Origin of the sequence: Microbulbifer epialgicus, from assembly GCF_041447265.1 — a bacterium.
Classification (GTDB): Bacteria; Pseudomonadota; Gammaproteobacteria; order Pseudomonadales; family Cellvibrionaceae; genus Microbulbifer; species Microbulbifer epialgicus.
In genome coordinates this window covers 10,835-98,161 of record NZ_JBGMEK010000013.1, presented here as the reverse complement: position 1 = coordinate 98,161, position 87,327 = coordinate 10,835, and the positions used below count along the sequence as shown (strand labels likewise).

Annotated in this window: 76 protein-coding genes and 1 tRNA gene; 44 read left to right on the top strand and 33 right to left on the bottom strand. The window is 52.1% G+C overall.

Annotated features, from left to right (window positions below; translation table 11 throughout):
* Window positions 1-250 precede the first annotated feature (250 nt).
* Window positions 251-1,555, bottom strand: a complete 1,305-nt coding sequence (gene tyrS, locus ACCI49_RS08395; RefSeq protein ID WP_371838514.1) for a tyrosine--tRNA ligase — start codon at window positions 1,553-1,555, stop codon at window positions 251-253.
* 275 nt (window positions 1,556-1,830) lie between these two features.
* Here tyrS and ACCI49_RS08390 point away from each other — a divergent pair, with 275 nt between their 5' ends.
* Both ACCI49_RS08390 and ACCI49_RS08385 read left to right on the top strand, forming a co-directional pair.
* Complete coding sequence (locus ACCI49_RS08390) at window positions 1,831-3,210, top strand: peptidoglycan DD-metalloendopeptidase family protein (RefSeq protein WP_371838513.1); 1,380 nt, start codon at window positions 1,831-1,833, stop codon at window positions 3,208-3,210.
* Between the two features lie 16 nt (window positions 3,211-3,226).
* The gene (locus tag ACCI49_RS08385; protein ID WP_371838512.1) at window positions 3,227-4,336 is read left to right on the top strand and encodes an anhydro-N-acetylmuramic acid kinase; all 1,110 of its coding nucleotides are present in this window, start codon (window positions 3,227-3,229) and stop codon (window positions 4,334-4,336) included.
* A gap of 29 nt (window positions 4,337-4,365) precedes the next feature.
* Here the strand turns inward: ACCI49_RS08385 and erpA are convergent, their stop codons facing one another.
* The 4 genes from erpA to argC all read right to left on the bottom strand — a co-directional run bounded on the left by erpA (window position 4,366) and on the right by argC (window position 7,196).
* Complete coding sequence (erpA, locus tag ACCI49_RS08380; protein ID WP_020411471.1) at window positions 4,366-4,719, bottom strand: iron-sulfur cluster insertion protein ErpA; 354 nt, start codon at window positions 4,717-4,719, stop codon at window positions 4,366-4,368.
* Between the two features lie 158 nt (window positions 4,720-4,877).
* The gene (locus ACCI49_RS08375; protein ID WP_371838511.1) at window positions 4,878-5,321 is read right to left on the bottom strand and encodes a bactofilin family protein; all 444 of its coding nucleotides are present in this window, start codon (window positions 5,319-5,321) and stop codon (window positions 4,878-4,880) included.
* 33 nt (window positions 5,322-5,354) lie between these two features.
* Window positions 5,355-6,086 (bottom strand): DUF6776 family protein, encoded by a 732-nt coding sequence (locus ACCI49_RS08370; RefSeq protein WP_371838510.1) that lies wholly within the window; start codon window positions 6,084-6,086, stop codon window positions 5,355-5,357.
* Window positions 6,087-6,149: 63 nt separating this feature from the next.
* A complete protein-coding gene (argC, locus tag ACCI49_RS08365) occupies window positions 6,150-7,196 on the bottom strand; it encodes an N-acetyl-gamma-glutamyl-phosphate reductase (RefSeq protein WP_371838509.1) in 1,047 nt (348 codons plus the stop codon).
* Between the two features lie 96 nt (window positions 7,197-7,292).
* On the opposite strand from argC, the gene ACCI49_RS08360 reads away from it, so the two are divergent.
* The 7 genes from ACCI49_RS08360 (at window position 7,293) to hemB (ending at window position 15,016) form a co-directional block, all read left to right on the top strand.
* Complete coding sequence (locus tag ACCI49_RS08360) at window positions 7,293-9,113, top strand: chloride channel protein (protein ID WP_371838507.1); 1,821 nt, start codon at window positions 7,293-7,295, stop codon at window positions 9,111-9,113.
* Window positions 9,114-9,147: 34 nt separating this feature from the next.
* Window positions 9,148-9,570 (top strand): protoporphyrinogen oxidase HemJ, encoded by a 423-nt coding sequence (hemJ, locus tag ACCI49_RS08355; RefSeq protein ID WP_371838506.1) that lies wholly within the window; start codon window positions 9,148-9,150, stop codon window positions 9,568-9,570.
* Between the two features lie 82 nt (window positions 9,571-9,652).
* Complete coding sequence (gene thiD / locus ACCI49_RS08350) at window positions 9,653-10,438, top strand: bifunctional hydroxymethylpyrimidine kinase/phosphomethylpyrimidine kinase (RefSeq protein ID WP_371838505.1); 786 nt, start codon at window positions 9,653-9,655, stop codon at window positions 10,436-10,438.
* Between the two features lie 173 nt (window positions 10,439-10,611).
* Window positions 10,612-11,895 (top strand): glutamate-1-semialdehyde 2,1-aminomutase, encoded by a 1,284-nt coding sequence (gene hemL, locus ACCI49_RS08345; RefSeq protein WP_371838504.1) that lies wholly within the window; start codon window positions 10,612-10,614, stop codon window positions 11,893-11,895.
* Between the two features lie 176 nt (window positions 11,896-12,071).
* Entirely contained in the window at window positions 12,072-13,247 is a 1,176-nt protein-coding gene (locus tag ACCI49_RS08340; RefSeq protein ID WP_371838503.1) for a benzoate/H(+) symporter BenE family transporter, read from the top strand.
* Window positions 13,248-13,253: 6 nt separating this feature from the next.
* Window positions 13,254-13,874, top strand: a complete 621-nt coding sequence (locus tag ACCI49_RS08335; RefSeq protein WP_371838501.1) for a GntR family transcriptional regulator — start codon at window positions 13,254-13,256, stop codon at window positions 13,872-13,874.
* A 131-nt stretch (window positions 13,875-14,005) separates the two neighbouring features.
* A complete protein-coding gene (gene hemB, locus ACCI49_RS08330) occupies window positions 14,006-15,016 on the top strand; it encodes a porphobilinogen synthase (RefSeq protein WP_371838500.1) in 1,011 nt (336 codons plus the stop codon).
* 41 nt (window positions 15,017-15,057) lie between these two features.
* On the opposite strand, the gene mrcB is transcribed toward hemB, so the two are convergent.
* On the bottom strand, window positions 15,058-17,628 hold the full coding sequence (gene mrcB, locus ACCI49_RS08325) for a penicillin-binding protein 1B (protein WP_371838499.1): 2,571 nt from the start codon (window positions 17,626-17,628) through the stop codon (window positions 15,058-15,060).
* 376 nt (window positions 17,629-18,004) lie between these two features.
* On the opposite strand from mrcB, the gene ACCI49_RS08320 reads away from it, so the two are divergent.
* Complete coding sequence (locus tag ACCI49_RS08320) at window positions 18,005-19,003, top strand: adenosine kinase (protein WP_371838498.1); 999 nt, start codon at window positions 18,005-18,007, stop codon at window positions 19,001-19,003.
* A gap of 37 nt (window positions 19,004-19,040) precedes the next feature.
* Here ACCI49_RS08320 and ACCI49_RS08315 read toward each other — a convergent pair whose 3' ends face one another.
* The 4 genes from ACCI49_RS08315 to ACCI49_RS08300 form a co-directional block, all read right to left on the bottom strand.
* Window positions 19,041-20,804: an EAL domain-containing protein gene (locus ACCI49_RS08315; protein WP_371838497.1), complete on the bottom strand. Its 1,764-nt coding sequence runs from the start codon at window positions 20,802-20,804 to the stop codon at window positions 19,041-19,043.
* A 182-nt stretch (window positions 20,805-20,986) separates the two neighbouring features.
* Complete coding sequence (locus tag ACCI49_RS08310; RefSeq protein ID WP_371838496.1) at window positions 20,987-21,556, bottom strand: YajG family lipoprotein; 570 nt, start codon at window positions 21,554-21,556, stop codon at window positions 20,987-20,989.
* Window positions 21,557-21,595: 39 nt separating this feature from the next.
* The gene (locus ACCI49_RS08305; RefSeq protein ID WP_371838495.1) at window positions 21,596-22,069 is read right to left on the bottom strand and encodes a copper chaperone PCu(A)C; all 474 of its coding nucleotides are present in this window, start codon (window positions 22,067-22,069) and stop codon (window positions 21,596-21,598) included.
* Window positions 22,066-22,848, bottom strand: a complete 783-nt coding sequence (locus ACCI49_RS08300) for an N-acetylglucosaminyltransferase (protein ID WP_371838494.1) — start codon at window positions 22,846-22,848, stop codon at window positions 22,066-22,068. The genes ACCI49_RS08305 and ACCI49_RS08300 overlap by 4 nt, the downstream gene beginning before the upstream one ends.
* 72 nt (window positions 22,849-22,920) lie before the next feature.
* Here ACCI49_RS08300 and ACCI49_RS08295 point away from each other — a divergent pair, with 72 nt between their 5' ends.
* The 11 genes from ACCI49_RS08295 to coq7 all read left to right on the top strand — a co-directional run bounded on the left by ACCI49_RS08295 (window position 22,921) and on the right by coq7 (window position 35,005).
* Window positions 22,921-24,717, top strand: coding sequence for a protein-disulfide reductase DsbD family protein (locus ACCI49_RS08295; protein WP_371838493.1), 1,797 nt, complete (start codon window positions 22,921-22,923; stop codon window positions 24,715-24,717).
* 259 nt (window positions 24,718-24,976) lie between these two features.
* Entirely contained in the window at window positions 24,977-25,432 is a 456-nt protein-coding gene (gene aroQ, locus ACCI49_RS08290; protein ID WP_371838492.1) for a type II 3-dehydroquinate dehydratase, read from the top strand.
* A gap of 24 nt (window positions 25,433-25,456) precedes the next feature.
* On the top strand, window positions 25,457-25,924 hold the full coding sequence (gene accB, locus ACCI49_RS08285; protein ID WP_371838491.1) for an acetyl-CoA carboxylase biotin carboxyl carrier protein: 468 nt from the start codon (window positions 25,457-25,459) through the stop codon (window positions 25,922-25,924).
* A gap of 14 nt (window positions 25,925-25,938) precedes the next feature.
* A complete protein-coding gene (gene accC, locus ACCI49_RS08280) occupies window positions 25,939-27,279 on the top strand; it encodes an acetyl-CoA carboxylase biotin carboxylase subunit (RefSeq protein WP_371838490.1) in 1,341 nt (446 codons plus the stop codon).
* Window positions 27,280-27,413: 134 nt separating this feature from the next.
* Complete coding sequence (gene prmA / locus ACCI49_RS08275; RefSeq protein WP_371838489.1) at window positions 27,414-28,295, top strand: 50S ribosomal protein L11 methyltransferase; 882 nt, start codon at window positions 27,414-27,416, stop codon at window positions 28,293-28,295.
* A 75-nt stretch (window positions 28,296-28,370) separates the two neighbouring features.
* The gene (locus tag ACCI49_RS08270) at window positions 28,371-29,657 is read left to right on the top strand and encodes a DUF3426 domain-containing protein (protein WP_371838488.1); all 1,287 of its coding nucleotides are present in this window, start codon (window positions 28,371-28,373) and stop codon (window positions 29,655-29,657) included.
* A 195-nt stretch (window positions 29,658-29,852) separates the two neighbouring features.
* Window positions 29,853-30,845 (top strand): tRNA dihydrouridine synthase DusB, encoded by a 993-nt coding sequence (gene dusB / locus ACCI49_RS08265; RefSeq protein ID WP_371838487.1) that lies wholly within the window; start codon window positions 29,853-29,855, stop codon window positions 30,843-30,845.
* Window positions 30,842-31,150 carry a DNA-binding transcriptional regulator Fis gene (fis, locus tag ACCI49_RS08260; protein ID WP_020411495.1) on the top strand — a complete coding sequence of 103 codons (309 nt, stop codon included), beginning with the start codon at window positions 30,842-30,844 and terminating at the stop codon, window positions 31,148-31,150. The genes dusB and fis overlap by 4 nt, the downstream gene beginning before the upstream one ends.
* Window positions 31,151-31,293: 143 nt before the next feature.
* Entirely contained in the window at window positions 31,294-32,865 is a 1,572-nt protein-coding gene (gene purH, locus ACCI49_RS08255; RefSeq protein ID WP_371838486.1) for a bifunctional phosphoribosylaminoimidazolecarboxamide formyltransferase/IMP cyclohydrolase, read from the top strand.
* Window positions 32,866-33,001: 136 nt separating this feature from the next.
* On the top strand, window positions 33,002-34,306 hold the full coding sequence (gene purD / locus ACCI49_RS08250; RefSeq protein ID WP_371838485.1) for a phosphoribosylamine--glycine ligase: 1,305 nt from the start codon (window positions 33,002-33,004) through the stop codon (window positions 34,304-34,306).
* Between the two features lie 54 nt (window positions 34,307-34,360).
* Entirely contained in the window at window positions 34,361-35,005 is a 645-nt protein-coding gene (coq7, locus tag ACCI49_RS08245) for a 2-polyprenyl-3-methyl-6-methoxy-1,4-benzoquinone monooxygenase (RefSeq protein WP_371838484.1), read from the top strand.
* 105 nt (window positions 35,006-35,110) lie between these two features.
* On the opposite strand, the gene ACCI49_RS08240 is transcribed toward coq7, so the two are convergent.
* Complete coding sequence (locus tag ACCI49_RS08240; RefSeq protein ID WP_371838483.1) at window positions 35,111-35,518, bottom strand: OsmC family protein; 408 nt, start codon at window positions 35,516-35,518, stop codon at window positions 35,111-35,113.
* A gap of 315 nt (window positions 35,519-35,833) precedes the next feature.
* On the opposite strand from ACCI49_RS08240, the gene crp reads away from it, so the two are divergent.
* Complete coding sequence (gene crp / locus ACCI49_RS08235) at window positions 35,834-36,469, top strand: cAMP-activated global transcriptional regulator CRP (RefSeq protein WP_020411500.1); 636 nt, start codon at window positions 35,834-35,836, stop codon at window positions 36,467-36,469.
* 75 nt (window positions 36,470-36,544) lie between these two features.
* Here the strand turns inward: crp and trpC are convergent, their stop codons facing one another.
* The 9 genes from trpC to ACCI49_RS08190 form a co-directional block, all read right to left on the bottom strand.
* A complete protein-coding gene (gene trpC / locus ACCI49_RS08230; protein WP_371838482.1) occupies window positions 36,545-37,339 on the bottom strand; it encodes an indole-3-glycerol phosphate synthase TrpC in 795 nt (264 codons plus the stop codon).
* Window positions 37,336-38,385 (bottom strand): anthranilate phosphoribosyltransferase, encoded by a 1,050-nt coding sequence (trpD, locus tag ACCI49_RS08225; protein ID WP_371838481.1) that lies wholly within the window; start codon window positions 38,383-38,385, stop codon window positions 37,336-37,338. The genes trpC and trpD overlap by 4 nt, the downstream gene beginning before the upstream one ends.
* Window positions 38,386-38,456: 71 nt before the next feature.
* Window positions 38,457-39,035 carry an anthranilate synthase component II gene (locus ACCI49_RS08220; RefSeq protein WP_371838480.1) on the bottom strand — a complete coding sequence of 193 codons (579 nt, stop codon included), beginning with the start codon at window positions 39,033-39,035 and terminating at the stop codon, window positions 38,457-38,459.
* Window positions 39,032-39,895: an ion transporter gene (locus ACCI49_RS08215; RefSeq protein WP_371838479.1), complete on the bottom strand. Its 864-nt coding sequence runs from the start codon at window positions 39,893-39,895 to the stop codon at window positions 39,032-39,034. The genes ACCI49_RS08220 and ACCI49_RS08215 overlap by 4 nt, the downstream gene beginning before the upstream one ends.
* A complete protein-coding gene (gene trpE, locus ACCI49_RS08210) occupies window positions 39,882-41,393 on the bottom strand; it encodes an anthranilate synthase component I (RefSeq protein ID WP_371838478.1) in 1,512 nt (503 codons plus the stop codon). Before trpE ends, ACCI49_RS08215 begins: the two co-directional genes overlap by 14 nt.
* 231 nt (window positions 41,394-41,624) lie before the next feature.
* Window positions 41,625-42,287, bottom strand: a complete 663-nt coding sequence (gene rpe / locus ACCI49_RS08205; RefSeq protein WP_371838477.1) for a ribulose-phosphate 3-epimerase — start codon at window positions 42,285-42,287, stop codon at window positions 41,625-41,627.
* Window positions 42,288-42,305: 18 nt separating this feature from the next.
* Window positions 42,306-43,013 (bottom strand): nucleotidyltransferase family protein, encoded by a 708-nt coding sequence (locus ACCI49_RS08200; RefSeq protein ID WP_371838476.1) that lies wholly within the window; start codon window positions 43,011-43,013, stop codon window positions 42,306-42,308.
* A gap of 38 nt (window positions 43,014-43,051) precedes the next feature.
* Window positions 43,052-44,083: an aminoglycoside phosphotransferase family protein gene (locus tag ACCI49_RS08195; RefSeq protein ID WP_371838475.1), complete on the bottom strand. Its 1,032-nt coding sequence runs from the start codon at window positions 44,081-44,083 to the stop codon at window positions 43,052-43,054.
* 37 nt (window positions 44,084-44,120) lie between these two features.
* The gene (locus ACCI49_RS08190) at window positions 44,121-44,303 is read right to left on the bottom strand and encodes a hypothetical protein (RefSeq protein WP_371838474.1); all 183 of its coding nucleotides are present in this window, start codon (window positions 44,301-44,303) and stop codon (window positions 44,121-44,123) included.
* A 45-nt stretch (window positions 44,304-44,348) separates the two neighbouring features.
* On the opposite strand from ACCI49_RS08190, the gene ACCI49_RS08185 reads away from it, so the two are divergent.
* The 5 genes from ACCI49_RS08185 (at window position 44,349) to ACCI49_RS08165 (ending at window position 51,076) form a co-directional block, all read left to right on the top strand.
* On the top strand, window positions 44,349-46,964 hold the full coding sequence (locus ACCI49_RS08185; RefSeq protein ID WP_371838473.1) for an LPS-assembly protein LptD: 2,616 nt from the start codon (window positions 44,349-44,351) through the stop codon (window positions 46,962-46,964).
* A gap of 8 nt (window positions 46,965-46,972) precedes the next feature.
* A complete protein-coding gene (locus ACCI49_RS08180; RefSeq protein ID WP_371838471.1) occupies window positions 46,973-48,307 on the top strand; it encodes a peptidylprolyl isomerase in 1,335 nt (444 codons plus the stop codon).
* A 73-nt stretch (window positions 48,308-48,380) separates the two neighbouring features.
* Complete coding sequence (gene pdxA / locus ACCI49_RS08175) at window positions 48,381-49,367, top strand: 4-hydroxythreonine-4-phosphate dehydrogenase PdxA (RefSeq protein WP_371838470.1); 987 nt, start codon at window positions 48,381-48,383, stop codon at window positions 49,365-49,367.
* A 65-nt stretch (window positions 49,368-49,432) separates the two neighbouring features.
* The gene (gene rsmA / locus ACCI49_RS08170) at window positions 49,433-50,230 is read left to right on the top strand and encodes a 16S rRNA (adenine(1518)-N(6)/adenine(1519)-N(6))-dimethyltransferase RsmA (protein WP_371838469.1); all 798 of its coding nucleotides are present in this window, start codon (window positions 49,433-49,435) and stop codon (window positions 50,228-50,230) included.
* Between the two features lie 33 nt (window positions 50,231-50,263).
* The gene (locus tag ACCI49_RS08165; RefSeq protein WP_371838468.1) at window positions 50,264-51,076 is read left to right on the top strand and encodes a symmetrical bis(5'-nucleosyl)-tetraphosphatase; all 813 of its coding nucleotides are present in this window, start codon (window positions 50,264-50,266) and stop codon (window positions 51,074-51,076) included.
* Window positions 51,077-51,163: 87 nt separating this feature from the next.
* Here the strand turns inward: ACCI49_RS08165 and galE are convergent, their stop codons facing one another.
* Window positions 51,164-52,192 carry a UDP-glucose 4-epimerase GalE gene (gene galE / locus ACCI49_RS08160; RefSeq protein ID WP_371838467.1) on the bottom strand — a complete coding sequence of 343 codons (1,029 nt, stop codon included), beginning with the start codon at window positions 52,190-52,192 and terminating at the stop codon, window positions 51,164-51,166.
* Between the two features lie 350 nt (window positions 52,193-52,542).
* Here galE and ACCI49_RS08155 point away from each other — a divergent pair, with 350 nt between their 5' ends.
* The 3 genes from ACCI49_RS08155 (at window position 52,543) to ACCI49_RS08145 (ending at window position 57,520) form a co-directional block, all read left to right on the top strand.
* Complete coding sequence (locus tag ACCI49_RS08155; RefSeq protein WP_371838466.1) at window positions 52,543-54,465, top strand: PrkA family serine protein kinase; 1,923 nt, start codon at window positions 52,543-52,545, stop codon at window positions 54,463-54,465.
* A gap of 188 nt (window positions 54,466-54,653) precedes the next feature.
* Window positions 54,654-55,937 (top strand): YeaH/YhbH family protein, encoded by a 1,284-nt coding sequence (locus ACCI49_RS08150; protein WP_371838465.1) that lies wholly within the window; start codon window positions 54,654-54,656, stop codon window positions 55,935-55,937.
* Window positions 55,931-57,520 carry a SpoVR family protein gene (locus ACCI49_RS08145; RefSeq protein WP_371838464.1) on the top strand — a complete coding sequence of 530 codons (1,590 nt, stop codon included), beginning with the start codon at window positions 55,931-55,933 and terminating at the stop codon, window positions 57,518-57,520. The genes ACCI49_RS08150 and ACCI49_RS08145 overlap by 7 nt, the downstream gene beginning before the upstream one ends.
* A gap of 80 nt (window positions 57,521-57,600) precedes the next feature.
* Here the strand turns inward: ACCI49_RS08145 and ACCI49_RS08140 are convergent, their stop codons facing one another.
* A complete protein-coding gene (locus ACCI49_RS08140; protein WP_371838463.1) occupies window positions 57,601-58,173 on the bottom strand; it encodes a helix-turn-helix domain-containing protein in 573 nt (190 codons plus the stop codon).
* A gap of 531 nt (window positions 58,174-58,704) precedes the next feature.
* Here ACCI49_RS08140 and ACCI49_RS08135 point away from each other — a divergent pair.
* The 5 genes from ACCI49_RS08135 to ACCI49_RS08115 all read left to right on the top strand — a co-directional run bounded on the left by ACCI49_RS08135 (window position 58,705) and on the right by ACCI49_RS08115 (window position 63,955).
* Window positions 58,705-59,925, top strand: a complete 1,221-nt coding sequence (locus ACCI49_RS08135) for a multifunctional CCA addition/repair protein (protein ID WP_371838462.1) — start codon at window positions 58,705-58,707, stop codon at window positions 59,923-59,925.
* Window positions 59,909-60,646 (top strand): pteridine reductase, encoded by a 738-nt coding sequence (locus ACCI49_RS08130; RefSeq protein ID WP_371838461.1) that lies wholly within the window; start codon window positions 59,909-59,911, stop codon window positions 60,644-60,646. Before ACCI49_RS08135 ends, ACCI49_RS08130 begins: the two co-directional genes overlap by 17 nt.
* A 108-nt stretch (window positions 60,647-60,754) precedes the next feature.
* The gene (locus ACCI49_RS08125; protein WP_371838460.1) at window positions 60,755-61,450 is read left to right on the top strand and encodes a response regulator transcription factor; all 696 of its coding nucleotides are present in this window, start codon (window positions 60,755-60,757) and stop codon (window positions 61,448-61,450) included.
* On the top strand, window positions 61,434-62,681 hold the full coding sequence (locus ACCI49_RS08120) for a sensor histidine kinase (RefSeq protein WP_371838459.1): 1,248 nt from the start codon (window positions 61,434-61,436) through the stop codon (window positions 62,679-62,681). The genes ACCI49_RS08125 and ACCI49_RS08120 overlap by 17 nt, the downstream gene beginning before the upstream one ends.
* Before the next feature lie 215 nt (window positions 62,682-62,896).
* Window positions 62,897-63,955 (top strand): type 1 glutamine amidotransferase domain-containing protein, encoded by a 1,059-nt coding sequence (locus ACCI49_RS08115; protein ID WP_371838458.1) that lies wholly within the window; start codon window positions 62,897-62,899, stop codon window positions 63,953-63,955.
* Window positions 63,956-63,976: 21 nt separating this feature from the next.
* Here the strand turns inward: ACCI49_RS08115 and ACCI49_RS08110 are convergent, their stop codons facing one another.
* Complete coding sequence (locus ACCI49_RS08110; RefSeq protein WP_371838457.1) at window positions 63,977-64,477, bottom strand: winged helix-turn-helix transcriptional regulator; 501 nt, start codon at window positions 64,475-64,477, stop codon at window positions 63,977-63,979.
* 377 nt (window positions 64,478-64,854) lie between these two features.
* Between ACCI49_RS08110 and ACCI49_RS08105 the strand changes: the two genes are divergently transcribed.
* Window positions 64,855-65,967 (top strand): NADH:flavin oxidoreductase, encoded by a 1,113-nt coding sequence (locus ACCI49_RS08105; protein ID WP_371838456.1) that lies wholly within the window; start codon window positions 64,855-64,857, stop codon window positions 65,965-65,967.
* A 68-nt stretch (window positions 65,968-66,035) separates the two neighbouring features.
* Here ACCI49_RS08105 and folK read toward each other — a convergent pair whose 3' ends face one another.
* Genes folK through tsaD form a run of 3 tightly spaced genes read right to left on the bottom strand, consistent with a single transcriptional unit; the run spans window position 66,036 to window position 67,999 of the window.
* Window positions 66,036-66,527, bottom strand: coding sequence for a 2-amino-4-hydroxy-6-hydroxymethyldihydropteridine diphosphokinase (gene folK / locus ACCI49_RS08100; RefSeq protein ID WP_371838455.1), 492 nt, complete (start codon window positions 66,525-66,527; stop codon window positions 66,036-66,038).
* Between the two features lie 2 nt (window positions 66,528-66,529).
* Window positions 66,530-66,919 carry a dihydroneopterin aldolase gene (gene folB, locus ACCI49_RS08095; protein ID WP_020411528.1) on the bottom strand — a complete coding sequence of 130 codons (390 nt, stop codon included), beginning with the start codon at window positions 66,917-66,919 and terminating at the stop codon, window positions 66,530-66,532.
* Window positions 66,920-66,964: 45 nt separating this feature from the next.
* On the bottom strand, window positions 66,965-67,999 hold the full coding sequence (gene tsaD / locus ACCI49_RS08090) for a tRNA (adenosine(37)-N6)-threonylcarbamoyltransferase complex transferase subunit TsaD (protein WP_371838454.1): 1,035 nt from the start codon (window positions 67,997-67,999) through the stop codon (window positions 66,965-66,967).
* 173 nt (window positions 68,000-68,172) lie between these two features.
* On the opposite strand from tsaD, the gene rpsU reads away from it, so the two are divergent.
* The 6 genes from rpsU to ACCI49_RS08060 all read left to right on the top strand — a co-directional run bounded on the left by rpsU (window position 68,173) and on the right by ACCI49_RS08060 (window position 73,970).
* Window positions 68,173-68,388, top strand: a complete 216-nt coding sequence (gene rpsU / locus ACCI49_RS08085) for a 30S ribosomal protein S21 (protein ID WP_020411530.1) — start codon at window positions 68,173-68,175, stop codon at window positions 68,386-68,388.
* A 202-nt stretch (window positions 68,389-68,590) separates the two neighbouring features.
* On the top strand, window positions 68,591-69,037 hold the full coding sequence (locus ACCI49_RS08080; protein WP_371838453.1) for a GatB/YqeY domain-containing protein: 447 nt from the start codon (window positions 68,591-68,593) through the stop codon (window positions 69,035-69,037).
* A 20-nt stretch (window positions 69,038-69,057) separates the two neighbouring features.
* The gene (gene dnaG / locus ACCI49_RS08075; protein WP_371838452.1) at window positions 69,058-71,031 is read left to right on the top strand and encodes a DNA primase; all 1,974 of its coding nucleotides are present in this window, start codon (window positions 69,058-69,060) and stop codon (window positions 71,029-71,031) included.
* Between the two features lie 195 nt (window positions 71,032-71,226).
* Window positions 71,227-73,086 carry an RNA polymerase sigma factor RpoD gene (rpoD, locus tag ACCI49_RS08070; RefSeq protein ID WP_371838451.1) on the top strand — a complete coding sequence of 620 codons (1,860 nt, stop codon included), beginning with the start codon at window positions 71,227-71,229 and terminating at the stop codon, window positions 73,084-73,086.
* 90 nt (window positions 73,087-73,176) lie between these two features.
* Window positions 73,177-73,596 (top strand): diacylglycerol kinase, encoded by a 420-nt coding sequence (locus tag ACCI49_RS08065; RefSeq protein ID WP_371838450.1) that lies wholly within the window; start codon window positions 73,177-73,179, stop codon window positions 73,594-73,596.
* A 297-nt stretch (window positions 73,597-73,893) separates the two neighbouring features.
* Window positions 73,894-73,970, top strand: a tRNA-Ile gene (locus ACCI49_RS08060).
* A 172-nt stretch (window positions 73,971-74,142) separates the two neighbouring features.
* On the opposite strand, the gene ACCI49_RS08055 is transcribed toward ACCI49_RS08060, so the two are convergent.
* From ACCI49_RS08055 to ACCI49_RS08035, 5 genes are read right to left on the bottom strand one after another with little or no spacing between them, the layout of a single operon-like run.
* The gene (locus ACCI49_RS08055) at window positions 74,143-74,685 is read right to left on the bottom strand and encodes a hypothetical protein (protein WP_371838449.1); all 543 of its coding nucleotides are present in this window, start codon (window positions 74,683-74,685) and stop codon (window positions 74,143-74,145) included.
* Between the two features lie 4 nt (window positions 74,686-74,689).
* Complete coding sequence (locus tag ACCI49_RS08050) at window positions 74,690-75,523, bottom strand: TniQ family protein (RefSeq protein ID WP_371838448.1); 834 nt, start codon at window positions 75,521-75,523, stop codon at window positions 74,690-74,692.
* 1 nt (window position 75,524) lies between these two features.
* Window positions 75,525-76,586 (bottom strand): TniB family NTP-binding protein, encoded by a 1,062-nt coding sequence (locus ACCI49_RS08045; RefSeq protein WP_371838447.1) that lies wholly within the window; start codon window positions 76,584-76,586, stop codon window positions 75,525-75,527.
* A gap of 53 nt (window positions 76,587-76,639) precedes the next feature.
* Window positions 76,640-78,496: a TnsB C-terminal domain-containing protein gene (locus tag ACCI49_RS08040; RefSeq protein ID WP_371838446.1), complete on the bottom strand. Its 1,857-nt coding sequence runs from the start codon at window positions 78,494-78,496 to the stop codon at window positions 76,640-76,642.
* On the bottom strand, window positions 78,427-79,101 hold the full coding sequence (locus ACCI49_RS08035; RefSeq protein WP_371838445.1) for a PDDEXK family nuclease: 675 nt from the start codon (window positions 79,099-79,101) through the stop codon (window positions 78,427-78,429). Before ACCI49_RS08035 ends, ACCI49_RS08040 begins: the two co-directional genes overlap by 70 nt.
* Window positions 79,102-79,488: 387 nt before the next feature.
* Here ACCI49_RS08035 and ACCI49_RS08030 point away from each other — a divergent pair, with 387 nt between their 5' ends.
* Window positions 79,489-80,127 carry a restriction endonuclease subunit S gene (locus tag ACCI49_RS08030; RefSeq protein ID WP_371838515.1) on the top strand — a complete coding sequence of 213 codons (639 nt, stop codon included), beginning with the start codon at window positions 79,489-79,491 and terminating at the stop codon, window positions 80,125-80,127.
* Entirely contained in the window at window positions 80,120-81,655 is a 1,536-nt protein-coding gene (locus ACCI49_RS08025; protein WP_371838444.1) for a type I restriction-modification system subunit M, read from the top strand. The genes ACCI49_RS08030 and ACCI49_RS08025 overlap by 8 nt, the downstream gene beginning before the upstream one ends.
* A 330-nt stretch (window positions 81,656-81,985) precedes the next feature.
* On the opposite strand, the gene ACCI49_RS08020 is transcribed toward ACCI49_RS08025, so the two are convergent.
* On the bottom strand, window positions 81,986-82,552 hold the full coding sequence (locus ACCI49_RS08020) for a tetratricopeptide repeat protein (RefSeq protein WP_371838443.1): 567 nt from the start codon (window positions 82,550-82,552) through the stop codon (window positions 81,986-81,988).
* A gap of 16 nt (window positions 82,553-82,568) precedes the next feature.
* A complete protein-coding gene (locus ACCI49_RS08015) occupies window positions 82,569-87,107 on the bottom strand; it encodes an RHS repeat-associated core domain-containing protein (RefSeq protein ID WP_371838442.1) in 4,539 nt (1,512 codons plus the stop codon).
* Window positions 87,108-87,327: the final 220 nt, after the last annotated feature.

The window sequence follows — 87,327 nt, the reverse complement described above, 5'->3', positions numbered from 1 at the left end:
GTGAGCTTTCCGAATCCCGGCAAGGTCATTTCCGACCCTGCTTGAAGTGGCGTGCATTATAGCGGCCTCTCCGTGCTTGGCAAGCTCTTTTTGAAGAAATTTTCTTAAGAAAATCAATTACTTGGAGCTACCTTCCAGCTGCTGCCTGAGCAGCGAGGAGGCGAACTATACGGACTTCAGAGAGGACCGGCAAGCACTTTTATGACAATTCTGTAAAAAATTTTTTAAGCAAAAACCGGATAAAAAACCATCAGCCAGCAAGGCTAAACAGGTGGTATTTCTTCTTGCCCAAGCGCACGATAAAGTATCTGTCGCTAAGAGCCTTTTCTCCACTAAAAACCGCGGTCGGATTTGCATTCGCCTCCATACCAACAGCTTCTCCATTAACCAAAACCGCATTGCGGCCCAAGGCGTCCTTCACCGGTTTGCCTGAAGGAGCCATGCCCACGTCTACCAATAGGTTGATCAGACTTTGCTCGCCGAAATCTTTCGGAAGCACAGAAGAAGGCAAACCATCAAGACGCAATTGTTCCAAATCACCTACGGACAAATCAGCAATATCTCCGGAGAAGAGTGCACGGGAAATACGCTCCGCGGCAGCCAGGCCTTCCTCACCATGAACCAGGCGAGTAACTTCTCGCGCAAGGATACCCTGGGCTTCAGGCCTGCCGGCACGTTCACGGTCAGCAGTTTCTATCGCATCAATTTCATCGACACTAAGGAACGTGAAGTAACGCAGGAATTTGTACACATCTGCATCAGCAGTATTCAGCCAAAACTGGTAAAAGGCATAAGGACTGGTGCGCTTAGGGTCGAGCCAGATAGTGCCGCTTTCTGTTTTACCAAACTTGGTGCCGTCTGCTTTAGTCACCAATGGCAGAGTCAGGCCAAAGACTTTACCGCGGTGTTGACGACGGGTTAGATCTACCCCGCCGGTGATATTGCCCCACTGGTCTGAACCGCCAATTTGCAGGGTGCAATCGTGCAATTTATACAGCTCGGAGAAATCCATTGATTGCAGCAACATGTAGGAGAACTCGGTAAAGGAAATCCCCTCCCCTTCACGTTGAATTCGCTGCTTTACGGATTCCTTGTTAACCATATTGTTAACAGAGAAATGCTTTCCTACAACGCGCAAAAAATCTAGCACGTTCAATTCACGCGTCCAGTCGAGGTTATTCGCAACAACTGCACTATTCTCGCCGCAGTCGAAATTAATAAACTGAGAAACTTGGCTCTTCAGTTTATCCACCCAGCCTGCAACAACATCGGGTGTATTAAGGCTGCGCTCTTGCGCCTTAAACGACGGATCTCCAATCAGGCCTGTAGCACCACCAACCAACGCTATTGGTTTATGTCCTGCCGCCTGAAACCTCTTTAAGGTCAGCAGTGGTACTAAACTACCTATATGAAGGGAGTCCGCGGTTGGATCAAAGCCGCAATAGAGGGTTCGGCTCTCCGACAAATGCTGCGTCAGTTCGCCGTCACCGGTCGCTTGATTGATTAATCCGCGACGGTCCAAGTCTTCAAGCAGTGTCATGTCGACCCCAGCCATGCTTTCCCCTCATCTTCAGGCTTGAAATTAGCGCCGCCGGAAGGCGGCAAAATGCGCTGCAACATTACCGAAGTTTGCAGCAAATACAAGCGGACAGCGACGCTCGACGCGACCTGTCAAACTACTGCCAAGGAACTTACTCATGGAGAGTCGGGTCAATTACCCCGTGAACCAAGGCGGCTTTTTTGCTATAAAGGCCTTTCAATGCCTGTTTTTTAAACACCCTGATTTTCAAGCGCAGATAACAACGACAGCCGGCGCCGCCCGTTAATACCATGCAAAATCATCGCAAACCGACTTCACCTGTCCGTATTGGCGCCTTGCGCAAACACTTTCCGCGAGTACATGCACTGACAGCCGGTGCCGCTGCCTGCGTACTCGTACTGGCAGTATTTATTCCCACACCAGAGGTAGAAGCCAAGCGTATGCCCCTGGACGTCAATCTCTCTTCCTTGGACGAAGATACGCTGAAAGTTGACAGGAAACTGGTGGCTGTCTCACCCCAGCAGGGCATTCCCCTGGCTAGTGCGACAGTAGAGGCAATCCAGTCCCTGAATCTCACGGTGCGCAATGGAGATACCCTCTCCGACCTATTCAAGCGAGCCAAAGTGAGCGCGGGCGAAATGTATCAGCTGCTCGGCAGCGGTAAAGAAGCTAAGAAGCTGGCTCGCCTGACTCCTGGTGAGGAGCTGACTTTTAAAGTAGATTCCGAAGGTCAACTGCACAGCCTGGAACTACAGAGAGACCGTCTCAACCAAGTAAAATTTACCCGCGCGGAGGGTAATGACTTCCAGCACACCCTGGTACAACGCGAGCCTGACAGCCACCCGGCTTATCGCCTAGCTCAAATTGACAGCTCGCTATTCGTTGCCGGAAGTGAGGCCGGTCTCAGTGACAGCTTGATCATGGAAATGGCTGATGTGTTCAGCTCCGATATCGACTTTGCACTGGATATACGCAAGGGCGACACTTTTAGCGTGATGTTTGAAGAGAAATTCCTGGATGGGGAAAAAATTGGTAATGGGCCGATCCTAGCGGTCAGTTTTACCAATCAGGGCCGCACTTACAGTGCAGTGCGCTACATCGACAGTAGCGGCGACGCCAATTACTACACGCCTGAAGGCAAAAGCATGCGCAAGGCATTTATTCGTACGCCGCTGGATATAGTCCGCATCAGCTCCCACTTTAATCCACGGCGCTTGCACCCGGTTTTCAAGTCGCGCCGCCCTCACAACGGCACAGATTATGCCGCCCCGCGTGGCACTCCGGTCTACTCGACCGGGGATGGCCGTGTGATCGCATCCGGTTACAGTAAGCCCAACGGCAATTATGTATTTATTCAGCACGGAGAACGCTACGTTACCCGATACCTGCACCTGACCAAACGCAAAGTGAAGAAAGGTCAACGAGTAAAACAGCGCCAAGTAATAGGCACTGTAGGCTCAACCGGGTACGCAACCGGTCCACACCTGCACTACGAATTCCTGGTGGACGGAAGGCATCGGAACCCTGCAACAATTGTCCGCCAGCTTCCCAAAGCCAAGTCAGTGCCGTCCTCTGAAATGACGCGCTTCAAAAACCAGACTCAACCTCTGCTGGCAAACCTGGAAAACTACCAGGGCCCAGCACTGGCCAAACTTGACGAAAACAATTGATAAAGCGCCATTCAATATGCCCGATCTTTTTATCGGTCTGATGTCCGGCACCAGCGTCGATTCTATCGACGCTGCGCTGGTCGATTTTGGCGGCGAAGAGAGAATCAAGCCGCGTATCCTGGCAGCTCTAGGCCACCCGATTCATCCCTCGCTGCGCGATGCCATCCTAGCCCTGTGCGCCCCAGGTCCCTCTGAACTGGATCGTGCCGGACAGTTGGACCGACAGCTCGGCCAGGCTTTTGCCGAGGCCACCAATACCCTGTTGGCTCGTGCCGGTATTGAGGCCAGCGCAGTAACCGCAATTGGCAGCCACGGACAAACTGTGCGGCACCGCCCGCCAGGCACTGTGACCTCCCCCTTCACTTTACAATTGGGGGACCCGAACACTATCGCAGCTTTGACTGGTATCAGTACGGTAGCGGACTTTCGCCGGCGCGATATGGCCCTCGGAGGCCAGGGTGCGCCACTGATGCCCGCATTTCACCGCGCCGCTTTTAAAACCGAGGGCAATCGCGCAGTGGTGAATATCGGTGGAATGGCCAATATCACCGAGCTGACCGCCGATGGCAGTGTATACGGCTACGATACCGGTCCCGGCAACGCGTTGCTGGACTATTGGGTGAACCTACATAAGAAGCAACCGTTTGACCGGGATGGCGCCTGGGCAGCTAGTGGTCGCGCTAACCCGGAGCTGCTCAACCGCCTGATGTCCGATCCCTACTTTGCTGCGGAGCCCCCTAAGAGCACCGGCCGTGAAACCTTCAATGCCAGTTGGTTGGAGCAGGCTCTGGCTGGCCTGGAACTGTCTCCTGCAGACGTGCAGGCAACCCTGTCGGAAGTAACTGCCGCCAGTATTGCCGAGGCTGTGCATTTGTTCGCAGATGGCGGGGAACTACTGATTTGTGGGGGCGGCGCCAAAAACAAAGATCTGCTGTCTCGACTGCAGAGACGACTGCCAACCTGGTCAATTACCGACACCGGTACTTATGGAATCGATGCCAACTGGCTGGAAGCGGTGGGCTTTGCCTGGTTGGCCCGACAAACGCTACTCGGCCTGCCCGGCAACTGCCCCGGAGTCACCGGAGCAAAAGAAGAGGCTGTTTTGGGGGCAATTTACCCCCCCTGAGACACTATTCAAATCGGCCAAAGCGCAACTCAGATCGAGAAGGAGGAGCCACATCCACAGGTCGAGGAAGCATTGGGATTTTGCACAACAAAACGAGATCCGGCCAAACCCTCTTCGTAATCAACATTGGCGCCAACCAAATATGGGTAACTCATAGCGTCAACCAGCACCTGGATACCATCTTTCTCAATGATGGCATCGTCTTCGGCGACCAGTTCGTCGAAGGTAAAACCGTATTGGAACCCTGAGCAGCCACCACCGGTGACGAACACCCTGAGCTTGAGCTCCGGGTTGCCCTCCTCTTCCAACAGGCTCTTTACCTTGGCCACTGCTTTATCGGTGACTACCAGTGGCGCAGGAGAAAAGGATACAGCTTCTGACATAAGTCTCTCTCAACTCATCGGGACGTTCGCAACTCGCATAAAAGCTATGCAGAGAGCAGCCCCGGGGGCGTCATCTTGCTTAAACCCAGGAAATCAGTCAAGTATTGGCGAGCAACGGGCCCTGGCACAATTCAGCTGCCAGGGCTGTCGGGTGGGCTTCAGGAAGCCTCGATGACAGTTTCATCTTCCGAGTAACCGATCATGGGGGGGTCACCTGCGGAGCTAATATCCACGTTGGAAACCAGGGCCCCGTTCACCTGGGCACCCTTTACCATCTCAATCAGTTTGTAGTGCACATTGCCTTCCACCATGGCCTTAGCCGCCAGCTCCAGGTGACGTGCGGCATACACATCGCCATTTACATTGCCGTTAATCACCACCTGAGGCACACGTATCTCCCCCTCAATAATCCCACCATCGACAATCTGCAGGCGCGCATCACTGTCACTGTGCGCGGTAACATTACCCTTTACCTTGCCTTCAATGACCAGATTGCCACGAAAATGAATATCCCCAGACACCTCTGTCTGGCGCGCAATTAGGGTCGTGTGGTTACTACCGGTACTGGCCATAGCTACTTGTTTCTCTTTTTTTCTCAACATAATCCCTAAAACCTCATGCCTCTGGCATTAATGCTAGCTTTTCTGTACCAGCCAACCGTAGCGCTGCTCGATATTGAATCCCTTGCGCCCGGTAGACTTGAGCGATAACTCCACCCCTTCAGGAACAAAGCCCTCGGGGAGGCGCAGTTCGCCCTCGATATTCTGGAAGTATTTAAAACGCAGTGGAATGGACACGCTCTCCACCTGCTCTGACAGATCCTTTAGTGGATAGCTTTTCAGTTCACCATCCTGGCGGCCCACCACAGTAAAGGTAGCGGAACCTTTAACTACATTTCGCCGCGCTGCAGACTGCTGCACCTGTAGCTTGTACTGATAACTTCTCGCGTCGGCGGTCTGCGAGAGGATAAAACGTCCGATGGAAACCCCTTCCCCACCATCCGCTGGAGCCATAACGCCGCGGTAAAAAGAGATCTCCTGTTTCAACTCGGCAATCTGGTTCTCTTTCTGCACTAACTCGGTACGCACAGATTCACTGGCCTGTTCCCCGATCGTCAGCGACTGCTCTGCGGTAGCTGCGCGCATGCGCAGGGTTTCATTCTCACTGTTCAGCGCCTCAAGGCGCTCCAGTACCTTAGTGTATTCCAAGGTTTTTTCATCAAGGTTTTTACTCAGTTGATATTGCCCAGCGAAATAGGAACCGGCAGAGGTAGCCAGTACCAACAGGGCGACACCACTGGCGGCGATCACACCCGAGAAGGGGCGATGGGGCACCACTTTCATGCGGTACTGCTTACTGCGTTTCACTCTGAGCTCCCAAAATCCGCTACGGCTTAACCGGGTTTTATCGCTTGTCGTATTTTTTTGATTTTAAGGCAGCAGCGCCGGGCTCTCCAAGCCCAAAGTCTCAGTTAAGCCAAACATAATGTTCATATTCTGTATCGCCTGGGCAGAAGCGCCCTTGGCAAGATTATCGATTACTGACATTACCAGCAGGGTATCCCGATCCTGAGGCTGCATCACGGAAATACGACACATATTCGTGCCTCTCACACTACGAGTTTGAGGGTGGCTGCCAGCGGGAAGAACATCCACACAAGGCTCATTTTTATAGCGGTTTTCAAATAACTGCTGCAATTCCAGCGGTGACATATCTGTTTGGGACTTGGCGAACAAAGTAGCGTGTATGCCCCGGATCATGGGTAGTAGGTGCGGAACAAAAGTCACCTGCGCAGGGCTGGCATCATGGGGCTGGACCTGGCGCAGCCCCTGTTCGATTTCCGGTAGGTGACGGTGGCCTGTGGCTGAATAGGCACGGAAATTGTCACTATTTTCCGCCAGTATCAAGTCCGTCTTACCCTGACGACCCGCACCGCTGGCACCGCTAGCGGCACTGGCGATTAAGCCCGCCGGCTCAACGACGCCCGCCTCCAACAATGGTATCCAACCCAGCTGGATCGCAGTCGGATAACAGCCCGGGCATGCTACCAATTGCGCGCCAACTATCTCGGCACGATTTACTTCCGGTAATCCGTAGACAGCCTCCTGAGCCAGCGAGGGAGCGGCATGCTCCTGGCCATACCACTGCTCCCAGGTAGAAATATCTTTGAGGCGGAAATCGGCGGAGAGGTCGATAACTCGTACGCCTCTCTCAATCAACGCCGGCACCTGGGCCTGGGCAACACCATGGGGAGTGGCAAAAAACACCACATCACAAGCGGACAATTGCTCAATATCTGGCTCACAAAAATCTAAGTCATAATGGCCGCGTAAACTGGAAAATAACTCCGCCACCGGGGTGCCCCTCAAAGAGCGGGAAGTGATAACGGTAACTTCTGCTTGCGGATGTGTCGCCAAAAGCCTTAGCAGTTCAACACCCGTGTATCCGGTGCCACCGACAATTGCTACCTTAATCACCTTGCTAGAATCTCCCGGTAAATCTGCCAACTGAGACAATAATCATAAAATTAGCGGAACACTCTACCACAAGCCCCAACACTTGAAGGATGTGCAGTGTCACAGCGCCCCAGGAAATTGCTTAAAAACTTGTTAGCCCGGTGTTTACCCAAGACAAACAGCCTGGAGCACGTACGTTTACAGCTCTCTGCAAGGGAGGCCTTGGCACCACTTGTAGGTATGGCGCTAATTACCGGGTTGCTTGCAGGCATCGTGACAATCCTGTTTCGCTTGGCGATGGAGTGGCCCACAACATTTTTTTTGTCAGTTCCACAGAATTACGAGTCCCTTCCCCCACACTGGCGGTTTGCACTTCCCGTACTGGGTTCTGTGCTCATCGGAATTATCTATCTGCGCCTCAATCCAAAATACTATGAAGTTGGCGTGGCGCACGTACTCGATCGTCTCTATAACCACCAGGGAAAAATGCCATTACAAAACGCGTTGTTGCAGTTTTTTGCCGGTGCCATAGCTTTGATTAGCGGGCACTCCATGGGGCGTGAGGGGCCCGCAGTTCATCTGGGAGCAGCCAGTGGCAGCTGGCTCGCCCGCACCCTGCGGTTACCCAACAATTCCGCGCGCAGCTTATTGGGCTGTGGTGTAGCCGCCGCTATCGCTGCTTCTTTTAACACACCCTTGGCCGGTATGGTTTTCGCCATGGAAGTAGTGATGCTGGAATATTCCGTGGCAGGATTTCTGCCGGTAATGCTAGCAGCGGTAACCGGTAGTGCTGTCACCCAGATCACCTTTGGGCGCGAGCCGGACTTCAATGTCCCAGCGATACAATTGAATTCCCTGGGCGAGCTGTCAATCCTATTTTTCTGCGCCCTGGCGATCGGCCTGTTAGCTGCCATGTTTATCTGGGCGCACCGCGGTCTCACACGCCAACAGTATCGCTCTCCCTTTTTACGTTTTTTATTGGTGGGCCTGGTGACCGGTACTATCGGTATCTGGGTACCTGAAATTCTCGGTGGTGGCTACGACACCCTGCAAATGGCCATGCTGGGTGAACTGGGTATTACCACTCTGGCAGTAATTGTTGCTGCCAAACTGGTAGCCACAGCTCTGGGTTCGGGCCTGGGAATTCCCGGCGGAGTTATCGGTCCCAGCCTGATCCTCGGCGCCTGCCTCGGTGGCATCGCCGGTGGGCTCGCCAATATATGGCTGGGACCACATACCGCCAGCCCAGGTTTCTACGCCATGGTTGGCATGGCCGCCATGATGGCAGCGATGTTAAATGCGCCACTGGCGGCATTACTGGCGATTCTCGAATTAACCTACAACCCCAATGTTTTGTTTCCCGGAATGATGATGATCGTGGTAGCTACTCTGGTCAGTAGACAATTATTCGCAACCAGAGGCATTTACCAAGAAACCCTACGCGCGCTGAACAAAGCTGGTATTCCAACTTGGCGCCAGCAGATGCTCAGTAGCGTCGGCGTCGCCAGCGAGATGGACAGAAATTTTGTCATCGAGCCAAGGGAAATCCGCCTGGGGCAAGTCAAAGAATTAATCGCCCAACACCCCCAATGGATTTTGATCGATCTGCCTGATGAACCCGCCCCACAATTGTTGCGCGCCGCTGACCTGGCGACATATTTACAGGGTGCTGAAAAAAACGAAAGCGCAGACACAGCTGTTACGAAAGAGGAGAAATCCACAGATACAAAGCCGTTAATCGACCTGCTAAAAATTCCGGGGGAGCGAAAACAGATGGCTGAAATAAACTGGTCCGCCACTCTACTGGAGGCCCAACAGAAACTGACAAGCACTGGAGCCGACGCCCTGTATATCAGTCGTCACCAGAGCGGCTCACTGGACAATCGCATCGCGGGCATTATTCTGCCGCTACAGATCGATAACTTTTACCGGAAATAAAATATTTTCGCGTTTCTTTTTGAGGGGATATTCAATGCTGTGGATCAAGGCTTTTCACATTATCGCCATAGTGTGCTGGTTTGCTGCGCTTTTCTACTTACCACGTCTTTTTGTCTACCATGTCGATGCTACGGACGCCGTAAGTCGCGATCGCTTCTGCATTATGGAGCGGCGCTTGTACCGCGGTATCGCTATTCCCGCAATGATCGCTACCGTAGCCCTGGGCATCTGGCTCTATAGCCTGAATCCGGCTTACTACACATCCGCAGGGTGGATGCACGCGAAACTTACCTTTGTCGTGCTGTTACTGGCCTATCATCATATGTGTGGCGCCTATGTGCGTAAGTTTGCCCAGGGGGCCAATACCCGCAGCGGACGTTATTTTCGTATTTTTAATGAGGTTCCGACTGTAGCCCTGTTTGCCATTGTGATTCTGGCTGTGGTCAAGCCATTTTAATTTGGCGCAAAATCATTCTTTGTGAGGGGCGGCCAGCAACTAAAATTAGGCGCACAGCTTTTGGCAGTCATGTAGATTTTCTATGGATACACCGCAGCCCGTTATTCTGACCGTCACCCATCATGACCCTAGCGGCAGTGCCGGAATTGCCGCGGATACGGAGACGGCTGTCAGCCTGGGCTGCCACGCTGCCTCCGCGGTTTCCGCCATCAGTGTGTGTAACACCGGCGAACTCCTTGGAGTTGCTCCAGTGGACGACAGCCTGCTGGTAGAGCAAGCCCGCACGGTTCTGGAGGATATGCCGGTAGCGGCAATCAAGGTGGGATATCTGGGCTCGGTAGAGAATGTTCGGGCTCTGCACAGCGTATTGCGGGACTACCCCGATATCCCGGTAGTGATCGACCCCGATGCCACACTGGCGGATAAGGAAAGTGTGCTAGCGCCCCCCCTGTGGGAAGCCATGGCCTCCCTACTTCTCCCCTATGCCACCATGGTCTGCCCAAATCGCCGCGAGGCTCGCGCCATGGCAGTGGAGGCCGATACCCATGACGCCATGGCCCAGGAGCTGCTGGAAAGTGGCTGCCGCTATCTGTTACTCACCGGCGTACCCCACAAGCAACAACTGCAAAACCGTCTCTATGACGAGCGTGGCCTGATCCGGGAATTTCACTGGGAACGGTTGCCGCCGGCAGCCTATGGAGTCTGCGGAACCCTGGCCACGGCGATCGCCTGCCATATCGCCCACGGCCTGACCATTACTGAGACGGTCAGTCGCAGCCAGCAATATGCCTGGAGCGCAATTCGTGACAGTCGCCGCCTGGGTATGGGGCGGCCGATTCCCAACCGTCTTTTCTGGTGTGAGCGCTAGGGCCTCACCCCATACCCGATAAATGACTTGCCGCACCGGAGTGACAACCGGTGCGACCCGCCGGCCAACCCGCAATCCACTCCCCCAGCGATCTCCACATTGTCCTCAGGGCCCGTCGCCGCGATAATGACACGCTGATTCTTGGCCTATTCCGCAATTTCTGAATAAATTCTATGAGTAAATCCGAGCAGCTATTCGCAGAAGCACAGCAGTACATTCCCGGCGGCGTTAACTCTCCGGTACGGGCTTTCCGCGCAGTTGGCGGCACGCCGGTATTTATCCGTCGTGCTGAGGGCGCCTACCTCTACGACGCTGATGACAAGCGCTATATCGACTATGTGCAGTCCTGGGGCCCCATGGTATTGGGCCACGCCCACCCCGAAGTCATTGAGGCTGTTGTGGAGCAGGCCCAATCCGGCCTCAGTTTTGGCGCACCCACCGAGCTGGAAACCGAGCTGGCCGAGGAACTCTGCCGGCTGTGGCCAAATATGGATCTGGTGCGCTTCGTCAACTCCGGTACTGAAGCCACAATGAGCGCCATCCGTTTGGCACGCGGTTATACCGGACGTGACAAGATTGTGAAGTTTGAGGGCTGCTACCACGGCCATTCAGACTCATTGCTGGTCAAAGCCGGTTCCGGTGCCCTGACCATGGGCGTCCCCTCCTCCCCAGGGGTGCCCGCCGCCCTTGCGGACCACACCATCACCCTGAGTTACAACGAAGCAGATGCTGTACGCGCCTGCTTCGAAGAGTTCGGTGATCAGATCGCCTGCATTATCGTCGAACCCGTAGCCGGTAATATGAACTGTATTCCCCCGGTGCCCGGCTTTCTGGAAACCCTGCGGGAAGTCTGCGACCAGCACGGTGCCCTGTTAATTCTTGACGAGGTAATGACCGGTTTTCGCGTGAGCCTGACCGGCGCTCAAGGCTTTTATGGTATCGAAGCCGATATTACTACCCTCGGTAAAGTAATCGGTGGCGGCATGCCAGTGGGCGCCTTCGGTGGCAAACGCAAAATTATGGAGCAGATAGCGCCGCTGGGGCCGGTTTATCAGGCAGGCACCCTGTCCGGAAATCCGGTGGCCATGGTGGCAGGCCTGGAAACACTACGCTTGGTAGAGGAGAGTGACTTCTACAAGCCACTGGTAGCCAGGACAGACCGCCTGGTGGAAGGCATTCTCGCTGCCGGGAAGGCCGCAGGCATTCCTGTTACAGCCAACAAAGTCGGCAGCATGTTCGGCTTTTTCTTCACCGAGGAGTCAAAGGTCACCAATTACCAGCAGGTAATGGCATGCAACAACGAGCGCTTTAACCACTTCTTCCACGGCATGCTTGAGGAGGGGATCTATCTGGCACCAGCATCCTACGAGGCCGGGTTTATGTCCGCGGCTCACACCGATGAGGATATTGAAGCAACCATAGCTGCTGCAGAAAAAGTCTTTGCACGCCTCGACTGATTGCCCCCCGCTACAGCACCTGCCGCCCGCAGGTGCTGTACTCCAACACTAAATCCCATTTTACCACTCACACAAATCACAACCATTTTTCGGGTATTGGCTCGCTTTGACGCATAAGTCTTGTGTATTGTTAAAGCACCTACAAAAATGTATACAGAATTTAAAAGGTATACATTTTGAATAAATCGCCAATTTTAGATACCAGCCTCTCCACTGTCAGCGCCGGGTTCATCACTGTTCTGGTAGGAGTGGCCAGCTCAGCAGCGATTGTTTTTGAGGCCGCACGGGCTGCCGGTGCCGACCAGCTAATGATTGGCTCATGGATCGGTGCCCTGGGACTAGGAATGGGGCTAACCTGTATCGCCTTTTCCTGGTATTACCGGGCCCCCGTGATTACTGCATGGTCGACCCCAGGCGCTGCATTGCTGGCCACCAGTCTCACCGGGATTCCGATTGCCGAAGCTATTGGAGCTTTCGTCTGCAGCGCCATATTAACTCTGCTGGTAGGCCTTTCTGGAGCCTTTGACCGGGTAAATCGTCTGGTACCAACCCCCCTCGCCAGTGCCATGCTCGCAGGTATACTGTTGCAATTTGGCCTCTCTGTATTCACATCCCTGCAAGCACAGCCAATTCTTGTTGGCACTATGTTCCTAACCTACATATTTGGGCGGAGATGGGCGCCGCGGTACGCCATTCTTTTGGTACTCATGGTCGGGGTCTCTGCCTGCTGGAAGCTACAATTGATCGCCTTCGATCAAATCCACTGGCAAGCCGCACAACCCGTATGGGTTACTCCGGAGTTTCGCCTTTCCACTTTGGTCGGTATTGGACTGCCTCTGTTTATCGTCACTATGACCTCCCAGAATCTGCCCGGTGCCGCAACTCTGGCTGCCAGCGGCTATGGAAGAGTGCCCATTTCCCCAGTCATCAGCGGTACGGGCCTGGCTTCCCTACTACTGACTCCTTTTGGCGGGTTTGCCTTCAACCTGGCCGCTATTACGGCGGCAATTTGCACCGGTCCAGAGGCGCATCCCAATCCAGACAAGCGCTATACCGCCGGTATTGCTGCCGGTATCTTTTATCTAATCGTGGGCTTGTGTGGTGCCAGCGTAGTGGCATTATTTAGCGCTTTTCCACAGGAATTGATCGCCGGCCTTGCGGGCTTGGCGTTGATAGGGGTCATTGGCAATAGCCTGGCAAGTGCTACGGCAGAAGTGGAACATCGAGAAGCAGCAATCATTACATTCTTAGTCAGCGCTTCAGGTATTAATTTGTTTGGTGTCAGCTCCGCATTTTGGGGTCTACTGGGCGGTCTCGCCTGTTACTGGCTTTTTAACCGCAGGAGTTCATAAGCTCCAATGGGCCTATACGAGAAAATCAAAGCAGATCTACAGCGGGGGCGCTTCGCCCCAGGGCAAGTATTGAGGCAGGTTGAACTTGCTGAACTCTACGATGTAAGCCGTATCCCGGTACGGGATGCCCTGCATCAACTTCGAAATGAAGGCTGGCTCTCACCACACGGCAAGCGCGGTGTTGCAGTGCCTCAGTTTGACCCTATAGAAGTAGAGGACCTCTACCTGATGCGTATGCGCCTCGAGCCCCTATTGCAGACCCTGGCGCTAAATAAGCTCAATAGGGAAGTACTGGGGCGAGCCAACGATATTCTCGATTCGATGGAGGCCAGCACCCAAATGTCCGCCGAACAAATCGGCAACCTGAATTGGCAGTTCCATGCCTGCATTTACAAGGCAGCCGAGCGACCAACGCTTTTTTCTGCAGTGGAACAACTACACCGCCAGTGTGAACGCTATATCGGTTACCAATCCCGCAGCCTGCAATACCAAAACACTAGCCAGGGGGAGCATTTCTCCATTCTCAAAGCCCTGAAAAGGGGAGATGGAGAGCTAGCCGCAACATTACTGGCACAACATATTGAAGCCGCCGGTAAATCACTGGTGAGCTATCTGCGCTCATCTTAACCCTAAATGGAGGCTAACTGAGGGGACTTATGGAGCCTCCGAAATCAACGCAGTAAGCAATTTGATATGATGGCCGCCAATTGTGGCTGTGACATTTCTGCAGCCCTATGGATAGCCGGAGTAAATTCACTATGAGTCAAAGTCTCGGCCGCGGTGCCTATCCCAACACCCGCCTGCGCCGCCTGCGTGCCCAGGATTTTTCCCGCCGACTGGTGCGTGAAACCCAGCTCAGTTGCGATGACCTGATCCTGCCGCTGTTTGTAATCGAGGGGCGCAACGAAACCCAAAAGGTAGCCTCTATGCCAGGGGTGGAGCGCCTGAGTGTGGATTTGTTGGCAAGAAAAGCGAAGCTACTGCAGCAACTGGGCATCCCCGCAGTGGCTCTGTTTCCCGTGGTAGATCCCTCGGCAAAATCAGACTCCGCCAGTGCCGCCCACGATGCCGATGGCTTGGCCCAGCGCGCCGTGCGCGAGTTGAAAGATGCTGCGCCTGAGCTGGGTGTCATTACCGATGTAGCCCTGGACCCCTTTACCAGCCACGGCCAGGACGGGCTGATGGACCACAGCGGTTATATCGTCAACGATGAAACTGTAGAAGTACTGGTGCAGCAGGCTCTATCCCATGCAGCTGCCGGTGCAGACATAGTCGCACCTTCAGATATGATGGACGGCCGCATCGGCGCTATCCGCCAAGCTCTCGAAGGGGCAGGCCACACCAATACCCTGATTATGTCCTACGCGGCCAAGTACGCTTCTGCCTACTATGGCCCCTTCCGCGACGCGGTTGGCTCAGCGGGCAATTTGAAAGGCGGCAGTAAAGCTAGCTACCAGATGGACCCAGCCAATACCGATGAAGCCATACACGAGTGCGCTCTGGATCTGCAGGAAGGTGCTGATATGGTGATGGTTAAACCGGGTATGCCCTATCTGGATATAGTGCGCAGGGTGAAGGACGAATTGCGAGTGCCCACCTTCGCCTACCAAGTGAGCGGAGAGTACGCCATGCACTGCACCGCCTTCGAGAACGGCTGGCTACAGCGGGAGGCTGTTATTTTGGAATCTCTGCTCGCCTTTAAACGTGCAGGTGCAGACGGCATCCTCACCTATTTCGCCGAGGAGGCCGCGCAACTGCTGCAAGGCTAGTCGGCAAAAATTACACGCGACTTCTGGTCGCACGACTTATATCAGGGCCACTGGTCTTCCAGTGCCGGGCCTATGGGCTGTGCCTCCTCTACGGGGGCGCCACCAGAGTCCGACTCAATAGATGGATTGCGGGGAAGCTCGACAGGCTCTTCTTCGTAACCCCGATCAATACCAAATTCTTCCGCATCATCACCACGCAGCTGTTCCTGCATCTGGCTGCGACGCTGCTCGCGCAGCTGCTGCTCGCTGGGGTCTACACCCCAGCCGGGGGTCATCTGCTCGCGCGGTGCCGCCTGTGAGCGCCCATTGCCAAACAGGTTGCGGAACCAACGCCAGCGATCACGCCCCTGACATTCCGGTGCCGGCTGCAGGCGGGTCTCGTAGGAGAATGGAATTTCATAACCGCCGCGGCAATAATCCGGGTCCATATATTCGCCGCGTGCATTCACCGATTTGAATTCCACCCCTCGCGGTGGCTCCACTGGCCCGTGCTCATGGGGCAACTTGCGCATAATCTCTGTCCAGATCGGCAGTGCGCCGGTAGACCCGGTCAAGCGGGTACGCTCATTGTCGTCGCGCCCCAACCAAACCACTGCAGTAATTTCCGGGGAGAAACCGGCGAACCAGCTGTCGCGGTTATTATTGGTAGTTCCGGTTTTTCCTGCAAATGCCACACTGCTAGGTAAACGCTTCGCAGACCTGCGTCCGGTACCCTCACGCATAGCCTGCTCCAGCCCCCAGCGCAGCAGGTAGGCCGGTACCGCATCGACTCCGCGATGGGCACGGCGGCGGAAGTTCTGGACACGCTCGCCATCGGCATCGGAGACCGCCAGCAAGGTGCGTGGCTCCACAGTCTCACCACCGTTGGCAATAGTCTGATACATGCTGGCCACTTCAAATGGTGTCATTTCAACGGCACCCAGTAACATTGCCGGCACCCTCGGCAGGCTGGTTTCCACTCCCAGGCGGCGAATGGTCTGACGCACATTCTGCAGCCCCAGATCCAGCCCCAGGTGCGCGGTGGCAAGGTTGTAGGATTTTGCCAACGCTACGTATAGAGGCACTTGGCCATGGGCAAGTTTGTCGAAATTCTGCGGCATCCATACATCGCCGTCCGCCTCTTCAATGCGCACAGGCGCGTCATCGATAAGCGTCGCCAGATTGTACTCCTCTGGGCGCTCCAGGGCAGTGAGGAAGACCGCCGGCTTAATCAGTGAACCCACCTGTCGACGGGCCTCGAGGGCGCGATTAAAACCCGGATAATCCGGATCGCGGTCCCCCACCATGGCCAATACATTACCACTGTGATTATCCATTAGTACGGTGGCCGCCTGCAGGGTATTGGTCTTGATTCCCCGGTCCTTTTCCAGCTGCTGCACTCCGTTACTGATAGCCTCTTCCGCCAACTTCTGCAAAGAGGGCGCCAGGCTGGTATAGATTCTCAAGCCGGCAGTTCGCAGCTCCTCGTAAGAATAGTAAGGACGCAACTCCTCCAGCAGTCGCTCAGTGAAGGCGGGATAAGGATTCTGCGCAGTCACTCCACCTTTCACCACACCCAGAGGTTTGGCTGTGTAGAGATCAAACTCAGCCTGGTTAATTAACCCCTGCTCTTGCATCAACTCCAATACAGTGTTGCGGCGCTGCAGCGCGCGCTCGGGGTGTCGCCAAGGATTGTAGTAGGAAGCACCCTTGGCCAAACCCACCAGGAGAGCCACCTGATGCGGTTCCAGGGTATCCAGTGGTTGCTGGAAGTAAAATTCTGAGGCCAGACCAAAGCCATAGATACCGCGGGCACCCTGCTGGCCTAGCCAAACTTCGTTAATATACTCCTGCAGGATATAGCCTTTGTCGTAATGGATCTCCATCAGTACTGCCATCAGCGCTTCGTTGATTTTGCGCTGCAGGCTCGGCTTGTGATCGAAAAAGATATTCTTTACCAGCTGCTGGGTAATCGTTGACCCACCCTGCACCAAGCGCCCTGCCTGCACATTGGCCACCATGGCGCGAGCGATGCCGCGAGGCGAGATGCCAAAATGGTTGGGGAAGTCCTGGTCTTCCACAGCAATCAGGGTATTGGCCACCAACGGCGGGATATCGCTAAACCGCACCGGATTGCGATCATCGCCTCCGCCGAGCAGGGAGCCAATATTGGCCGCATCCAGGCGGAATTCTGCAATGCGCTGGCCATCGCCATCGCGCAGGTTGCTAATCTCATCATTGCGCAGGCGGAAGGAAACCAACGCAGCAGGTTCGCGTGCATCGGAATGAATAAAGTCGCGACGCCAAACCCGGTAGTTCATGCCCTCTTGGGACCAGGAACCGGGCTCACTGAGGGTTTTCTGCTCGCGATAATTCAGGGCGGCAAACTCGGAAGCCAACTCATCCGGATGCATCACCATCCCCTCGCGTAGTACCAGGGGGCGCGCATAAACGCGCGCCGGCAGTTGGTACTGGCGGCTGTCCAGGCGCTCACGCAGCTGCACATCCAGGTAGGCCATATAGCCGGCCAGGGCGAGCGCCCCCACCAAAGCCAGCAGGAATAGGAATTTAAGCCAGCGATATCGTCTCTTCGCTTGTGACGCTTTGCTGCGCCGGCGTTTGGTCGATGCCATAAAAAGAGGTATCCAGCTGCCAGGTCAGTACATCAATCGACAGCGGGGCCGAAATACCCAGTCACTATCATTGGCAGAGTACCAGCAGGTGGCAGCTCCACTGGTATCTTGCCTCCGGCACCCGGACCGATGCCTTTGGGGAACATCCCTGAACCGCCCGACTTCCTGGCCGGTAATGAATACTGGCCGGTCGTCAATAGAGGTGCTAAGCACCTGTTCGTGGATTGACCACGAGTGTGCCCTATAAGTTCATATTGAGGCTTACGGCGCCTTTATAAACGCTACCCGGTTGAAGTCAAACCCAGCGCCTTGCACTTGCCGTAATCGGAGCCATAATGCGGCGGAAAACTAGACAAATACTCCGAAAAGGAAAGATATGAGGCAATACGATCTCTACGGCATTGGCGCCGCCCTACTGGACACGGAAATTGAGGTATCCGACAAGGATCTTTCGGCTCTCGGTGTTGAAAAGGGAATAATGACCCTGGTCGACGATGCAAAGCAACAGCAACTGGTAGGTGAACTACAAGATCATCTCGTCACCGCCAAGCGTGCCTGTGGCGGCTCCGGTGCCAACACCGTGATTGCTGCCAGTTATTTTGGCCTGGACACTTTTTATTCCTGTAAGGTCGCCGCGGATGACAACGGCGATTTCTACCGCAAAAACCTCAGCGCAGCCGGTGTCGACTATCCTACCAGCCTACAGGAAGCCGACGGCGGCACCACGGGCAAGTGTCTGGTACTCATTACCCCGGACGCCGAGCGCAGTATGAATACCTATCTGGGCATCAGCGAACAGTTATCCGTGGCCGAACTGGATAGTGAAGCTCTGGCATCTTCCCGCTGGGCTTATATCGAGGGCTACCTGGTCTCTTCCGCGACCGGCCGTAAAGCGGCAATCACCCTGCGCGAGCAGGCACAGAAAGCGGGTGTTAAGACCGCCCTGAGCCTGTCCGACCCTGCCATGGTGCAGTTCTTCGGCGAAGGCTTGCGGGAAATGATTGGTGGCGGCGTGGATATGCTATTCTGCAACCGCGATGAAGCACTGGGCTTTACCGGAACTAATTCCCTGGATGCTGCCGCGGAAGCGCTACGTGATTACTGCCACAGTTTTGCCATTACTCTGGGGGCGGAAGGCGCCCTGTTATGGGATGGAGACCAGGTCTATCGCGTAGCCAGTCCGGAAGTACACGCCCTGGATACCAATGGTGCCGGCGATATGTTTGCGGGCGCTTTCCTGTACGGGGTCAATCGCGATATGGGCTTCGCCGAAGCTGGAGAGCTGGCATGCCGTGCCGCCGCTCAGGTAGTGAGCCAGTATGGCCCGCGCCTGCAGGCGGAGCAGCACTCTGAACTACTCGCTGCCGTTATCTAAAATACAGTCAGAGCGGCTGCCCGGCCGCTCGCCACTCTCAGAGGCCCTGGAAGTCTCCGATCTCCGGCAATCCAGTAGCCGCTGCAATACCAAACCCCTGAGCGTAATCCACTCCCATCTGGCAAAGCTTTTCCATCAACTCCGGGCTCTCAACATATTCGGCGATAGTGCTGATACCCATGCGCTTGGCCAGGTGATCGATTGTGCTGACCATGGCGCTGTCAATCTCGTCCTCAAGCATATTGCGTACAAAGCTTCCATCAATCTTAAGGTAGTCCACCGGTAGCTGACGCAGGTAAGCCAGGGAAGATACCCCCCGGCCGAAATCGTCCAGTGCAAAACTACAACCGGCGGCGCGCAACTTGTGAATAAAGATCAGCGCGCGCTCCAGGTTGTTGATGGCACTGGTCTCGGTAATCTCAAACTGCACCCGGGAGGGAGTCACTCCCGCTTCGGTTAACTCCTGCAGGACAAAATCGGCAAAAGTCTCATCACCCAGGCTGATACCGGAAATATTAATTGCATAACTAGCGCCGGCAATCCCGCTTCGTTGCTCCTGAGCCATATAGAGAAAGACACGGCGGATTACCCAGCGGTCGACCTCTTCTATCAAGCCGTAGCGTTCCGCCGCCGGTAGGAAAAGGCCCGGGGAGATCACCCCGCCATCTCTACCGCGCATACGAACCAGTATCTCGAAATGGTGAACCTGACGCTCCCCCTTCAGAGAGACCACAGGCTGTCTATAGAGAATCAGCCGATCTTCCCGCAGGGCCGCGTGAATTTCCGCCACCCAAGTAGTCTCCCGGCGCTTCTCCAGCGCCTTTCGAGAATCCCCGAACAGCTTGACCCGATTGCGCCCCTGTTCACGCGCAGAACAGCAGGCGTCATTAGCGGTAGCGAGTAGCTGACTGGCGTTAGGAGTAAAATGATCAACGCCCACTACACCAATCGAGACCGCCACGCGGTTGTCACTACCTTGCCAGAGGAAGTTAAAATCCTGAACGGACTCTCGCAGGTGTGCCACTACGCGCCCTCCTTCTTCTAAAGTGCAATCCCGCAACAGGATTGCAAACTCGTCACTGCCAACCCTAGCGAACAGGTCCACACTGGACAGATCCCGCTGCAACAAAGCAACTAACTGAACCAGGAGCTGATCTCCGGCAACGAAACCCAGGGTGTCGTTGATCACCTTGAACTGATAAACATCCAAATAGAGCAGCACGTGGTGCTGTCGCTTATCAATACAATGAGACAGAAGCTTCTGCAGCTCGCCCTCAAAATACTGGCGATTCGGTAGGCGAGTAAGGGCATCATGGCTGGTCTGCCAGCTGAGGCGCGTAGAAATCCGTCGGGCGGCAGAGGTATCTCGCAGTACTAATACATAGTTCTTCAGCGTGCCGGCATCCCAGAGCGCCATCACCTGTACAGTAACCTCTACAGGTGGGCGAGTGTCCTCGGGCCTTTGTATACACGCATTGATCTCGCGGGTGCTGGGTATCTCATGGGCAGGGACATCCGGCACTATCAAAGGTAGAAGTACTCCGGCAGTATCGTAAAGTGGCAGTCCCTCGTTGACGGGTTGGCCGGGCAAAAGCCCCACCAGATCTCCAGTCATTTCACTGACAAGGGGGTTGGCATAGAGAACAATGCCCTTGGGATCAGTGACTACCACACCATCGGCAATTTCCCCCAGAGCCGCCTCCGCCGCCTGCAGGCTAATTTGCTCACTGGGGCTCAAGCGCTCCTCCAGCTGTGCCAAGGGCCCGAGATATTTGGCGGATTTGGGATCAAACAGAGTCACAGCCGCACTTCCATCAGATGAAAATCAGTCCTGTGAGGGCCGCGCGCAGCACAATTGCCAAACAAACTCTTACCCTGAAAATTGAGCACATAGATCGATACCACCGACCAAGATCGCCGATTTTATTCAATTAGTTAGCCTCCCTGCTGCGCCATGGCTAGATGGACACTTAAGTTGCACACTCACAAGTGAGTACGCAAGAAATTTTTCAGTTTCTCATCCTCGAATACCCTTTGCATGGTCGCACTTAGCAGACTATTAACCCGGGTTTGCACTTCCTCTCGGCTGGGCTTGACCAAGTTACGGTCCTTGCCCGATGTGCTATAGGTGCCGAAATAAGTGGCAGGGCCAATTTTGACTTCCAGGTGAATCTCAGCTGAGGTATCTATCGTCGTGGTGTACACCTTGTTGGGGCTGTTATAGGTCAACTTCACCAGCTTCGCGATGACCTGCGCCTCTGGAGCGGTATCGGTAATTCGGAAAGACCAATTGGCAAAGCCTTGGCGCAGGCCAGCGGCAATGGCTTCTCCTGCATCATTAGCGATGTTCACCTGAGAAGTCTCTGCATAGACGCCACCGAGTGAGCCCAGACCACCGCCGGGCAGCTCATTGATCCCCCGCACGCTCAGGCTGCGGCCTGCACCAATAGAATCTGCTGCAACCTGCACTTGCGGATGCAACTGGATCTGCAGTGGGCTGTGGGCACAAGCCGACAGGATGATTGCCCCAAAAAACAGCAATAACTTCTTCATTTTTCTTCCCCTTACTTCAATAAAAACAACTAACTTGACTTAGCCATGGTGATGGTGATGATCCTTCCCTGTTTTATCCCGACCGACTACCGGCACCTGAATCTCCAGGCTGAAGCCGTCGGTAAAGACCAGACGCAAGGGCAATGAGTCCCCTGCTCTCAAACGCAAGCCGCGGATCATCAGGTGCACGCCGCCTGGAGCCATTTGCAGCCTCTCACCGGCGGCAATTGCCACTTGTTTCAGCGGGCGCATGCGACTGATGCCCTCACGGTACTCGGTGGTGTGTAGATCGGCTTCTGCCTCCTGATTTCCCGGTAGCTCCACAGCCGCTAGCAGCCGCTTCTGTTCGCCCAGATTGTGGAGGGACAAGTACACCGCACTCATTGGGGCCCCCGGGGGTGTCTCGCGGGCATAACCTTCTACTTCCAGGGACGGTGCATTGGCGTAAACTTTGCCGACAGACAGTAGAGCACTGACGGTTAATATCCAGATGAATAATACGGGTTTTTTCATTGGGCCCCTCCACTGGGCTTAACAAGGAGTAATCGTGCCGGGCTACCGATCTTGATATTGCCCCGCACTCGGTATCCAGGCACAGCCGCGCGCAACTGCTGGTAAACCCAACGTCCCTCGGCATCGTCCCTGGCAACAATTATGACGCGTAACTGCTCACTGCGAATTCGCTGTGCGACCTTTTGCAGCTGACCGGAGAGGCGTTCAGACCTGGTATTCAGCTCTGCAGTCGGCAGCCCGATACTCTCCCCCTCTGGCAGATCTAAACGCGCCCGCCCCCGTTCCCGTAATAAGCTCTCGCGAACCTCCGCTACCAGCGCATTGCCTGGCGCCAGCATCTCCGCGCGCTTGAGTAGAGTTTGCACCTCACCAAATGCACGACGACGCAGAGCCTCGCGGGCCTGTTCCACATAGGTGACCACAATGGTCTGGATGCCGGTTTGCGCACGGCGATTACCGGGATCGAGCTGCTGAACTCGCAGATAGTAGTCATAGGCGCTAGCACCAGCCGGCTGGGTCAGGTGTCCCTTGCCCAGGGCCAGCTCAGCGCGCTTGAGGAAGAAAGTCACATTGCCCCGTCGGACCTCCTCCGCTGAGGGCCCGGTTTTCTTAGGCGGCGGACTGGCAGGAGGAGGAATTGGTTGATTGGCACTGCAGGCCCCCAGCAATACGGCCATGAACAGGCAGACCCCAAGGCTGTGAAGGCGTTCAAATGACGGCAAAGCAATTCCCCGCTGTTGTTTTTTTGTACCACCGGCATCGCTATACTGCTGCCGCAACTGAACCCCCGTCCGGTGCAGCAGTCAGAACTATGTGCCCGACTATAATGAATTTTTTCATCTATGGCTGTGATGACCAAAAGTTTCAGAAATAATTTCCTCGTCTTGTTGGCGATCCTGCTGTTTGCGTCTGGTGCCAAAGTCCTGGCTCAGAGTCCAGACAACCCTTTTGCATCTATCGTCAATACCCAGGACAACGCCTTCCTGCCAGTGGATGAGGCCTACCGACAGGATCTGCTTTTCAGCGGTAATCAGCTCAGTGCCATTTTTGAAATAGCCCCTGAATACTACCTCTACCGTGACAAGCTTGCCCTTTACCGCATAGAAAACGGGCAAAAGACCGAATTGCCCCTGCACCTGCCAGGTGGCGAAGTGATCTGGGATGACTATTTTGAGAAAGAGACCGAGGTCTATCGCGGCCAGCTAGAGTTCGCTATCGCCCTTGAGGATGCTACTGGTGCTGCACAGTTGGAGCTGCACTACCAGGGCTGTGCGGACGCGGGACTGTGCTACCCCCCCCAGACTCGCCACTACACCGTAAACACCTCAGACGGCAGCATAGAGGCCGTGGAAGGCGGCTTCTCCAATGCTGCCAATCCGTCGGGCAGCACCCCATCCCAGGGAACCAGTACTGGCAGCAGCTCTACTACCCTGCCCCTGGCCCTGTTATTCGCTTTCGCCGGCGGATTACTGCTAAACCTGATGCCCTGTGTTTTTCCGGTGCTTTCGATCAAGCTGCTGGCAGTGAGCCAGGCGGCGCAGGATGACAGCCAACGTCACCATCATGGCTGGGCGTACACCGCGGGCGTGATCCTCAGTTTTGTTGCCATCGCCGCAGTTATGCTAGCGCTGCGCGCCGGAGGTGAGGCGATCGGCTGGGGATTCCAGCTACAGTCCCCATGGCTGGTGGCAGGACTAGCCTACCTGTTCTTTATCATGGGCCTGGGCCTGTCCGGAGTAACTGAATTTGGCGCCGGTCTGATGGGGGTCGGCAGCAACCTGAATAACAGCCAGGGGCTGCGCGGCTCCATCGCCTCCGGAGCCCTGGCCACTCTGGTGGCGAGCCCCTGTACCGCGCCATTGATGGGGTCCGCGCTGGGGTTTGCGGTAACCCAGCCTGCAGCCGTAGCCCTCAGTGTATTTGCTGCCCTCGGCGCCGGTATGGCATTTCCTTTCCTTTTGCTGACCTACATCCCCGGACTGGTTAAAAAACTGCCCCAACCAGGCCCGTGGATGGATCGCCTCAAACAACTGCTGGCCTTCCCCATGTACCTGACCGCTGTTTGGCTTTTGTGGGTACTGGGTCGCCAGGCCGGTGGGGATGGAATTGCCCTGGTTCTGACGGGTGCAGTCGCCATCGCATTTGCCCTTTGGCTCTGGCCGCGCCCTCAGTGGCATTGGCTGCGCGGCACAGTGGCAATTGCCGCGCTGGCTTTCGCAGTAACACTATTGCCGCGCCTCAGCACAGTAACTCAGGTCCAACAGCAAGCCAGCGACTATTGGCAGCCCTATTCAGCAGAAAAACTGGAGGCCGCACGCAGTGAGGGTCGCGCCGTATTGGCCAATATGACCGCAGCTTGGTGTATTACCTGCCTCGCCAATGAAAAGGTGGTGCTGTCAAGCGATGCGGTTAGCACTGCCATAGAACAGCTCGGGATTGTGGCACTGAAGGGTGACTGGACCAACCAGGATCCGCATATCAGCGCCCTGCTGACAAAGTACGGGCGTACCAGCGTACCTCTGTACCTGCTCTATCCCGCGGATGGCGGTGAGGCCAAAATCCTGCCACAGATCCTCTCCCGCGAGGATTTGCTGATGGAGCTTGAGGCCGCCACAGAGGGCGGGCTCAGCACATCATCTGTCCCTTAGAGGAAACTTCCGCCTTTGTAGCCATTCACTGGGGTAAAAAGGCCACAATCTGGATATTTTACGCTAATTTTTAGCCAAATATCGCCGAACTGCCGCTAACTTCGATAAACTGACGAACAGGCATGGACAGGGAGTCACTTTTGCGGCACACTCGCCTAACGCACTCGGGCAAATAGGCATAATATTCGAGTTTGTCCGCAAGATAGCCAATTTTAGACCACTTTTGGTGGTTTTTCGGCAACATTCCCCAAGGCAGATTATGGCTAGACTTCTCCTCTTGCACGGCCCCAACCTCAACCTGCTCGGAACACGCGAGCCACACATCTATGGTGCCAGCACCCTCGCGGAAATTAACGATGCAGCTGAGCGCCAGTGCAACGCGGCAGGGTACGAGTTGGAGACCATGCAGAGCAACAGCGAATCGGCCCTAATTGGACGCATTCATTTAGCAGCCACCAGTGATGTGGACTTTATTGTGATCAACCCCGCGGCGTTTACCCACACCAGTGTAGCCCTGCGAGATGCCCTGGCCGCCGTTGCCATACCGTTTATCGAATTGCACCTGTCCAACCCCCACGCAAGGGAAAAATTCAGGCACCACTCTTACTTATCCGACATAGCCCGCGGTGTGGTATGTGGCTTCGGCCCACACAGCTACACGCTGGCAATACAGGCAGCCATACACCAACTGGGTATGGCGCCCCGAAACCAATGAATCAAACCTGCGAGTGAATGAACTATGGATATCCGCAAAATTAAAAAACTAATTGAACTGCTCGAGGAATCGGATATCGGCGAGCTGGAGATCAAGGAAGGCGAGGAATCTGTGCGCATCAGTCGCGGAGTGAGTGGCGCAGGCCAGCAGGTCATGCCGATGTACAGCGCCCCTGCCGTACCGGCTCCTGCACCGGCAACCCCAGCCCCAAGTGCGACCACTGCGCCAGCTGAAAAGGAATCCAAGCCTGCGGTCAGCGGCCATGCGGTGAAATCTCCCATGGTAGGCACCTATTACGCAGCACCGAGCCCCGGCGCCGAGCCTTTCGTGAAAGTCGGCCAGCAAGTGAAAGTCGGTGATGTAGTTTGCATCGTTGAAGCGATGAAGATGATGAACCAGATCGAAGCTGACAAAGCCGGCACTATCGAATCCATATTGCTGGAAGACGGCCAACCGGTAGAGTTTGATCAGCCGCTCGTGACCATCGTCTGAGCGGGGTAGGCACAATGTTCGACAAAGTCCTGATCGCTAACCGCGGCGAAATTGCCCTGCGAATTTTGCGCGCCTGCAAAGAGATGGGCATCGCCACTGTGGCGGTGCACTCTCTGGTGGATCGCAACTTGAAGCATGTGCGCCTGGCAGATGAGTCTGTCTGCATCGGCCCCAATCCATCCCCGCAGAGTTATCTGAATATACCGGCCCTGATCTCCGCCATGGAGATTACCGACGCAGTTGCCGTCCACCCGGGCTACGGCTTCCTGGCTGAAAATGCCGACTTCGCCGAGCAGGTACAGAAGAGCGGCTTTACCTTTATCGGCCCGGATCCGGATGTGATCCGCCTGATGGGTGACAAAGTATCCGCCATCGCCGCAATGAAAAAAGCGGGAGTGCCCACAGTGCCCGGTTCCGATGGCCCGCTGCCAGACAACAGCGAGCGCTGCCTGGAGATCGCGCAGAATATCGGTTACCCCGTTATCATCAAGGCCGCTGCTGGCGGCGGGGGTCGCGGTATGCGTGTAGTAGAGAGCCCAGAAAATCTGGTCAACGCCATTGCCGTCACCAAGTCCGAAGCCCAAGCTGCTTTCGGCGACGGCACTGTGTATATGGAGAAATTCCTGCAAAATCCGCGTCATGTGGAAATTCAGGTAATGTCCGACGGCCAGGGAAATGCCATACATCTGGGTGACCGAGACTGCTCACTGCAGCGCCGCCATCAAAAGGTTTTGGAGGAAGCTCCAGCCCCCGGCATCCCCGATGCCGTACGCAAACAGGTGCTGGATTCCTGTGTGCAGGCTTGTATCGATATCGGCTATCGCGGTGCTGGCACCTTCGAATTCCTCTACGAGAACGAACGTTTCTACTTTATCGAGATGAACACCCGTATCCAGGTGGAGCACCCAGTCACCGAAATGGTGACTGGCGTGGACTTGATCAAGGAGCAAATCCGCGTCTGCGCCGGCGAGAAACTCTCTCTAAAACAGGAAGATATTGTGATTCGCGGCCATGCCTTCGAATGCCGAATCAACGCAGAAGACCCGCAAACCCTCTTCCCAAGCCCCGGCAAAGTGAACAATTTCCATATGCCCGGCGGCCTCGGCGTGCGCGTGGACTCCCACCTTTACTCCGGTTATTCCGTGCCACCTAATTACGATTCGATGATCGCCAAGGTAATCACCTACGCGGAGGACCGCGATACCGCCCTCGCGCGTATGCGTGTAGCTCTTTCCGAGTTGGTGATTGATGGCATCAAGACCAATATCCCCCTGCAGGAAGAGTTGGTTCGGGATGAGGCCTTTACCAAAGGCGGGGTTAATATTCACTACCTGGAGAAAAAGCTGGGACTCTAACCCTCGCCAGCCGGGGTAAAGTTGGAGAGAATTGCATCAGACGACGGATTCAGGCGCCATGGACGGCGATTACCGTCGCAGGGATTTGGGTGGGATTCCCACCCACCACAGCAGTTACTCATTACGGAACCTCTATGCCCTGGCTACAACTCCGTGTCGATACCGATCGTGCACAAGCGGAAAAAATTGAAAACGCACTGCTATTTGCCGGTGCTGTCTCCGTCACTCTGCAGGACAACGCAGACCAGCCTATTCTCGAACCCGGCCTTGGCGAAGTGCCCTTATGGGAGCAGACCCGCGTAACCGGCCTGTTCGATGCCGAAATCGATACCGCCGTCACCGAAGCCAAAGCGGCCTCCTATCTATGCGAGCTGCTTCCCAACGTTCGCTGGGAGCAACTGGAGGATAAGGACTGGGAGCGGGAGTGGATGACGCACTACAAGCCGATCCAGTGCGGCGACAACTTATGGATTTGTCCCAGTTGGTGCGAGCCGCCTCATCCGGAATCGGTCAACCTGCTGTTGGATCCCGGCCTCGCCTTCGGCACCGGCACCCACCCCACCACATACCTCTGCCTGCAATGGCTGGCTCAGGAACCCTTGCAGGGCAAAAGCGTTATCGACTTTGGCTGCGGTTCCGGCATCCTTGGTATCGGCACCCTGCTGCTGGGTGCTGAACGTGCTATAGGCACCGATATTGATCCCCAGGCCCTGATCGCGAGCCGCGATAACGCCAAACGCAATGGTATAGATCCAAAGCGTTTTCCTGTGTACCTGCCCGAGCAGATGCCACAGGAAAGCGTGGATGTAATGCTGGCGAACATCCTCGCCGGCCCCCTGGTGGAACTCGCCACCGAGCTGATTAAACTGACCAAGGTCGGCGGGCGTATCTGCCTTTCCGGCATTCTTGTTTCCCAGGCTGAGCAAGTAAAAGCCGCCTATGCACAAAACATCGAATTTGATGAAGACGGGGAGCACGAAGACTGGGTACGCTTGAACGGAACCCGTATTCGTTAAATAGGCCAACCACCACTACGCGGGGGCCGGGCAGACTGATAAACTTGACTGCAAAATAAACTGCGCCATAGCCGAATGTCTCAACTGGTAACCCGCTGCCCCCACTGCAGCACCTCTTTCCATATCAACGACCAGCAATTGCGCGCTGCCCGCGGTGCAGTGCGTTGTGGCTCCTGCCTGCAGGTTTTTCGCGCCGATGAAAATATCGTCTTTACTGACGAGAGCGACAATAACCGCAGTGACCTGGAAGCTCTGCTGGAAGATGACGACTTCCTAATCCACGATGATATCGAACTGGGTGACGAGGAGCCGGCCCCGCCCAAGCAGCTGGAACCTTCTCCAGTTGCGAAAGAAGAAAAGGTGGAAAAGCACCCTCAAGCGGTGGAGGCAGAAAACGTCCAAAGCGCTGACGAGGAGCGGGGCTCCAATTCACTGATCGGTGACGCCTTCGGCGACAATGAGTGGCAGGAACTGCAGGAGGAGGCTGTTCGCGAGGAGCCCGAAGAAGATCTGGAGTCTGTCCTCAAACCAGACTGGAATGATATCCCCGATTTCGATCACCGTTCGGTAAATAATAACGATGATAATTCCAATACATCCTTGTACGGCGATAACTTCGAGAACCGCGATCCCTGGGAACAATCCCTTGAGTCACAAGCTACAGCGACAGAGGCACTCGATCCTGCACCGACTATTGCTCTCGATCTCTCAACACAAGAAACTTTGCCCCCCCAAGCCAGTGTCGCCAATGGACGTCGTGAACCCTTCTTTGCCTCCAGCGCAGAGACTAATCCGGATTCTCAGGTAGAACCCGAGCGGGAACAATTGATATCCGCCATCCAGCCCGCCCCCTTGGAAATGTCCTGGGGAGTGACACCACAAAAGAAAGTCTTACCCTCCTGGCTCTGGTGGCTGTTGTTACCCCTGCTGACCACCACATTACTGGCCCAAATCGCTTACTTCCAGTTTGACACCCTCAGTAAAAAACAGCCCTGGCGCAATATCTATGCCTCCGCATGCCCACTGTTCGACTGCCGCCTACCCCAGCTCCGAGACCTGAACGCCATCCAGGCCACCAACCTGATGGTGCGCAGCCATCCTCAGCTGGAGGGCGCGCTGGTAGTGGATGCCGTATTAGTCAATACCGCTGATTACTCTCAGCCCTTCCCAAACTTGCTGCTGAATTTCAGTGACCTCAAGAACCGTGAAGTGGCAAGCCGCCGATTTTCTCCAGAAGAGTATCTGCAGGGAGAGCTGGCCGGGCGCAAGCTGATGCCCCAGGACAGCCCTATACATATTGCTATTGAGGTGGTAGATCCAGGCGCCGAAGCAGTGAATTATGAGATGAAGATCACCCGCTGAGAAATAGTCACTCGCCAAGAAAAAGCGGCAATCTGGCACATAAAGCCACATAAATTGCACATTCCGCAGGCTAAACGGATAGTGTTCGATCAAATTGCCCGCTTTTTCGCTTTGCCATTATCGGGCCAGCCGCTATCATAGGCGGCTCTTTTGCCGGGGCTCAAGATGCCCTTCCACAGCCCAATTGGAGCTAGAGTGTCCGCCGCCATAGGCCCCTATATTATCGACAACCCGGTAATTCTGGCGCCCATGGCCGGAGTCACCGACCGCCCTTTCCGCCAGCTTTGCCGAGAGCTCGGCGCTGGCTTGGTGGTATCGGAAATGGTGACCTCAGACACCCGCCTGTGGAACAGTCGCAAGTCACGATTGCGTCTGGACCACGGTGGAGAAGCGGCACCGATATCGGTACAAATCGCTGGTGGTGACCCCGAGATGATGGCGCAAGCCGCTCGGGAAAATGTGCGTCGAGGTGCGCAAATCATCGATATCAATATGGGCTGCCCGGCAAAAAAGGTGTGTAAGAAAGCAGCTGGGTCAGCCCTGTTGCGGGATGAAAAACTGGTAGCGGACATTCTTGAAGCCGTGGTTCAGTCTGTTTCCGTCCCGGTGACCCTGAAGATCCGCACTGGTTGGTGTCCGGAGTCCCGCAATGGCGTCACTATAGCCAAAATGGCCGAGGGTTCCGGGATCGCCGCTCTGGCAGTCCACGGCCGCACTCGCGCCTGTGGCTACCACGGACGGGCTGAATTCGATACCATTGCCGAAATTGTATCCAGGGTGAAGATCCCGGTATTTGCCAATGGCGACATAACCAGTGCAGAGAGAGCCCGAGAGGTGCTCGATTACACTGGCGCATCGGCGGTCATGATTGGCCGTGCAGCACAGGGACGACCATGGATTTTTCGGGAAATAGCCCACTATCTCGCCACTGGCGAGCGGCTACCCGAACCGACATTGGATGAAGTCAGGAATATTTTGCTCGCCCATTTGGGCGAACTACACCGATTCTACGGTGAGGTGATGGGGGTCCGTATCGCTCGCAAACATGTGGGCTGGTACTTGAAGACGCTCGCGGATAGCGAGTCCTTCCGCAAGACCTTTTTCCAAATAGAGAGCGCAGAAGTACAACATGCCAGCGTTCACGAGTGGTTTGAACGCCGAATAACGAGAGGGGCACAAGCGGCATGAATAACGAAGTATTGATTCCGGATACTGGCAATGAAGAAGTATCCTCCAGGGGACAGACTCAACTGGCACAGCCACAGCAGCAGTCCCTGCGCGATGCCGTTGAGCACGCAATGGAGAACTACTTCCGCCACCTGGATGGCCAGATGGTAACCGATGTCTACGACATGGTGCTGTCGGAGATCGAAGCGCCCATGCTCGAAGTGGTGATGAAATACACCCGCCACAACCAGACCCGCGCCGCGCAATTACTGGGTCTCAACCGTGGCACCCTGCGCAAGAAGCTGAAGCGCTACGGCCTGCTGTAAGCTTCCCACCGAACGAAATTTTGAAGGGGGATGAGGTAACTCATCCCCCTTCGCTATTTTCCCGGCAGCATTTTTGTTGCCACAGTGGACAACCGCTAAAACCCTTTAAACATCCTTTTCGAAAACCAGTTGGATCAAGTGCAATGACAGACAAGGTTTCCATCCGCCGCGCTCTAATTAGTGTCTCTGACAAGAGTGGCATTGTAGAGTTCGCTCAACAGCTCTCCGCAATGGGGGTTGAGATTCTTTCCACCGGCGGAACCCACCGCCAGCTCAAGGGAGCGGGTATTCCCGTGGTAGAAGTTTCCGACTACACCGGCTTCCCCGAAATGATGGACGGCCGTGTCAAAACCCTGCACCCGAAAGTACACGGCGGCATTCTGGGACGCCGTGGTACCGATGATGCGATCATGGGCGAGCACGGTATCACCCCGATCGATATGGTGGTGGTTAACCTCTACCCCTTCGCTCAAACCGTTGCCAAGCCCGACTGCTCCCTCGAAGACGCTATCGAGAATATCGATATCGGCGGCCCCACCATGGTTCGCGCTGCCGCCAAGAACCACAAAGATGTCACTATCGTGGTCAATGCCAGCGATTACGACAATATCATCGAAGAAATGAAAGCTAAGGATGGTGCCTTGAGCCACTCCAGCCGCTTTGACCTGGCGGTAAAAGCGTTCGAGCACACGGCGGGCTATGACGGCGCTATCGCCAATTACCTGGGCGCCATTAAAGGCGAAGAAAAGCAGCTGTTCCCGCGCACTTACAACAGCCAATTTATCAAGAAACTGGATCTGCGCTACGGTGAGAACCCGCACCAGAAATCCGCTTTCTATACCGAAGCCAACCCGGCTGAGGCCAGCATTTCCACTGCCACCCAACTGCAGGGAAAAGAGCTGTCCTACAACAATATCGCCGATACCGATGCCGCGCTGGAGTGCGCTAAGTCCTTTGAGCAACCCGCTTGCGTGATCGTTAAACACGCCAACCCCTGTGGTGTGGCGATCGCTGAAGATATTGGCAAGGCCTACGACCTGGCCTTCGCTACCGACAGCGAATCCGCCTTTGGCGGTATCATCGCCTTCAACCGCGAGCTGGATGGCACCACTGCCCGCGCTATCGTCGAGCGACAGTTTGTTGAAGTCATCATCGCACCGTCAGTCTCCGAAGAGGCCAAACAGGCCGTTGCCGAGAAGAAGAACCTGCGCCTGCTGGTATGCGGCCAGTGGAGCAGCGAGCGCACCCCGGCACTGGACTACAAGCGCGTTAATAGCGGCCTGCTGGTTCAGGACCGCGACGACGGCCTGATCACCGCTTCCGACCTGAAAGTAGTCTCCAAGCGCCAGCCCACTGAAGAAGAAATCCGCGATCTGCTGTTTACCTGGAAAGTGGCCAAGTTCGTAAAATCCAATGCCATCGTATACGGCAAAGACGGTCGCACTGTGGGTGTAGGCGCAGGCCAGATGAGCCGCGTAAACTCCGCACGCATCGCCGCAATCAAGGCCGAGCACGCCGGCCTCGCCGTTGCAGGGTCCGTTATGGCTTCCGATGCCTTCTTCCCCTTCCGCGACGGTATCGATAACGCCGCCGCTGTCGGAATCCAGGCGGTCATCCAGCCCGGCGGTTCCATGCGCGATGAAGAAGTGATCGCCGCAGCGGACGAGCACAATATGGCTATGGTATTTACCGGCATGCGCCACTTCCGCCACTAAGCTAGCACCGCCACCGCTACGGCGTGGCGACAGCTTCGGGGGACAGAACTCCGCCCCGCACTGATTCCGAGTTAAACTAGCGCACTTGATAGCTATCCATTGGACCCAAGCGGTCGACTTAGGGGGATTGAAAAGAATGAATGTATTGATCATCGGCTCTGGCGGCCGCGAACATGCACTGGCTTGGAAAGCCGCGCAAAACCCAACTGTGGATACTGTGTTCGTAGCTCCAGGCAACGCCGGTACCGCACGCGAAGAAAAGCTGCAAAATGTGGCTATTGGCGTTGACAACTTCCCCGCCTTAGCCGATTTTGCCGAGGAAAATGGTGTAGAACTCACTATCGTAGGCCCCGAAGCCCCACTGGTTGAAGGCATCGTGGATTTCTTCAACGGTCGCGGTCTCGCCGCCTTTGGCCCCAGTAAGGGCGCTGCCCAGCTGGAGGGCTCCAAAGCCTTCACCAAGGACTTTCTCGAGCGCCACAAAATTCCCACCGCAGCCTATTGCAACTTCACTGAAATAGAACCAGCAATTGAGTATATCCGCGAGCGCGGCGCGCCCATCGTTGTAAAGGCTGATGGCCTCGCCGCAGGCAAAGGTGTAATCGTTGCGGAAACGGAGCAGCAGGCCGAACTGGCTGTGCGTGATATGTTGTCCGGCAATTCTTTTGGCGACGCCGGCTGTCGTGTAGTAATAGAAGAGTTTCTACAGGGCGAGGAAGCCAGCTTTATCGTGATGGTAGACGGGGAAAACATCCTGCCAATGGCCACCAGCCAGGACCACAAACGCGTTGGCGATGGCGATACCGGCCCCAATACCGGCGGCATGGGCGCATACTCACCCGCTCCGGTGGTAACCGACAGCATCAATCAGCGCATTATGCGAGAAGTGATAGAGCCTACAGTGAAAGGGTTAGCTGCGGAAGGCACCCCCTACACCGGTTTTCTCTACGCTGGCCTGATGATAGACCCTGAGGGCGCCCCGCGGGTAATCGAATACAATTGTCGATTTGGCGATCCTGAGACCCAACCTATTATGATGCGTCTCAAGTCGGACTTGGTCGACCTGTGCCTGGCCGCTTTGGACAAGAAACTGGACAGCGTTACCGCCGAGTGGGATTCACGCCCCGCCCTTGGTGTCGTACTCGCAGCTAATGGCTACCCCGGCAGTTACCGCAAAGGCGATGCCATCAGTGGTTTGGAAAAGGCAGACAATGACAACGCCAAAGTTTTCCATGCCGGCACCGCAGAGGACGGCGACCGAGTAGTGACCAATGGTGGGCGTGTACTCTGTGCAACAGCACTGGGCGACAGCGTTGCCGATGCGCAAGCCAACGCCTATGAGGCCGCACGCGCTATCTATTGGGATGGTGTATTTTATCGCAAAGACATCGGTTATCGCGCGGTCGAAAGAGAAGAGGCCACTACTGGCGAAAATCAGTAAAAGCCACTCACGGCGACTGTCCCAGCAGTCGCCGTAACAGCGGAGCAGTAGAATATGAGTGAACGCAACCTGAGCGGGCTCGACCGCCTGCTGATCCAGGCAGATCGTGCCCTACGCACTTTGAGCCCAGGCGAGCCCTGCCACCGGCGTCCTTCCCCGGCGAAAAGCGAAGCTGAAACAGAGCTGAGTGATACTGAGCGCAAACACGCAGCCGGTCTTATGCGCGTCAACCACAGCGGTGAAGTATGTGCCCAAGCCCTGTACCAAGGGCAGGCCCTTACCGCGAAGCTACCTGAGGTGCGCGGTGAGATGGAACGCGCTGCAGATGAGGAAATTGACCACTTGGCCTGGTGTGAGCAGCGACTGAAGGAGCTGGACAGTCGTCCCAGCCTACTTAACCCCCTCTGGTACGGACTATCTTTTGGCTTAGGTGCCGCCGCTGGCAAAGTTAGCGACCGCATTAGTCTTGGGTTTGTCGCCGCGACAGAAGAGCGGGTTTGTAAACACTTGCGAAGTCATTTGCAGCAGCTCCCACTCCAGGACAATAAGAGTCGCGCGGTTGTGGAACAAATGCTGATTGATGAGGAAGAGCACGCCCATGCGGCCTTGGCGGCAGGAGGCAAACGCTTCCCGGCTCCGGTTAAAGGTGCAATGTCACTGGTAGCGAAAGTAATGACTTCAGCCTGTTACAAACTCTAATGGAAATTCACTGGGTGGTGGCTGTAGCCCAGTGAATTAATCGGCTGGGTATTGGGCGGCAGCAATCACCAGTCTGCCATGCCCAGACCGATTAAAAACACATCCCTATGCCTCTTCAACACGATAGCTGTGTACTATTTCCACGCCTGCATTTCGCAGCATAATAGAAGCTGAGCAGTATTTATCTGCAGACAGCTCCACCGCCCGCGCTACATGAGATTCTTTTAACCCACGGCCACGCACTACAAATTCCATTTCGATACGCTCAAATGGCGACGGTGTCGTATCAGGGCGCACTCCATTCAGTTCACAATGACAGGAAATAATGTCCTGGCGTGCTTTTTGTAAAATGGAAACCACATCGTAAGCAGCGCAACCACCGACACCGAGCAGAATCATTTCCATGGGGCGAACGCCATTGTTTGTACGCCCACCTTCCATGACCACCGAATTACCGCTGCCAGCCTCACCGACAAAGGTTAAATCGTTAACCCAGGTTACCTTGCCCTGCATCATCATACTCCCGCAAAAAATCAAGTCGCGAAGCTTAGCATACCGTACAAGTTTATCCCGACGACTTACTATTTCCGGTATAGTGTCAGCCACGCCTCCGCGCGAAATGTCCTTCAGTGTAATTTCAGCGCTCGCCGGTGAACGTCCGAGCGGCTCTGAAGTCCAATCTCACCGACGCCAGAGTGTCACAGGTCACAATGCGGAACTTTGCTGTGACCAACCTCTGTTGGGGATTCTTTTTTCGCGCGATAATTCAGTAGTGCTCAGCTGCTATAGCCGGGATAGAGCACGAGACAAAAAATGAGGAATAAATCCGTGACGGTTGCTATCGAAGACCCCATGACTATCGGCAATATTGAAGACTTTCTGGCCCACTGCCACCGGCGTCGCTACCCGGCCAAGAGCACGATTATCTATGCTGGCGACCGCTGTGAGTCCCTCTATTTCATTATGCGCGGCTCTGTCACTGTCTTGATTGAGGACGACGAGGGCCGCGAAATGATCGTCGCCTACCTAAATGATGGGGACTTTTTTGGTGAAATGGGCTTGTTTGACCAGGACACCCGCAGTGCCTGGGTGCGTACCAAAACCGAATGTGAAGTAGCAGAAATCTCCTATACCAAGTTTCAGGAACTGACTCGTCAACACCCTGAATTCCTTTTCGCGCTGGCAACACAAATGGCCGGGCGCCTGCGCAACACCACACGCAAAGTGGGCGATCTGGCCTTCCTTGACGTCACCGGACGTGTAGCGCGCACCCTGCTGGATCTGTGCAACGAACCGGATGCGATGACCCACCCCGAAGGCATGCAGATTAAAATTACTCGCCAGGAAATTGGCCGGATCGTTGGCTGCTCCCGTGAAATGGTCGGGCGAGTCCTGAAAACACTGGAAGAGCAAGGCCTGGTATCCGTTAAAGGCAAAACCATGGTGGTTTACGGCACCCGCTAATCCGACTTCGCATACCAAATAAAAGGGCGATCCACTGATCGCCCTTTTATTCCCGCTATATAAAACTATTACAGCTCAATTAAACATCTCCATCAATTTGCGCCCTGGCTCCTTCTCACGCATAAACGCCTCTCCCACCAGGAATGTATTGACGCTGTGTCCGCGCATGGCCGCAACATCATCGGTGGTGTGAATTCCACTTTCAGTCACCACTATGCGATCCTGTGGAATCAGGTCAAGCAACTTAAATGTGTTTTCCAGGTGTACCTCAAAGGTGTGCAAATTCCGATTGTTGATACCAATTAATCGATTGGGGAGAACCAATGCACGCTCCAATTCCTTGCGATTATGCACTTCTACCAACACATCCAGATCAAGCTCCAGTGCCAGGCTATTCAGATCCCACATCTGCTGGTCATCCAGACAAGCAGCAATAAGCAAGATACAGTCGGCACCAATCGCTCTGGATTCGTACACTTGATAGGGATCCACCGTAAAATCCTTGCGCAATACTGGCAGACGCACCGCTTTACGCGCCTGCTGTAAATAGCTATCAGAGCCCTGGAAGAAATCGATATCGGTAAGCACTGACAGACATGCAGCCCCACCCTTTTCATAACTGGTGGCAATTTCTGCTGGCAAAAAGTCTTCCCGAATCACACCTTTACTGGGCGAGGCCTTTTTGAGTTCCGCAATAACGGCAGCCTCGCCATCAGAAAGTTTGCGCTCCAGGGCATCGACAAATCCCCGGGTAGAAGGTTGGTCCCACGCACGACGTCGCACTTCTTCCAGTCCGCACTGGGATTTTCGTTCAGCCACTTCCTGCCACTTACGTTCAACAATGGTTTTTAAAATTGTGGGTGTACTCACGAATTCACTTCCTCAGGACGAAAGGCACTGGTAAAAGCGGCTAGGTCATTTATTTTTTCCGCGGCCAAGCCGCTAGCAATGGCATCCTGCGCCATGGCAACCCCCTGCTCTGCGCTAGTGGCCACACCGCTGACATAAATGGCAAGACCGGCATTGAGGACGATAATATCTGCAGCTTTCTGTCCAGCCTCGGTCTCGCACTTGCCTAAAGCATCGCGAATTAGCGTTAGTGACTCCTCCGAACCGGAAACAATCAGGCCGCTCAGATCGCGGCGTTCAATACCAAAGTCTTCCGGACGCAGAGTAAACTCGCTGATGGTGCCGTCTTTGAGTTCCACCGCATAGGTATCTGCAGCAATGCTGGCCTCATCCAGACCATCATCGCTGTGCATTACCAATACATGCTCAGAACCCAGGCGCTGTAAAACCTCTACCAACAAGCGACAATAGCGTTTTTCATAAACACCGATCACCTTGCGCTTAACCCCGGCTGGGTTTGTCATAGGTCCGAGCAAATTGAAAATAGTGCGCAGGCCCAAAGCTTTGCGCGCAGGCCCAACATGGCGCACTGCGCTGTGGAAACTGGGGGCAAACATAAAACCAATCCCAATAGTTTCCACGCAGCGAGCCATCTGCTCGGGACTCAACTCCAGATAGACGCCAGCACGCTCCAACAGGTCTGCAGAACCACTGCTGGAGGACACCGAGCGGTTGCCATGTTTGGCCACCTTGGCTCCCGCGGCAGCAGCGACAAAACTGCTGGCACTGGAAACATTAAAAAGGTTGGCACCATCGCCGCCGGTACCGACGATATCCACAGTATTGTCCAGGTTCAGCCTTACTTTGGTCGCCAACTCGCGCATGGTTTCCACCGCGCCGACAATCTCATCGACCGTTTCACCGCGAATACGCAAAGCTATCAGTAACGCACCTATTTGCGCTTCCTGGGCCTCGCCGCGCATTATCTGACCTACCGTTTCGCGCATTTCCACACGGGTGAGGTGCTCTCCATCCACCAGCTTGGCGATGGCTTGTTGGATATTCATTGTGTCCCCTTTGCCCTGCTCGCTAACTTATTCAATCGGGGCCAACGCCCCGCGACACTTGCCCTTAGATATCAGGACTCAAGAAAATTCCTCAACATATCGTGGCCATGCATGGTGAGAATTGACTCAGGGTGAAATTGCACACCCTCTATCGCCAACTCGCGGTGGCGAAGCCCCATAATCTCATCAATCTCTCCGGCTTCTGTCTCGGTCCAGGCCGTAACCTCAAGGCATTCAGGAAGACTGCTTTTTTCCACAACCAGGGAGTGATAGCGCGTCGCCTCGAAGGGGTTGGACAGACCGTGAAACACCCCCAGATTGTTGTGCACTATAGGTGAAGTTTTTCCATGCATAACCTGGCCCGCACGCACCACCCTGCCACCGAAAACCTGGCCGATACTCTGGTGACCGAGGCAAATTCCTAAAATCGGAATACGCCCCGCAAAGCGGCGAATCGTCTCCAGGGATATTCCCGCCTCATTGGGTGTACAAGGCCCAGGTGAAATCACAATTTTCTCCGGAGCCAACTGCTCAATTTCACCGGGAGTGATTTCATCGTTGCGCTTGACCAAAACCTCTGCACCGAGCTCCTCCAAATACTGCACCACATTCCAGGTAAAGGAGTCGTAGTTATCGATCATTAAAATCATTGCCCGGCCCCCACAGCCTCAGGTGAATCGGAATTCGCTTCTATGCGTTTTTGCAGGCGCGCCAAAGCCGCCTGGGTTGAGCGCAGCTCACGCAGGATCTCAGTTTGGCTGGGCGGCAGGCACAGCTCATCCATACGCCTCAACTTGGCCTCCTCCAAGTTGTTAAGTACCACCCCAATAAACAGGTTGATCATGACAAAGGCGCCCATTACCACAAAACTAATAAAGTAGACCCAGGCCCAAGGCATCGCATCCATGGCCGTGTACATAATATCGGTCCAATCTTCGAACGTGACGATGCGGAACAGGCTCAATAGCGCTATCGGCAGGCTGCGCCAATGGGTAGGGTCCACATCGTGGAATAGGAAATAGCCGGCCACCCCATAGATATAAAAAATAATCCCCATCAACAATGCTATGTGGAACATGCTCGGCAGGCTACGCAGTAGGGTATCCACCAGAGTGCGCAACTCAGGGAAAGCAGAAACCAAGCGCAGCACCCTGAGTACTCGCACAAGACGCGCCAGGGTTGCCAGCGGCCCGGCCGCGGGTATCAGGCTAAGGGCGATGATAGTGAAATCAAAGCAGTTCCAGCCACTGGCAAAATAGCGCCATGGGCGCCCACCTTGGGCGGCAATTTTCACCATAGCTTCGAGTATGAAGGCGCCCAATACCATTTGGTTAATAGCTCCCAATAAGGTACCAAAGCGCTCTACCATCCAATTTGAGGTTTCCAGCCCCACAGCAATACCATTAAGCAGGATCATGCCGATTATCACCTGGTTAAACAGGGGCGCCTCGACTATACGCTGGCAACGTGCGGCCAGAGTTAATTTGTGGGGAATACTAGCTTCGCTCATTTTGCTCGGTCTTTACTTCTTTACTACGACTGGCCAAGGCCATACCCGCTGCACGAAAAAGTGCGCGGGCTTTGTTCATGGTTTCATCCCATTCGGACTGGGGGTCAGAATCTGCTACCAGACCTGCACCGGCCTGGATAAATAATTGACCATCTTTGATCACAGCCGTGCGAATCGCGATGGCGGTATCCATATTGCCATTCCATGCCAAATAACCCACTGCACCACCATAGATACCACGCTTCTCCGGCTCCAGTTCATCAATAATTTCCATAGCACGGATCTTCGGCGCGCCGGACAGGGTACCCGCCGGCAGAGCAGCACGTAACGCATCCATCCCAGTGAACCCTTCGCGAATATGGCCAGTCACATTGGAGGTGATGTGCATCACATGGGAGTAGCGCTCTACAACCATCTGCTCAGTTACTCGCACACTACCAGTAGCAGCCACACGCCCAACATCGTTGCGCCCCAAGTCAATCAACATCAGGTGCTCAGCCCGCTCCTTGGGGTCGGCTAGCAACTCTCTCTCCAGCGCCCGGTCTTCCTCCTCAGAGTCGCCGCGACGACGAGTGCCTGCTAGGGGACGCACGGTCATTTCACCCTCCTCCAGACGCACCAGAATCTCTGGGCTTGACCCCACCACTTGGTGGTCCCCCAGGTCGAGGAAATACATATACGGCGAGGGGTTCAAACTACGCAGGGCGCGATAGAAGTTCAGCGGTGGTGCATCGAAGGGGGCGGATAGGCGCTGCGATGGCACCACCTGCATAACATCCCCAGCCAGAACATATTCCTTGACCCGATCCACGGCCCGCTTGAAGTTATTCTCACCGAAATGAGAGTGGAATGCGCTCTCCTCAATACCTTTGCCATCCAGGTCCAGGGGCACCGTATCAGGCAATGGCTGTGCCAGGCGACCCACCAACTCATCCAGGCGTTGTTGGGCATACTTATAGGCATCGGCATGCTGGGGGTCCGCATGCACGATAAAAATGACCGCACCGGCAAGGTTATCAAAGACAACCAATTCATCGCTGACCATCAACAGGATATCCGGATTGCCTAGAGTGTCCTGGGGCATACTGCGAGCCAGGCGGGGCTCTATATAGCGCACGCAATCGTAGCCGAAATAGCCAACAAGGCCGCCATTAAAACGCGGCAGATTGGGCAGCTCTGGCACCCGATAGCGCTGCTGAAACTCTTCCACAAACGCGAGCGGGTCCTGTGAAGTGTGGCTCTCCACTACTTCGCCATCCCGCTCAACGGTGACTTCATTTCCCCGGACCCTCAGCAGCGTCCGTGCCGGCAAGCCGATAATAGAGTATCGCCCCCACTTCTCTCCCCCTTGTACAGATTCGAGCAAGTAGCTGTAGCGCCCCGCAGCAAGTTTCAGGTAGGTGGACAGGGGGGTTTCAATATCGGCCAGTACTCGGCGTACCACCGGTATACGGTTATAGCCCACCGACACTAGTTGGGCGTATTCGCTTGGGGTCATAAAGACTCCGGTCTGTTTTGCGTTTTTCAGGTTGACGCTCGAATATAGATAGCGCCCACGGGAAAGGCGGCCGAAATGGTAGCAACTACCGACTTGGCCTCAGTGGATCAGCGGCGCCATCGCCAGCTGCTTGTTGTGGGGACAGTGTGGTTCACGGAAATTCCCTCAGTGCAGGCGCACAAGTTTACAAATCCCATATGCGGCGGGCAAGGGCTTGCCCGCCAGATTTTTTCAGGACAAGCTCTTGCGCATAGCGTCGATTACCTCAGCGTAGTCCGGTGTGTTAAAGATCGCGGAGCCAGCTACGAAAGTATCGGCACCCGCAGCAGCAATTTCGGCAATATTGTCCCTATTGACCCCACCATCAATCTCCAGGCGGATATCGTAGCCGGAAGCATCAATCAACTGGCGTGTCTCGCCCAGTTTTGTCAGGGTGCTCGGAATAAATTTCTGGCCGCCAAAACCCGGGTTGACCGACATTAATAGAATCATATCCAGCTTATCCATCACATACTTGGCGGTGTCCAGGCTGCTGGCCGGGTTAAATACCAACCCGGCTTTGCAGCCCAGGCTGCGGATCAATTGCAGGGAGCGGTCCGGGTGGCGGGAGGCCTCTGGATGGAAAGTGATATAAGTAGCGCCAGCATCAGCGAACATACGGATCATATCGTCCACAGGTTCCACCATCAGATGTACATCAATTGGCGCCTCGACGCCATGTTTGCGCAGTGCCTGACACACCATAGGGCCAATGGTGAGGTTGGGCACATAGTGGTTATCCATCACATCGAAGTGCACCCAATCGGCCCCAGCCGCCAAGACATTATCCACCTCCTCTCCCAAGCGAGCGAAATCGGCCGAGAGAATGGATGGAGCAATTTTGTAATCAGACATCTCAATATCCTTAAAAACTCAGTTTTCCGCAGTCAGGCGGCGATGCAATCGGTCCAGGCGCTCGGGGGTACCCACGTCGCACCAGTCCCCCCGGTATAACTCCGCCTGCAATTTATCTTCATTAAAGGTAAATAACTCACCAAGCCCAAAGCACTCACGCATCTTCGGGTATTGGGTGAGTACCTCTGGGCGCAACCAACTGATGCCAGCAAAGGTGTATCGGGGCTTGGCTGTGCCGGACAGCAGGCCATCCTCGATACCAAAATCTCCCTCTGGGTTATGTGGCGGATTGGGCACCATCAGCAGCCGCCCAGGGCACCCCTCGGGCAGTGGGCGGGCCACCCAGTTGGAGAGGTCGAAATCACACCAGACATCTCCATTTACCACCAGGAAAGGCGCCTCTCCCAGGAGTGGCATCGCATTGAGGATGCCGCCGGCGGTTTCGAGTGGCCTCTCTTCATGCTCTACCGAATATTGAATATCTAGCCCCCAACGCTCCCCGCTACCCAGGTAATCGCGGATCATATGGCCGAGGTAACCCAGATTAATCACCACCCGGCGCACGCCGATACCCCTGAGCCGCTCCAATGCGTGCTCAATCAGGGGTTTCCCTGCCACTGAAAGCAGGGGCTTGGGGGTTTGATCAGTGAGAGGGCGCATGCGGCGCCCAAAGCCTGCGGCCAGCACCATAGCAGTTGCCGGCTGGGTCTCAGTAAGATGGGTCATCAAATTAATCTATACAATTTTCTTGTGACTTGCCTGAACTAGTCTCCGGCGCAACGATAATCGCTGTACCAGGATTGCTGTTCGATAAGCGGTATTAACTGACTGTCAAACCACTCGCCAAAGGGCCTCAATTCGGGGTAGCGCTCTGCGGTTTCCAATACATAGCGAATCACCAGGGGCAAATTTCCAAGGTAACCTTGCTTGCGATCCCGCAGCGACAGGCGTGGAAAAAGGCCAAGTACTTTAATATGACGTTGCAGCCCCATCCAGTCGAACCAACGTAAGAACATTTCAGGAGCTACGGGTTCCAACACTCCAGCAGCTTCCGCAGTAGCCGCATAGGCCAGGGCCCAACGCTCCACCCGCTCGCGCGGCCAGCGTATATAGCAATCGCGTAAAAGCGAAACCAAATCGTAAGTGGCGGGGCCCCATACCGCATCCTGGAAATCCACAATTCCCGGTCGCTCACCCCCGCGGATCATCAGGTTGCGACTGTGATAATCCCGGTGCACAAGAGTGTGCGGTTGGCTAGCTGCACTCTCCAGCAACAGCTGAAAAGTATCCTCCAGCATTCGGGCTTCCGCGTTGCTGACTTGATAACCAAGTAATTTTCCCACCAGCCACTCCGGCATGATGTTCATCTCAGTCAGCAATAATTCTGAACTGTACTCAGGAAAAATATCCTTATCCCGAGGGATCTGCTGCAGACACAGCAGTTCACTCATTACCTCCGCGTAGAGGCCTTCAACACTGTCCCTGCTAAGCACACCGAATAATTGGGTATCGCCGAGATCCTCCAACAAGAGATAGCCATTGGCGGTATCCGCCGCCACTATCATCGGAGTATGAATACCATTGCGACGTAGATAGTCAGCCACCGCTACAAAACGGGCGGGATTAGTGACTCGGGGCGGTGAATCAACGGCGATTAAGGTGGGCTTGGTATTCGTGCGGAAATAGCGCCTAAAGCCCGCATCACTGGCAAGGTTGGATAACTCCGCGGAACTCTCCATTTCCAGGGCCCGTCCTACCCAGCGGCCAAGCTCTTCACGTCGCAGGTCATCAGTCACAGCACACCCTTCATTTATTACTTCAATCTGTGGCTTATTATTTGCCCGGCATTTTCCGGGTATCGGAAGGCATTGTAACCCTACCCTGGATGCCGTCCACCGGCGACAATACAATTTCCCCTATATCTGTACCAGTGGTGTGGCTATTAACCACTTCTACATTCAAGTAGAATCGGGCGAAGATTTTTGCGCGCCCCGGCTGGATAGCTGTCGCACGCATCTACCGATAAAGAAATACTAAAGAATAGCCGGAACCTATCGATTGATGCTTGAAGTCTCCCGGTGGCGTCGCCTTGCGCTGGCGATAGCTGATCACTCCCGAGCCCGTACCCTCGCCATCGGTCTTATCGCCGCGCAGCCCCTGTGGGCAAACGCTGATCAAGGCGAGAACAGTGAAGATCCAAACTACAACCCCTATCTTTACTTGGACTGGCTGCCCCGCTCTGAACTGACGCCCGCAGAAAGAGCCAGGGTACCCGCCATCTGCTCAGGCGCATTTGTCGCCCCTCCGAGGAATTATCCGGGAGCAAACCTTTCTCCTGAAGATGCCCCCTTGCGGGCCACGGCGGAACAATCCAGGTTGCTCGAGGATGGTACCGCAGAGTTAATCGGCAACGTACATATTACCCAGGGCTATCGCCAACTGTTTGCGGACCAGGTAGATATCAATCAGCAGACGAGTACTGCCTACCTGCGTGGAGCAATTGAATTGCGCGAACCGGGTCTGCTGATCCGGGGAGCATCTGCTGAAGTGCATACTGACAGCGAGGCGGCCTCCATTGAGGATGCCACTTACGTCATACACGATGAATTTATTCACGGGGATGCCGCCTATGTAGCACGTCAAACCAGTGGGGAACTTACCCTCGCAGACGGTACCTACACCCGTTGTGAGCCGGGGCGGGAGTTTTGGCGACTAACCGGCGACGAGATCAATATTGATGAGGTTGAAAGTCAAGGCGTCGCCCGAAATGTACGCCTGGAAATCCTGAATGTTCCAGTTTTCTACGCCCCCTACTTCCGCTTTCCGGTCGGCGATGCCCGCATGTCGGGATTCCTATTTCCCTCACTGAGTAACAGCGATAAAAACGGTTGGGACCTGGCCATTCCCTACTACTGGAATATAGCGCCGCAGATGGATGCGACCATAACCCCGCGTTATATCCAATACCGGGGCAAAGGCCTGGAAGTGGAATTTCGCCACTTGAGCCCTGTCTTTAATACCAGACTCCGCGTAGCTGATCTGCCAAATGACAAAGGCGGCAACGATGATCTATCCCGCAAGCTTATCGACCGGGGCTTCCCCGAGGATCTGGTGCTCCCCTACAAAGGTGAAGACCGCTGGCTGGTGAACCTTGACCAGGAAGGCGGTTACAGTGGCAGTGTTTGGCGCACCGATATTAACTATACGAAGGTCAGTGACCCCGACTATTTTCGGGATCTGAGCACAGCCAACCTGGGTATAAACGCAGAAACTGCTGTAAGCCAAGCAGCACAAGGCAGCCTGAGCACAGAAAACTGGAAAGTCACTTTACGCGCTCAGGACTATCAGGTCCTGCAAAACGACGCCTTTGATCAGTTCGCCCAGCTTCCCCGATTGGATGTGGATGGCAACTACCGCTGGGGGGACTGGCTACTCTCTATGCAGAACGAAGCCGTAGCCTGGAGGCATCAGGATACTCAGACAGTCACCCGTATCGGGGACACTGATGATCCAGAAACTGTGACCCCAATCACCAGAGATTTTATCACTGCGGATAGGTTGCGCCTCGACTACGAACTCGCCTGGGATAAAGAGTGGCTATGGGGCTATTTCAAACCCGGTATCGCCGGTCGTTATCTGGGCTACCAGGTGAGTGATCTGTTCCTGCCCGAAGATGCCAACGACACACCCGATGCAGCCGCCGCCCAGTTCACCCTGGATACGGGCCTGTATTTTGAGCGGGATAGTTTTATTTTCAACAGGGACTTTATTCACACCCTGGAACCCCGGCTGTTTACACTGATCAGTAGTAATGCCAACCAGGATGACTTTTTTGATATCAGTAGGAAAGAAGTTAATTACCCCTACGACCCTGCTAATATACTTGTTATTGATCCCCGTAGTAATAATCTGCTTTACGATACCTCGCTATTTACCTTCAGCTACGATCAACTGTTCCGCGACAGCCGTTTTGCGGGTAGTGACCGTATAGACGACGCAAGTCGAATTGCTCTGGGGCTCACCACCCGCTTTATTGACCCGATCAGCGGACGCGACCTGTTTTCCGCCAGTATTGGCCAAGCCTACTATGCTAGCAATACGCAAATTGGTAGAGATGAATTAATCGAGGATAATCCTCGCTCTGAGCTCGCTGCCCGACTGGAGAGTCGCCCGATACAGTCCCTGCGTATCGGCAGTGAATTTGTTTACGATGATAGAGAGCGCAATGTCAACCGGGGCAATTTCAGCCTGCGATACTTTGACGATGATGCCCGCATCTTCAACCTTAGCTACTACTATGAGCGGGATGAACGTGTGCGATTCATTGACATAGCAGACGACTCATCGACACGGCAACTCAACAGCTCCGCGGCCCTGCCTATCAGCACCCATACCTCTATAATGGCTAGCGCCGCCTACGATTTCACCCTGAATCGGGAACTGCAATACTTAGCTGGCATCGAATACGATGATTGCTGCTATCGTGCGCGCCTAGTATGGAGCCGCACCTTGGACAATGACTTGGCCGGGGTCGTAGCCGCTGAGGACTTGGAGTACGAGGAAGGTATCTTCCTAGAGGTGCAACTAAAAGGTCTGGCTGGGTTCGGATCAACTGTAACCCAGATGCTGACCAAGGGCATTGCAAACTTTGATCAGAGAGAAAAGCTGAAACCGTGATGAGAATAATGCAGAAATTTGCACCGAAATTAGGCCTGTCATCCGTTCTGGCTGCCTGTGCCCTGATCGCTGGCACTGTCACAGCACAAGTACAGACCCTGGACCGGGTCGTCGCTGTTGTCGATGAGGATGTGGTGATGGCCAGTGAGCTGGCCCAGCGCATGAACACCATTGCCAGCCAGATCCAGGCCCAACAAGTTCAGGCCCCGCCCATAGATATATTGCGCCGACAGGTCCTGGAGCAACTGATCATTGAGCGCTTACAATTGCAGATGGCTTCCCGCGCTGGTGTTACGATTTCTGAGTCAGAGCTCGATCAGGCTATCGCACGGGTACAGCAAAATGCCAGTGTCAGCCCCGAGGAGTTTCGTCAGCGCCTCCTCGCTGATGGTATGACCATGAAGAGCTTTCGCCAGCAGATCCGCCAAGAGCTGATGATTCGCCGTGTGGAACAGGGCAGCGTGAACCGTCGAATTCAGATTACCGACCAGGACATCGATAACTTCCTGCGTTCCAAGGAGGGGGAGTTCTGGAAGTCCCCACAATATGAATTGGGTCATATCCTGATCCCTATCAGTTCCAGCGCGCCTGCCAGCGAGGTTACCCAAGCTCGTGAAAAAGCTGAGGAGCTGGCCCGGCAGGCGCAAAATGGTGCCGACTTCCGCCGCTTGGCCATTGCCAATTCCGCAGGGCAAAATGCCCTCGCTGGTGGCGACCTGGGCTGGCGCAAAACGGTAGAACTACCCACCCTGTTTGCCGATGCTCTCAGCGGCATGAAGGTAGGGGACGTCACTGAGCCATTCCGCAGTGATGCCGGCTTCCACCTGCTCAAGATTCACGCCCAAAAAGGTGCCAGCGAGCAGTTGGTAGAGCAGACCAAGGTTCGCCATATTCTGCTCAAGCCCTCTGCCATCCTCACTGATGACGAGGCTTATAATAAGTTGATCAGCATGCGCGAAGAAGCGATGGCCAGCGAGAATTTCGCCGAGCTGGCTCGGGAAAATTCCGAGGATATCGGCTCCATGCTTTCCGGAGGTGATCTTGGCTGGTCCATGCCTGGACAGTTTGTGCCGGAATTTACCCAGGCTATGGACACCACTAATATTGGGGAAATCAGCCTGCCATTCCGCAGTCAGTTTGGCTGGCACATACTGATGGTAGAAGGTCGTCGTAAGCAGGATATGACAGACCAATACATCCGTAACCAGGCTGCGAACTTACTGCGCAACCGCCGCTATGAGGAAGAATTGCAAAATTGGCGCAGGGAGATACGCGATCAAGCTTTTGTAGAAATCAAGCTTCAGGACGAAAATCAGGGCTCAACTGAAGAAGAGCAGCAATAGCAGGCTCTCTACTGGAACCTTAAAACCGGGCCATTGAGCCCGGTTTTTTATTGAATAGGAAATAGGCATCTCAATGATCCCCAGAATCGCCTTAACCCCTGGCGAACCCGCAGGTATAGGCCCTGAATTAGCAGTTAAAGTAGCCCAGCAAGGCAGTGCGGCTCAAGTGGTTTCCATCGTCGATCCCACCTTGCTATACCAAACCGCCGCCAACGTAAAACTGCCCTTGCAATTACTGCCTTTTTCTCAGGATGCGCCCCCATCAAGTACCCCACCGGGGAGCCTCTATATCAAAGAAGCCCCAATGGCTGCTGAGGCCCAGCCTGGCGTATTGAATCCAGCCAATTCCCCCTATGTGCTGAAAACCCTGGAAATGGCTGCACAAGGATGCCTCGAAGGATCCTTTGATGCTTTGGTGACCGGTCCCGTGCACAAGGGCGTCATCAACGACGCGGGTATACCGTTTAGTGGGCATACCGAGTTCTTTGCCGATCAGGCTGGTGTAGAACGTGTCGTCATGATGCTTACAGCCGAAGAGCTCCGGGTGGCCCTAGTTACTACACACCTCCCATTAAAGGAAGTCAGCAGCGCCATCACCGAAAACCGCCTAATACAAATAATTCACATCCTGCACCACAGCTTGACTAAGCAGTTTCGTATCAGCGCACCTCGTATCGGCGTATGCGGCTTGAACCCTCATGCCGGCGAAGGCGGACACCTGGGGCGGGAGGAAATTGAGATTATCGCGCCCACTCTGGAGAAGTTACGAGCACAGGGCATTCAGTGTATCGGCCCCCTGCCGGCCGATACACTTTTCACCCCACCGCAGCTAGCTCGATGTGATGCCATATTGGCGATGTATCACGATCAGGGGCTACCGGTGTTAAAATTCAAAGGTTTCGGCAAGGCGGTAAATATTACCCTGGGGCTGCCGTTTATCCGTACTTCAGTCGATCACGGCACTGCCCTGGATCTGGCCGGGAGCGGCCAGGCCGACAGCGGCAGCTTAGAGGCAGCCCTGAGCCAAGCCATCGAATTAGCAAAACGGCAAGGCGCCTAGCAATATTTGCCCCAATGACTTCCCATATTCCACACTTAGCAACCCCGTAAAATACAGACTATTTAATGGACAATTTTTTCCAACACAAGGCCCGTAAGCGATTCGGCCAAAACTTTTTGGTTGATGAAAATATAATCGAGCGCATAGTACGCGCCGTTGCACCTAAGGAATCGGACAAGCTGGTAGAGATCGGTCCCGGCCAAGGTGCTATTACCGAACTACTTCTTCGGCGATGCCCTTCACTCACTGCTGTGGAATTAGACCGTGACCTGATCCCCTTACTGCAATTCAAATTCAGGGACTACCCACAGTTTAACATTATTGAGCGGGACGCCCTTAAGTTTGACTTTGGAGAGTTTGCTGCAGGGTCCCCTCTGCGTATTGTCGGTAACCTCCCTTACAATATTTCCACGCCCCTTTTATTTCACTTGCTCAGCTTTGAGGGAAAAGTGCAGGACATGCACTTTATGCTGCAAAAAGAAGTGGTCGACCGCCTCAGTGCCAGACCGGGAACCAAATCCTTTGGCCGCCTGAGTGTCATGGTGCAATACTATTGTCGTGTACAGGGCCTGTTTCCCGTTCCGCCCCAGTCATTCCAGCCAGCTCCTAAAGTGGAATCTGCAATCGTGCGTCTGATTCCCCACCATAAACTTCCATTCGTCGCAGAGAATGAGAAATTACTGGAGCGAATCGTCAATGTCGCCTTTCAGCAGCGGCGCAAGACATTACGCAATGCTTTGAAGCCTCTGTTTCCAGAATTGGACGCAAGTGTGTTGCCAGTAGACACCAGTCGCCGCCCGGAAACCCTCAGTGTCGAAGAGTTTGTACTGCTAGCAAATCACTGCAATACACTGACATATTAATAAAAGTAGCAAGCTGATTTTTGGGGGAAGACATTGGCCACTTATGCAATTGGCGATATCCAGGGCTGTCTTGAGCCACTGCAACGCCTACTCAAGAAAATCCACTTTCGTTTTGACCGAGATAAATTGTGGCTTGCTGGAGATTTAGTACATCGTGGTGATGATAGCTTGGGCACTCTGCGCTTTCTATATGAGCACCGTCACCAAGTTACCGCTGTATTGGGTAATCATGATCTTCACCTCCTGGCTCTGGCACATGGGGCCAAACATCTCTCCGACAAAGAGCATGACCTAGCTAAGGTGCTAAAAGCCAAGGATTCTGATCAATTACTGGCTTGGCTCCAAAGTTTGCCCCTTCTTGTGCATAAAAAGGGATACATCATGGTCCACGCCGGTATCCCTCCTATCTGGAGTATTACTAAGGCGCAAGAGCTTGCCCGCGAAGTTGAACATGCCCTCGCTGAAGAAGCTATGGCAAAGGCTTACTTCTATGGAATGTATGGCAACGAACCCCACTGTTGGAATGAGCACCTTTTCGGCATTGAGCGGTTGCGCTCAATTACCAACTACTTTACGCGCATGCGTTTCTGCAAAGAAGATGGCACTCTGGACCTTGTTACCAAGCGGGGGCCACAGGCCGCACATGCTGATTACAAGCCCTGGTTTAGCTTCCCTAATAGAAAAACTAGGAATGACAAGATCATTTTTGGCCACTGGGCTGCCCTGGAAGGTCGCGCAGATACAAAAAATATCTTTGCATTGGATACAGGCTGTGTCTGGGGTGGTTACCTAACGGCAATGCGCCTTAGCGACGAAGAGTTCTTTTGTACAGACTGTAATCTCTAAGGCATGGATAACAAAGGTACACAAAAAATAACTCCTGCTTTGGAAATGTGATCCCGTCAGCTATTAGTTCTATTTTGTAAGGGAGGGTTAATCAGTACTGTACCCTTTCGGGTTCTGAGACTGCCAACGCCAAGCATCTTCAACCATTCTTTCTAAATCGTACTCAGCTTTCCAACCCAGCTCTTTCTCGGCTAATTCCGGGTTCGCATAATATTCTGCAATATCCCCAGGCCTGCGCGGAAGCACCTTAAAAGGTACCTCCCTGCCACTCACTTTCTCAAACGCACGCACAACTTCAAATACAGAACTCCCTCGGCCAGTTCCAAGGTTGTAGGTATAACACCCTTCCTGAGTTGTCTGTTTTTCGATCAGACCCAGTGCCGCCAAATGCCCCAGAGCCAAATCAACCACGTGGATATAATCTCTGACGCCGGTACCATCGACTGTATCGTAGTCATCACCAAAGACCTGTAGATATGGACGTCGGCCTACTGCAACCTGAGAGACAAAGGGCAATAGGTTATTGGGTATTCCCTGAGGATCCTCCCCAATTTTCCCGCTTTCATGGGCACCAATGGGATTGAAATAACGCAAAAGACTCACCCGCCACAGACTCTGAGGAGCAGCGCAGATATCTCGAAGAATACTCTCAACGATCAACTTACTAGCCCCATAAGGATTGGTAGCGCCAGTAGGAAAGCTCTCTTTGATTGGTACAGTTTCAGGTTCTCCGTAAACAGTGGCTGATGAGCTGAAGATCATTCGATATACACCAAATTCCTCCATAACTTCTATGACGGCCAATGTTCCCGCAACATTGTTCTGATAATAACGCAACGGCTGCTCAACAGACTCACCCACAGCCTTGAACCCTGCAAAATGAATGACTGACTCAATGTTGTGCTCAGAAAAGACTTTGCGAAGTTCCTGCTGGTCGCCAATATCACAATTATAAAATGGCACCTGTTGGCCGGAGATAGTTTCGACACGAAACAGGGCTTCCCGATTACTATTTGATAGGTTATCCACAACGATTGGCTGATAGCCCGCTCCAATTAACTCCACACAAGTATGACTACCAATATAACCGGCACCGCCAGTCACAAGAATCGCCATGATGATTCCCTTGATATTTAAACACTTTTAAACAAGTGTAAGTAAAGTTCAAAACTGCCGTTATATTCAACCTATCTGGATGACATTCCCGTACCGCACTGGGTCTGAAAGCTATGCTGGAAAAGCTGGGGACATTTCTACTTGCCCTCAGGAAGAACAAGGAAAGTAACGGCAATAGTGTATAGCACTGTATGCCGAGCTTATCTCAAACAATGCAAGCACTGTGTCACAGCCTCTACCGACCGCTAAATTTGCGCAGGTGACACAGTCTCAGAAACAACCAGTGCACTGATCCAAACGATAAGCAGGACACTGAGCTCTGCCCACTAGGCTACAGGGAGGTAAATATCATGACAATTTTCAATCACTACTTGGAGCGGTATGAGTCAATCCAGGACGAGGAACTCAGTATCCAGGAATACCTGGAGCTATGTAAAACAGACCGTAGCGCCTATGCATCTCCCGCAGAGAGAATGCTTATGGCGATTGGTGAGGCAGAGTTAATAGATACCTCCCGCGACCCACGCCTGTCTCGAATTTTCTGTAATAAAGTCATCAAGCGCTATAAGGCTTTCAATGAGTTTTATGGAATGGAAGAGGCGATTGAGCAGATTGTCTCATTCTTTCGCCATGCAGCTCAGGGTCTGGAAGAGAAGAAACAAATACTGTATTTGCTCGGCCCGGTTGGAGGTGGAAAATCCTCCCTGGCAGAGCGTTTAAAAGCTTTAATGGAGCAGGTGCCCATTTACGCAATAAAAGGTTCACCGGTTTTTGAATCCCCCTTGGGCCTATTCTCACCCAGTGAGGACGGACGTATTCTGGAAGAGGACTACGGAATTGCCAGGCGTTATGTCAATACCATTATGTCGCCCTGGGCGGTTAAACGCTTGCATGAATTTAAAGGCGATATCAGTAAGTTTCGTGTAGTAAAAATTCGACCATCCATCCTGGATCAGGTCGCAATATCCAAAACAGAACCAGGGGATGAAAATAACCAGGATATATCGTCTCTGGTGGGCAAAATTGACATTCGCAAGCTGGAAGACTTTCCGCAAAATGACCCGGATGCCTATAGCTTTTCCGGTAGCCTCTGCCGTGCCAACCAGGGACTGATGGAGTTTGTGGAAATGTTCAAGGCGCCAATTAAGGTGCTCCACCCCCTTCTGACCGCTACACAGGAAGGCAATTACAATAGTACCGAAGGACTCGGTTCTATCCCTTTTAATGGCACCATTTTGGCACACTCAAACGAATCTGAGTGGCAGTCATTCCGCAACAATAGAAATAACGAGGCATTTCTCGACCGGATTTACATTGTCAAGGTGCCTTATTGCGTACGAGTTCTGGAAGAAATCAAGATTTATCAAAAATTATTAGAAAATAGTTCTCTATCCAAAGCGCCCTGTGCACCGGACACTCTGCGTATGCTGGCACAGTTCTCTGTGCTTTCCCGAGTTAAAAATCCGGAAAATTCCAGCCTTTACTCCAAAATGCGTATTTATGATGGCGAGAATCTTAAGGATACCGACCCCAAAGCCAAAACTATTCAGGAATATCGTGACAATGCAGGTGTCGACGAGGGCATGAACGGCCTCTCGACACGTTTTGCGTTCAAGATCCTCTCTAAAGTCTTCAACTTCGACGCAACAGAAGTTGCGGCCAACCCAGTTCATTTGCTCTATGTGCTAGAGCAGCAAATAGAGCAGGAGCAGTTTCCCCCAGAAATTCAGGAAACCTATCTCGGCTTTATCAAAGAGTACCTGGCACCAAGGTATGTGGAGTTTATCGGCAAGGAAATCCAGACCGCTTATCTGGAATCTTATGCGGAATATGGTCAAAACTTGTTTGATCGCTATGTCACATATGCCGACTTTTGGATCCAAGATCAGGAATACCGCGATCCGGAAACTGGTGAAATACTGGATCGTGGCGCGCTAAACGAAGAACTGGAAAAAACAGAAAAACCCGCAGGAATATCCAACCCCAAAGATTTCCGCAATGAGATTGTCAATTTTGTATTGCGTGCTCGGGCCAATAATCAGGGTAAAAACCCTGACTGGAGATCCTACGAAAAGTTACGCGCGGTTATTGAGAAGAAGATGTTCTCCAATACCGAAGACCTCCTGCCGGTAATCTCATTCAACACCAAGGCATCGGCGGATGATAAACGCAAGCACGCGGACTTCGTTGCCCGCATGGTGGAGCGTGGCTATACCGAGAAGCAAGTTCGTCTATTGTCTGAATGGTACCTGCGGGTTCGCAAGTCGCAATAAGCTCTGAGCTTGCAGGAGAAAAAAACGGACTGCGGACGCAGTCTCCCCGCTGGGTATAGCTGAAACTTTGACTACCGCTGGTTTACCCTGTGGTTTCGTTAAGAACCCGGCAGGCCCTATAGAGTATTTCTGGATAAGCTGTATGGCGACTATTGCCGAAAAGTTTTATTCAGCCTAAAGGCAGAAACATGAGCTATATCATCGACCGTCGCTTGAATGGAAAAAAGAAAAGTACGGTTAACCGTCAACGCTTCTTAAGGCGCTACAAGGCCCATATAAAGAAAGCTGTTGGCGATGCCATGAATAGCCGCTCCATTATGGATATGGATAAGGGTGAGCGTATCAGTATTCCTACCCGGGATATCAGCGAGCCCCTTTTTTCTCACGGTGCCGGCGGACATGTGGAGCGTGTTTTGCCAGGCAACAAGGAATTCACTACCGGTGATCGGATACCACGACAAAATCAAAGAGGTGGTGATGGTGGCGGCGGTGGCGCCAGTGATAGCGGCGAAGGCGTAGATGATTTTGTCTTCCAGATCTCCCAGGAGGAGTTTCTCGACTTTATGTTTGAGGGCCTTCAACTGCCCAATATGATCAAACGCCGTCTCGCGGGAAATGAATCCTTCCAGGTAGTTCGCGCTGGCATCAGTAATGAGGGTACGCCAGGCCGCCTCAATGTGATCCGCTCTTTGAGAGCCGCCCACGCGCGCCGCATTGCTCTGACCAGTAGAAAAAGGAGAGGGCTGCGCGAACTTGAGCAATCTTTGGAACAGGAGGAACAAAAAGAGTCCGTCCTTCGCGACCAGCGCAAGATTGATGCACTGAAAAACGAGATTATCGAACTACGCAGGCGCATCAGCCGCGTGCCTTTTCTTGATGATTTTGACCTGAAATACAACTTACTGATTCGCCAGCCCAAACCACGCTCACGGGCTGTAATGTTTTGCCTGATGGATGTGTCCGGTTCCATGAACCAAGCCACCAAGGACATGGCCAAGCGCTTCTTCTTGTTGCTGTACTTGTTTCTCCAACGCAGCTATGAGTATACCGAGGTAGTATTTATCCGCCATCACACTAGCGCCAAGGAAGTGGATGAAGAGGAATTTTTCTATTCACGCGAGACCGGCGGAACCATTGTTTCCAGTGCACTGAAGCTCATGCGACGGATCATGCGTGACCGTTATCCAGAAAGCGAGTGGAATATTTACGGCGCCCAGGCATCTGATGGTGACAACTGGAATGATGATTCCAGCACCTGCCACAGGATCCTGATCGATGACATCATGCCCCACGTGCAGTACTACTCCTATGTAGAAATTACACCACGTGATCACCAAGCTCTTTGGGAGGAGTATGAAAGTGTGCGCACCCTCTTCCCAAATCATTTTGCCATGGAACAGATTGTCGATGTGCAGGATATCTATCCGGTCTTCCGGCAACTGTTTAGCCAGAAGGTAACCGCTCGATGCTAGACACATTTGCCAGCGGCAACGACTCACAGAAATCCGACTCGCAGGGGCCTATCTCCACTACCTCTGAGTGGACATTTGAACTTATCCAGGAATATGATCGCGCCATTGCTGAGCTGGCAGATGAATTTGGCCTGGACACCTACCCCAACCAGATTGAGGTTATCTGTTCAGAACAAATGATGGATGCCTACTCCTCGGTGGGAATGCCGGTGGGATATCACCACTGGTCCTTCGGCAAGCAGTTCATCAGTGTCGAAAACAATTACCAACGAGGTCTAATGGGCCTCGCTTATGAAATTGTTATCAACTCCAACCCTTGTATCGCCTACCTCATGGAAGAAAACACCATGACGATGCAGGCGCTGGTCATCGCCCATGCCTCTTATGGACACAATTCTTTCTTCAAGGGCAATTATCTTTTCCGCTCCTGGACCGATGCCAGCAGTATCATCGACTATCTGATCTTTGCAAAAAACTATATTTCCCGCTGCGAAGAGCGTTACGGTCTGGATGAGGTCGAAGCCATACTAGATTCCTGCCACGCCCTGATGAACTATGGAGTTGACCGTTACAAACGCCCCTATCCCATTTCTGCGATTGAAGAGGAGCGACAACAGCAAGAGCGCGAGGAATACCGACAGCGACAGCTCAACGACCTGTGGAGAACTATCCCCAAGCTCGGTGAGGGCACCGAGGAAACCAGAGAGAAGCGTTTCCCTGAGGAGCCCCAGGAAAATATCCTCTACTTTATCGAAAAAAATGCACCACTGCTGGAGAGCTGGCAGCGGGAGCTAGTGCGTATCGTGCGCAAACTGGCCCAATACTTTTACCCACAGCGCCAGACACAGGTAATGAACGAAGGGTGGGCCACCTTTTGGCACTACACCCTATTGACCGAGCTTTACCGGCGCGGGCGGGTAACTGAAGGCTTTATGATGGAGTTCCTGCAAAGCCACACAAACGTGATCCAACAACCCGGTTTCGACAGCCCTCATTACAGTGGTATCAATCCCTACACACTGGGCTTCAGTATTTTTAGTGACCTAAGGCGTATCTGTGAAAACCCAACAGATGAGGACCGCCGTTGGTTCCCCGATATCGCCGGGAGCAACTGGCGGGAAACGCTGCAATTTGCCATGCGTGATTTTAAGGACGAGAGTTTTATCCTGCAGTTTCTCTCGCCAAAAGTAATGCGCGATATGAAGCTTTTCTGTATCAGTGACAACGATAAGGAAAATGAAATTGTCGTTAGCGCAATTCATGACGACAGCGGTTACCGACAACTAAGGGAAAACCTCGCTGGCCAATACAACCTCGGTAATAGGGAGCCCAATATCCAGGTTTTCTCAGTGGATACTCGTGGCGATCGCTCATTGACCCTGCATCACACCCAGTACCGGCGCCGTCCGCTAGGCAAAGAGACGACCGAGGTACTAAAACACCTACACAGGCTATGGGGGTTCGATGTGCACTTAAATAGCCTCAATGGCGATGAAATTACTGCCCGCTATCACTGCCCTGAACAGGGACGCGACCGCCAGGAGGGGGAAGAGGAGTCTATGTTAATCCCGAAACCCATTTGAATTTCGGAGCGGGAACCGCCATTTGGCAGATCCCGCACAGGAAGGGGGCGGAAGATAAGTCAGTTGCAGTTTGGGACGCTTTAGTCGTCAGCTTCCAGTAGCAACTTCGCTTTTGCCGCCAACTCACCTCTCTCTTCACGGTGGGCAAGCAGAGCATCAGCACCCGCATCCAACCAGCGAGCCTTATCGAGATCATCCTCCGATGGCACAACCAGAATACGCAGGCTTGCGTACTCACTGCGGGATCTCAAGTAGTCCAGTACTTGGAAGCCACCAGCACCCACCAGGCTTGCATCAATCACTAGTAATGCCGGTTTGGCATTGGCCAACAAGATACCGGCTGAGAAGCTGTCACTGGCTACTTCTATTTCACAGCCAATATTCCTCAGGGTCTGGATGCCCGATGAAGTCAGCTCGGGATCTGTAGTGACCAGTAGCACCTTGCGACTGGGAACGGCCAGATCATTCGGTACCGGCATAGAGTTATCACGCAGAAACCCGACAAAGTCCTCCACACAGATACGGTGATCGCCGCGACCAGGAAGTTTGTAAGCCTTAAGTTGCCCGCGTTCTATCCAGCGAATCACCGTACGAAAGTTGACACCACAATACCTTGCTGCCTCGCCGGTGGTTAACACATGAAGTTCGCTCATATTATTTTCTCCCCAACAACTGTGATCCTTGACGGACAGGTCAACTTTTCACACTCAAACTCCATCCCCCGAAGCCAAGCGCGAAATTATCCTGCCCAATAGAACCGCCCCTATAAATTATGCTGTTTAATGCTGCAAACCCAGCCCGAAATTCGGTCCATGTAGTTTATTAACGAACAGCGAAACAACCCCCTCAAAAAATACTAAAAGATATAGTTGACAGGTATGACAGGTCTCATAGAATAACCTTAGATTACGCGACATCACGAGTGTCGCCTGATCCTCTCCAGTGGGATATCCGGTAAGTCAGATACCCCTCTATTGGCAATTAGATGTTTGCTAAGCGAATACCCTAAGACCCTGGGCCCCCTTGTTTTTTCGGGGCCTTTTTTTTATCTTGCCGAAGTCTCAAACCTTCCTTCCCTAAAATTTCTGCCCAATATTCTTAGTGGGCAGTGCCGGAACCAATGGATTTATGGCAGTGCAACTCCTCACCGGGAAACCGGTTTCTCCAGCCCTGGAGCGATTCCTTTGAAGATCTATCTCGTCGGTGGCGCTGTGCGCGACAAATTACTCAACCGCCCGGTGAATGAGCATGATTGGGTCGTAGTTGGGGGAAATCATGAGCACATGTTGAATCTAGGGTTCAGCCCTGTAGGAAAAGATTTTCCGGTGTTTCTGCACCCCGAGACCGGGGAGGAATATGCACTCGCACGAACAGAGCGCAAGAGCGGGCACGGATACGGTGGCTTTTCCGTAAATACTGATGCCAGTATTACTCTTGAAGAGGATCTGCTACGCCGTGACCTCACCATCAATGCGATTGCTGAATCAGAGGACGGTGCCCTGGTAGACCCCTACGGGGGGCAAGCTGATCTGGAAGCACGGCTACTGCGCCACGTATCCCCGGCATTTGCCGAGGACCCGCTACGCATCCTGCGTGTGGCCCGCTTTGCAGCGCGCTACCATCACCTAGGATTTACTGTTGCAGCGGAGACAATGGCGCTTATGCGTCAAATGGTTGAGGACGGAGAAGTTGAATACCTGGTAGCAGAGCGAATTTGGAAGGAAGTTAGTCGCGCCCTTACCGAACCAGACCCCGATGTCTTTATTCAGGTATTGCGGGATTGCGGCGCCCTGTTCGTCCTACTTCCTGAGTTGGAAAACCTATTTGGTGTCCCCCAGCCTCCCAGGCATCACCCTGAAGTGGATACTGGTGAACATGTTTTACTGGCACTGCGTAATGCCCCGGCTGAGCTACCAGTGCGCTTTGCGGTCTTGCTACACGATCTCGGCAAAGGACTGACTCCCGAGGAGGTTCTCCCCAGCCACCACGGCCATGAATCCGCCGGTGTGCCTCTGGTAAAGGCTGTCTGTGAGCGCTGGCGTACTCCGAAAGACTTGACCGCATTGGCTGTCGGGGTATGCGAATATCACCTGCATTGCCACAGGGCATTCGAGTTGCGCTCACAGACCATTATGAAAATGATCCGCAGCCTGGATGCCCTGCGACGCCCTGAGCGATTTGAAAACTTCTTGCGTGCTTGTGAGGCAGATGCCCGGGGTCGTCAGGGACTTGAAAATAGAGACTACCCACAGGTGAACTTTTTACGCGCCGCCCGTGAAGCCGCAGCTGCGGTAACCGCCGAGGAGTTGATCAAACAGGGCTACCAGGGCGCGAAGTTGGGACAGGCACTGGACCGGGAGCGCATTGAGGCGATCGCCAAGATAAAGGATGAATACAGTGCATAATGTGTTGATTACCGGCGCTGCCGCACGCTTGGGCCGCGCTATTGCCGAAGAGCTCCATAAAGATCACCGGATTGTTATTCACTATCGCAATTCGGCTAATGCTGCCAAGGCCCTGGCAAACGAGCTGAACCAACTCCGCCCCAACTCTGCCATAGCGTTGCACAGTAAATTGAATAGCGCCGAAGCCTGTTCCAATCTGGCCCAGCGCGCACAAGAGGCCTGGGGCGGTATTAATGTTCTAGTCAACAATGCATCAGCATTTCACCCCACACCTGTGGGAAAGGCGACCGAGGAGGACTGGGATCAGCTGGTAGGCAGCAACCTCAAAGCCCCCTTCTTTCTAACGCAGGCCCTGAAAGAAACACTCAGCCAACGACAGGGTTGCGTTGTTAATATGGCGGATATTCACGCCGAGCGCCCGATGCCCAAGCATACTATTTACTGCGCCGCCAAGGCTGGACTGGTAATGCTGACAAAAAGCCTCGCTCTGGAGTTATCGCCCCAGGTGCGGGTCAATGCAGTCGCCCCCGGTGCCATTCTTTGGCCGGAGCAAGAGGCAACTAACGAAGCCAAGAAAGCACAAATCACCCAGCGCATTCCTTTGGCCCGCACCGGTGACCCCAGCGATATCGCCAAGACCGTGCGCTTCCTTGTCTGTGATGCCCCTTATATCAACGGTCAGGTTATTGCCGTTGACGGCGGCCGCAACCTCAATATCTAGAGCGGTCCAACCAATATCTAAAACAGTCCAACAACGGGGCTTCACTTCAATTTCACCGGTACTCTGTCAGAATGTTTTGTAACTTCCTCTGCCACAAGAGATTTGCCGGTGCGCTCACTGAAGATATTGCTGATTGAAGATAACCCCACTATCGCCCGCCAGCTTGCCGAATTCCTACATGCTGAGGGCTGGCAGATAGATTATGCCCACCGGGGTCGCCAGGGTTTACAGCTGGCCCTGGAACAAATCTTCGACCTGATCATTCTCGACCTGGGTCTGCCGGATATAGACGGCTTGGAGGTCTGTGAAAAGATCAAGGCACAAGCGCCGGTTAACATGCCAATTCTGATGTTAACTGCCCGAGATGCTCTCGCAGATAAAGAACGCGGATTTGGTATCGGTGCCGATGACTACTTATGTAAGCCCTTCGAACCAAGGGAACTGATATTGAGATGCCGCGCCCTGGCACGTAGACACCAGCTGCATACCAGTGAAGAAATTAAGGTCGGTGATTTACAGATAAACCAGCGCCAGCAAACGGCCTACCGGGATAAACAACCTCTGCCCCTGACAACTATCGGTTTTCGCATTCTCACTATGCTCGCCCAGGCGTCGCCAGCACCAGTAAGCCGCTCGGCAATAATCCACCATATTTGGGGTGACGAACCCCCAGAAACAGACGCCTTAAAATCCCACATTTATAGTCTTCGCCAAACATTGGATAAGCCTTTCCAGGCTCCTATGTTAAAAACCATCACCAACCTCGGTTATCAGTTAGAAATTCCCAATGCGCAAAACCAGTAATTTACAGAGGAAGGTCTTCGCTATTTTTGGCAGTTTTACCCTGCTGCTATGCTTGGTGTTTTTTGCCATTTGTATGATGGTGGCCTATGTAGTTGAAGACCAATTACTCGATAACTTATTGGCCGGAGAAGTCCGCTACCTCGAACAGCAGGCAAGACTGACTAATGCGACCCCAGAGCCACGCCTACCATATTTAACGCTATACACTGAAAGCAAAATAATTCCGGCCGAACTGCGCACTGCCTTACCAAACTATGCAGAAAAGGCTGAGTGGTTTAGTGATACTGAACATCACTTCCATTTACGCAGAGTACATTTTCCGGACAACCATTCCGCCGTTCTCGTAGCTGAAGTCAGTGAATTGCTCACTGTTACGCGACAATCTTCAAAACTTCTTTGGCTCTTTGCCAGCGCCTGTATCTTGACCCTACTCTTAGCCCTCTATTGTACTTTTCGTATTTCCCGTAAAACCATCGCGCCTGTAGTAACCCTTGCTAAAGCAGTTCAGCAGCAGAGAAACTGCGATTCTCAAATTTCCCTGCCTTATAACAATGAACAAGATGAAATCGGTTATCTCGCAAGTACGTTGCAAGATACACTTAACCAGCTCAAGCTAACATTGCGCAGGGAAACTGAGTTTACCCGGGATACAAGCCATGAGTTGCGCACCGGGCTAACCATTCTGAAAAGCACACTGGCCCTCAGTCAAAATCGGGAAATGACTTTAGCTGAGAAAAATGAGCTATTAGAAACTGTTACCGGTATGGAAAAAACCGTTAAGACACTATTAGCCCTCGCCCGCTCAGAGTCTCTACAGTCGGAAGATATCCCATTGCGCGCTTTATTAGAGGAGCGTCTTTTAGCTCAACACCAGGTAATTGTACAAAAGCATTTTAATGTTGATTTAAAGTTAGGGCACAAAGTCAGAGTCCTGGCCAATCGACACCTGGTAAGTCTGCTATTCGACAACTTAATCAGCAATGCATTACAGCACGCTTCCAGCCCTGAATTGGTTATTGTCTATGAGGGGGGCACACTCTTTTTTGAGAACGTTACAGACAATCAATTAGATCTAGAAACCTCCCTATTACCCGGCCAAAAGAGGGAAGGCAGTGACGGTATTGGTCAAGGCCTTTTCCTGGCCAAGAGAATCTGTGAAGCCTTAAATTGGACCATATCTATCCAATGTCGAAAAAATATTTATCAGTGCGCACTATCTTTTACACAGTAGCTTTCTAAGGTTTAGATTTTTACCGCTAGAACATACTGCGCTCAAGACGCACAGTGAATCGGCATCCATGCCTTATACGATCCCGAGCGCAGTTTATTCTTTCTTCCTATTTAGCAACTACAATCTCACCTGAATTTCACCTTCCACCCCTTATTCTCCTACGAATTCACCCACTAGAAGATTTTCCGTCTGCTACCGCAATTTTGGAGATTAATATGTTGAAGAAAATTGTTATTTCCCTGGCACTGACTTTGTCCGTCTTTTTTGCTTTTATTATTTGGGTTAAGGGCCTAATTCCATCCCAAGAGCAGGATTTTTCCACTACGACGGTAAGTGACCTGCCGTATTTACAACAATTACCCAGGGAAAACCGAGGAAAAGTATTAGCTGTTGTCACCAGCACTGAAACGATGGGAGATAGTGGCAAGGCCACTGGTTATGAATTAACTGAACTGGCACGCCCCTATTACATCTTTTCGGCCAACGGATTTATTGTCGATATTGCCAGTCCCAAAGGCGGCAAACCGCCTGCGGTGATCGATAAAGATGATCTGGGGCCTTTCGACTACGCCTTTCTCAATGACCCGGAGGCACAACAAAAGGTCAATAACAGTATTCCTATCGATCAGGTATCAGCAGAGGATTATCAGGCAGTATTTTTTGTCGGCGGTAAAGGCACCATGTTCGATTTCCCCGACAATCCCCATATTCAGTCCCTGGTGCGGGAACTCTATAGCAGCGGCAAAATTATCGGAGCGGTATGCCACGGGCCTGCGGCACTTACCAATGTCACCCTGGATAATGGCGAGCCCTTAATCGCCGATCGGCAGATCAGTGCTTTTACTAACGAAGAGGAGCTTTTTCTTATTCCCGACGCCCAGCAACGATTTCCATTCCTGCTAGAGGATCGCTTACGTGAGCAAGGCGCGGTGTTCCAGGCTGGCCCCACTTACCTGGAACAAGTCAGTGTGGATGGACAGCTTATTACTGGGCAAAACCCCTGGTCCACCTGGTTGGCGGCTGAGAGTATGGTAAGCGCGATGGGGTATACCCCAGTTCCACGCCAAGTCACCCCGGTGGAGCAGACCGTCAAATTACTACTCACCTATGAGCAGCACGGCTTTACCGAGGCCGCAGAGAAATTAAAAAAGCTTCAGGAGGAAGGGGGGATAGACCAGCGCCTACTGGCCATGCACGGCATTGTCTCTGTTATGCGTTGGGAGCCGGGCAGGGCTCTGGACATAATCAGGCTGCTATCCAAGAGTCAGGATTGATAGAGCCCCTCAAAAAGCCAGCTAGCCAGCCTGATCCAGCGGCTGGCCACTTGCATCCACAAATAATACATCGCGAATGCTGAGTTTTTGTCCCTGTGCATTCTGCACAGCCACTTCGGAGATAGGCTCGCCACCGTTTTTATCGACCAGATACATCCCATCTTTATTGCCATTCCAACGCAGATTCCACTGGCGCAGGGCAATTACCACCGTAAACAGGTCCCGGCCTTTTTCCGTTAAGCGGTACTCGTAGCGAGTGCCGTGCTCACCCGCATCAAAGCGCACCAGCACCTCGTTATCCACCAGACGGGATAACCGATTCACAAGGATATTCTTGGCGATTCCAAGGTTTCTTTGGAAATCCACAAAACGGCGGGTACCCAGCATCGCCTGCTTGATTATCAGCAGGGACCACCAGTCCCCCACTTCATTCAGGGCGCAGGCCAGGGAGCAATCGAGATCATCAAAGCGTTTACGTGACATATAGGGAGCCTCTGAATAACTCCGTGATACCTCTGGCATGCAGAGCGGTTCCACAATCAAGGCGCGGCTTCGCAGGAATGTCTAGACCTTTCAAGAAGTCGCAACGCGGAGTGTGAATCGCTCTGCAAGCCCCGAAGGGCGGGCCTTGAAGGCCACAGCTGCTGCGTTGCAGCTCTTGCAAAGGACTGAGCCATTCGCGGCGAGCTGCGCCTAACATCTGCAGCCTTCAAGACCCGCAGAGGCATTACGGAGTTATTCAGAGGCTCCCTAGACCAGTATACCGGCAAAAGAGTTGCAATACGAAACCAGATATTGAACTCAACCTCAAAATAAGGTCTTATAACGCAACCTTTTTAGTTGTGACCTAGTGGGACCAATAAGTCCCAGTGTTGAATCGAGACATTCAGGAGAAAAATATGAGTGGTTCCCTGGACAGCCTGCTGCGTCCTTTCGAGCATAAATCCCTAAAGCTGCGCAACCGGATCGCTATGGCCCCCATGACCCGCACCATGTCACCGGGCTATGCCGCCAATGACCAAGTGGCCGGCTACTACCGCCGCCGAGCTGAAGGTGAAGTGGGGCTGATTATTACCGAGGGCACTTTCGTTAATCATAAAGCCGCCAACGGCTACGAGAATGTACCCGCAATCTACGGTGAAGCCGCTCTCGCCGGCTGGAAAAAAGTGGTAGACGAAGTACACGCTGCCGGTGGCCAGATTATCCCGCAGTTATGGCACGTAGGCTCGGTGCGCAAAGAGGGCATAGGCCCGGATAAATCAGTGCCCGGCTGCTCCCCCTCAGGGCTGTTCAAACCCGGCAAGCCCAATGGCCAGGTGATGAGCAAAGAGGACATCCAGGAAGTTGTACAAGCTTTTGCGGACGCGGCGAAAGCAGCCAAGGAAATTGGGTTTGACGGTGTAGAGATTCACGGCGCCCACGGCTACCTGATCGACCAGTTTTTCTGGGAAGGTACTAACCAACGCGATGACGAATACGGTGGCTCTATCGAAAATCGCACCCGCTTTGCAGTGGAAATTATCAGAGCGGTACGTGAAGCCGTAGGCGAAAATTTCGCCATAGTGCTGCGCTACTCCCAGTGGAAGCAGCAGGATTACGAAGCCAAGTTGGCGCAAAACCCGGAAGAACTGAAACGCTTCCTGACACCGCTGGTTGAAGCTGGCGTTGATATTTTCCACGCCTCTACAAGACGCTTCTGGGTGCCGGAGTTCGAGGGTTCTGATCTCAACCTGGCAGGCTGGACCAAGGAGCTGACTGGTAAACCGGTAATTTCCGTCGGCAGTGTCGGCCTCGACGATGATTTTATCGGCGGCAACAACCAAGGCATGGGCGGTACCGCCAACCCTACCGATTTAGGCGAACTGACCCGCCGTATGGACAGCCAGGAGTTCGATCTGATTGCCGTTGGCCGTGCACTACTACAGGACCCACACTGGTTCACCAAGGTACGTGAAAATCGCGCGGAGGAAATCACTCCGTTTACCAAAGAGGCACTGATGAGCCTGAGTTGATTATTATTGGCAAAAAAAGCAGCCCAAAGGGGCTGCTTTTTTATATTTTTTTAAAAAAATTATTTGGATCAAGGCCAAATAAATTCTACCGGCCACAATTTCTGCGAAGCCTGGTCGTACTCATCCCACAGCTGCCGGTAAGTCTTTTTCTCAACCGGGTGCGGTACTTCCGGTGCTATCTCTGCCAGAGGCTGCAAAACAAAGGCGTTTTTTACAATCTCACCCCGTGGCAATTTTACCCCGTCGACAATCCCGGTCAGGTGATCATAGGTGAGAATATCAATATCCAGGGTACGCGCGCTGAACTTGGGTCCGGAGCGCAGGCGGCCATTGGCATCTTCGATACCGCGCAAACAAAGAGCCAGCTGCCCTACCGGCAGGTTAGTTTGCAGCCCCACCACCAAGTTGTAAAAATTATCGCCCAGGAAACCCACCGCCTCACTCTCGAAGACCCGGGACACCTGTAATTCGCCAAACTGCCCGGCCAGGGCATCCAGCGCCGCTCGAATATGTTGCGCGCGATTGATATTACTGCCGAGGCTGAGATACACCTGAGCCACGTTTACACTCCCGCAGACATCGCTGCTGCACCTTTTGCTGGCCTTTCGCCACGCTCAATAATGACACCCACATCCCTGGACCCCCTGACCGCACCCGGCTTGGACAAACGCAGTCGCAGCCAGCTTACTGAAAACTCTTCCCTGACAATTGCCGCAGCCTGCTCCGCCATGGTCTCCACCAACAGGAACTCACTGCTTTCAATAAAGGCAATCAAGCGCTTGGCTACCGCCTTATAGTTAAGTGTGTACTCGATATTATCTGTGCGTGCCGCCTCACTGATATCGAAAGCCATCTCCAGGTCGAGGCTGACGGTCTGGCGCACTTCCCGCTCCCAATCGTAAATACCAATAATGGTATTCACTTTTAAATCCCGTATATAAACAATATCCATTTATTGGCTCTTTTCTTTTTAACTGCCAGGTTGCTCCTGGGATTTTTAAAGTTCGGTCTTGGGCAATTCTGTCATAGGCCAGCGCGGGCGCACATTCACGGCTAAATCAGTCTGCTCCCCGACTTTTAAACGCAAACTACCGGCATAGGCAATCATGGCGCCGTTATCGGTACAAAATTCATGGCGCGGATAATAGACGCTGGCACCGTCCTTGCTCAGACTTGTTTCCAGGCGCTCGCGCAGCTGTTTATTTGCGGAAACCCCACCGGCAATCACCAGGGTTTTATAACCGGAGGCCTTAATGGCGCGCCGACACTTAATCACCAGGGTATCCACTACCGCCTCTTGAAAGGCCGCAGCGATATCCGCGCAGGTTTGCTCATCAGGTAGGCCATCTTCGAGGGCATGTTGGCGCACTGTCGTCAGAGTGAAGGTTTTAAGGCCTGAAAAACTGAAGTCCAACCCCGGTCGATCAGTCATAGGACGCGGGAAGGTAAAGCGTTTGGGGTCACCTTTCTCCGCCAGGGCAGCCAAACGAGGACCACCGGGGTAATCCAGATCGAGCATTTTGGCCGCCTTATCAAAGGCTTCGCCGGCGGCGTCATCCAGGGATTCACCCATCAGTTCGTAATCGCCGAGGCCCCGCACCTCCACCAGCTGGGTGTGTCCGCCGGAAACCAGCAGGGCCACAAAAGGAAAGGCGGGCGGATTATCCTCCAGCATTGGGGCCAGCAGGTGGCCTTCCATATGGTGCACCGCCACTGCCGGGATATCCCAGCCATACGCCAAGGAGCGGCCGGCACAGGCACCTACCATTAGGGCACCAACCAAACCAGGCCCCGCGGTATAGGCTACGCCATCCAGGTCAGAAGGCTTGGTATTGGTCTTGGCCATTACCTGGCGCACCAGGGGCAACAGCTTGCGTACATGATCGCGGCTCGCCAGCTCCGGTACCACACCACCATAATCGGCATGCAGATCCACTTGGCTAAACAGGGCATGGCCGAGCAGGCCGGATTCTGAATCGTAGATAGCTACGCCAGTTTCATCGCAGGAAGTTTCTATACCGAGGACGCGCACTTGATCTCACACTCGTGACTGCTTCGAGGGGCCGCTATCATACTTGAAAATGGGGTTGCGATCCCGTAGGGGAGTGTTTAGAATTTGCGCCCTCGCTGTGAACCGGCCACCGGATGCAACTGCGAGAGCATTGCCGGAATGGCCGAGAGAAACGAATTTTAACAGGTATCCTAATGCCCTCTGTACGAATTAAAGACAACGAACCTTTCGATATCGCCCTGCGCCGTTTCAAGCGCTCCTGTGAAAAAGCAGGCGTACTGTCTGAAGTACGTCGTCGCGAGTTCTACGAGAAGCCGACCGCTGTTCGTAAGCGCAAAGCTGCTGCCGCTGTTAAGCGTCACGCCAAGAAGCTTCAGCGCGAAAACCGCAAGTTCCAGCGCCTCTACTAAGAGCCGCAGGCAGCATTAAGCCTGTAGCAGCGAGGCAGCCGGGCGGGTCAAATCCCGCAGCGGTACTCTATGAACGGCGTGCGAGCCCTACTCGCGCGCCGTTTTTCGTTCTGCCAACCGCATTCTCCATTCGCGGCGGACGCGCTATCCTTAGCGCTCAACTCTATAAACCACAATCAATGCCAATCCCGGAACACTCATTATGAGCACTCTCAAGGACACCCTGACCCAGGCCACCAAGGACGCAATGAAAGCACGAGACAAGGAGCGTCTGGCCACGCTGCGCCTGATCAATGCTGAGATCAAGCGGGTTGAGGTGGATGAGCGTATCGACCTGGATGACGCCCGCATCCTCGCCTTATTGGACAAAATGACCAAGCAGCGCCGCGACTCCATCACCCAGTACGAGAAAGCTGGCCGCGATGAACTGGCAGCGGTAGAGCAAGCCGAAATCGAAGTAATCCAAGAGTTCCTGCCCAAGCAGTTGAGCGAAGCGGAGATCAAAGAAATTGTCGTCTCCGCAGTCAAGGACATTGGTGCTAGCAGCATGGCCGACATGGGCAAGGTAATTGCCCAGGTGAAGCCTCAGGTACAGGGCCGTGCGGATATGGGTGCGGTAAGTAAACTTGTAAAGGCCCAATTGGGCTGATCTCGGCACCCTAAAGCAGCATGACCGGTAAAATACCCCAGCACTTTATCGACGACCTGCTCGCACGGGCAGATATCGTCGAGCTGGTGGACAGCCGGGTCAAACTACGCAAAACCGGTAAAAACTACTCCGCCTGCTGTCCCTTCCACGACGAGAAGACCCCATCTTTCACTGTGAGCCCGGACAAGCAGTTCTACTATTGCTTTGGCTGTGGCGCCAATGGCAATGCCATTGGCTTTCTGATGGAGTACGATCGCCTGCCTTTCCCCGAAGCGGTGGAAAAACTCGCGGCAACCCGCGGCCTGGAAGTGCCCCGAGAGCAACTCGCGCCGGGGCAAGAAAAACGCCAGAAAGAGAGTCAGTCTCTCTATCAGCTTACGGAGAAAGCCGCAGATTACTATCGTGAACAACTGCGCAACCATCCCGCCGCTGGCAATGCCGTGGCTTATCTGCGCAACCGCGGTCTTTCAGGGGAGATTGCCCGTGACTTCGGTATAGGCCTGGCGCCCCCGGGCTGGGATAACCTGCTCAACGCACTGGCCGACAACCCAGAGAAAGCGGACCAGCTGGAACTGGCGGGCTTGGCTATTCGCCGCCAGGATAGCGATGGCAATACAAAGCCCAACTCGCGTCACCACTACGATCGTTTTCGCAATCGCATCATATTCCCGATCCGCGACCAGCGCGGACGCGCTATTGCCTTCGGTGGACGAGTACTGGGAGATGAAAAACCCAAGTACCTGAACTCCCCGGAAACCCCTATTTTCCACAAGAGCCGTGAGCTCTACGGCCTGTGGGAAGCACGTCAGGCCAACCGCAACCTTGAACGCCTGATTGTGGTTGAGGGCTATATGGATGTGGTGGCCCTGGCCCAGTTCGATATTCGTTGCGCAGTCGCCACCCTGGGGACCGCTTGTGGCGAAGACCATATCCAACTCGCCTTCCGCCACACCTCAGAGCTGCTGTTCTGCTTTGACGGCGACCGCGCCGGCCGCGCTGCCGCCCGACGCGCCCTTGAGTCTGCTCTGCCGCAAATGCAGGATGGCCGCAGCCTGCGCTTCCTGCTATTGCCGGAAGGCGAGGATCCAGACACCCTGGTGCGTCAGCTGGGCGGCGAACGCTTCCAACAACTGATGGAAGAGCAGGCCCTGCCATTGGAAGACTTCCTCTTCGACCTACTCAGTGAGGACATCAACCTGCAGACCATGGACGGTCGCGCGCGCTTATCCAAATCGGCAGCCCCCTTACTCGACCTGCTGCCCGAGGGCGTATATCGCCAACTGATGTTCCAGCAGCTGGCTTCACGTACAGGACTGGATAAAGAAACCCTGCAGGAAATCATCCGCGCAGAGAAAATTCGCAACACCCATACCCAGCGAGCCCAACCCACTATTGCTTCAACGGAAGGCAAAATACCTCCCGATGCAAATCATGAGTCCCTACACCGAACGCCACCGGAGCCCTGGCCACGGGAGAAGGAAGCCTACTTAGCAACAGAGGCATCCCCGCAAGCAGCCGCAAACTCACGCCGTAGTGGCCAGTACCGGCTACCGCCAGAGCGCATGTTAATCGCCCTGCTTCTACACCACCCGCAATTAGCTGCTCAAATCGAGACCCTGGAATACTTCCGCGCAAGCAATGATCCAAACCTGACTCTGTTTTCCCAACTGGTGGAATTGCTTCAGACTCGCCCCGAATACAACCTAAACCAGTTACTTGGTTACTGGCGCGCCCACCACGGCGCCGAATCCTGCGACACCCTAGCTAAACTCGCAGCATCCCAGCTGGTCTCCGGTGTGCGTCAATTAGCTCAGGGAGACTGCAACCTCGAATACGATCCACAAACCGAATTCAGCGATTGTCTACAACGCCTGGAAGAGTCTGCCAACAAGCAGCGCAAGCGCAACTTACTCGCCCAATTGAAGAGCGGCGCCCAACTCAGCCAGGAAGAACAACTGGCCCTACTTGCCAATTGGCGCAGAAAAGACAATTAATCTGCATTAACCCCTTGAAAACTGCAGGCTCAACACTATATTCACACACCCCGCCGGGCGGGAACGGGAACCCCAGCACCCTAAACATCGCACCTGAGCCGTCACTTGACAGCTAGAGTGGTTATTGCTAGTGCATATACGCTATAATCCCGCGTCTTTGTCCCGTATTTTCATCTCCAGAATTCAGGGTTGTGCATGACCGACAAAACCCAGCAACAGACCTCCCGCATCAAGGAGTTGATCGCCCGCGGTAAAGAGCAGGGCTATCTCACCTATGCCGAGGTAAACGACCACCTTCCGGAAGATATTTCCGATCCCGATCAGGTGGAAGACATTATTGGCATGATCAATGACATGGGTATCAAGGTGTTCGAAAGCGCACCGGATGCCGAAGAGTTGTTGATGGCCGAAGGCGACAGCTCCGCTGACGAAATCGCCGCTGCCGAAGCCGCTGCCGCTCTGGCTGCAGTAGAGTCCGACGTAGGCCGCACCACCGATCCGGTACGCATGTATATGCGCGAAATGGGCACCGTAGAGCTGCTCACGCGCGAGGGCGAAATCGCCATTGCCAAGCGTATTGAAGAGGGCCTGCGCGAACTGATGGCCGCTCTTGCATACTGGCCCGGCGCCGTACAGCAAATCATCGATGAGTACACACTGATCGAAAAAGAAGAGCGCCGCATCCCCGATGTAATCTCAGGTTGGCTAGATCCGGCCGAAGATGTTCCACCAGGAGCCCAGGCTGGCCAAGCGGCAGAAACCAGCACTAGCGAATCCAGCGATGACGACTCAGCCAAAGACGAGGACGACGACTCCTCCGAAGAGGAAGAGGAGAATGCTGGTGGTCTGGACCCAGAAGAGCTGGCCGAGCGCATGAGTGCGCTGATCGCCGCGCAGAAAGTCGCCGACGAAGCTATTGCCACCCACGGCCGTGACTCCAAGGAAGCCGGCGAAGCAATCGAAGCTGTGGCTGAAGTCTTCCGCTACTTCAAATTGGCCCCGCGCCAATTCGATCCTCTCTATGGCGAAGTCCGGAATATCCTGGACAGTGTGCGCAGACAAGAGCGCATCACCATGAACCTGTGTATCAAGCGTGCACGTATGCCGCGCAAAACCTTTATTAAGGAATTCCCCGGCAACGAGACCAACGAAGATTGGATCCCAGCGATTATCAAGAAAAAGCGCGACTACTCCGACGCCCTGCGTCATGTGGTAGACGACATAGTGCGCGCCCAGCGCAAGCTGGCCCAATGTCAGGAGCGCTCTGGACTAGAAGTAGCCCAGATCAAAGAGATCAACCGCCGCATGTCTATCGGTGAGGCCCGCTCCCGCCGCGCCAAGAAGGAAATGGTGGAAGCCAACCTTCGGCTGGTGATCTCCATTGCCAAGAAGTACACCAACCGTGGCCTGCAGTTCCTGGACCTGATCCAGGAGGGCAACATTGGCCTGATGAAAGCGGTGGACAAATTCGAATACCGCCGCGGCTACAAGTTCTCCACCTATGCCACCTGGTGGATTCGCCAGGCCATCACCCGCTCCATTGCAGACCAGGCACGCACCATCCGTATCCCGGTACATATGATTGAGACTATTAACAAGCTCAACCGTATCAGCCGCCAGATGCTTCAAGAAATGGGCCGAGAGCCCACTCCGGAAGAGCTGGGCGAGCGCATGGAAATGCCGGAAGACAAGGTGCGTAAAGTCCTCAAGATCGCCAAAGAGCCCATCTCCATGGAAACACCCATCGGTGATGACGAAGACTCGCACCTGGGTGACTTTATCGAGGACCAGAATCAGTCCTCCCCGGTGGATACCGCCACCCAGACCGGCCTACACGACGCCACCCGCTCCGTGCTTTCCGGTCTGACCGCGCGTGAAGCCAAGGTTCTGCGTATGCGCTTTGGTATCGACATGAACACCGACCACACCCTGGAAGAGGTAGGCAAGCAGTTCGATGTAACCCGCGAACGTATCCGCCAGATCGAGGCCAAGGCGCTGCGCAAGCTGCGACACCCGTCCCGATCGGAACACCTGCGGAGCTTCCTCGACGAGTAAGCGCCAACGAAAAAGCCCGGTTCGACCGGGCTTTTTTATGTGACACAATCATGACCGCCCGCAAGGGCCTACGGATGGCAGGAGAGCAGCATGCAAAAAGAAGTCGCCAATAAACCGGAAGAGCCTGAAGAAGTCGCCAACAAGCCAGGCAAGAAAGGCATTGCCCGTCTGATTGCCGCAGCCAACTACTCCGGCCAGGGTCTCGCCGCCGCCTGGCGCAACGAAGAAGCCTTCCGCCAAGAAGTGGTTCTTGTCATCTTGATTATTCCCCTCGCCCTTTGGGTGGGCGACACACCGGCCGAACGCGCCATACTGATTGCCGCAAGCCTGGTAGTGCTCCCCTTGGAACTCATTAACAGTGCCATTGAAGCCACAGTAGACCGCATAGGAGCAGAGAAACACCCCCTGGCTAAAATTGCTAAAGACACCGGATCCGCCGCCGTGGCAGTCGCCCTAATCATGTGGTTTATCGTCTGGGGCTGTATTGTGATTCCTAAACTGCCGATCTAAGCCTCTTCAACAGCAAATACAGCTGGGTGCACTTCCGGTAATTCATTAAATTGTACAGATGTACCACCTAGGTCATGAAAATCATACTGTCGTACCAAAAGATAAAATGATCTCCCTTACAACTTATTTTCATGAGTAGTGTGGAACGGGGCACCTCGAACAAAAAACAACCGATAAGAATTACATTGGCCAGCAAAAAACTGGGTAGGAGAAATATCTGCCACAAAGGCATTGATTTGAAAGGAAAAATCTTGTACTTTGCCCAACCGCTTGCAACGATCCCCGCAAGCAAAGTGTGGGCCCTTAGCTCAGTTGGTTAGAGCATCCGACTCATAATCGGCAGGTCCTGGGTTCAAGTCCCGGAGGGCCCACCACCTTTAAATCTCCCCCAATCTCAAAATGTGAGTGTAACGATAAGTTGTCGCAATACGACATCTTATGGTAACTATCACCCAGCATTTCACAGAAAATCAAGCAGTTACGCCTATGTGACAGCTTATGGTCCCTAAATAAAAGTTCACCTTTCGCTAAATACCCCATAAGTTGTCATGTTTTACGGGATAGCTTTGATGCATTTCTGGAGCAGTCCTTTCGTGTGCTTTCACTATACCTTGTAATCGCTTTGTCTTTAGCTAGGTTTAACTGCCTTTGGGAGACCCCCTGAATATCACTAACATCTAGTTCCGCCATGACGTGGGGCCAGTCCAAGGGACGATTTTTTGAGGCACAGCGTTGAACTGCCAAGTTCATTTTATACTGCAGCGAGCTCTTGATACGTTTGCGGCGATCCATTTTCACCTTTTCATACAATTTGGAAATACTCTTCAGCTCTTTCCGAAAGGCGTTCTCAAGCATTCCTGTACTAACCCCAAATCTCTTGGCAATTTCAGATCTAGCCTCCGGCTCCCTCTTTCCAGCCAAAGTCTCATTTAGATATCGTGAAATATCTGGCAAGTGTACCCGTAAGTCCTTTTTAACATTAAAGTTAAACTGCTTTGTCAGGTACCCCACGGACTGCAGAAGATCCTCCAGTCCACCAAATAAAAGACTCATTCTAGGCAACTGAAGCCCGTCGACTATTTTTGCCAAAGACTCACAAAGACTCAACTGAAACACCATGCTTATAAGAACACCAGTCTTTAAGTGTCATATTATTTATTCCAAAACACTCTGTCAAAGTATAGAGCCCATCAGCTCCTCCTTTCTCTACAAGGCCCCTTAAGTTTCTGGATAGTATCTTTAAATCAAACTGAGAAATTTCGGTTGCTCCCGGTATAAAAATATCCATTTTTGCTAGATAGCTCTCTGCTTCAGATTTACTATGTCCATCTAAGTCACAAATGATATGTGGTGCTTTCGTGAGAGAGGTGCCACAGTAATGGCAAAAACCAGGCTCATATTTATTTGATATAAATGGTTGACGCTGATAACAAACCCCACAGCAATAAGAGAGGCTGCAAAGGTGCTTCGCACAATACTGGGAGATCGCGAGAGACCAATAAAGTTCATCGGCAACTTTCGCCTCAGATTCAGGACGTTTGATTGCCATTGATTCACGATAACATTGGGCACACCACTTCTTTTCCTTGGCAATAAACCCATGTGCCATCCTATCCAAAATATTACTTAAATACACAAAGGATGACGGCCAGAAAATTTTCTTTCCTGTAATAGCCTCCAAGCGATTGGTGACTATTACAGATGTAGCCGTTAATGAATTGCAAAAATTAGCTACATCTCGACCAAGACCTATACCGTGTGAAGCATTATTCTGTAAAACAACATCTGATATAAATTTCGATGGATGCATTCGATATTTCCAGGAAATTCTTGCCATCAGTGAAACATTTGACTCCGCCTCGACTCCCTCGTGAATTCTTATAGGGAAGGGTGTAATCCCGTGATTTAAGAAAGGAATTACTCTCATCTCAACCCACCTTATCTCTTGTAGGAGAGCGCTGCCCTGGATTCTTGCCCCTAGAGGAGCTAGGCTTGTTGTTTCTTTTTTTCTCTGGCTTCCCCCCTAAGATATCCCAAATCTCATCATCACCCGGTTGCCTAAAGAAGGCTTCACCCTCTCGGATAGCTTCTGCAATAGTTTTTATTTGATTATTTTTCAGTCTTGTTTTATCGAGATGCTTGACAGTAAGGACTTTGTCTTTATCCTTCAAAGCCATATTTAATGCTCTGCCTAACCATTCTTTTAAAATCCCAATACACCCACAACTCCCCATGAACACGGCCTTAGCATTCTTAATAAGACTTGGCTCCATCATGATCGGCATATAAGCTAGTAGCCCTGAATAAGCCGAACTAAATTTAGCAACATCTCCCGGTCGTCTTATCGAGTAAGCAGGGTAGTCCATAATCCCAACTCGCCGTGCTAATTGATCACTCATATCTAAAGAGAACGAAATTTCATAAGTCCCTAGACCTACGAACCTACAACCACTTCTGTTAGAGATGCCTTTGAGTATATTCATATTTTTTTCTCCAGACTGCCCACCATATTTAAAGATATGCTGGACTTCATCTACGATGATGTACTTTACACCGTAGTCTCGAACCCTAGAGAGAAAGTCTCTTTTCAAGGATATTTCATTTCTATTTTGAGAAAGGTACTTCCTCCCAATATTGGAACCTTCTATTTTTGGATGACCGTATATCTTTATGTTTTGTAACTCACCCATCGCATTAAGTAGCTCTGAATAGAAATCTTTCCAGGAAAACTTGCTCCCCCCCAAGACATCAGCCTCAACATAGATCATTGGCAATTCATTCACCTGCTCATTCATTACATCTACATTCTTATAGGCTTCTCTCATTAAATATTCAGAAAGACATGTTTTTCCAAAACCTGTTGGCCCTTGAACTAGAACAACATCCTTTTCCGATGAGTCGAAAAAAAGTTCCTGAAGATGTTCATATGCACAATTAACAGCATCATGCTTCATGAAAAAGCCTGATTTAAAGTATTCAATCTTTTCCATGTCACTGGCACTCTTCAAGATTTCAGGAAATTTCGCATTTGGGTGCCACATGTTCAAACCTCATCATCTGAATCTGGGATAGATATATCCCAGTCAACTGATGACCACTCATCACACTCTGACTCTTCCAAGCTAGGGGTGCCAAATTGATTATTGTTAACTTTACAGTTATTACTTAATGAACCGGAGCTAAATTTCCTTTTATCATGCTTAGCTTTTGCATCTTGATTTAGCTCTTCAACAAAACCTGCTAGATCTGCTCGACTAGTATCTTTTGATCTTTCATTGATATAGAGAGTCTGACGAGCTACTTCGGCGAGAATAGCACCCTCCAGCTCATCTACACGGCGATGTTGTGGCTTGGTTGCCTGGAAACGTATCCATCTATTTTGGTAAAAAACAAAGATATAATTGAGATCAAATGGATCAAATCGGATATCAACTGCAATACTTTTTCGAGAAGCAGACTTCAAACATATATGCCAATAGCGAACTCTATTAACCTGAATCGCAGAATTTCTCTTCAGTTTTGTGCCACTGCGTGCTGGAGGCAACAGAACATTCATAAGAAAAATCTCATTAAATTCAACTCTTCTAGAACAGCTAACGCCAAACCTTTCAATTGATTTATCACGTATCTGGGCAGGAGATAACCCACCAGTTTTGATACTCTGGTGATTGAATTTATCTATATACTGTAGAAGTCCATGATAAAAATCTACTGGCTCCCAAATAGATAGGTTCTTTGGATTATGACTCGCTGAAACCTGCCTAATATTTTTCGCTAACTTATTACTCCCACTTAGATTGTCTAAAAATATCGTATTCAAAGAACCATAGTTACGCTCAACTGCCGACCCACTTCTTGGCTTTCCTTCTCTGGAAATTATCGTAGCCCGATATCGGGCCATTAAAGTTTCAAAGTAAACGCTTTGAAACTCCTTTCCTCCATCAACCACAATAGCTTCGGGAAAGATCTCATGAGTTTTTACCATTAATCGTAGCGCTGACATCACAGAGATATTGGATGGATGCCTAAATGAAAGATAACAACTCAGAACATAACCTGAATATTCATCAACTATGGTAGTTAACCAAGGCTTTCCAAGATTCACACCCTCGATCGAAACCAACTGCAAATCAATCTGGGTATGATCAATATGACAGCGCTGTAAAAAACGATTAACTTCAATTAGAGGAAACTCTTTATGTTTTCCATCCATACCCTGATAGGCTGTATATTGATAGGCACTTTTTGCACCCTCTCGGACTTTCTTTGAAACTACCTCGGCTATAGGTAGGATTCTTCTCCTTACAGCCTTTTTAGAGGGAGGAACTAGTCCTCTCTCTTTACATTCTCCACAAATTAATCCATAAATATGTGGGAAATTTTGATTGTCGCTATTAAGGAAATTTGACTCTATGATTTTTTGAACAATCAACTCGAGTTCTTCAGGAAGTTTTTCTACATAATTACCTTTCTTATGGTGTTCAGGCTGCAGGCCATCGATCCCTTTCTTACGATAAGCACTCAACCAACGTTGCAGTGTACGTACGCTAATATTTGCTTTACTTGCCACATTTACAACACTCTCTCCAGCCAGGACAGTATTAACTAAATTAATACGCGTCAGACTCTCCTCAATTTCTTTAGGTGACGCCTCTAGGATGATACGGTCACGTACAAATTCGGAGGTCTTCTGGGTCATTACCCCTTTTAGCTGATTTGGTTCAGCAGCGATTAAAACTCTCTCTGGTTCATTTAATCGACAATTCTGTAAGTCAACATAAAGTGACTGTTGAGCTATTGCCCGCATCACTCTATCGCGCGTCACACCGGCTATTGAGCCTTCAGTACATTGAAAGGCTGTGGGCCTTTGGCCAGAAGTAACTCCTTGCAAAGAGTCCATAAACGGTGATCTTCCTCAGAGGTCATATCGGGAAGGTAGTTATAAAGAAGTGCAAGGTTATCTATGTAGACGGGGTTGATTTCTTTGTCATTTACTATCCGGTACGCTAGGCCAGTTCCCTCTAAGTAGGCTGCCATCGGAGGGATCTCGAAGCATTTTAACTCTTCGTTCCATTGATAGCGGCCGGGTGTTTTACTAGCCAACTTCTGCAAGGCGTCAAACGGCTTGCACTCTTCAAAACCAATAAAATCCTCAGCGATGACAAAAAAGTCCAGTGTCGTAGGCACCCTTACATAACGCTTGCCGCTACGATACGACAGCACTACCTTGTGAAAGGGCTGATCCCAGTACCCCAGTACTTTGGGGTCGAACTCCTTTAGGTAAATGGAGGATAGTTCTAGTGTCCGACTCTCGGCCTGGATGGTGAGCCCCATCTTGTGGCTAGGAAAGCGACTAGTGATGTTAGGCCCCATGGAGCGAGTTCGAACCCGACGCGCAGGCGGGTTGCATATGATTTCTTCCACAATCCTCAACCCTGTCTCAGTAACGCCTTTTGACTGACAAAAGGTTAAATAACGCTCAAGATTTTGTAGTTCTTCCGACATAAAAGCTCCTACGAGACTGAGGGCAGCCCGATAATTAAGCAGCAGCGCCCCTCGAACTCTCAGCTCGTGATATGTATTGCTTGACGGAAAACTGATAGAGAAAGATACTCAATATGCCTATACGAAGAGCAATCTTCCCTAAAAGCCGGAATCAAGCGATTGATTTCGGTTTTTTTGTTTGAATTCAATTCATTTACAGACTTCCTTCCAATCAGACTTCAAGGCAGAAACTGCCAGATAACATTTAAACTACTATAAATTACACACCTACATCATACGCCATGATGCATAGAGTCACGAATAAAAGTAATTTGACGCCTGCTTCAAGCCGATTGATGCAAAAACTCTTGCTGCCCGTTGTCTTATCAAGCTAATATTTATGCATCAATGCCATTACTGCATAAGAATATAAAACCACTAGGCCCATTAGCCACGATCAGAGCGGGGCACGCATTCCGAACAAAACTCATCGACGACCCAGGAAGTGAGACTCGTGTACTACAAATGAGAGACATTGACCCTTCTCATGGAGTGGATTGGCAGAGTGTTGTTAGGTGTCAGCCTGTCGGAGTAAAAAAGGAATGGTTACGCACTAGCGACATACTTTTAGTCGCCCGGGGTGGACGTAATTACGCTTACTATCTTGACGAACAGCCACCATTTCCAACTCTGGCTGCCCCACATTTTTTCCATATCAGTCTAAGGGAATCTGCCAAGCAGATATTGCTGCCGGAATTTCTTGCCTGGCAACTTAACCAACAACCTGTCCAGGACTATTTCAAGCGCAATGCTGAGGGGTCTACTTCTAAAAGTATTCGGCGTACTATCGTTGAGAACACACCCATTATTATTCCTTCAATCTCACGCCAGAAGACCATATCCAGCCTTCATACTGCTGTTGTGAGCGAACGTCTACTCGCAGAGCAACTCATTGCGAACGGTGAAAATCTAATGTCCCGGATTTGTGCCGATCTTCTCAAAGAGGCTAATGAAACAGATCCCATCAGAGGGTTACTTTATGACTGACAACATCAAGCAGGAGATGATCAATAAAGCTTTATGGGCTGCCTGCGATACCTTTCGCGGCACGATCAGCGCTGATTCCTACAAAGATTTCATCCTGACAATGCTATTCCTCAAGTACATCTCAGATGTCTGGCAGGATCACTACGAAGCCTACCAAACTCAGTATGGTGACGACTCCATATTAATTGAGGAGAAGATGAGGGCCGAACAGTTCGCACTCCCCAGAGAGGCAAACTTTTATACACTGTTGGAAATGCGCCACGAACCAGACAATGGAAAACGCATTGATCAAGCACTAAAAATCCTTGAAGAAGCTAATTCCGGTATGCTGAAAAGTGCGGGTAAGAGGGTATTTCAAGACATATCTTTCAATACTGATAAGCTGGGGGAAGGCAAACACAAAAATCTAATTCTCCGCCACTTACTAGAGGATTTTGCAAGTCCTCAACTCAACCTAAAGCCATCTCGTGTTGGTGCACTAGATGTGATAGGTAATGCCTATGAGTATCTGATCAGAAATTTTGCTGCTAGTGCTGGACAGAAAGCAGGAGAATTTTATACACCACCAGAAGTTAGTGACTTATTGGCAGAATTACTCGACCCACAGCCTGGCGACGATATTTGCGATCCGACTGCTGGTTCCGCATCGTTATTATTGAAATGTGGGCAAAAAATATTTGCCAATCATAAAAGCAATAAATATAGACTGTATGGCCAAGAGGCCATCAGCTCTACTTGGTCATTGGCCAAAATGAACATGTTTCTGCACGGCCAAGATAACCACCAAATTGAGTGGGGCGATACGATCCGTAATCCGAAGCTATTGGATCCCCATGGCAACCTATTGCAGTTTGATGTTGTTACTGCCAATCCACCATTTTCACTTGATAAATGGGGCTATGAAGAAGCCGCTCATGATGAATTCATGCGTTTCGAGCGAGGTTTACCGCCAAAAACAAAGGGGGATTACGCCTTCATTCTTCATATGATGAGCACCCTAAAGCCAGATACTGGCAGAATGGGTGTGGTTGTCCCTCTTGGAGTACTCTTCCGCGGCTCTAATGAAGCTATTATCCGAAAGCGCTTAATCGAAGAAAATTTGCTTGATGCGGTAATTGGCCTCCCTGAAAAACTCTTTTACGGCAGCGGCATTGCCGCAGCAATCCTTATATTCAAAAAGAAAAAAACGAATACTAATGTAATTTTTATTGATGCTTCTCGCGAATACAAAGCTGGCAAAAACCAGAACCTGCTATCTAAAGAGAACATTGACAAGATTCTTGAGGCCTACAAAAATGCGGCAGATATGGATAAATATTCCCATATCGCAACTCTCGAAGAGATACAGAAAAATGACTACAACCTTAATCTTCCACGCTATGTTGACAGCCTAGAAAAGAAAGAGGAAGGTGATTTTCTTGCCATATATTATGAACGTGAGAAATTAAAAACCCAGCTTATCGAATTAGATAATGATATAGAGAGCTATCTAGTTAAATTAGGCTATACGACCCAATCTAGAATTTAATTCTTCATGTCACAAAAAAATGCACCTAACAACAGCAATAAATTTCTATCAGTCGAGTTATTATAGAAAATATATTCAATTAAACTATTGACCCTCAAAATTAATCTCACACACATTTTAAGATTATTTTAGTGGTCTCCTATCCTAGAGTGAAAACGGCTCGCCCCAAAGTCTTACTTTAGATGAGTCACAGAGCTAGAGCCTACAACTCATCTATTAGTCATTTTGAATAATAGGACTCAAAATGCCTAAGCTACGACAACTTATCACTACATTTTATTTATATAAACTAAAACCTTAACAAATATGGCATTTATTAAACTCATATATTTAATCTCTAAGGCGAACACTCTCAGGATCATTAAATCCAACCTTTATTCCGATAATAAACGCCTTAAAAATAAATAAAAATCCAACTAAACGTTTAAAATAACCATATTTTCCAGATTTAAGCATACGCCCTAAATTTCTTAGAGCAAAGACATGTCCTAAATCCGCCGACCGCTCATAATAAAGTAGGGCTTTATTTTTATCGACACCAATACCTTTACCATTTTCATAAATCCACCCCAATCTATATAGCGCTGGTGAATAATCATTCATGGAAGACCTTTTAAAGCACTCAAATGCAGCTTTATTATCTCTATTTTTTAGGTGCCATTTTGCCAAGTAAAACTGACCTTCCTCTGAACCCAATTCAGCAGCTTGTTTGTACCATTTTAGAGCTTCATCTTGATTTTCTTCTATACCTAAACCTTTTTGATACATCCAAGCTACAAATATTTGGCAATCAACATTACCTTGTTCCGCTAAATTTTTATATTGTGCAAAAGCCTCTTCATATTGACCTTTCTCATAACAATTGTAAGCTCGCGCAAGCACTGATTCCTGATCCATATTTAGCACCCTAAAATTACGGTTTTGGCGGTTTTGGCGGTTTTGGCGGTTTTGGCGGTTTTGGCGGTTTTGGCGGGTTAACAGGCTGCTCTATTGGAGGCGGCGCAGGTTGAGATGGTCGCGGAGCTTTAGGCCCTCTTAGATTATCGATATCATCTGTTTTAGATAAGAATTTGCAAGCAAAGTACAACGCCCAAGCGTATCTGTTTTTGTTTAATGGTTTCTTACACTTTGGCTTATTATCATCTTTTTTATCCGAACAAAGTTTACCATTTCCTCCTGGATTAGGCAGAGGACTCGAAGACAACCCAAATGGATCGATATAGTTTAGGGGGTTCCCATCGACATATGCGTAAAGATTAAGCCCTCCTAACTCTGCGATTGGATCCCGTGTAAGCCATTTTTGATTAACAGGTAGATAAAACCGATAACCAAAATATGATAACCCCGTGCTGTCATCCCAGCGTTTGGTAGAAAACCGGAATGGCTGATCAAGTGTGAAGGACTGGTTATTGATACTACCGTATTCTGTATAGGTATATTCAGCTACCTTTTGCTGTAAGGAATCTGTAACACCAGTGACATTACCCCTGCCATCATAATGATAATAGTAGTTCTGTCCTCCGGTACTCATACTTAACAGGCCGCCGATACCGCCCCCCATACTCTGACCCCAGAGGTAATCTCGCAATGGAGCATTACTTCCGTCTCGATCCTGAATAGGAAGAAAGCCTGCGCGTACGATTTTTTGTTCGTCAGTCAGTTGGCCATCTTGGTAAGACTGGATTTGAGCCAGCAGGCTATTCCAATAGTAGGTGTAGGCCTTTCTATGGAGAATTCCTGTGCTGTCTGTATAGGTCAGTTCCTTGAGCCGGTTTTCTGCATCGTAGCTAGCGGTAAAGACATGGCCTTCCGGCGTATAGCCCTGGGTCATATTACCGTCAGCATCGTAGAGAAAAGTCTCCACCCCTTTTTCTGTGGTCTGGTTTAATTCATTGTTGGCAAACTGGACCTGTTCTTCAACGCCAACATACGGCAGGGTATCTGTGCGGGATTCCGTTGCAATCAGATCCCGATCATTGTAAGTGAACTGGTAATCAGTCAGCAGCTGCTCATCAATGGTTTTATTGGTGAGCTGCTTCAGACGATTCATATCATCGTAAACATGCTTACTCTGAGTCTGGTTAGGTAAGGTTAGTGACTCAATGAGTCCACTGTTACCAACATACTGATAAGTATAAGTCTGCGAGCCCTCCTTGATATCTTTAAGGCGATTGAGGGTATCGTAGATATACTCCCTTTGCGGACCATTCTCGACGACAAGAGTTTTAATTCGACTACGATCATCATAGGTATAGGTAATAGTGTCGGATTCCCAGGGACCATCTATCGTAGCAATAGTGGAATTGGTGTTATAGGAAAAAGTTGTGGTTCCTACACCATCCTGAATGCTAGCAAGCCTGTCGTGATCATCGTAAGTGTAAGTGATACTTGGGGTGTCATCACTATAGCTGGTGGTGAGCTGATTACCGTTATCATCATAGGTGTAACTGATTTCAATGCCCCGGGCATTGGTAATTTTCGACAGTAAACCTCGGTTATTGTATTGATAACTTACCCCCTGATCATCAGCATAGGTTTTTGTCTTCAGGCGATCGTTTTTGTCGTAGCTAAAGCGAGTACGGTTTTGATTGGCGTCAATGAATTCAACCAAGTTGCTGTTGGCATCGTAGACATAGCGATTCTTCCAGCTTGAGCTATTGGACTCCTCCACCAACCGCTTCATCTTGTCATAGCTATAAGTAGTCGTACGACCGCCGCGACGCGAACTGTCCTGCATTAAGCGCGGGCAACTGGCATAGTTGTAAGACTCGGTGCCGCCGTCTGGATAGCTGACTTCTGTAAGACTATTTAGGTCGTTGTAGCTGTATTCAAGAGTGAAATTCGTAGCGTCGGTACTGGTCTTTAAGCGTCCCTTCGCGTCATAAGTGTAAGATGCCAACAACTGATCACTAAGGTGTATCTGTTCTAGATGCTGGTTAGTGTTGTAACTGTAGCGAGTCACTTGCTGCAAAGCATCGGTGACGGTTTCTAATTGACCAAAAGCATTGTAGGTGACAGTAGTGGATTTAGTATCGATATCTTTAAAACTGGTAGGGCGACGCTTTTCATCGTAACCAATTTCCACACTTCCCAGAGCGGTGGTTATAGATGTTAAGTCGACTCCGTTACTTTCTTCATAAGTGAAAGTAGTTACTTGACCATCAGGCAAAGTGATCTGTGTAACCTTACCTTTATCGTTATAGATATAACGGGTCGTTTTGCCGGCTGCGTCGCTTATCGCAGTTGCTAGACCAGTACTGTTATCGTAGGTATAAGAAAGGTAGTCACCTTCTGGGTTAGTAACCTTCTTGATACGACCGACATTATTGAAGACCTTAGTAAACTCATACTTGGTCTGTGGGGCTGTTTTGAAGTTGTTGGTAGTCTGGTCAACATACTCAACGTAGTGCTCAGGGCTCACATACCAGGAGTTTCCAGAATAACCGTTATAAAAATACTCCTCTTTGCCTCCTTCCGGATTGGTAATGGTAATCCGGTAATTTTCCCACATCGGATCACCGGGAGCCGGATATACAATAGTGCCATTGGACTGGCTGACAGCTGGCTCAAAGTAAAAACTCCACTCACCAAGCGGATTCTTTACACTGGAGACATAAATATCGGCATCATAACCAATCTCGGTCCAGTAGCCGCCCATATCGGTCAGTTTGACAAGGTTACGGTCTGTGTCGTACTCAAAGGAGGCAGTACGCTGAAATGGGTCGGTAATGGTTTTGACCAAGCCTTCGGCGTTATAGGTCAGGTTAGTCACCTGATTGGTAGCATCGGTAATGCTGGTCAGGTGAATATCTGCATCGTAACCAAAAGTGAGGCTGAAACCATTCTTATCAGTCTGGCGAACCAAGAATGGCTGCATGGAGTTTGTATTGTCAGGAATTGCATATTCAAACTCACTTCCATCTAAAAACTGTAACAGGAAGTGATTTTCTTCTAGCTTGATAAGCTTGTTGTGGGTGCCATACGGGCTGGCATAGACACCGTCTGAATCCGGGATATAGACATCGCGGCGACCATCAGGCATGAACACAGTGACGGTTTCACCGGGATCTACCAGCAGATAGCTACTGTAATTGAAGGCCCATTTATTACCAAAGGGCTCATGCTGAGCGATAGAAGACTGGGAGTTGTAACTCAGCTTAATACGTACTTTGGGTCCGTAAGCAGGTGTATACCATATCGGCGTATCCACCATATAGAAGTTCATATTGACGGGGTTAACTCGCCATATTGGAGCACCTTCGGAACACTCATCATCATCCTCAGGTGAGCTATCGTCACCATCTGGATCGCCCAAATCGTCTTCAGGGCGCTGTACGCCACAGCAACCACCGTAAATCTGGTCTCTTTCTTCTTTGGCTAGCACTCTGCCCGGCAGGCCATCAGCTTCAGAAAATACCAGAGCATTACCACTCCATTCCCTTTGAAATTCTTTCAAGGTTTGTTTAAAACGGCGGGGTATTTGAGGGTCGCGAAGAGTCACGACTCCCTTGCGAATTTTTTCAACAATCCAGTAGTGCCCAATACCACCTTTACCATTTGAATTAATCTGAACAATGGCTGGCAAAGGAACAGACTTGAGCTGTTCCATATTCAGCTCCATGGCAGTAACCGCAATACCATATTGGTTAGCCATTGTTTTTAGCTCGGCTAGGCTCTGCCCCTTCTCACCGGGCTGAATGGCAAGTACTTCTTTAGCTTCTTTTACTCGTCCCTGTTTCTTGAGCAGGTGCGCCAGAGCACGCGAGCCACAGTCCAAAAGCGACACATCATTTGCATTCTGCCGCCCGATACGTTGTATCCAGTTGGAGGCATATGTCCTCAAACGCCAGTCTTTAGCGTTGGCTTTCAGATCGGAAAGGTACTTAATGGCCTCCCCACGATTATTTTCCAGAACCTTCAATACAGCCAGGCGACTTTTAGCCTTGTCAGCCAACATCTGACTACCCGCGTAGTCGCTTTTGCTGTACTGCTCAATAATTTCGTTAAAAGTTTGTTCTGCTTCTGTATAGCGACCGTTGTACCTTGCCTCGCATGCCATATGCAATTTAGCTTCGCCAGCCCAAGGACTATCAGGATAGTCTTCCGCATAAGTCTTGAATTGCTGATATGCAAGTTTGTACTCATGGTGATTCCAGTTCTGAATGGCTTCACCAAACTTCAGACGCATATCCTGGCGCTTAGCTTTAAGTACTTTATCGCCCGAACTTTCGTGCTCTTCAGTGGGGTACAAGTGTCCGCCGAGCTGACCCGCAGCGATCAAATCCTCACGAGATAAATCGCGTTTCAGATCCATGGGCTGGATCGACATTCTAGTACCGAGTAACTTTTCGGGTTCATTTTGCTCTGCAAATATTGATACTGAGCTGGCTGTCAAAGTGAGCGCGACAACTACGCGACTAATACAGGCAAGCGCCTTAGACTTCTGGTGCATAACTACCCCAAAGTTATTCTTTTATTCTGAACTCCGCTTACCAAATAGGTAAGCGGAGGTAAAAAATTCTGAGATTAAAGATTAATTTAATGGATCGGTGCCGTTGAGATACTCATTCAGGTCACTAACCGTATCGCCATCAGTATCCAATGACATATCGTGATCTAACCCACCGAAATAGATGTACTCCCAGGAGTCTTTGATACCGTCTGCATCTTCA

Excerpts from the sequence above, each read along its gene's own strand:
- tyrS (WP_371838514.1), bottom strand. The coding sequence starts at position 1,555 with ATGGCTGGGGTCGACATGACACTGCTTGAAGACTTGGACCGTCGCGGA.
- ACCI49_RS08390 (WP_371838513.1), top strand. The coding sequence starts at position 1,831 with ATGCAAAATCATCGCAAACCGACTTCACCTGTCCGTATTGGCGCCTTG.
- ACCI49_RS08385 (WP_371838512.1), top strand. The coding sequence starts at position 3,227 with ATGCCCGATCTTTTTATCGGTCTGATGTCCGGCACCAGCGTCGATTCT.
- erpA (WP_020411471.1), bottom strand. The coding sequence starts at position 4,719 with ATGTCAGAAGCTGTATCCTTTTCTCCTGCGCCACTGGTAGTCACCGAT.
- ACCI49_RS08375 (WP_371838511.1), bottom strand. The coding sequence starts at position 5,321 with ATGTTGAGAAAAAAAGAGAAACAAGTAGCTATGGCCAGTACCGGTAGT.
- hemJ (WP_371838506.1), top strand. The coding sequence starts at position 9,148 with ATGCTGTGGATCAAGGCTTTTCACATTATCGCCATAGTGTGCTGGTTT.
- thiD (WP_371838505.1), top strand. The coding sequence starts at position 9,653 with ATGGATACACCGCAGCCCGTTATTCTGACCGTCACCCATCATGACCCT.
- hemL (WP_371838504.1), top strand. The coding sequence starts at position 10,612 with ATGAGTAAATCCGAGCAGCTATTCGCAGAAGCACAGCAGTACATTCCC.
- ACCI49_RS08335 (WP_371838501.1), top strand. The coding sequence starts at position 13,254 with ATGGGCCTATACGAGAAAATCAAAGCAGATCTACAGCGGGGGCGCTTC.
- hemB (WP_371838500.1), top strand. The coding sequence starts at position 14,006 with ATGAGTCAAAGTCTCGGCCGCGGTGCCTATCCCAACACCCGCCTGCGC.
- mrcB (WP_371838499.1), bottom strand. The coding sequence starts at position 17,628 with ATGGCATCGACCAAACGCCGGCGCAGCAAAGCGTCACAAGCGAAGAGA.
- ACCI49_RS08320 (WP_371838498.1), top strand. The coding sequence starts at position 18,005 with ATGAGGCAATACGATCTCTACGGCATTGGCGCCGCCCTACTGGACACG.
- ACCI49_RS08310 (WP_371838496.1), bottom strand. The coding sequence starts at position 21,556 with ATGAAGAAGTTATTGCTGTTTTTTGGGGCAATCATCCTGTCGGCTTGT.
- ACCI49_RS08305 (WP_371838495.1), bottom strand. The coding sequence starts at position 22,069 with ATGAAAAAACCCGTATTATTCATCTGGATATTAACCGTCAGTGCTCTA.
- ACCI49_RS08295 (WP_371838493.1), top strand. The coding sequence starts at position 22,921 with ATGACCAAAAGTTTCAGAAATAATTTCCTCGTCTTGTTGGCGATCCTG.
- aroQ (WP_371838492.1), top strand. The coding sequence starts at position 24,977 with ATGGCTAGACTTCTCCTCTTGCACGGCCCCAACCTCAACCTGCTCGGA.
- accB (WP_371838491.1), top strand. The coding sequence starts at position 25,457 with ATGGATATCCGCAAAATTAAAAAACTAATTGAACTGCTCGAGGAATCG.
- accC (WP_371838490.1), top strand. The coding sequence starts at position 25,939 with ATGTTCGACAAAGTCCTGATCGCTAACCGCGGCGAAATTGCCCTGCGA.
- prmA (WP_371838489.1), top strand. The coding sequence starts at position 27,414 with ATGCCCTGGCTACAACTCCGTGTCGATACCGATCGTGCACAAGCGGAA.
- ACCI49_RS08270 (WP_371838488.1), top strand. The coding sequence starts at position 28,371 with ATGTCTCAACTGGTAACCCGCTGCCCCCACTGCAGCACCTCTTTCCAT.
- fis (WP_020411495.1), top strand. The coding sequence starts at position 30,842 with ATGAATAACGAAGTATTGATTCCGGATACTGGCAATGAAGAAGTATCC.
- purH (WP_371838486.1), top strand. The coding sequence starts at position 31,294 with ATGACAGACAAGGTTTCCATCCGCCGCGCTCTAATTAGTGTCTCTGAC.
- purD (WP_371838485.1), top strand. The coding sequence starts at position 33,002 with ATGAATGTATTGATCATCGGCTCTGGCGGCCGCGAACATGCACTGGCT.
- coq7 (WP_371838484.1), top strand. The coding sequence starts at position 34,361 with ATGAGTGAACGCAACCTGAGCGGGCTCGACCGCCTGCTGATCCAGGCA.
- ACCI49_RS08240 (WP_371838483.1), bottom strand. The coding sequence starts at position 35,518 with ATGCAGGGCAAGGTAACCTGGGTTAACGATTTAACCTTTGTCGGTGAG.
- trpD (WP_371838481.1), bottom strand. The coding sequence starts at position 38,385 with ATGAATATCCAACAAGCCATCGCCAAGCTGGTGGATGGAGAGCACCTC.
- ACCI49_RS08220 (WP_371838480.1), bottom strand. The coding sequence starts at position 39,035 with ATGATTTTAATGATCGATAACTACGACTCCTTTACCTGGAATGTGGTG.
- ACCI49_RS08215 (WP_371838479.1), bottom strand. The coding sequence starts at position 39,895 with ATGAGCGAAGCTAGTATTCCCCACAAATTAACTCTGGCCGCACGTTGC.
- trpE (WP_371838478.1), bottom strand. The coding sequence starts at position 41,393 with ATGACCCCAAGCGAATACGCCCAACTAGTGTCGGTGGGCTATAACCGT.
- rpe (WP_371838477.1), bottom strand. The coding sequence starts at position 42,287 with ATGTCTGATTACAAAATTGCTCCATCCATTCTCTCGGCCGATTTCGCT.
- ACCI49_RS08200 (WP_371838476.1), bottom strand. The coding sequence starts at position 43,013 with ATGACCCATCTTACTGAGACCCAGCCGGCAACTGCTATGGTGCTGGCC.
- ACCI49_RS08190 (WP_371838474.1), bottom strand. The coding sequence starts at position 44,303 with ATGCGTGCGACAGCTATCCAGCCGGGGCGCGCAAAAATCTTCGCCCGA.
- ACCI49_RS08185 (WP_371838473.1), top strand. The coding sequence starts at position 44,349 with ATGCTTGAAGTCTCCCGGTGGCGTCGCCTTGCGCTGGCGATAGCTGAT.
- ACCI49_RS08180 (WP_371838471.1), top strand. The coding sequence starts at position 46,973 with ATGCAGAAATTTGCACCGAAATTAGGCCTGTCATCCGTTCTGGCTGCC.
- pdxA (WP_371838470.1), top strand. The coding sequence starts at position 48,381 with ATGATCCCCAGAATCGCCTTAACCCCTGGCGAACCCGCAGGTATAGGC.
- rsmA (WP_371838469.1), top strand. The coding sequence starts at position 49,433 with ATGGACAATTTTTTCCAACACAAGGCCCGTAAGCGATTCGGCCAAAAC.
- galE (WP_371838467.1), bottom strand. The coding sequence starts at position 52,192 with ATGGCGATTCTTGTGACTGGCGGTGCCGGTTATATTGGTAGTCATACT.
- ACCI49_RS08155 (WP_371838466.1), top strand. The coding sequence starts at position 52,543 with ATGACAATTTTCAATCACTACTTGGAGCGGTATGAGTCAATCCAGGAC.
- ACCI49_RS08150 (WP_371838465.1), top strand. The coding sequence starts at position 54,654 with ATGAGCTATATCATCGACCGTCGCTTGAATGGAAAAAAGAAAAGTACG.
- ACCI49_RS08145 (WP_371838464.1), top strand. The coding sequence starts at position 55,931 with ATGCTAGACACATTTGCCAGCGGCAACGACTCACAGAAATCCGACTCG.
- ACCI49_RS08140 (WP_371838463.1), bottom strand. The coding sequence starts at position 58,173 with ATGAGCGAACTTCATGTGTTAACCACCGGCGAGGCAGCAAGGTATTGT.
- ACCI49_RS08130 (WP_371838461.1), top strand. The coding sequence starts at position 59,909 with ATGAATACAGTGCATAATGTGTTGATTACCGGCGCTGCCGCACGCTTG.
- ACCI49_RS08120 (WP_371838459.1), top strand. The coding sequence starts at position 61,434 with ATGCGCAAAACCAGTAATTTACAGAGGAAGGTCTTCGCTATTTTTGGC.
- ACCI49_RS08115 (WP_371838458.1), top strand. The coding sequence starts at position 62,897 with ATGTTGAAGAAAATTGTTATTTCCCTGGCACTGACTTTGTCCGTCTTT.
- ACCI49_RS08110 (WP_371838457.1), bottom strand. The coding sequence starts at position 64,477 with ATGCCAGAGGTATCACGGAGTTATTCAGAGGCTCCCTATATGTCACGT.
- ACCI49_RS08105 (WP_371838456.1), top strand. The coding sequence starts at position 64,855 with ATGAGTGGTTCCCTGGACAGCCTGCTGCGTCCTTTCGAGCATAAATCC.
- folB (WP_020411528.1), bottom strand. The coding sequence starts at position 66,919 with ATGGATATTGTTTATATACGGGATTTAAAAGTGAATACCATTATTGGT.
- rpsU (WP_020411530.1), top strand. The coding sequence starts at position 68,173 with ATGCCCTCTGTACGAATTAAAGACAACGAACCTTTCGATATCGCCCTG.
- ACCI49_RS08080 (WP_371838453.1), top strand. The coding sequence starts at position 68,591 with ATGAGCACTCTCAAGGACACCCTGACCCAGGCCACCAAGGACGCAATG.
- dnaG (WP_371838452.1), top strand. The coding sequence starts at position 69,058 with ATGACCGGTAAAATACCCCAGCACTTTATCGACGACCTGCTCGCACGG.
- rpoD (WP_371838451.1), top strand. The coding sequence starts at position 71,227 with ATGACCGACAAAACCCAGCAACAGACCTCCCGCATCAAGGAGTTGATC.
- ACCI49_RS08065 (WP_371838450.1), top strand. The coding sequence starts at position 73,177 with ATGCAAAAAGAAGTCGCCAATAAACCGGAAGAGCCTGAAGAAGTCGCC.
- ACCI49_RS08050 (WP_371838448.1), bottom strand. The coding sequence starts at position 75,523 with ATGAGAGTAATTCCTTTCTTAAATCACGGGATTACACCCTTCCCTATA.
- ACCI49_RS08045 (WP_371838447.1), bottom strand. The coding sequence starts at position 76,586 with ATGGAAAAGATTGAATACTTTAAATCAGGCTTTTTCATGAAGCATGAT.
- ACCI49_RS08040 (WP_371838446.1), bottom strand. The coding sequence starts at position 78,496 with ATGGACTCTTTGCAAGGAGTTACTTCTGGCCAAAGGCCCACAGCCTTT.
- ACCI49_RS08035 (WP_371838445.1), bottom strand. The coding sequence starts at position 79,101 with ATGTCGGAAGAACTACAAAATCTTGAGCGTTATTTAACCTTTTGTCAG.
- ACCI49_RS08030 (WP_371838515.1), top strand. The coding sequence starts at position 79,489 with ATGCCATTACTGCATAAGAATATAAAACCACTAGGCCCATTAGCCACG.
- ACCI49_RS08025 (WP_371838444.1), top strand. The coding sequence starts at position 80,120 with ATGACTGACAACATCAAGCAGGAGATGATCAATAAAGCTTTATGGGCT.
- ACCI49_RS08020 (WP_371838443.1), bottom strand. The coding sequence starts at position 82,552 with ATGGATCAGGAATCAGTGCTTGCGCGAGCTTACAATTGTTATGAGAAA.
- ACCI49_RS08015 (WP_371838442.1), bottom strand. The coding sequence starts at position 87,107 with ATGCACCAGAAGTCTAAGGCGCTTGCCTGTATTAGTCGCGTAGTTGTC.